At 45.5% G+C, this 115,343-nt stretch carries 97 protein-coding genes and 1 tRNA gene (2 of these 98 only partly in view); 60 read left to right on the top strand and 38 right to left on the bottom strand.

All coding sequences use genetic code 11. The features are described 5' to 3' along the window. Positions 1 to 4,193 carry the 3' portion of a DUF637 domain-containing protein gene (locus ACR64J_RS10850; RefSeq protein ID WP_435949694.1) on the top strand. Its footprint begins 2,302 nt before the window's first position, so 4,193 of the gene's 6,495 nt are visible here — the last part of the coding sequence; its start codon lies beyond the left edge, outside the window; it ends in the stop codon at positions 4,191 to 4,193. Positions 4,194 to 4,195: 2 nt separating this feature from the next. After that, positions 4,196 to 4,717, top strand: a complete 522-nt coding sequence (locus ACR64J_RS10845; protein WP_435949693.1) for a hypothetical protein — start codon at positions 4,196 to 4,198, stop codon at positions 4,715 to 4,717. A gap of 182 nt (positions 4,718 to 4,899) precedes the next feature. Here the strand turns inward: ACR64J_RS10845 and ACR64J_RS10840 are convergent, their stop codons facing one another. Then, a complete protein-coding gene (locus ACR64J_RS10840) occupies positions 4,900 to 5,430 on the bottom strand; it encodes a hypothetical protein (RefSeq protein ID WP_435949692.1) in 531 nt (176 codons plus the stop codon). 244 nt (positions 5,431 to 5,674) lie between these two features. Between ACR64J_RS10840 and ACR64J_RS10835 the strand changes: the two genes are divergently transcribed. The 10 genes from ACR64J_RS10835 (at position 5,675) to ACR64J_RS10790 (ending at position 19,231) form a co-directional block, all read left to right on the top strand. After that, positions 5,675 to 5,750: transfer RNA gene (locus tag ACR64J_RS10835), tRNA-Trp, on the top strand. A gap of 49 nt (positions 5,751 to 5,799) precedes the next feature. Next, positions 5,800 to 6,288, top strand: coding sequence for a preprotein translocase subunit SecE (gene secE / locus ACR64J_RS10830; protein WP_317199264.1), 489 nt, complete (start codon positions 5,800 to 5,802; stop codon positions 6,286 to 6,288). Between the two features lie 86 nt (positions 6,289 to 6,374). Further along, the gene (gene nusG, locus ACR64J_RS10825) at positions 6,375 to 6,905 is read left to right on the top strand and encodes a transcription termination/antitermination protein NusG (protein WP_317199263.1); all 531 of its coding nucleotides are present in this window, start codon (positions 6,375 to 6,377) and stop codon (positions 6,903 to 6,905) included. An 87-nt stretch (positions 6,906 to 6,992) separates the two neighbouring features. Then, complete coding sequence (gene rplK, locus ACR64J_RS10820; protein ID WP_317199262.1) at positions 6,993 to 7,424, top strand: 50S ribosomal protein L11; 432 nt, start codon at positions 6,993 to 6,995, stop codon at positions 7,422 to 7,424. Continuing rightward, complete coding sequence (gene rplA, locus ACR64J_RS10815; protein WP_317199261.1) at positions 7,425 to 8,126, top strand: 50S ribosomal protein L1; 702 nt, start codon at positions 7,425 to 7,427, stop codon at positions 8,124 to 8,126. 360 nt (positions 8,127 to 8,486) lie between these two features. After that, on the top strand, positions 8,487 to 9,014 hold the full coding sequence (rplJ, locus tag ACR64J_RS10810) for a 50S ribosomal protein L10 (protein ID WP_317199260.1): 528 nt from the start codon (positions 8,487 to 8,489) through the stop codon (positions 9,012 to 9,014). Between the two features lie 105 nt (positions 9,015 to 9,119). Beyond that, positions 9,120 to 9,491, top strand: a complete 372-nt coding sequence (gene rplL, locus ACR64J_RS10805) for a 50S ribosomal protein L7/L12 (RefSeq protein ID WP_317199259.1) — start codon at positions 9,120 to 9,122, stop codon at positions 9,489 to 9,491. Positions 9,492 to 10,028: 537 nt separating this feature from the next. After that, positions 10,029 to 14,147 carry a DNA-directed RNA polymerase subunit beta gene (rpoB, locus tag ACR64J_RS10800; RefSeq protein ID WP_435949691.1) on the top strand — a complete coding sequence of 1,373 codons (4,119 nt, stop codon included), beginning with the start codon at positions 10,029 to 10,031 and terminating at the stop codon, positions 14,145 to 14,147. A gap of 171 nt (positions 14,148 to 14,318) precedes the next feature. Next, positions 14,319 to 18,542 carry a DNA-directed RNA polymerase subunit beta' gene (gene rpoC, locus ACR64J_RS10795; RefSeq protein WP_435949690.1) on the top strand — a complete coding sequence of 1,408 codons (4,224 nt, stop codon included), beginning with the start codon at positions 14,319 to 14,321 and terminating at the stop codon, positions 18,540 to 18,542. A 164-nt stretch (positions 18,543 to 18,706) separates the two neighbouring features. Beyond that, positions 18,707 to 19,231, top strand: a complete 525-nt coding sequence (locus ACR64J_RS10790; protein ID WP_317199256.1) for a DUF6586 family protein — start codon at positions 18,707 to 18,709, stop codon at positions 19,229 to 19,231. Positions 19,232 to 19,336: 105 nt separating this feature from the next. Here ACR64J_RS10790 and ACR64J_RS10785 read toward each other — a convergent pair whose 3' ends face one another. After that, on the bottom strand, positions 19,337 to 21,997 hold the full coding sequence (locus tag ACR64J_RS10785) for a penicillin-binding protein 1A (protein WP_435949689.1): 2,661 nt from the start codon (positions 21,995 to 21,997) through the stop codon (positions 19,337 to 19,339). A 182-nt stretch (positions 21,998 to 22,179) separates the two neighbouring features. Here ACR64J_RS10785 and ACR64J_RS10780 point away from each other — a divergent pair, with 182 nt between their 5' ends. The 11 genes from ACR64J_RS10780 (at position 22,180) to ACR64J_RS10730 (ending at position 38,714) form a co-directional block, all read left to right on the top strand. Continuing rightward, a complete protein-coding gene (locus ACR64J_RS10780) occupies positions 22,180 to 23,235 on the top strand; it encodes a pilus assembly protein PilM (RefSeq protein ID WP_435949688.1) in 1,056 nt (351 codons plus the stop codon). Continuing rightward, positions 23,235 to 23,885: a PilN domain-containing protein gene (locus ACR64J_RS10775; protein ID WP_435949687.1), complete on the top strand. Its 651-nt coding sequence runs from the start codon at positions 23,235 to 23,237 to the stop codon at positions 23,883 to 23,885. The genes ACR64J_RS10780 and ACR64J_RS10775 overlap by 1 nt, the downstream gene beginning before the upstream one ends. Beyond that, entirely contained in the window at positions 23,882 to 24,649 is a 768-nt protein-coding gene (locus ACR64J_RS10770; protein WP_317199252.1) for a type 4a pilus biogenesis protein PilO, read from the top strand. The genes ACR64J_RS10775 and ACR64J_RS10770 overlap by 4 nt, the downstream gene beginning before the upstream one ends. Further along, on the top strand, positions 24,649 to 25,176 hold the full coding sequence (locus ACR64J_RS10765) for a pilus assembly protein PilP (RefSeq protein WP_317199251.1): 528 nt from the start codon (positions 24,649 to 24,651) through the stop codon (positions 25,174 to 25,176). Before ACR64J_RS10770 ends, ACR64J_RS10765 begins: the two co-directional genes overlap by 1 nt. A 27-nt stretch (positions 25,177 to 25,203) precedes the next feature. After that, on the top strand, positions 25,204 to 27,705 hold the full coding sequence (gene pilQ, locus ACR64J_RS10760; RefSeq protein WP_435949686.1) for a type IV pilus secretin PilQ: 2,502 nt from the start codon (positions 25,204 to 25,206) through the stop codon (positions 27,703 to 27,705). A 140-nt stretch (positions 27,706 to 27,845) separates the two neighbouring features. Beyond that, on the top strand, positions 27,846 to 28,448 hold the full coding sequence (gene aroK / locus ACR64J_RS10755; protein WP_435951069.1) for a shikimate kinase AroK: 603 nt from the start codon (positions 27,846 to 27,848) through the stop codon (positions 28,446 to 28,448). Positions 28,449 to 28,495: 47 nt separating this feature from the next. Beyond that, positions 28,496 to 29,596 (top strand): 3-dehydroquinate synthase, encoded by a 1,101-nt coding sequence (gene aroB / locus ACR64J_RS10750; RefSeq protein WP_435949685.1) that lies wholly within the window; start codon positions 28,496 to 28,498, stop codon positions 29,594 to 29,596. Positions 29,597 to 29,792: 196 nt separating this feature from the next. Beyond that, on the top strand, positions 29,793 to 30,851 hold the full coding sequence (locus ACR64J_RS10745; RefSeq protein ID WP_435949683.1) for a hypothetical protein: 1,059 nt from the start codon (positions 29,793 to 29,795) through the stop codon (positions 30,849 to 30,851). A 484-nt stretch (positions 30,852 to 31,335) separates the two neighbouring features. Beyond that, positions 31,336 to 35,799 carry a glutamate synthase large subunit gene (gltB, locus tag ACR64J_RS10740; RefSeq protein WP_435949681.1) on the top strand — a complete coding sequence of 1,488 codons (4,464 nt, stop codon included), beginning with the start codon at positions 31,336 to 31,338 and terminating at the stop codon, positions 35,797 to 35,799. 118 nt (positions 35,800 to 35,917) lie between these two features. Continuing rightward, positions 35,918 to 37,339, top strand: a complete 1,422-nt coding sequence (locus ACR64J_RS10735) for a glutamate synthase subunit beta (RefSeq protein WP_317199246.1) — start codon at positions 35,918 to 35,920, stop codon at positions 37,337 to 37,339. Positions 37,340 to 37,469: 130 nt separating this feature from the next. Continuing rightward, positions 37,470 to 38,714, top strand: coding sequence for an FUSC family protein (locus ACR64J_RS10730; RefSeq protein ID WP_435949680.1), 1,245 nt, complete (start codon positions 37,470 to 37,472; stop codon positions 38,712 to 38,714). A 118-nt stretch (positions 38,715 to 38,832) separates the two neighbouring features. Here the strand turns inward: ACR64J_RS10730 and ACR64J_RS10725 are convergent, their stop codons facing one another. Beyond that, a complete protein-coding gene (locus ACR64J_RS10725; protein ID WP_435949679.1) occupies positions 38,833 to 39,975 on the bottom strand; it encodes an ABC transporter substrate-binding protein in 1,143 nt (380 codons plus the stop codon). Between the two features lie 256 nt (positions 39,976 to 40,231). On the opposite strand from ACR64J_RS10725, the gene ACR64J_RS10720 reads away from it, so the two are divergent. Beyond that, the gene (locus ACR64J_RS10720) at positions 40,232 to 41,080 is read left to right on the top strand and encodes a 3-oxoacyl-ACP reductase (protein WP_435949678.1); all 849 of its coding nucleotides are present in this window, start codon (positions 40,232 to 40,234) and stop codon (positions 41,078 to 41,080) included. Positions 41,081 to 41,199: 119 nt separating this feature from the next. Continuing rightward, on the top strand, positions 41,200 to 41,457 hold the full coding sequence (locus tag ACR64J_RS10715; protein WP_435949677.1) for a hypothetical protein: 258 nt from the start codon (positions 41,200 to 41,202) through the stop codon (positions 41,455 to 41,457). Here ACR64J_RS10715 and ACR64J_RS10710 read toward each other — a convergent pair. Further along, on the bottom strand, positions 41,454 to 42,284 hold the full coding sequence (locus ACR64J_RS10710; protein ID WP_317199241.1) for a Cof-type HAD-IIB family hydrolase: 831 nt from the start codon (positions 42,282 to 42,284) through the stop codon (positions 41,454 to 41,456). The genes ACR64J_RS10715 and ACR64J_RS10710 overlap by 4 nt on opposite strands. A gap of 33 nt (positions 42,285 to 42,317) precedes the next feature. Further along, entirely contained in the window at positions 42,318 to 43,841 is a 1,524-nt protein-coding gene (locus ACR64J_RS10705; protein WP_435949676.1) for a cryptochrome/photolyase family protein, read from the bottom strand. A gap of 197 nt (positions 43,842 to 44,038) precedes the next feature. On the opposite strand from ACR64J_RS10705, the gene ACR64J_RS10700 reads away from it, so the two are divergent. Continuing rightward, positions 44,039 to 44,662, top strand: a complete 624-nt coding sequence (locus tag ACR64J_RS10700) for a hemerythrin domain-containing protein (RefSeq protein ID WP_435949675.1) — start codon at positions 44,039 to 44,041, stop codon at positions 44,660 to 44,662. 723 nt (positions 44,663 to 45,385) lie between these two features. On the opposite strand, the gene ACR64J_RS10695 is transcribed toward ACR64J_RS10700, so the two are convergent. Continuing rightward, a complete protein-coding gene (locus ACR64J_RS10695) occupies positions 45,386 to 45,874 on the bottom strand; it encodes a hypothetical protein (RefSeq protein ID WP_435949674.1) in 489 nt (162 codons plus the stop codon). A gap of 79 nt (positions 45,875 to 45,953) precedes the next feature. Further along, a complete protein-coding gene (parC, locus tag ACR64J_RS10690) occupies positions 45,954 to 48,239 on the bottom strand; it encodes a DNA topoisomerase IV subunit A (protein ID WP_435949673.1) in 2,286 nt (761 codons plus the stop codon). A gap of 564 nt (positions 48,240 to 48,803) precedes the next feature. Here parC and ACR64J_RS10685 point away from each other — a divergent pair. The 5 genes from ACR64J_RS10685 (at position 48,804) to ACR64J_RS10665 (ending at position 54,809) form a co-directional block, all read left to right on the top strand. Further along, complete coding sequence (locus ACR64J_RS10685) at positions 48,804 to 50,537, top strand: AMP-binding protein (protein WP_317199236.1); 1,734 nt, start codon at positions 48,804 to 48,806, stop codon at positions 50,535 to 50,537. 317 nt (positions 50,538 to 50,854) lie between these two features. Further along, complete coding sequence (locus ACR64J_RS10680) at positions 50,855 to 52,552, top strand: AMP-binding protein (protein ID WP_435951068.1); 1,698 nt, start codon at positions 50,855 to 50,857, stop codon at positions 52,550 to 52,552. A 136-nt stretch (positions 52,553 to 52,688) separates the two neighbouring features. Then, positions 52,689 to 53,405, top strand: coding sequence for a ribonuclease PH (gene rph / locus ACR64J_RS10675; RefSeq protein ID WP_317199235.1), 717 nt, complete (start codon positions 52,689 to 52,691; stop codon positions 53,403 to 53,405). Between the two features lie 99 nt (positions 53,406 to 53,504). Beyond that, positions 53,505 to 53,996 (top strand): hypothetical protein, encoded by a 492-nt coding sequence (locus tag ACR64J_RS10670; RefSeq protein WP_435949671.1) that lies wholly within the window; start codon positions 53,505 to 53,507, stop codon positions 53,994 to 53,996. A gap of 195 nt (positions 53,997 to 54,191) precedes the next feature. Next, positions 54,192 to 54,809: a hypothetical protein gene (locus tag ACR64J_RS10665; protein WP_435949670.1), complete on the top strand. Its 618-nt coding sequence runs from the start codon at positions 54,192 to 54,194 to the stop codon at positions 54,807 to 54,809. 93 nt (positions 54,810 to 54,902) lie between these two features. Here the strand turns inward: ACR64J_RS10665 and hemJ are convergent, their stop codons facing one another. From hemJ to serB, 6 genes are all read right to left on the bottom strand, one after another. Beyond that, the gene (gene hemJ / locus ACR64J_RS10660; protein ID WP_435949668.1) at positions 54,903 to 55,337 is read right to left on the bottom strand and encodes a protoporphyrinogen oxidase HemJ; all 435 of its coding nucleotides are present in this window, start codon (positions 55,335 to 55,337) and stop codon (positions 54,903 to 54,905) included. Between the two features lie 108 nt (positions 55,338 to 55,445). Then, positions 55,446 to 56,525, bottom strand: a complete 1,080-nt coding sequence (gene bioB, locus ACR64J_RS10655; RefSeq protein ID WP_435951067.1) for a biotin synthase BioB — start codon at positions 56,523 to 56,525, stop codon at positions 55,446 to 55,448. Positions 56,526 to 56,720: 195 nt separating this feature from the next. Further along, positions 56,721 to 57,227, bottom strand: a complete 507-nt coding sequence (locus tag ACR64J_RS10650; protein WP_317199230.1) for an SCP2 sterol-binding domain-containing protein — start codon at positions 57,225 to 57,227, stop codon at positions 56,721 to 56,723. A 161-nt stretch (positions 57,228 to 57,388) separates the two neighbouring features. After that, positions 57,389 to 57,778: an AciT family ciprofloxacin tolerance protein gene (gene aciT, locus ACR64J_RS10645; RefSeq protein WP_317199229.1), complete on the bottom strand. Its 390-nt coding sequence runs from the start codon at positions 57,776 to 57,778 to the stop codon at positions 57,389 to 57,391. Between the two features lie 146 nt (positions 57,779 to 57,924). Further along, complete coding sequence (locus ACR64J_RS10640) at positions 57,925 to 58,956, bottom strand: DUF368 domain-containing protein (RefSeq protein ID WP_435949666.1); 1,032 nt, start codon at positions 58,954 to 58,956, stop codon at positions 57,925 to 57,927. Positions 58,957 to 59,128: 172 nt separating this feature from the next. After that, entirely contained in the window at positions 59,129 to 60,373 is a 1,245-nt protein-coding gene (gene serB / locus ACR64J_RS10635; protein ID WP_435949665.1) for a phosphoserine phosphatase SerB, read from the bottom strand. A gap of 298 nt (positions 60,374 to 60,671) precedes the next feature. Here serB and ACR64J_RS10630 point away from each other — a divergent pair, with 298 nt between their 5' ends. The 6 genes from ACR64J_RS10630 to ACR64J_RS10605 all read left to right on the top strand — a co-directional run bounded on the left by ACR64J_RS10630 (position 60,672) and on the right by ACR64J_RS10605 (position 65,446). Further along, positions 60,672 to 62,117 (top strand): hypothetical protein, encoded by a 1,446-nt coding sequence (locus ACR64J_RS10630; RefSeq protein WP_435949664.1) that lies wholly within the window; start codon positions 60,672 to 60,674, stop codon positions 62,115 to 62,117. A gap of 164 nt (positions 62,118 to 62,281) precedes the next feature. Further along, entirely contained in the window at positions 62,282 to 62,512 is a 231-nt protein-coding gene (locus ACR64J_RS10625; protein WP_317199225.1) for a PA3496 family putative envelope integrity protein, read from the top strand. Between the two features lie 172 nt (positions 62,513 to 62,684). Continuing rightward, a complete protein-coding gene (locus ACR64J_RS10620; protein WP_317199279.1) occupies positions 62,685 to 63,239 on the top strand; it encodes a UPF0149 family protein in 555 nt (184 codons plus the stop codon). Positions 63,240 to 63,279: 40 nt separating this feature from the next. Then, a complete protein-coding gene (locus tag ACR64J_RS10615; RefSeq protein WP_317199224.1) occupies positions 63,280 to 63,717 on the top strand; it encodes a YbjQ family protein in 438 nt (145 codons plus the stop codon). A 58-nt stretch (positions 63,718 to 63,775) separates the two neighbouring features. After that, on the top strand, positions 63,776 to 64,261 hold the full coding sequence (locus tag ACR64J_RS10610) for a YbjQ family protein (RefSeq protein ID WP_317199223.1): 486 nt from the start codon (positions 63,776 to 63,778) through the stop codon (positions 64,259 to 64,261). A 291-nt stretch (positions 64,262 to 64,552) separates the two neighbouring features. Then, on the top strand, positions 64,553 to 65,446 hold the full coding sequence (locus ACR64J_RS10605) for a bile acid:sodium symporter family protein (RefSeq protein WP_317199222.1): 894 nt from the start codon (positions 64,553 to 64,555) through the stop codon (positions 65,444 to 65,446). 120 nt (positions 65,447 to 65,566) lie between these two features. On the opposite strand, the gene ACR64J_RS10600 is transcribed toward ACR64J_RS10605, so the two are convergent. Next, on the bottom strand, positions 65,567 to 66,580 hold the full coding sequence (locus ACR64J_RS10600; protein ID WP_317199221.1) for a formate/nitrite transporter family protein: 1,014 nt from the start codon (positions 66,578 to 66,580) through the stop codon (positions 65,567 to 65,569). 216 nt (positions 66,581 to 66,796) lie between these two features. On the opposite strand from ACR64J_RS10600, the gene ACR64J_RS10595 reads away from it, so the two are divergent. Genes ACR64J_RS10595 through ACR64J_RS10585 form a run of 3 tightly spaced genes read left to right on the top strand, consistent with a single transcriptional unit; the run spans position 66,797 to position 70,344 of the window. Further along, on the top strand, positions 66,797 to 69,745 hold the full coding sequence (locus ACR64J_RS10595; RefSeq protein ID WP_435949663.1) for a valine--tRNA ligase: 2,949 nt from the start codon (positions 66,797 to 66,799) through the stop codon (positions 69,743 to 69,745). Between the two features lie 31 nt (positions 69,746 to 69,776). Next, positions 69,777 to 70,088, top strand: a complete 312-nt coding sequence (locus ACR64J_RS10590) for a BrnT family toxin (protein WP_435949662.1) — start codon at positions 69,777 to 69,779, stop codon at positions 70,086 to 70,088. Further along, the gene (locus ACR64J_RS10585; protein ID WP_435949661.1) at positions 70,075 to 70,344 is read left to right on the top strand and encodes a hypothetical protein; all 270 of its coding nucleotides are present in this window, start codon (positions 70,075 to 70,077) and stop codon (positions 70,342 to 70,344) included. The genes ACR64J_RS10590 and ACR64J_RS10585 overlap by 14 nt, the downstream gene beginning before the upstream one ends. A 52-nt stretch (positions 70,345 to 70,396) precedes the next feature. Here the strand turns inward: ACR64J_RS10585 and ACR64J_RS10580 are convergent, their stop codons facing one another. Together ACR64J_RS10580 and ACR64J_RS10575 are read right to left on the bottom strand one after the other, a co-directional pair. Next, positions 70,397 to 70,867, bottom strand: coding sequence for a hypothetical protein (locus tag ACR64J_RS10580; protein WP_435949660.1), 471 nt, complete (start codon positions 70,865 to 70,867; stop codon positions 70,397 to 70,399). Next, on the bottom strand, positions 70,864 to 71,619 hold the full coding sequence (locus ACR64J_RS10575) for a hypothetical protein (RefSeq protein WP_435949659.1): 756 nt from the start codon (positions 71,617 to 71,619) through the stop codon (positions 70,864 to 70,866). Before ACR64J_RS10575 ends, ACR64J_RS10580 begins: the two co-directional genes overlap by 4 nt. A 296-nt stretch (positions 71,620 to 71,915) precedes the next feature. Here ACR64J_RS10575 and ACR64J_RS10570 point away from each other — a divergent pair, with 296 nt between their 5' ends. Together ACR64J_RS10570 and ACR64J_RS10565 are read left to right on the top strand one after the other, a co-directional pair. Beyond that, positions 71,916 to 72,317, top strand: coding sequence for a hypothetical protein (locus tag ACR64J_RS10570; RefSeq protein ID WP_435949658.1), 402 nt, complete (start codon positions 71,916 to 71,918; stop codon positions 72,315 to 72,317). A gap of 267 nt (positions 72,318 to 72,584) precedes the next feature. Next, positions 72,585 to 73,016, top strand: a complete 432-nt coding sequence (locus tag ACR64J_RS10565; RefSeq protein ID WP_317199217.1) for a hypothetical protein — start codon at positions 72,585 to 72,587, stop codon at positions 73,014 to 73,016. A gap of 82 nt (positions 73,017 to 73,098) precedes the next feature. On the opposite strand, the gene ACR64J_RS10560 is transcribed toward ACR64J_RS10565, so the two are convergent. After that, positions 73,099 to 73,932, bottom strand: a complete 834-nt coding sequence (locus tag ACR64J_RS10560; protein ID WP_317199216.1) for a hypothetical protein — start codon at positions 73,930 to 73,932, stop codon at positions 73,099 to 73,101. 321 nt (positions 73,933 to 74,253) lie between these two features. Between ACR64J_RS10560 and ACR64J_RS10555 the strand changes: the two genes are divergently transcribed. Together ACR64J_RS10555 and cspE are read left to right on the top strand one after the other, a co-directional pair. Then, a complete protein-coding gene (locus tag ACR64J_RS10555) occupies positions 74,254 to 74,673 on the top strand; it encodes a YbaN family protein (protein WP_317199215.1) in 420 nt (139 codons plus the stop codon). A 241-nt stretch (positions 74,674 to 74,914) separates the two neighbouring features. Then, positions 74,915 to 75,124 carry a transcription antiterminator/RNA stability regulator CspE gene (gene cspE / locus ACR64J_RS10550; protein WP_192524164.1) on the top strand — a complete coding sequence of 70 codons (210 nt, stop codon included), beginning with the start codon at positions 74,915 to 74,917 and terminating at the stop codon, positions 75,122 to 75,124. 208 nt (positions 75,125 to 75,332) lie between these two features. Here cspE and ACR64J_RS10545 read toward each other — a convergent pair whose 3' ends face one another. Beyond that, the gene (locus ACR64J_RS10545) at positions 75,333 to 76,415 is read right to left on the bottom strand and encodes a YeiH family protein (protein ID WP_435949657.1); all 1,083 of its coding nucleotides are present in this window, start codon (positions 76,413 to 76,415) and stop codon (positions 75,333 to 75,335) included. 245 nt (positions 76,416 to 76,660) lie between these two features. Here ACR64J_RS10545 and ACR64J_RS10540 point away from each other — a divergent pair, with 245 nt between their 5' ends. Next, positions 76,661 to 77,590 (top strand): LysR substrate-binding domain-containing protein, encoded by a 930-nt coding sequence (locus ACR64J_RS10540; RefSeq protein WP_435949656.1) that lies wholly within the window; start codon positions 76,661 to 76,663, stop codon positions 77,588 to 77,590. Positions 77,591 to 77,677: 87 nt separating this feature from the next. On the opposite strand, the gene ACR64J_RS10535 is transcribed toward ACR64J_RS10540, so the two are convergent. Together ACR64J_RS10535 and ACR64J_RS10530 are read right to left on the bottom strand one after the other, a co-directional pair. Continuing rightward, a complete protein-coding gene (locus ACR64J_RS10535; RefSeq protein ID WP_317199212.1) occupies positions 77,678 to 78,139 on the bottom strand; it encodes a universal stress protein in 462 nt (153 codons plus the stop codon). Between the two features lie 108 nt (positions 78,140 to 78,247). Continuing rightward, positions 78,248 to 78,709, bottom strand: a complete 462-nt coding sequence (locus tag ACR64J_RS10530) for a universal stress protein (protein WP_435949655.1) — start codon at positions 78,707 to 78,709, stop codon at positions 78,248 to 78,250. Between the two features lie 263 nt (positions 78,710 to 78,972). Here ACR64J_RS10530 and ACR64J_RS10525 point away from each other — a divergent pair, with 263 nt between their 5' ends. Then, positions 78,973 to 82,050 (top strand): insulinase family protein, encoded by a 3,078-nt coding sequence (locus ACR64J_RS10525; protein WP_435949654.1) that lies wholly within the window; start codon positions 78,973 to 78,975, stop codon positions 82,048 to 82,050. A gap of 102 nt (positions 82,051 to 82,152) precedes the next feature. On the opposite strand, the gene ACR64J_RS10520 is transcribed toward ACR64J_RS10525, so the two are convergent. Together ACR64J_RS10520 and ACR64J_RS10515 are read right to left on the bottom strand one after the other, a co-directional pair. Next, a complete protein-coding gene (locus ACR64J_RS10520) occupies positions 82,153 to 82,716 on the bottom strand; it encodes an NUDIX hydrolase (protein WP_435949653.1) in 564 nt (187 codons plus the stop codon). A 392-nt stretch (positions 82,717 to 83,108) separates the two neighbouring features. Beyond that, positions 83,109 to 83,624: an HPP family protein gene (locus ACR64J_RS10515; protein WP_435949651.1), complete on the bottom strand. Its 516-nt coding sequence runs from the start codon at positions 83,622 to 83,624 to the stop codon at positions 83,109 to 83,111. Between the two features lie 153 nt (positions 83,625 to 83,777). On the opposite strand from ACR64J_RS10515, the gene ACR64J_RS10510 reads away from it, so the two are divergent. Next, positions 83,778 to 84,527: an NUDIX hydrolase gene (locus tag ACR64J_RS10510; protein ID WP_435949650.1), complete on the top strand. Its 750-nt coding sequence runs from the start codon at positions 83,778 to 83,780 to the stop codon at positions 84,525 to 84,527. A gap of 21 nt (positions 84,528 to 84,548) precedes the next feature. Here the strand turns inward: ACR64J_RS10510 and ACR64J_RS10505 are convergent, their stop codons facing one another. Together ACR64J_RS10505 and nhaA are read right to left on the bottom strand one after the other, a co-directional pair. Beyond that, positions 84,549 to 85,853 carry an oxygenase MpaB family protein gene (locus tag ACR64J_RS10505; protein WP_435949649.1) on the bottom strand — a complete coding sequence of 435 codons (1,305 nt, stop codon included), beginning with the start codon at positions 85,851 to 85,853 and terminating at the stop codon, positions 84,549 to 84,551. Positions 85,854 to 86,013: 160 nt separating this feature from the next. Beyond that, complete coding sequence (nhaA, locus tag ACR64J_RS10500) at positions 86,014 to 87,213, bottom strand: Na+/H+ antiporter NhaA (RefSeq protein WP_435949648.1); 1,200 nt, start codon at positions 87,211 to 87,213, stop codon at positions 86,014 to 86,016. Between the two features lie 377 nt (positions 87,214 to 87,590). Between nhaA and ACR64J_RS10495 the strand changes: the two genes are divergently transcribed. Continuing rightward, positions 87,591 to 88,346 (top strand): TSUP family transporter, encoded by a 756-nt coding sequence (locus ACR64J_RS10495; RefSeq protein WP_317199204.1) that lies wholly within the window; start codon positions 87,591 to 87,593, stop codon positions 88,344 to 88,346. A gap of 97 nt (positions 88,347 to 88,443) precedes the next feature. Here ACR64J_RS10495 and ACR64J_RS10490 read toward each other — a convergent pair whose 3' ends face one another. From ACR64J_RS10490 to radC, 3 genes are all read right to left on the bottom strand, one after another. Next, complete coding sequence (locus ACR64J_RS10490) at positions 88,444 to 89,820, bottom strand: dicarboxylate/amino acid:cation symporter (RefSeq protein WP_317199203.1); 1,377 nt, start codon at positions 89,818 to 89,820, stop codon at positions 88,444 to 88,446. A gap of 449 nt (positions 89,821 to 90,269) precedes the next feature. Continuing rightward, entirely contained in the window at positions 90,270 to 93,272 is a 3,003-nt protein-coding gene (locus tag ACR64J_RS10485) for an acyl-CoA dehydrogenase (protein ID WP_435949645.1), read from the bottom strand. Between the two features lie 257 nt (positions 93,273 to 93,529). Next, positions 93,530 to 94,213: a RadC family protein gene (gene radC / locus ACR64J_RS10480; protein WP_317199201.1), complete on the bottom strand. Its 684-nt coding sequence runs from the start codon at positions 94,211 to 94,213 to the stop codon at positions 93,530 to 93,532. Positions 94,214 to 94,354: 141 nt separating this feature from the next. Between radC and coaBC the strand changes: the two genes are divergently transcribed. Both coaBC and ACR64J_RS10470 read left to right on the top strand, forming a co-directional pair. Next, a complete protein-coding gene (gene coaBC, locus ACR64J_RS10475; RefSeq protein ID WP_435949643.1) occupies positions 94,355 to 95,725 on the top strand; it encodes a bifunctional phosphopantothenoylcysteine decarboxylase/phosphopantothenate--cysteine ligase CoaBC in 1,371 nt (456 codons plus the stop codon). A gap of 64 nt (positions 95,726 to 95,789) precedes the next feature. Further along, positions 95,790 to 96,572 (top strand): sulfite exporter TauE/SafE family protein, encoded by a 783-nt coding sequence (locus tag ACR64J_RS10470; protein WP_435949641.1) that lies wholly within the window; start codon positions 95,790 to 95,792, stop codon positions 96,570 to 96,572. Between the two features lie 50 nt (positions 96,573 to 96,622). On the opposite strand, the gene ACR64J_RS10465 is transcribed toward ACR64J_RS10470, so the two are convergent. The 4 genes from ACR64J_RS10465 to ACR64J_RS10450 form a co-directional block, all read right to left on the bottom strand. Beyond that, a complete protein-coding gene (locus tag ACR64J_RS10465; protein WP_435949639.1) occupies positions 96,623 to 96,829 on the bottom strand; it encodes a DUF2905 family protein in 207 nt (68 codons plus the stop codon). Between the two features lie 42 nt (positions 96,830 to 96,871). Continuing rightward, positions 96,872 to 97,801: a histone deacetylase family protein gene (locus ACR64J_RS10460; protein ID WP_435949638.1), complete on the bottom strand. Its 930-nt coding sequence runs from the start codon at positions 97,799 to 97,801 to the stop codon at positions 96,872 to 96,874. Positions 97,802 to 97,881: 80 nt separating this feature from the next. Continuing rightward, entirely contained in the window at positions 97,882 to 98,583 is a 702-nt protein-coding gene (locus tag ACR64J_RS10455) for a YbjN domain-containing protein (protein WP_435949636.1), read from the bottom strand. A gap of 65 nt (positions 98,584 to 98,648) precedes the next feature. Beyond that, positions 98,649 to 99,710, bottom strand: a complete 1,062-nt coding sequence (locus ACR64J_RS10450) for a hypothetical protein (protein WP_435949634.1) — start codon at positions 99,708 to 99,710, stop codon at positions 98,649 to 98,651. Positions 99,711 to 99,856: 146 nt separating this feature from the next. Here ACR64J_RS10450 and ccmA point away from each other — a divergent pair, with 146 nt between their 5' ends. The 5 genes from ccmA (at position 99,857) to ccmE (ending at position 103,168) form a co-directional block, all read left to right on the top strand. Then, positions 99,857 to 100,516: a heme ABC exporter ATP-binding protein CcmA gene (gene ccmA / locus ACR64J_RS10445; protein ID WP_435949633.1), complete on the top strand. Its 660-nt coding sequence runs from the start codon at positions 99,857 to 99,859 to the stop codon at positions 100,514 to 100,516. 93 nt (positions 100,517 to 100,609) lie between these two features. Then, on the top strand, positions 100,610 to 101,284 hold the full coding sequence (locus ACR64J_RS10440) for a heme exporter protein CcmB (protein ID WP_317199277.1): 675 nt from the start codon (positions 100,610 to 100,612) through the stop codon (positions 101,282 to 101,284). 156 nt (positions 101,285 to 101,440) lie between these two features. Then, positions 101,441 to 102,229 carry a heme ABC transporter permease CcmC gene (gene ccmC, locus ACR64J_RS10435; protein WP_317199193.1) on the top strand — a complete coding sequence of 263 codons (789 nt, stop codon included), beginning with the start codon at positions 101,441 to 101,443 and terminating at the stop codon, positions 102,227 to 102,229. A gap of 16 nt (positions 102,230 to 102,245) precedes the next feature. Continuing rightward, entirely contained in the window at positions 102,246 to 102,524 is a 279-nt protein-coding gene (ccmD, locus tag ACR64J_RS10430; protein WP_435949632.1) for a heme exporter protein CcmD, read from the top strand. Positions 102,525 to 102,667: 143 nt separating this feature from the next. Beyond that, entirely contained in the window at positions 102,668 to 103,168 is a 501-nt protein-coding gene (ccmE, locus tag ACR64J_RS10425; RefSeq protein WP_317199192.1) for a cytochrome c maturation protein CcmE, read from the top strand. 111 nt (positions 103,169 to 103,279) lie between these two features. On the opposite strand, the gene ACR64J_RS10420 is transcribed toward ccmE, so the two are convergent. Then, entirely contained in the window at positions 103,280 to 104,128 is an 849-nt protein-coding gene (locus ACR64J_RS10420; protein WP_435949631.1) for an aldo/keto reductase, read from the bottom strand. Between the two features lie 366 nt (positions 104,129 to 104,494). On the opposite strand from ACR64J_RS10420, the gene ACR64J_RS10415 reads away from it, so the two are divergent. Then, the gene (locus tag ACR64J_RS10415) at positions 104,495 to 105,724 is read left to right on the top strand and encodes an MFS transporter (protein WP_435949630.1); all 1,230 of its coding nucleotides are present in this window, start codon (positions 104,495 to 104,497) and stop codon (positions 105,722 to 105,724) included. An 83-nt stretch (positions 105,725 to 105,807) separates the two neighbouring features. Next, positions 105,808 to 107,064: an amidohydrolase family protein gene (locus ACR64J_RS10410; RefSeq protein ID WP_435949628.1), complete on the top strand. Its 1,257-nt coding sequence runs from the start codon at positions 105,808 to 105,810 to the stop codon at positions 107,062 to 107,064. Positions 107,065 to 107,294: 230 nt separating this feature from the next. Here the strand turns inward: ACR64J_RS10410 and ACR64J_RS10405 are convergent, their stop codons facing one another. From ACR64J_RS10405 to ACR64J_RS10380, 6 genes are all read right to left on the bottom strand, one after another. Further along, positions 107,295 to 108,248 (bottom strand): MetQ/NlpA family ABC transporter substrate-binding protein, encoded by a 954-nt coding sequence (locus tag ACR64J_RS10405; RefSeq protein WP_317199187.1) that lies wholly within the window; start codon positions 108,246 to 108,248, stop codon positions 107,295 to 107,297. A gap of 49 nt (positions 108,249 to 108,297) precedes the next feature. Further along, positions 108,298 to 108,984 (bottom strand): methionine ABC transporter permease, encoded by a 687-nt coding sequence (locus tag ACR64J_RS10400; RefSeq protein WP_317199186.1) that lies wholly within the window; start codon positions 108,982 to 108,984, stop codon positions 108,298 to 108,300. A 36-nt stretch (positions 108,985 to 109,020) separates the two neighbouring features. Further along, positions 109,021 to 109,791 carry a methionine ABC transporter ATP-binding protein gene (locus ACR64J_RS10395; protein WP_317199185.1) on the bottom strand — a complete coding sequence of 257 codons (771 nt, stop codon included), beginning with the start codon at positions 109,789 to 109,791 and terminating at the stop codon, positions 109,021 to 109,023. Positions 109,792 to 110,052: 261 nt separating this feature from the next. Then, a complete protein-coding gene (locus ACR64J_RS10390; protein ID WP_435949625.1) occupies positions 110,053 to 111,927 on the bottom strand; it encodes an ATP-binding protein in 1,875 nt (624 codons plus the stop codon). Positions 111,928 to 111,951: 24 nt separating this feature from the next. Further along, entirely contained in the window at positions 111,952 to 112,674 is a 723-nt protein-coding gene (locus ACR64J_RS10385) for a response regulator transcription factor (RefSeq protein ID WP_317199183.1), read from the bottom strand. A gap of 154 nt (positions 112,675 to 112,828) precedes the next feature. Continuing rightward, complete coding sequence (locus ACR64J_RS10380; RefSeq protein ID WP_435949624.1) at positions 112,829 to 114,106, bottom strand: efflux RND transporter periplasmic adaptor subunit; 1,278 nt, start codon at positions 114,104 to 114,106, stop codon at positions 112,829 to 112,831. Positions 114,107 to 114,507: 401 nt separating this feature from the next. Here ACR64J_RS10380 and pilG point away from each other — a divergent pair, with 401 nt between their 5' ends. The 3 genes in view from pilG to ACR64J_RS10365 are tightly spaced (at most 59 nt apart) and all read left to right on the top strand, a layout consistent with a single transcriptional unit that may run on beyond the window. Then, positions 114,508 to 114,885, top strand: a complete 378-nt coding sequence (gene pilG, locus ACR64J_RS10375) for a twitching motility response regulator PilG (RefSeq protein ID WP_317199181.1) — start codon at positions 114,508 to 114,510, stop codon at positions 114,883 to 114,885. A 59-nt stretch (positions 114,886 to 114,944) separates the two neighbouring features. Beyond that, complete coding sequence (locus tag ACR64J_RS10370) at positions 114,945 to 115,307, top strand: response regulator (protein ID WP_435949623.1); 363 nt, start codon at positions 114,945 to 114,947, stop codon at positions 115,305 to 115,307. A gap of 3 nt (positions 115,308 to 115,310) precedes the next feature. Beyond that, positions 115,311 to 115,343, top strand: partial view of a chemotaxis protein CheW gene (locus tag ACR64J_RS10365; RefSeq protein ID WP_435949622.1) — the start only. 498 nt of this gene lie beyond the right edge of the window; only the first 33 of its 531 coding nucleotides appear in the window; it begins with the start codon at positions 115,311 to 115,313; its stop codon lies off the right edge, out of view.

Genomic DNA, 115,343 nt, shown 5'->3' with positions numbered 1-115,343 from the left:
GTATTATTAATGCTTTTGGTGATGGTGATATCACTCTTGATAATACCAAGCTGACAACTATAGGTAGTACTGCTGCGAGCAATGCAATCATTGTAGATGCTGCCAATTATCTCAATGTGTTAGATAGTCAGACCAAATCTACAGGCTCAACGAGCTTAAAGTCTGGCAATCTAATGCGAGTCAATAATAGTACGGTAGATGCTGGTAAAAATATTGCCATTGATAGCGGTCATCAAGTTATATTCAATGGTGAGCGTAAGGTCGGCACAAAAGACACCTTAATTCATACAACAGGTAACACGACGCTAAATGCGAACGAAGTCGCCTCTATCAATAGTCGCTATACTCAGTCATACAAAGATACAGACGTCAAAGCTGGAGCAGTACTGTTAGAATCAGGCTCATTTATTCAACTCACAGACAATACCAATCTTAGTGCTACAGGCAGTACTAAACTGGCTACGAATAAAGAAAAGATGTCAGACGGTAAAGGTGTTAATACCTTAAACGGTGACTTATCTCTCAATAGTTATAGTAGCTTAACCATCGATCCTAAACTGGTAACTTTAAGTGCGGTGGGTGACGTCAACCTAGCTTCTCGTAATGGAACGCTTTCTCTTAAAGGCTATAAGGGTACGCAAGGGCTAGGGTCTGAGCAAGTGGTCAAACTAAGCACTTCTGGTGATATTAATCTGAGTGGTAAAGGGGTGGTGGTTGAAGGCAGTGATTTAAAGTCAAAATCAAAGGGCATCACTATTACTGCTACTGATGGTAGTGTAGAGTTAAAAGGGGTTAAAAGTAGTTTTAGTAATTATGTTTCACCTTATAAGATTAACAACATCAATGCTGAGATAGCCAAAGCTAAAGCAGAGCTAAATCAACCGTTTGCTGACTCTCAATGGTTAGAAAGCTTTACTAAAATAGAAAAAGATTTTAAAAGCTCGATAATACAATCCTGTATAAGATCGCCTTACAGGAGCTCTAGTGAATGTAACATAAAACGTCCCAATGCTATGAACTATGTAGAAGAAAATGAACCTGCATATTTTAAGGCTATACAAACCTCCAATTATCAAGAATACAAATCATATCTAGATAATCAAACTGATTTAAAAAGCTTGATAAATGATCTTACTGAAGTAGCTGAGATATCCAAAAAGGCTTCAACAGGCTATGAGCATAAAGCTTCTGCTCTTAGCGCAGGTAAAGACATCAATATTACGGCTAAACAAGGTGTGTTGATCGAAGGCGCAGATATTACGAGTAGTTTTGGTGGTATCACTATTTTAGCAGAAGGCAATCTTAAATCGACTACTATCGTAGGTACTGATCCAACGACTAATATTAGCAAAACTGAGATCAATAACGACAGTATTCGTATTACAGGCTTAGCTGATATTTATCAACGAGGGGATATAAATAGTAAAGGTGAAATCACTGGAAACAATTACTCTTATCATCAGCTCATTAATCAACCTACCCTTACGGCAAAAGGTGATATAAAAATATCGGCTCAAGGCATGTTAGACAAGGCTTCTGACGATTATAACAGTGTCTCAAACACCTATACCACTAATAATGCTGTGATATTAAACAGTGCTGACGTCAACTCTACTGGCGGCAATGTCCGCATTGACGCCGCTCTTGGTGATATTGACCTTGAATCATCGCAAGTGGCATTTATGGATGGCTCTCAAAAAACGAGCACTTCTCGTACATGGTATGGTAAAAAGAAAACTAAAACGACAACTAAGACCTCTAATAATAGCAATGCCATCACCACCGACATTCAAGCCAATAATATCAGCCTCACCGCTGATGGTAATATCAATATCTATGGCTCAGATCTGATAGCAGCGCCTACTGGTAGTATCAACATATCAGCAGGTAAACTACTCAATCTATACGCTATCGACAATGTTAATGAAAGTAGTACTGATGTTAAGAAAAAGTCTAGCTTTTTGGGTATTCGCTACAACAAGGACAATACTAGCGATACTCGTCAAGAGCTATCCCAACTACCCGCTAAGCTGATTGGTGGTACAGCTTATACTGCGTCAGGTGGCAGCACCTTCTTAGAAGGCACCGTTTTTAGTACACTAAAGCCAGCTGACATTAAAGTTGGTGTTGGCGCCTACGCTGACGATACTGCTACAGTGATCTTAGCGCCTATCACGAATCAAATCACAACAACGTATAATCAAGAAAAAGAAAGCACGGTTTGGATGAAGACGGTCGATCAAGGTAGTGTCGTCACTACTGCGCAATTGCCTAAATTTAATCAAGCACCGACGATTACCTCACCTAACGGTGTCATAGTCGCTGTGCCAGTTGAGGTCTCGGTTGATGCGAATAATAAAGCTAAGACTAATATTCAAAAGAGTTCAGCTGAGCTAGGTAAGATCGCGCTTGATCTGTCTAAACAGCCAGGATATGAGTACCTTGCGACTCTGGATAAGAGCAATGATATCAACTGGGTACAAGTCGATCTGATTCAGAAGAATTGGGACTATACACAAGAAGGATTGACGCCGGGGGCGGCGGCTTTGATTGCTATTGCTATTACTATCGCAGCAGGTCCAGCAGGTAGTGGCCTTACCGCATCCATGGTAGCGACTAATGCTGCTGGTATTGCGCTACAGACGCAAGCGGTTATTACACTCATCAATAATAAGGGTGATATTAGTAAGACGTTAAAAGATATGGCAAGTAGCGATACCATACGCAATATGGCGACAGCAGCATTAACTGCTGGGTTAGGTGCTAAATTAGGCTTTAGCAGTAGTGTCAATGACCCCTTTGGACAAAAGTTGTCTAGCGCTATTGGTAATGGTTTTACAAAAGCTGTTGCTGATACTGCTATCAATGGCGCAAGTTTTGAAGATGCTTTAAAAAATAGTTTACGTAGTGCGATAGTCGATGTGTTCGCTGCTGAAACTTTTAGTGGACTCGTAAAAGATTTTGACTCAAACTATTTCGCTGATAATTTGGCTCATAAGTTAGTCGCGGCAGGTGTTGGCTGTGTATCAGCAAGTGCGAAGAATCAAAGCTGTGATGCTGGTGCACTTGGCGCGGCTGTCGGTGAGATGCTTGGTGATTATTTAGTTGATGATTCGAGACTATTAACTGCAGATGAAGAGAGGAAAGTTCTAGATTATTCTAAGATGCTCGCAGGATATGTAGCTCTATTAACTAACGTGGACGTAGATGTCGCAGCTAATAGTGCTAGCATGGCAGTTGAGAATAATGCTTTAAAGCAACCTGAGAGCAACTCTAAGTTTATAGACGGTGCAGTCGTTTTACTTGAGCAAGCGGCTGGTGGTTTGGCTGGTGCTGCTGTAAGCGTGGGCAAAATTGGTGAACCCTTTATACACCCACTTGACACTTATGCAGGTTTGAAACAATTTGCTAGTCAAGACGATAAAATGCTTGCCGTCCAATTAGCTGTTGCTTATGACCTACAGACTAGAGCTGATAACTATAATATGCATGCTGCCAGTGGTAATAACTTTGGCATGGGAATGGAGTCTGCTATAAACACTCTTGACGCAGTATTCATAGGGGCAAGTGTTGCTAAGGTGCCTTCTTCATTACTAAGCGTATTACCAAAATTGAAATCAGGAGCTAGAGTCACCTATAATGGTGCTACGTACATTCTAAAAAATGGTAAGATCGTTACTGCAACAATAGCTAATTCAGCGCTCAGACCTTCGGTTCCTTGGAAATCACAAATAGGAGCAGTAGGTATTGATATTTCTTCTGTCAATCCTGCAAAACGAGTTCCGACGATGACACCTTATGTTAGCCCAGGAAGTATAATATATGATGGAGTTGCAACTAGAGTAAATATAGTCGACAAAGCAACAAATTTTACACCATTAAGAGATAGTGGCTCTCCTGTTAGCTCAGGATTTAAACATGTTGTTGATGGGCATTTTAATCAACCTTTAGGTAAAAATAGATCGGTATTTACAATTTCAACTCAAGAGTTAAAGTCTATACTCGGTAATGCTTCAATAACTAAAGTCCCAGTAACAGCGATGGTAGGTGGTCAATATACACGTACTGTTAATACAAGAAAAGTCATTGGCAATACAACGCTAAATGAAGGTGGCAAACCGACTACTCATATGAAGATATTTACAGATTATCAAGGTAATTTAATAACAGCTTTTCCAGTTAAAGGGCCTTAATTATGAACTATAACTTAAAAGATTTTGATCTTATAAAGAATAGTTTTATTAACATGGAAAACAATACTCCTTTGTTATACTCTAAGACTATTGTACATGTACTCAATGAATACGAAGAAATTTTTAGTAATACACCATTCTCTAATTATGAACTTTTGAATTATAAGAATTTAGATCCAGATTATTATCCAATAGATCAAGCTAATATCAGTGAAGAAAGAGTAAAACTACTTGTCAATCGTCTAGTATCTATAAACTTTCAAGATATAGATACATTCGCAATGTTTCTTAGAAGTGATATAGAACGTTTATTTTATTTTGAACTAGAAGATTATATATGTCCAAACTGTGGTTCGGAAGGTGGTGGCGAAGTGTTATTGACAAGATACGAAGGCTATAGTCCTCTTGCTTTTTTATGCCTTGCTTGCAGTTATTCAAGATTTTTAAGAGGCGGTAAACCAGAAGGTTATGTGACTTTCGTGCCTCTAACGACAGAAGAACTTAAAGAATATGGATATCTATAGCACGTAGATACCATGAGAAAAAGCAAGCTTAAAGGCTTAATTTTTATGCTTTGATAAATCGAAAGATTGCTGACTTTTAAGAACCGCTTGAGCGATATATAGTATCTTGCGTAGGTAATATTCAAACTTTAAAACAAAATAACTCTGGTCATGTACCAGAGTTATTTTTATGGATATCTCAATCATCTATTATTAATAATAATCGGATAAGAAATAGTTTGAGGCGCAGGCGGTGGTGCGGTTCTTACAACCTCGGTTACTGCCTTTCCTGTTGCTTTATCCTTAATCCAAATATCAGCGTAGCTGTCTCCACTGAACCATGCCGTACCGATATCAGTAACGAAGTCCAACTGATAGTTTTTATTCGCCTCAGCAGTGAAGCTAATCTTAGCAGGCCGAGTATAATGTCCCGCCATACGATACGTGACGGTCATGGTATGCTCGCCTGTCGTAAGCGGATAGACAGTGTCCCATGTTGCGCTGTATTCTTCCTTACGCTCTTTAGACACGCGCTTACCATCAATCTCCATAATATAAGCGATACGATCACCAACGAGTTTGGTATGTCGTGGCTCCATCTTACCCACGATAGTTGCGCTCGCACCTGATACGGGTGGCTGATAAATCAGTTCAAGTGGTAACTCTTTTACATTTTTCATGCTCATACAGCCTGTCAATAGTGGCAGCGCACACGCTAGTACGTAATATTTCATCGCTTATCCTTGGTAGAGTCTTTGCTGATTTAGCCATGACTGTCATAGCAATCTTTATTTTATAATAGTTTTGGTATTTGTTGACGACTTATTTACCTTCTATTATCAGCTTTGGCGTCAGATATCATAAGCGCAAGTCAGAGATAAAACTTAGCTTATATCATTTATGTCATAAATAAATAAAGACGTCTTAAAACTTGCATTTCAAGCAAAGATAGGTATAATTATCAGCCTTAACACCCATAGGCGATTGGCTCAATTGGTAGAGCATCGGTCTCCAAAACCGAGGGTTGTAGGTTCGAGTCCTACATCGCCTGCCATCTTCTTATCATATCTTCTGTTATACGCCACCTCCTAAGTGAGTTCTTTATGAGCAATAATCAGGATAACCTCGATTCTAAGTTATCTGATGCCCCTAATACGGCGGCTGGTGGAATGCTGAGCAAATCAAAGCACGTTTCAGCAGGGAATACCTCTGCTGTCGAAGTCGCTAAGACTGGTTCAGCTAAAGATATGATGCTATGGTTACTTGCCATAGTGGCATTAATTGCAGCGACTTTTGCAAATCAGTACTTGCCAGGGTATTGGCAAGCGGCGAATGACGTTTGGGTACGTATTGGTATCATCGTCGCGCTCGCCGTATTTGCATTAGTGTGTTTGGCGCTGACTCACCAAGGTCGCGCCTTTAAAATCCTACTAAGAGACGCAGCAGTTGAACTGCGCCGCGTCACTTGGCCAGGTAAAGATGAGACCTTTCAATACACATGGCAGACGATTGTCGTCATAGGTATCGTTGGGTTTTTTATTTGGTTACTCGATAACTTCTTTAATTGGTTCGTCGGTATCTTTATCGGCTAAGATCTATTGGTTATAAGCTTTTAGCAAAACCATATTAGTTCTAGCTGGCGTTTATCTATAACGACTCAAACGATCAGGAGCGTCAAATGCGTTGGTATATTGTCCAAGCGTTTTCAGGATATGAAAAGCAAGTACAGCGTTCACTAACAGATCGTATTAATCGTAGCGACTTTGCAGACTCTTTTGGTGATGTTCTTGTGCCAACAGAAGAAGTGGTCGAGATGAAAGACGGTAAAAAACGCAAAAGTGAGCGTAAGTTCTTTCCAGGTTATGTCTTAATCGAAATGGAGATGAACGATAACACTTGGCACATCGTCAAAGAATGTCCGCGCATCATGGGCTTTATTGGTGGTACGCCTGAGACGCCAGCACCGATCACCCAGGCAGAAGCTGATCGTATTTTAAACCGTTTGAACCAAGCTGAAGCAGATCCTCGTCCCAAGACTTTATTTGAGCCAGGTGAAGAGCTACTGGTCATCGACGGTCCCTTTACTGACTTTAAAGGGTTGGTCGAAAAAGTGGATTACGAAAAATCCAAGCTACATCTTACAGTAAATGTATTTAATAGACCCACTCAGGTCGAACTTGAATTTAGTAAAGTTGAAAAATTAGACTAAAACATTTCTTAAAGTTTTATCAACCGGGGAGCTACCTATTATTATTTAGATAATAATTTAGCGCTATTACCCATATAGGAGAGAATCATGGCTAAGAAGATTGATGGTTACATCAAACTACAAGTGCCTGCAGGCAAAGCAAACCCTTCACCGCCGATCGGTCCAGCACTGGGTCAAAAAGGCGTGAACATCATGGCGTTCTGTAAAGAATTTAACGCTGCGACCTCAAGCCAAGAGCCAGGTCTACCAATTCCAACAGAGATTACCGTTTATAGCGATAAGTCTTTTACCTTCATCATGAAGTCACCACCAGCGGCGTTTTTACTACGTAAAGCTGCTGGTATCGCTAAAGGCTCAGGCACCCCTAATACCGCTAAAGTTGGTAAAGTGTCACGTGAGCAGTTAGAAGAGATCGTAAAGACTAAAGATGCTGATTTAACGGCTGCTGATCTTGACGCCGCTGTTCGTACCATCGCTGGTACCGCACGTTCAATGGGCATTACCGTGGAGGGTGTGTAAATGAGTAAGCTAACCAAACGCCAAAAAGAAATTAACAATCGTGTTGATAACGACAAGCAATACACTATCGAAGAAGCGGTTCAGATCTTAAATGATTTGCCAGCGCTAAAATTCAAAGAGTCTATCGATATTGCTATCAACTTGGGTGTTGACCCACGTAAATCTGATCAAGTGGTTCGTGGTGCTACCAACTTACCTGCGGGTACGGGTAAAACCAAGCGCGTCGCTGTATTTGCTCAAGGCGCTGCTGCTGAAGCTGCAAAAGAAGCGGGTGCTGACATTGTAGGTTTTGAAGACCTAGCAGAACAAATCAAAGCTGGCAATATGGACTTTGATGTCGTTATTGCAGCTCCTGATGCTATGCGCGTTGTGGGTCAGTTGGGTACGATCTTAGGTCCTCGTGGCCTCATGCCTAACCCAAAAGTTGGTACAGTAACACCAAACGTTGCTGAAGCTGTGACTAACGCAAAAGCGGGTCAAGCACAATACCGCGTAGACAAAGCAGGTATTATCCACACGACTATCGGTCAAGTTGGTTTTACCGCGGAGCAAGTTATTCAAAACGCTGGGGCACTGCTTACTGATCTAAAGCGCGCTAAGCCTGCAACGTCGAAAGGTACTTTCATTAAGAAAATTACCCTATCTAGTACTATGGGCCCAGGTATCACTATTGATCCTGTTCCATATCGCATGGCCAAATAATTTTATTTAAGCCCTAAGGTTTGAGTAATAAAAAAATTCTAAGAATTAGGTCAGCATAGTCTTTGCTATGCTGTCTAAGACCGTAGGTAAAGCGCAGTTATAAGAGAGTAATATAGCTTATAGCTGAGCTTGTTAATCGATGACAGATGAAAATCTCAATTGTCCTACGCAGACGGTGACCCACCCAGTTTAAACCTAGAGGAGGTAAGATGAAAGCTGTCTTACCACTCATTGTTATTCTGATAACGGTGCCGTAATCAGTCGCTGCTGGTTAGTTCTATCAGTAGCGTATCGTATCAAGTCAGTCCTGTTTTGTGGTTTAGACTACATGAGGATTGGTAAGATTAAAGGAGTCAACTTATGGCATTAACGCTAGAGCAAAAACAACAAGTTGTGGCTGAAGTGTCTGAAGTTGCTGCTAATGCTTACTCAGCAGTAGCTGCCGAATATCACGGTATTGGTGTTGCAAAGCTTACTCAGCTGCGCGAACAAGCCCGTGGTAAAGGTGTCGTTTTAAAAGTGGTCAAAAACACTTTAGCAAAACGCGCTTTTGAAGGCACTAAGTTTGAGAGCATGTCAGACCGTATGACTGGTCCACTACTTTTGGCCTTTTCTATGGAAGATTTGGGATCTGCTGCCAGAGTCGTTTACGACTTTAGCAAAGATAACAAAGCTTTGGAGACCAAGTTAGTATCAGTCGGTGGTGAAGTTTATGGTCCAGAAGAGCTAGAGCGCGTATCGAAGCTACCAACTCGCGACGAAGCACTCTCTATCCTCATGGCGACTATGAATGCACCAGTGACCAAGCTTGTCCAGACTATGAACGCAGTTCCAGGCAAATTTGTTCGCACTGTAGCAGCAATCAAAGACGCAAAAGAAGCGGCTTAATTGCTTGTTTTAACTTAAATTTTGTAGCGTACTATCTAGGTTATTTAACCTATCTATACACGCTATTAGAATCAATTAAATTTTATCAGATAACGGAGAGTTCTCATGGCACTATCTAAAGATGATGTGTTAAACGCAATTGCTGAAATGTCAGTAATGGATATCGTTGAGCTAATCAGCGACATGGAAGAAAAATTCGGCGTAACTGCTGCTGTTGCCGCTGCACCTGCTGCTGCTGGTCCTGCTGCTGCTGCTGCTGAAGAAAAAGACGAATTTGACGTCGTTCTTTCAAGCTTTGGCGAAAAGAAAGTTGCGGTCATTAAAGCCGTACGTGAAGCGACTGGCCTTGGTCTAAAAGAAGCGAAAGATTTGGTTGAAAGTGCTCCAGCACCAATCAAAGAAGGCGCAACTAAAGACGAAGCTGAAGAGTTGAAGAAGAAGCTTGAAGAAGCTGGTGCAAGCGTTGAACTAAAGTAAGTTTAACCTAGTACACAAAAGAGCTGGTAATGCCTTGCATTGCCAGCTCTTTTTTATTATAATAAACAGCTTGACCTTTTGTGTCTGCCAAAGCCTGAGCACAAGCGGTGGATACCCATCAAAAGGACAGACGATATACATGCAAGCACACACGCCAGTTTTTGAAATAAGTTGACTTATGCTAGACGTCTTTAGATGTTTGGCGTTTTTTTGTGTCTGCATGCTTTCCTACTAAAACTATAGTTATATTTATTCTAGAATTTTTATCTAATCCTAAATGGTTGTACTGCTTATTAGCAGATTCATAGAGGTGACGGTATTGCTTTTGTCTATACCTGATGGCGATAGATGACTAGCTTTATATTTAGAGCTTACATTTACCCATGATACATTGAGCTTAGGTATACCGAGCTTCAGTGATTTTATCGTCAGGCTTAATACGTTTTATCTCGTTGTTTTATTATCGTTTACGTCGTCAACTTTATATAAGTTGGTCACGCTTTTCATTTGTTTTCATGTTTACTGTAAGGACTCTCGATGGCATATTCTTATACTGAAAAAAAGCGTATTCGCAAAAGTTTTGCTGAATTGCCCACTGTAATGGACATTCCCTATTTACTGTCTATTCAAGTAGATTCCTACGAGCAATTTTTGCAAGAGCACAAAAAGCCAAAAGCTCGTGAGAATACTGGTTTGCAAGCGGCATATTCTTCTATTTTCCCAATTGAGAGCCACTCAGGTAACGCTGAACTGCAATTTGTTGAGTATTACTTAGGGGACCCTGAATTTGATGAGCGTGAGTGTATTTTGCGTGGCTCAACCTTTGCAGCCCCAATGCGTGTCAAGATTCGTCTGATTATTAAAGACAAAGACAGCAAAGATAAAGATAGCAAAGCGGCGATCAAAGATATCCGTGAGCAAAGTGTCTATATGGGCGAGATGCCACTGATGACTAACAATGGTACCTTCATCATCAACGGTACTGAGCGTGTCATCGTGTCGCAATTACATCGCTCGCCTGGTGTGTTCTTTGACCATGACAAAGGTAAATCACACTCTAGTGGTAAAGTGCTTTATAACGCTCGTATTATCCCATACCGTGGCTCATGGCTTGACTTTGAATTCGATGCTAAAGACTTAGTCTTTGCTCGTATTGACCGTCGCCGTAAGTTATTAGCGTCAATTATCCTACGTGCACTAGGTTTGAGCACAAGCGAGATCTTAGACTTGTTCTTTGACAAAGTCGCCGTTTATAAAGGTGATGAGCAGTTTGAGATTGACTTGGTTGCTGATCGCTTGCGCGGTGAGATGGCGCAGTTCGATATCGTATCGCCTGATGGTGACGTTATTGTAGAGCAGGGCAAACGTATCAATGCGCGCCGTATCCGTCAGCTTGAAGAAGCGGGTATGACGAAAATTGCGGTGCCTGATGAATATCTGTATGAGCGTATTTTGGCAGAAGACATCGTCGTGAATGATGAGGTTATCGCGCGCGCAAATACACTTATTGATCACGAGTTATTGGTTAAACTCAGCTCATATGAAGCAAGCGATGCTATCAAAGAGTTCAGCATCTTGTTCACCAATGATATCGATCAAGGTAGTTATATTGCCGATACGTTACGTGCTGATAGTACCTCAAGCCGTGAAGAGGCGCTGATTGAGATCTATAAAGTCATGCGTCCAGGTGAGCCGCCAACGGTTGAGACTGCCGAAAAACTATTCGATAGCATGTTCTTTAACGCTGATCGTTACGACTTATCGAACGTCGGTCGTATGAAGTTTAACCGCCGCTTAGGTCTTGATTTTGAAGATACGGACGATGCTGATATTCAGCGCGGACGCAGCGTCTTGACTAACGATGATATCGTCAACGTATTAAAAGAGCTGATTGAGATCCGTAACGGTCGCGGCGAAGTCGATGATATTGATCATTTAGGTAACCGCCGTATTCGTTCGGTAGGTGAGATGGCAGAGAACCAATTTCGTGTTGGTCTGGTACGTGTTGAGCGTGCGGTCAAAGAGCGTCTGAGCTCAGCTGAGTCTGATAACTTATCACCGCAAGATTTGATTAATTCAAAACCTGTCGCTGCTGCGGTCAAAGAGTTCTTTGGTTCAAGCCAGCTGTCGCAGTTTATGGATCAAAATAACCCGTTATCAGAAGTCACGCACAAACGCCGCGTCTCCGCGTTAGGACCAGGTGGTCTAACTCGTGAACGTGCAGGTTTTGAGGTTCGTGACGTCCATGATACGCATTATGGCCGTGTCTGCCCGATTGAGACGCCAGAGGGTCCAAACATTGGTCTTATTAACTCCTTAGCGACCTTTGCCAAAACCAACAGCTTTGGTTTCTTAGAGACGCCTTATCGCCGCGTAGTCGATGGTAAGGTCACTGACAAAATCGAATACCTATCAGCGATTGAAGAAGTGGGTACTGTGATTGCACAGGCCGACTCACCAGTGACTGAAGATGGTGCGTTATCTGATGAGATGGTCAGTGTGCGTAGCTATGGTGAATTCGTGCGTATGCCACCAGAAAAAGTGACGCATATGGATGTGTCACCAAGTCAGGTCGTATCAGTAGCAGCGGGTCTGATCCCATTCCTAGAGCATGATGATGCTAACCGTGCCTTGATGGGTTCGAACATGCAGCGTCAGGCGGTGCCAACACTACGTGCTGATAAGCCGCTAGTCGGTACGGGTATGGAGCGTCACGTTGCTCGTGACTCAGGTGTTTGTGTTATCGCTAAGCGTGGCGGTGTGATCGAAGATGTTGATGCGTCACGTATTGTGGTACGTGTCAATGAAGACGAGATGACCGCAGGTGAGGCGGGTATCGATATCTATAATTTGATCAAATACACACGCTCAAACCAGAACACTTGTATCAACCAGCGCATTATTGTCAACCAAGGCGATGAGATTGCTTTGGGTGATATCTTAGCGGATGGCCCATCTACCGATTTAGGTGAGTTAGCATTAGGTCAGAATATCCGCATCGCCTTTATGCCGTGGAACGGTTATAACTTTGAGGATTCTATTCTTTTATCTGAAAAAGTCGTCAAAGAAGATCGTTTTACGACCATTCATATTCAAGAATTGACCTGTGTGGCGCGTGATACCAAGCTTGGAACCGAAGAGATTACTGCGGATATTCCAAATGTGGGTGAAGCAGCTCTATCAAGTCTAGATGAGGCGGGTATCGTTTATATCGGTGCTGAAGTAGACGCAGGCGACATCTTAGTCGGTAAAGTCACACCAAAAGGTGAGACGCAACTGACGCCAGAGGAAAAACTACTCAGAGCTATCTTTGGTGAAAAAGCGGCTGATGTCAAAGACACCTCATTACGTGTCCCAACATCAAGCAAAGGCACGGTTATTGACGTACAAGTCTTTACCCGTGATGGCGTCGAAAAAGACGCTCGCGCTCGCGCTATCGAAAAATCGCAGCTTGATAGCTACCGCAAGGATTTAAAAGAAGAGCTACGCATCTTTGAAGAAGCCGCTCGTGGTCGTATCGGTACGCTCCTTGATGGTCAAAAAGTCAGCGGTGGTTCCGGCCTAAAAGCGGGTACCGTTATGGCGCTGGCTGATATGAAAGAGATGAGCCTTGAGACTTTGCTGGATATTCAGCCTGTTGAAGAGGAAATCTCTGAGCGCTTGACGCAGATCGCAGAGTACTTAGTCGATAAGCAAAAAGATATCGATACCAAATTTGCTGAGAAGAAACGCAAACTAACAGCAGGGGACGACTTACAACATGGCGTACAAAAAATCGTCAAGGTTTATCTTGCGGTTAAGCGTCGTATCCAGCCTGGTGACAAGATGGCGGGTCGTCACGGTAACAAAGGTGTAGTATCACGTATTATGCCAGTTGAAGATATGCCATATGATGAGCATGGCAATACGGTTGATATCGTATTGAACCCGCTTGGCGTACCTTCGCGTATGAACATCGGTCAGGTGCTCGAGACGCATTTGGGTATGGCAGCGAAAGGCTTGGGCGAGAAGATTGACGGCATGCTTAAAGCACAAGCGGCAATCAAAGACTTACGCGATTTCTTAGACCAAATTTATAATAAAGTTGGTGGTGAGCAAGTCGACCTCGACAGCTTGTCTGATGACGATATTATGGCCTTGGCAAGCAACTTACGTGGCGGCGTTCCGATGGGCACAGCAGTATTTGATGGTGCGCATGAGCATCAAGTCAAAGATCTACTTGAGCTTGCAGGTCTAGCTCGTGATGGTCAGCAGACATTATATGATGGTCGTACCGGTCAGCAGTTCGATCGTAAAGTGACGGTCGGTTATATGTATATGCTCAAGCTTAACCATTTGGTTGATGACAAAATGCATGCACGCTCGACGGGTTCTTACTCATTAGTCACCCAGCAACCACTCGGTGGTAAAGCGCAGTTCGGTGGTCAGCGCTTTGGTGAGATGGAAGTATGGGCACTAGAAGCATACGGTGCCACTTACACCTTGCAAGAGATGCTAACGGTGAAGTCTGATGATGTCGAAGGCCGTACCCGTATGTACAAAAACATCGTTGATGGTGAGCAGTACATGGACCCAGGTATGCCTGAATCCTTTAACGTTTTGACCAAAGAAATCAAATCACTAGGTCTTAATATTGAGTTAAAAGAAAACAATTAAGCTTTAATTAAAGCTCAATGGTTCAGTCAAAAGCAGTTAGCTCATTATTCATGCGCCTGCTTTTGACACCTTATCTCAACCCTATTCATTGCCTTCAGTCTCTTGGATGCGCTATATAACCTGATGTTATAAAACGCGGCCAGATGATTATAAAGATAACGGAGAAGCAACTTGAAAGATTTACTCGATATCATGCAAAGCCCAACTGCGGGCGGTAACCGTGAATTTGATAGTATTCAGATTACCTTGGCGTCGCCTGACGTCATTAAGTCGTGGTCACACGGCGAAGTCAAAAAACCAGAAACTATTAACTATCGTACCTTTAAGCCTGAGCGTGATGGTCTGTTTTGTGCCAAAATTTTTGGCCCTGTAAAAGACTTTGAATGCCTGTGTGGTAAGTACAAGCGCCGTAAGTTCCAAGGCGTTATCTGCGAAAAATGTGGCGTAGAAGTCACTACTGCCAAAGTGCGCCGCGACCGTATGGGTCATATTGACCTAGCCAGCCCTGTTGCGCACATTTGGTTTTTAAAATCCTTACCAAGCCGTATTGGTTTGCTTCTTGATATGACGCTGCGTGATATCGAGCGCGTATTATATTTTGAGAGCTATATCGTCACTGAGCCAGGTCTGACTTCTCTTGAGAAGTATCAGCTGCTCGATGATGAGGACTACTATCGCGCGCTAGAAGAGTTCGGTGATGAGTTTACGGCTAAGATGGGCGCAGAAGCGGTTCAAGATCTATTAAAAGACATTGATCTTGATATCGAGATTGACGAGCTGCGCGAAGCGATTCCGCAAACGGGTTCTGAGACCAAGCTTAAAAAGATGTCTAAGCGTCTTAAATTATTAGAAGCCTTCCGTGATTCTAATAATAAGCCTGAGTGGATGGTGATGAATATCTTGCCAGTGCTACCACCAGATTTGCGCCCGCTAGTACCACTAGAAGGCGGCCGTTTTGCAACCTCAGATCTTAATGATCTCTATCGCCGCGTGATTAACCGTAACAACCGTCTAAAGCGTCTACTTGAGCTAAGCGCCCCTGACATTATCGTACGTAACGAAAAGCGTATGCTACAAGAGTCCGTCGATGCCTTGCTTGATAACGGTCGCCGTGGTCGTGCAATTACCGGCAGTAACAAGCGTCCATTGAAATCTTTGGCTGATATGATCAAAGGTAAGCAAGGTCGTTTCCGCCAGAACTTACTCGGTAAGCGTGTTGATTACTCTGGTCGTTCGGTCATCGTGGTCGGCCCTACGCTACGCTTGCATCAGTGCGGTCTGCCCAAAAAAATGGCTCTTGAGCTATTTAAGCCCTTTACTTATAACAAGCTGTTATCTCATGGCTTAGCCACGACGATTAAAGCGGCCAAAAAGATGGTCGAGCGTGAAGAGCCGCAAGTGTGGGATATGCTAGCGATGGTTATCCGTGAGCATCCGGTACTATTGAACCGTGCGCCAACGCTTCACCGTTTGGGCTTGCAGGCCTTTGAGCCAGTATTGATCGAAGGTAAAGCGATTCAATTGCATCCGCTCGTCTGTACGGCGTTCAACGCTGACTTTGACGGCGACCAAATGGCGGTACACGTACCCTTGACGCTAGAGGCGCAGCTTGAATCACGCGCTCTTATGATGTCAACGAACAACATCTTATCGCCAGCAAACGGTGATCCGATTATCGTACCCTCGCAAGATGTGGTCTTGGGGCTGTACTACATTAGCCGCTCATCAGTGAATGTCAAAGGCGAGAGCATGGTTTTTGCTTCGGTCAACGAAGCACTGCGCGCTATCGGCTCAAATGATTTGCATGTCAATGCCAAAATCAAAGTTCGCGTCACTGAAACTATTATTGACGCTGATGGCAATCATACGGACGCAACTAGCATCAAAGATACCGTTGCCGGTCGTTTATTGATCTGGAACATCATGCCCAAAGGTATGGCGTTTGAAGAGTGTAACCAAGAGATGACTAAGAAAAACATCTCGCGTTTGATTAACTCTTGCTACCGTACTATGGGCGTCAAAGATAGCGTTATGTTCGCCGATCAATTGATGTATCTTGGATTTGCACAAGCAACGTTATCTGGCGTATCAATCGGTATTGACGATATGGTCATTCCGCCAAGCAAAAAACAAATCATCGAGACGGCAGAAGCTGAAGTACGCGAGATCGAAGATCAGTTTGAGCAAGGTTTTGTGACTGCAGGTGAGCGTTACAACAAAGTTGTCGATATCTGGTCACGTACCAATGACAAGGTCGCTAAAGCGATGATGGATAATTTGGCAACGGACAAGGTAATTAATGCACAAGGGGAAGAGGAAGAGCAAAAATCCTTTAACTCTATCTTCATCATGTCAGATTCGGGCGCTCGTGGTAGTGCCGCGCAGATTCGTCAGCTTGCAGGTATGCGTGGCTTGATGGCAAAACCGGATGGCTCGATTATCGAAACACCGATTAAAGCGAACTTCCGTGAAGGTTTGACGGTACTACAGTACTTTATTTCAACTCACGGTGCGCGTAAGGGTCTTGCCGATACCGCACTGAAAACGGCTAACTCAGGTTATCTAACGCGTCGCCTAGTCGATGTGGCACAAGATTTGGTCATTACGACTGAAGACTGTGGAACTGAGCAAGGCCTGTTGATGACCCCGCATATCCAAGGCGGCGAGATCATCGAAAAGCTCGGTGATTTAGTACTAGGCCGAGTAACGGCTCGTGATGTGACTTATAACAATGATGAGTCAAAAATCTTGGTACCAACAGGTACCCTGATCGATGAGCATTGGGTCAATGTTTTAGACGAGAACGCCATCGATGACATCTGGGTACGCTCAGTCATCACTTGTGATGTCGAGCATGGTGTTTGTTCGCAGTGCTATGGTCGCGACCTTGCTCGTGGTCATAAAGTTAATATCGGTGAGTCCGTTGGTGTCATGGCAGCGCAGTCTATCGGTGAGCCGGGTACTCAGTTAACGATGCGTACGTTCCACGTGGGCGGGGCTGCGAGTTCGGCCTCTGTTGATAACAGCATCTCAGTTCGCAACGCAGGTCAAGCGCATTTTGAGAACATGAAGACTGTTGAGCACACTGATGGTCACTTAGTTATTGTCTCTCGATCCGCTGAGATTGCTTTGACTGATGAGCTAGGCCGTGAGCGTGAGCGTTACAAAGTGCCTTATGGTTCAAGCGTGCTGGTCAAAAACGGTGAGCAGGTCGAAGGCGGTCAGACTATCGCGAAGTGGGATCCGCACACGCATCCTATTATCACAGAGTTTGCGGGTAAAGCGCGCTTTAGTGATATCACTGACGGTATGACAGCAACGGTCAAAGTTGATGATGCTACTGGTATGAGCTCGTTTGAGATTCTAGCGACTCGTGACCGTTCAAGTAACGCCAAAGACTTGCGTCCAGCGATTATCTTGAATACTGATGAAGGTAAAGAAGTGGTTTACTTCTTGCCCGCTGAAACGATCATTCGTGTCAGTGATGGTGAAGAGGTCGCAGCAGGTTCTATCTTAGGCCGCGTACCACAAGCCTCGTCAGGTACCAAAGATATTACTGGTGGTCTACCACGCGTCGCCGATCTATTTGAAGCCCGTCGCCCCAAAGATCATGCGATTATGGCCGAGATGACGGGTGTCGTCAGCTTCGGTAAAGAGACCAAAGGCAAAAACCGCTTTATCATTACCAATGAAGACGGTGAGGTTCATGAAGAGCTAATCCCGAAATGGCGCCAAATCAACGTCTTTGAAAATGAGACGGTAGCACGCGGTGAGGTTATCGCTGATGGCCCGCAAAACCCGCATGACATCTTGCGCCTAAAAGGTCAAACCGCGCTTGCTGATTATATCGTTAACGAAGTACAAGACGTTTACCGCTTGCAAGGGGTAAAAATCAACGATAAGCACATTGAGGTTATTATTCGCCAAATGCTGCGTAAAGTTGAGATTACTGATGCTGGCGACTCAGGTCACTTCAAAGGCGATCAAGCGGAGTATGCGGATATCAAAGCACTCAATGCTAAATTGGAAGCTGAAGATAAATTCCCAGTACAGTATGAGCGTCAGTTGCTTGGTATCACTAAAGCGAGTCTGGCAACAGAGAGCTTTATCTCAGCGGCGTCTTTCCAAGAGACCACTCGCGTATTAACTGCTGCTGCCGTTACAGGCAAAGTTGATGAGTTGCGCGGTCTTAAAGAGAACGTCGTTGTCGGTCGCTTGATTCCTGCTGGTACGGGCCTTGCTTATCACAAAGCCCGTAAAGAAAAAGCGGATCAAAAGCTGCTTGATAAAGACATGAGTGCAGCGTTTGATATGCCTGCTGGTAGTGATAACAAAGACTTTACAAGCTTTGATGAAGCCTTTGCCCAAGAGCTTAATCAAGACAGCCAGTCTTAATTGTTTGTCGTATAAAAGAAGCCAGCATTTTTGCTGGCTTTTTTGTACCTGTTGAATGCGCTCAAAGACAGTGTTCTTAAACGGTTTTATAAGAAATTTATTTTAAAAAATAGTACACTAAATCAGCGCCCATCACTTAGAACTTAAACAAGGATAATATACGTATGGCAGACAAAGGCCGCGTTGCTAAATATCAAGCAGATCGCACTAATCAAAAGCTGTATTTTTGCCGCCTAGCTTGTCAAGCTGCGGGCAGTAGTAACGACAAACAGCTGTATCAGGCGCATTGTGAAACCGCTATCTTTCATCTATACGGGACTTTTTTAGCTTTTTTACAAGAGCTCAGTCAATTTTACGGGCTGCAAGAGAGTGCGCCTACATTGACTGATATTGAAGAAGCTTTGGATACGCGCACACAGGTTTCTCCAGAAATCCTACGCTTAAAGCAGTTACGCGAAAAAGGCTTTTTGGCTAATATCGAGCGCGCGTATCAGCGTTGTCTTTATGCCGTTCCGCCTGAATCTTTGGCAGATACTTCAATGGCTGTTAATGCAGCGCCAAAAGATTTGATCGTTAATGTGGTGACCTTATCGAATCAATGGCTACCTGATGAGAGCACTATTCGTGAATGGCGTCAGCAGTTCTTAGAGCTTATCGAGCAACTACGTGCTGGCATGGTAGAGTTTTAATAGAATAAGCAGTGATAAGAGTAGAGCCGTCATATAGATTTAGCATAGCCATAAAAAAGGCTTATCGATAATCAATCGATAAGCCTTTTTTGGTAGCTTAGGACTCTATTCTGGCATCGGCGGCATACGTTCAGCAGGCGTTGGTGCCAGCGGTGTATTTTGAATAGCGCTACGACTGTTATTTGTTGATTGTGTCGTAGCAGCATCCTCTTCTACAGGTTCAGGCTCTAAAGGCTGCCTTGGTTGTACACTGGGTTTGACAGGTTTTGCTCTAGCAGTGTCCTTTGCTATATCGTCAGCGTCTTCCTCTAAGACTATGCCGCCATCAGTCATCTCTATCACTTTTTGTTGCTGACGTTTTGATTTAGCGCGGTTATTGATAGACACCCATTGTTTGGGGGTATCTTTGAGCTGGGCTTTCATAAAGTCCATCCAGACGGGCAGGGCTGCTACGCCGCCGTACTCACGGCGACCCATCGTCGCAGGCTGATCAAAGCCCATCCAAACAACGGTTGCATTGGTAGGATGAAAACCTGCAAACCAGGCGTCTTTGGCCTCATTTGTTGTCCCTGTCTTGCCGCCGATATCATCACGACCTAGAGCACGGGCTCGAACAGCAGTACCGCGTTGAACGACATCACGTAGGATATCTGCCATCTCAAAAGCCACTTGCGGCTTTAAGATTCTAGGCGCCTGCGTAGCCATAACATATTGTACAACAGGCGCATCTAGGCGATCGGCTTTAGGCGTTGCATCATAGATAAGTGCTTCATTTTGGGCCGCTATCAGTGCCTCTTCTTCAGCATCTGTTCCACTATCGCCCTCAGCATCGTCCGTTTGCTCATCAGTGCTCTGTGCATCGGTGGTGTCGTCATCAACAGGCGTGTTAAAGGCTTCAATCAGGGCTTCATTGCGCTCATCGAGCAGCTCGTTAAAGCATAAAGCACACGCTTGTTGCGGATTCGCTTGAAACAAAAGCTTATTATCATAATTGTAAATTTGCTCAATAAAATAGGGCTGAACGCGGTGACCACCATTGGCAAAGGTGGCGTAGGCCGTTGCCATTTGCAGAGGCGTTGCTTGTCCTGTACCTAGTGCTAGTGACAAGGTTGTCGGTAGTTTTTCTTTATCCAAACCAAATTGATCAAGCAGGTCGCGAGTATCTGAGATACCTATCGCTTGTAGCAAGCGAATAGAAACTAAGTTGCGCGACAAATACAAGCCGCGGCGTAAGGTAATATCACCTAAGAAGCGCTCGTCAGAGTTTTTGGGTTTCCAGTCACCGGCTTGAATAGGACGGTCTGAGACAATGCTATCAGGACGATAGCCTTTTTGTAGTGCTGTGGTGTAGACAAGAGGCTTAATAGTAGAGCCGGGCTGACGCCATCCTTGTAGCGCACGATTAAATTTGCTGTGATTAAAATCAAAACCACCGACCAACGCATTGAGCGCTCCTGTCTCAGGGTCTAGCGAGACTAAGCTGCCTTGTACTTCAGGGATTTGTGCCAATTGCCAATTGCCATTCTCAGTCGGTATTACCCGAACGATGTCCTCTTCACTCACAACCTGACTGGCATTATTAGGATAGTAGCCAACGCGATCAGCGGATATATATTTGCGCGCCCAGCTCATACCAGACCAATTGACAGTGACGCTCTCACCTGAAGGAATAGTGGCCTCAAAGCTACGCGAATTGACCTTGGTGACTTTGGCTGGGGACATACTGCTATAACGTCGAAAGTTCTCTAACGACTCGCCATTAGCTTCGGCGCCGCGCCAGCCGTGTCTGTGCTCATAAGCAACAAGACCTTTGATAACTGCAGCTTCTGCAGCAGCTTGTGCGTCACTATCAATCGTTAATCGTACGCGCCAGCCGCCATTGACAACCTCTTCACCATAGCGGTTGACTAAAGCATATCGCGCCATCTCTGCCAAATACGGCATATTGACATCAAGTTTTTCTTGATAAAGTTTGAGTCCAATAGGCGAGTTGATGGCTTCATCATGCTGTGCTTGATCGATGTAACCTAGATCATGCATGCGTCCAATAATCCAATTACGGCGCGTCAAAGCACGATCTGGATTGGCAACAGGATTATACTTCGAAGGTGCTTTTGGTAGGCCTGCCAGCATCGCCATTTCAGCAACCGTCAAGTTCTCTAACGATTTACTGTAGTATTTTCGAGCAGCAGCGCGGATACCATAAGCGCCTTCACCTAGATAAATCTTATTGACATAGAGTGTCAAAATCTCATTTTTACTCAGCTCATCTTCCATTTTACGAGCCAAAAACAGCTCAGTTAGCTTACGATTAAGGGTACGCTCTGGGCTCAAAAAGTAATTTTTGGCAACCTGCATAGTAATGGTTGAGCCGCCCGTTTGAGTGTCATCATCGGTGACGACTTCGGTGACCGCGCGACCAAGACCTTTGATACTAATACCGCTATGCTGAAAAAATGAAGCATCCTCTGCTGCCAAAAACGCCCGCGTTAAATTCTGTGGAATCTCGTCATAAGTCACAGGCAGTGACATACGATTGCCGTACTGGCCGATGAGTTTGTCATCACGACTATAGATTTGCAGCGGCATCTCTAAACTTGCCGTTTTGATTTCTTGAATGCTAGGTAGGGTTGGGGATAGGTACATCGCCATGCCATAAAAACCAATCGGCACTGCCAATGCCAAGATGACAACCAATGCCAAAAAGGCAATAAAGAGCCCAACTAAGAAGCGTAAGAGATGAACGGTAGCATTTTTTTGGGTCATAATCAGACTTTTTAATTCAAATTTGCAACAGATGTTTTATTATACCTTGAACCAAATGCGCAGGTCATACTAAATGTGCAATATCTTTTCTAAGTGCTTGAATATGTCTGTTAAGTAAAGTATTGTACTGAATCATTACAATTCATTATAAAGTCGTACACTTCATACAAGGTATAGCGTTTGTGAGGTTATTTTCTTCTAAGAGTCAGCATTTAATTGGAGTGGACGTCTGTGCAACTTCAGTAAAGCTTGTGGATATACGACGTGTGCAGGGCGTATATCATCTAAAGTCTTATGGAATTGAAAGCCTAGCCTCAGGTGTGGTCGTTGATAAACTCATTGTAGATACCGAAATAGTCGGAGATACCATTGCTAGTTTGGCAAGGCGCTGTCAGGTTGCAGGTAGCAATGCGGCAACGTCAGTCTCAGGATCTGCGGTCATTACCAAAATCATCGATATGGATAAAAACCTAACTGATGTGGAACGAGAAGCACAAATTCGCCTTGATGCTGATCAGTACATTCCTTATCCGTTAGAGGACGTCAATTTAGACTTTGAAGTACAAGGCCCCTCTCTTATTAGTGATGAAATGGTACAAGTACTGCTCGCCGCCTCACGTTCAGAGAACGTCGATCAGCGCGTCGATGCGCTAACCTTTGGCGGCTTGCAAACCAAAATCATGGATATCGAAACCCACGCTATCGAGCGCGCTTTTGATCTCATGGTCGACAATTTAGCCAATTTACCTGAGCTTGTAGCTTTGGTTGATATTGGGCACAATCAGACGACTTTGTATATTGCAAAAGATGGCGAGTTTGTTTATAGCCGCGAGCAACTCTTTGGCGGCGCGCAGCTTACTGAGGCGATTCAAAACCGCTACGGTCTTACCTTTGAAGAGGCAACCTTGAGCAAGCGTGAACGCACTCTACCTGATGATTATTATCCTGAAGTGCTGACGCCGTTCTTAGAAAGCGCTATTCAGCAAATCACGCGCTCATTACAATTTTACTTCTCGTCAAGTCAGTACAATAGTATCGATCACATTGTGCTAGCAGGCGGTAGTAGTGCCATCTCAGGCTTAGCTGGTATGGTGCAACAAAAGCTTGGCGTAAGCGTCAGTGTTGCCAACCCCTTTATCAATATGACCATTGACCCCTATATAGACAGCGAGCAGCTAGCGATTGATGCGCCTAGTCTCATGGGTGCATGTGGCTTGGCGCTTAGGAGCTTTGACTAATGGCTCGTATTAACCTATTGCCTTGGCGCGCAGAAGAACGTGAACGTCGTAACAAGGAATTTATTACTTTAGTCGTTGCCGTGACTTTGCTGGCACTACTAGCGGCATTTGCATCATGGAGCTATTTTAACAATGAGTTAGAAGAGCAGCGCGACGCTAATGCGCTTATTGAGCAAGAAAACGCTCGCCTTGATGCCGTTTTGGTAGAGATCGACGGTTTAGAGCAGCGCCGTGAGGATATTATCTCTCGTATGCAAGTCATTCAAGATTTGCAGGGTCGCCGTCCTGTTCCTGTACGTTTATGGGATGATATTGCCAAAGCTATACCGCCCGCCCTTTATCTCAACAACTTTAAACGTGAAGGCGATATATTGACGCTGACGGGTCTTGCTGACAATCCAAACGTGGTATCTAGCCTGATTCGCAATCTCGATAGCAGCGAGTGGATGGGTAACTCTGCTGTTAGCAATATTCAGCAAAATATCAGCGCGTATGAAGCACCGCCCACACTCAATGAGCCGGCCACGATAGGGGATGCGCCGCGTCCTGTCTACCCTGAGGACAGCTACGTACAATTTGTAGTGACGACTAAAGTACAGTCGGATACTGCTATCTTAGATGACGCTGCTGTAGCGGAGGGCACCTTATGAGACTCGATCTAAAAAAGCGTCCGTTTGGCGCTAAAAAGACGCCGATACGTAGCAAACGCCGCGCCAAAAAACCTTTTGATTTTAACGAGTTTCGCCGCAGTTTTCAGTCATTAGATGCTGATAATTATGGCAGCTGGCCGCTACCTGTCAAGCTTACGGTTATAGGATTTATTATTGCTTTTATTGCCGCTTTGTCTTGGGCATTGCCCATTAGCAGCAAAATTGACGATATAAGAGCGGCTGAGAGTGAGCAGCAAGTATTGCTTGAGAGTTACCGCGAAAAACAATCGCGCGCGCGCCACTTAGAAGCTTATCAAGCGCAGGTCATACAGATGGAAACGGAGTTCAATACTTTGCTCGATCAATTGCCAAAGGATACGCGCGTATCAGAGCTGGTTGAGGGTATTAACATGACAGGGGTCGGCAGCAACATACGCTTCCAAGATATCTCCGTTGAACCTGAAATCGAAAACGAGTTCTTTATCGAGCAGCCTATACGCATTGCAGCTTTAGGCGAGTATCATCAGTTTGGCAGCTTTATCAGTGGTTTGGCGGCTCTACCGCGTATCATCACTATGCACGATTTTGAGATTAGTAACCCGCAGCCTACCTTAGAGGTTTTGCCTGAGCTTAATATGGTGCTACAAACCAAGACCTATCGCTCAAAAGAGGCAAAACCAGACGTAGAGGTCACAGGTGAACCGGCTGCTGCTGGGACTACAGAGGCAACGGATACTCTCGCTGCTAGTACAGGAGGCAACTGATGACAAAGAAACTACCCATCGTTTTGATCAGTGTCTTGGCATTATGGCTTAGTGGCTGTAGTGATCGTATCGGTATGGCAGAGCAGGCTATGGTAGACATACGTAATCAGCCTGCGCAGCCTATCGAGCCGCCGCCGCAAACTGAGCTGGTTGAAGATTTTGTTTATAGCGCAAATACCTTACGTAGCCCCTTTTTGCCGCCAAGTTTGGTCAATGCTCAAGGCACCAGTAGCGTAACGAACGGCATACGTCCTGATCTTAATCGTATAAAAGAGCCGCTTGAGCAATATGAGCTGGCGCAACTGATCTTTCGCGGTATGCTCATCTCACCTGAAGGTCAGCAGTATGCCTTGGTGCAGCGCCCTGATGGCTCAGTGGCTAGCGTAAAGGTTGGCGATTATATTGGGCTAAATGATGGACGTATCGTTGAGATTACACCGACCCAAATTAATTTGATTGAAATTGTGCCAGACAGCCGCGCCGGGTTTATCGAAAGACCCCAGTCGCTGGTCTCTCCTATAAGTTAAGTCGGCAGATCTTTTGAGGAATAAGCAATGACCGTACGCCATGATCAGGTAACAACAATGAGTAAACGCGTATCTTCACCCTTTGCCGTCTCGGCACTGGCGATAAGTATGATCACTATCAGTGCTAGCGCCTATGCCGAACAACGCATCAACACGGTCTCTGTGGTGCAGACAGCACCCGCCACTACCCAAATGCGTTTAGGGTTCTCCCAAACGCCGCAGTTGCCAGCTGCTTATCAGTTGGAGGATCCAAGCCGGCTGGTTTTGGACTTTGAGCAAGTGCAAAATGGGCTCAATAATCGCGCCAGCACCTATAACATTGGCATGATCAATGAAGTCACCACCTTAAATAACGACAGCACGACGCGCTTGATTGTGGGGCTTAGACAAGCTGGAGAGTACACGACTGCGATCGAAGGTAATGACTTACTCCTGACTATCACTGATCCTACTCGCGCTGTCGTATCCGCGCCTACTGTTGTACGTACACCTACCGTGGTGCGTACACCTACCGTGGTGCGTACACCTACCATAGTGAGTACTCCCACTGTAGTGACCACACCTACTATTGTACGTGCGCCTACTGTCATCACTAATGACCCTATTCAAGATGTGTTAAATGGCAATACGGCAATCACAACAACCCCAATCGTCACGCCTATTATCGAGACGACAACGGTACCTGCCGCTGCAGTGGTCAGTCGCCCTGTAACAGTGACCGAACAAGCCCCTGCCAATACAATGGTCGTACGAGTCAATCCCTTATTAGACCCAAGGCTTGCTAGTAGCCAAGTCAGTCAGCAATATAGCTATGATGGACTGACCGCACTGAATTTCTCTGCAAAGGGCAAGGGCGGTGATATCAGTATTGCGCTTGCAAACGAAGCCATTCCAGTAGATGTGCAGCGTCAAGGCAGCCAGCTTGTAGTTCGTCTGACGGGTAGTACGGTACCGCGTAACTTGCTGCGCCGCCTAAACATCAATAGCGGACTTGTCAGTAGTGTCGATACCAAAAACCAAGGTCAAAACGGCGTTATCACCATCAATATGAGTGGCGATTACGAGTATCAGGCTTATCAATCAGGCAATCAGCTTAATATTAGTGTTAAAGAGCCTGAGATGCTGCGAGAGCCGACTTTGGAGGAGAGAGTCTATACAGGTGAAGCCTTATCAATGGAGTTCCAAGACGTTGAGGTTCGTAGCGTTTTAGATATCTTGGCGCAGTTCACCGATATGAATATTGTCGCCAGTGATTCTGTCGCCGGCAATATTACCTTACGCCTTATTAACGTACCTTGGGATCAAGCGCTAGATATTATTCTAAAGAGTAAAAATCTTGGTAAGCGTGAGAATGGTAACGTCATTTTGGTCGCGCCATCCACTGAACTTGCTGAACAAGAAGCGCGTGAGCTGGCAGCACAGCAGGCGGTAGAGGCATACGCGCCGCTACGTACCGAATACATTCGTCTAAGCTACGCTAGAGCGCAAGACGTGTTTAATCTGATCTCCCAAGGGAGCGGCTCAACAGGTAACAATAATATCGGCGGGACGATTAACAATAACATCGGTACGGCTAACCGTTTTGAAGACAACAGCACGCTACTCTCGGCGCGCGGCACAGTCACTATTGATGAGCGTACCAATACTTTGATCGTAAAAGACGTCGCAGATAGCATCGAGAACATTCGCGAACTCATTAGCAAAATTGACATTCCTGTACGCCAAGTCATGATCGAGGCACGTATTGTGAGTGCAACCGATAGCTTTAGTAAAGAGATTGGTGTGCGCTGGGGTATTTTGTCTAATGGCGCGGCCAATAACCGCAGCCTGCTTGTCGGTGGTAGTAATCAGACACTTGCAGACCTAAAAGACTTCGACATAGAAACCACAACAGTGAATGGTCAAACGGTGTCTTATCCCTCATACGATATCAGTCGCCCTGATAATCTAAACGTTGATCTTGGGGTTGCTAATCCTGCTGGTAGTATCGCTTTTGGTTTACTTGGGCTCTCTGATGTCATGCTCGACCTGGAGCTCTCAGCGCTACAAGCTGATAACCGCGGTGAAGTCATCTCAACGCCCAAGATTTTGACAGCAGATAAACAAACGGCAAAAGTCTCATCAGGTACGCAAATTCCTTATCAAGAGGCTTCTGCTAGTGGGGCGACGACGACTAGCTTTAGAGAGGCGGCGCTTAGTTTGGAGGCCACACCGAATATCACTCCAGATGGCAAAATTGGTCTACAACTATTGATTACGAATGGTACGCCAACGATTATCAACAATCAGGTCGCCATCTCAGAGGACCTCATATCCACTAATGTCATTGTCGAAGATGGGCAAACCATTGTCTTGGGCGGCGTATTTAGAAACCGTACGAACAACGGCGTTGATAAAGTGCCTTTCTTGGGTGACTTGCCGTACATTGGTCGCGCCTTTCGCCGCGATGTCCGCAGTAACGACAAAGAAGAGCTGCTGATCTTTATCACCCCAAAACTGATCAATGATGGTATTAGTCGTCTAAACTAAGATCGGATAGTCCGATAAAAGCAAGCCTTAGTGCTTGCTTTTTTATGGCATAGATTTGAGCGTTATAGGCAAAAGTGAATACGTGACTAGCCAGAATATCGACGACGTTGTATGATAGAGTATTTGGCTGAGTAAGTATGATGATAGAGCAATTACCGTCGGTGTTTTTAGTCGGACCGATGGGCTCAGGAAAAACGACCATAGGCCGCCTGCTCGCTAGGCAATTGGGCCGCTCTTTTGTAGATAGCGACTGGTACATAGAATCGCAGACTGGCGCTGATATTGCTTGGATATTTGCTAAAGAGGGTGAAGCGGGGTTTCGTGAGCGTGAAACACGCGCTATAGATGAGCTGACGCAAAGAGAGCAGATCGTACTGGCAACGGGTGGCGGGGCAGTTATGGCTGCGAGCAACCGTGAGTTTTTGCGTGAGCGCGGCATTGTGGTTTATCTCAACGCCCCTGTTGAGGTGCAGGTCGCCCGTACCGCGCGTGACAAATCTAGACCGCTACTCCAGCAGCCTAATCCTCGAAAGATACTACAAAACTTATATGAGATTCGAGATCCCTTGTATCGGCAAGTGGCGCATATCATCATGCCAACGGGTCATACTTATCCGCGGCATATGGTCACTCAATTGCTTGAGCAACTCGAGCGCTTTTGCACCGAACAAAACATAACGACAGCAGTAATCGGTAGCGATGATCGTGACGTAGATACTCAAACAAAACGCTCTGCTGATTGACTATAACTATCTTAACTTGTCACCCCTCTATCATTTAGGAATCTTCTATGACAGCGCCAATATCTGCTAACGGTTTAATGGTTAAGACGCAAAGCCATGATTATCCGATTGTCATTACTAAAGATGCTCGCAAGCTTAGTATGAGTGAGCAAATTGTCCCCTTTATTAGTGGTCAGCAAGTATTGATCGTCACTAACGATACCGTTGCCCCTTTGTACTTACAGCCTTTGCAATCAGCGCTTGAAAAGAGTTTTACAGTCAAAGTATGCATCCTACCAGATGGCGAGCAGTACAAAAATCAGACCAGTATTAATCAGATCTACGATGCGCTTATGATCGAGCATTTTAACCGTGATGTGACACTCATTGCGCTTGGCGGCGGCGTGGTAGGGGACATGACAGGGTTTGCTGCCGCAAGCTTTATGCGCGGCGTTAATTTTATTCAGATTCCAACAACGCTACTGTCACAAGTGGACTCAAGTGTAGGCGGCAAAACGGGTATCAATCATCCACAAGGCAAAAACATGATCGGCGCTTTTTGGCAGCCGCAAATGGTGCTTGCTGATATGAGTACCCTGATTACTTTACCGCCACGTGAGCTATCCGCTGGACTGGCTGAGGTCATCAAATACGCGCTGATTATGGACGCCGATTTTTTGACTTGGCTTGAGGACAACATGGCGGCAATGATAGCGCTTGATCTAGAGATATTGGGGCAGGCAGTACAGCGCTGCTGCGAGTACAAAGCTGATGTCGTCGCGCAAGATGAGCGAGAATCTGGCGTACGCGCGCTGCTTAATTTTGGTCACACCTTTGGTCATGTGATCGAAACACACGAGGGTTATGGTAATTGGTTACATGGTGAGGCAGTCGCAGCAGGCATGATGCAGGCAGCTCAGCTATCACAAAAGATGGGCTGGTTAAATGCTGAGGATCTGGCGCGAGTAGAGCGAGTTTTAGCGAGCGCTAATCTGCCAACTACGCCGCCTCCAATTGATCCGCAAACGGCATTGGATCTTATGGGACATGACAAAAAGGTCAAACAAGGTCAGATTCGCCTTATTCTGCTCAAATCTTTAGGCGAGGCGGTCGTTACAGATAAGTTTGAGGCGCCGCTACTTGTAGAGGTATTGTCCAAGCACGCTTAGCCTAACTTATTGATACACTGACTAACTCATTGATACACTAACTGTTATACCTTATGTTCTCAAAGCTCATAACTTTCAAAACCTATAATTTTCAAATCTTTAGCACATAATGGTGTAAAATAGGGATAACGCAAACGAATAGAGGTCTCTACGTTTTATCCGTTTGCTCATTCTTATTTTTGCCAAGGATTTATTCATGGTAGCACCACGCTCAACAACGCCTCCTGCTCAGTCATATCGCCGTCAGGCACTGATGTGGTTACTGATGACGCTGATACTAGGCGTTATTACGGCTTTGATTTGGATGTTTAGCCAGACGCCATCTATGGCAAGCAAAATTGAGAATGCGCCCATTTCTGCGCCGCAATCTTTGAGTACTGAACTTGAACAGCCACTAGCTATCGAGGCTTTGCATGAGCTTGATACTGATGTGCAACCAATCAGTTTTGATGCCACTGTACGAGACTTACGTAGTTATCCTGCTGAATTCAAGGACAAGCGTTACTTACTCTCTAACAAGGGTAAGTGGACGGTGCAGGTGATGAATGTCGTTGAAAATGACGTGATTGTCAGTTATTTAGAAGGCCGCAAAGATCGCGACAAATTCTCCTACTTTCGCTATCGCGACGAAGATGATCAACTGCGCTACATGCTCACTTATGGACTGATGAGTAGCCCGCAAGAAGCGGCAGGTGCGGCTAAACTGATCGACTTTAAATTGCCTGCCAATGTTCGCGTGATACCTGAAGAGATCAATCGCTATGTCAGTATTATCGATAATTATGAGCGTCCAGGCCCTATTAAAGATCTAAGTACTAAGCGCGCCCGCTCCGTTAAATTAAAACGTACAAAACGTGAAGTGCCGCCGCCTCAGCGCGAGCAGGCACCTGCTCAAAACAACACAGACTCGAGCAATGCGTCGATCAATCAAGAGCCAAGTAATAGTAGCCCTACCCAGAGTATTCGTGAAGTGGAGAATACCGATTCTACCCTGTCAGTAGATGAGGAGCGCACTGTTGAGACCGAAGGTGCAAGCAATAATAAACCAAAAGCTGAGCAGAATAGTACCAAGCCTGCACCAGCTGATGTGATTACTGCACCTAAAAAGCCTCCTGTCGTACCGACGCCTAAGCCGCCGCCTGCCAGTAATACTACCGCGGCACCTGTCAATAATAGCAACAGCAAAGCGCCAGCAAAGAGCGATGCAAGAAGCGAAGATAGTATCAAGGCGTTAATAGAAGAAAAGAGCGAATAAAAACAGTCAAACAAGCAGTATGTACGTTAGACGACGTACGTACTGCTAAATAGTCTTGGACGCTACGCGCTATTCGTTCACCGCTAATAACCTCTAGTTATGACTTAGCAAAAAAGACTAGATTTATAGTTATGCATTCATTAAAATAAAGAGCACTAAAATTAGTAATATAAAGAAAGGTTTATCCTTAAATGTGAATAAAACCATATCTTTATGTCTTACCGGTCAAGGGTTTTTATCAGGCCGCACAGTTTGATAAGCTATAATGACGTTCAAGCTTTATGTACTTACAATAGCAGTCAAAGAATGACAATCGCTTACTGACCACATAAGACTTTGGCTTATATAAATACATTTACAGCGCATCACGCCATTTATTAATTCGGTTATAAGAATATTACCTGCCAGCCCGTTCTGCCTTCGGGCATCCGCTTATGATCCGCATTGGATGCATGAGCTGTCTGCTTACTTAAAAGGACAAGCTATGTTGATGATTTCCTCCCATACACATTTGGCGACGCCAGATGACTTCTCTGATAACTGTGGTTTTGGTTTGATTGCTCATATTGAAGGGCAAGCCAGCCACGATTTGGTCAAAACAGCCATTCATAGTTTAAGCTGTATGACCCATCGCGGCGGCGTTGCGGCTGACGGTAAAACGGGTGATGGTTGTGGTCTTTTACTTGCCAAACCGATTGAGTTTTTTAAACAAATCGCAACTGAGCAAGCTTTCGCTATTAGCGATAACTTCGCTGTCGGTATGGTATTTGTCAGTCTCGATGAGACCAAAGCTGTGCACAGTCAGCAAGTACTCGCTGAAGAAATTGAAGCGCAGGGACTTAGAGTTGCAGGCTGGCGCGATGTACCTACTGATTTGGATATTGTCGGTGAAATCGGCCGTGAGACATTGCCTGACTTTAAGCAGATATTTGTAAATGCTACTGACACGTTAAGCCCTGATGACTTTAACCGTAAACTGTTCGTTGCTCGTAAAAAAGCAGAGCAGCGCCTAAGTGATGATGAGCTGTTTTATGTTTGCTCATTGAGCTGTCAGACGATTATCTATAAAGGTCTGGTCATGCCCTCAGATCTGCCCGCGTTCTTTTTAGATTTGCAAGACACGCGTTTGGCATCGCATATCGTCGTTTTCCATCAGCGCTTTTCGACCAATACGTTGCCGCGCTGGCCTCTAGCCCAGCCGTTTCGTTACTTGGCTCATAATGGCGAGCTCAACACTATCACAGGCAATCGTAACTGGTCTGAAGCACGTACGCCAAAGCTAAAATCAGATAAGCTGCCCAACCTAAACGAATTGACCCCGCTAGTAAATAGCACAGGGTCTGATTCTTCAAGCCTTGATAATATGCTTGAGGTATTGATGTCAGGCGGTATGAATCTGTTTCACTCGATGTCTATCTTAGTGCCACCAGCATGGCAAAATGTTGATAGCATGGATATGGATCTGCGCGCGTTTTATGAGTTTTACTCGCAGCATATGGAAGCATGGGATGGGCCTGCTGGTCTTGTGATTCAAGATGGTCGCTACGCGGTTTGTATGCTTGATCGTAACGGTCTGCGTCCTTCGCGCTGGGTGACGACTAAGAACGGCTATATCACCGTGGCCTCTGAGATTGGCGTTTGGGATTACGATCCCAAAGACGTGCTGGCAAAGGGACGCGTCGGTCCTGGTCAGATGCTGGTCATCGATACATTGACCGGTCAAATACTCGATACCAAAGCCATAGCGACTTTACTTAAAAAAGCTCACCCCTACCGTAAATGGCTACGCGAGGAGGCGACGCGCATTCGTGATGACGAGCGCTTAGAAGAAGAGTTGGCTGCCAAAGCTTGTCGCGGCGATAGCCTTAAAGCACTACAAAAAATGTATCACATCACTAATGAAGAGCGTACCGAAATCATCCGCCCTAACGCTGAAAATGGTCAAGAGCCAGTCGGCTCAATGGGTGACGATACGCCAATGGCTGTGCTATCACAGCAGATACGCCATGTGGGAGACTTTTTCCGTCAGCAGTTCGCTCAGGTCACCAATCCACCGATCGATCCGCTACGCGAATCTATCGTCATGTCGCTACAGACTTGCCTTGGTGCGCAGACCAATGTGTTTGCGCCATCAGCCAAAGACGCGCACCGCATTGTACTGTCATCACCAGTGCTTTCAGCGAGCAAAATGCATCAGATTGAACATTTAGAGGACGGCGCCTTTAAGATGGCGCGCATCGATCTTAACTACGATCGCAATCTGACACTATCAGAAGCTATTGTTGCTATTTGTGAGCAAGTAGCAGCCAAGGTGCGAGCAGGCAACACCTTGATTGTCTTATCAGACAAAGCAATTGACGCAGGCAAAGTACCTGCTAATGCGATTATGGTCACAGGCGCAGTACATCATTACCTCATCGCTCAAGGCATTCGTACCGATGCCAACCTAATTATTGAAACAGGTCTTGCACGAGATTCGCATCATATTGCAGTACTAATCGGTTTTGGTGCAACATGCGTCTATCCGTATTTGGCGTATGATGTTATCGATGATTTGGTCGCAACTGGAGAGCTATTGGGCGACCCTATTCAAGCGCGGGTTAATTTCCGTAAGGGCTTGAATAAAGGCTTGCTCAAAATCTTATCCAAGATGGGCATCTCAACGATCGTCTCTTATCGCGGCGCGCAGTTATTTGAAGCGGTTGGTCTGTCTGAGGAAGTGGTTGCCATGTGCTTTAAAGGCGTGCAAAGCCGTATCAAAGGCGCAACCTTTGAGGACTTAGCCGCTGATCAAGCTCAATTGGCAACCAATGCCTTTAAACGCCGAGCGCCACTCGATCAAGGCGGTCTGCTTAAGTTTGTCTTTAATAAAGAGTATCACGCCTTTAACCCTGATGTGATCAACAGCTTGCATACCGCCGTTCGTACAGGGGATTATGAGAATTACCGTCAGTATGCAGATATTGTCAATAATCGCCCCGTCGCCACTTTGCGTGACTTGCTACAGCTCAATACCAGTAACAGCATCGATGTCGAAGAGGTCGAGGACAGCGCGTTAATACTCAAGCGTTTTGACTCCGCTGGCATGTCTCTTGGTGCGTTATCCCCTGAGGCGCACGAGTCAATAGCGATGGCGATGAATACTATTGGCGGTCGCTCAAACTCAGGTGAGGGCGGCGAGGATTCAGTACGTTACGGCACTTTGCGTAATTCAAAGATTAAACAAGTGGCCTCGGGTCGTTTTGGGGTGACGCCCGCGTATTTGCGCTCAGCTGAGGTTATGCAGATCAAAGTAGCTCAAGGCGCAAAACCTGGCGAGGGCGGTCAGCTGCCAGGCGGTAAGGTCAACGCTTTGATTGCGCGTCTGCGCTATTCTGTACCAGGGGTGACGCTAATCTCGCCGCCGCCGCATCATGATATTTATTCTATTGAGGATTTAGCACAGCTCATATTTGATCTTAAACAAGTTAATCCTGATGCGCTGGTCTCTGTCAAACTCGTCTCGCGCCCAGGCGTGGGTACAATTGCCACAGGCGTTGCCAAAGCTTATGCGGATCTGATTACCATCTCAGGCTATGATGGTGGTACAGCAGCGTCACCGCTGTCATCTATTCATCATGCAGGCTCGCCGTGGGAGCTAGGACTTGCTGAAACTCAGCAGTCGCTACGAGTCAATGGCCTGCGTCATAAAGTCCGCGTACAGACCGATGGTGGTCTCAAGACGGGACTGGATGTCGTCAAAGCGGCCATATTGGGTGCTGAGAGCTTTGGTTTTGGTACCACGCCGATGATTGCCGTAGGTTGTAAGTATTTGCGTATTTGTCATTTAAATAACTGCCCAACAGGGGTGGCGACGCAAACGGCTAAACTACGCGATGAGCACTACATTGGCGAAGCTGAGATGCTAATCAACTTCTTTAAGTTCGTCGCAACAGAGACGCGAGAGTGGCTAGCGGCGCTTGGCGTACGTAGCATGGAAGAGCTGGTCGGGCGTACTGACTTGCTCGATGTGTTAGAAGGCAATACGGATAAACAGCGTCATCTTGACTTATCACCGTTATTATTTAGTCACCCTGCCAGCAGCGGTATGCCGCAGACTTGTCAGGTCGAGCGTAACGAGCCGTTTGATAAAGGCTTGCTTGCTGAGCAAATGATTAAAGATATGATGCTCGCTATCCGTAAAGGCACGGGCGGGGATTACAGCTATTACGTTGGCAATTGTGATCGCTCTATCGGCGCGCGTATTTCAGGCGAGATTGCGCAGGTTTGGGGTAATCTTGGCATGAGTGATATGCCAATTAAGCTGCATCTGACGGGTACCGCAGGTCAGAGCCTTGGCGTCTGGAACGCAGGCGGTCTCAATATCGAGCTTGAAGGTGATGCCAATGACTATGTCGGCAAAGGTATGACTGGTGGCGAGATTGTTATTTATCCGCCAAAAGACTCGAGTTTCGCCGCGCAGGATACGGCTATTATAGGTAATACTTGTCTATACGGCGCGACAGGCGGCAAGCTCTATGCTGCTGGCACCGCAGGCGAGCGCTTTGGTGTACGTAACTCGGGCGCTCATGCAGTCATCGAGGGCACAGGCGATCATTGCTGTGAGTACATGACAGGCGGTATTATGACTATCCTTGGCAAAACAGGTCTTAATTTTGGCGCAGGTATGACAGGCGGTTTCGCTTACGTGCTCGATATGGAAGGCGACTTCTTTGATCGCTGTAATCATGAGCTAATTGATCTCAACCGCATCTCAAGTGAGCAGACTGAAGGCCACCGTATTCATCTGCAAAAGGTCATCGAAAACCATGTCAATAAGACAGGCAGCGCTTGGGGCCGAACCATACTAGCTGATTTTGAGCATTATGTTCGTAAGTTTTACTTGGTCAAGCCTAAGGCTGCCAGTATCGCAAACTTACTCAAAACGACCATGGCAGACCCGCAGTAGTCGCGTTATTTTGAGTACAAAAGACGCTTCAATGTTTTAAGCAGGCAGATGACTTTTATCGCATCTTTATTAACCGAAAACGATTACAGTCATCGCCCACTAATCAAGAGATTTTATCATGGCAAAACGCTTAGACAATAACTATCAGTTTATCGAAGTACCGAGGCTTGAGCCGACCAAAAAAGACATCGTCACCCGAGCAACAGAGTTCGTTGAGATCTACAATCCTATCGAGAGTGAGTCAATCGCTCAGCAGTCGCATCGTTGTCTTGAGTGCGGTAACCCTTATTGCGAATGGAAATGTCCGGTACACAACTACATTCCCAATTGGCTCAAACTTGCGACCGAAGGACAGATCTTTCAAGCCGCTGAGCTATGTCATCGCACCAATACTTTACCTGAGGTATGCGGGCGCGTATGTCCGCAAGATCGTTTGTGCGAAGGCGCTTGTACCCTCAATGACGGCTTTGGCGCAGTCACTATCGGTAATGTTGAGAAGTACATTAACGATACCGCTTTTGCTCTTGGCTGGCGTCCTGATATGTCCAATGTCGTCTGGACGGATAAAAAGGTCGCCATTATCGGCGCGGGGCCTGCTGGCCTTGGCTGCGCAGATATCTTGGTGAGAAACGGCGTTAAGCCAGTACTTTTTGATAAGCGTCCTGAGATTGGTGGCCTATTAACCTTTGGCATTCCAGAGTTCAAGATGGAAAAAGACGTCATGCGCAATCGCCGCGAGATCTTTGAAGGCATGGGTATGGAGTTTCGCTTGGAGACAGAGATTGGGACTGATGTCAGTATCGATGAGCTTATGCAGGATTATGACGCGGTATTTATGGGTATGGGCGCTTATACTTATATGCGCGGCGGTTTTGCTGGTGAAGAGCTAGAAGGCGTTCATGATGCTCTTGATTTTTTGATCGCTAACGTCAATCGCTGCAACGACTGGGAGAAAAACCCAGAGGAATATATTGATCTCAAAGGCAAGCGCGTGGTGGTGCTCGGCGGCGGTGATACGGCGATGGATTGCAACCGTACTAGCATTCGTCAAGGTGCCGAGCAAATTGTCTGTGCCTATCGCCGTGATGAGGAGAACATGCCAGGCTCGCGCCGCGAAGTCATTAACGCGCGTGAGGAGGGCGTTGAGTTTTTATTTAATCGTCAGCCGACTGAAATTATTGGCTTAAATGGTAAAGTGAATGGCGTCAAAGTCGTCACTACGCAATTAGGCGCGCCTGATAACCGTGGTCGCAGTCGCCCTGAGCCTATTCCAAATTCAGAAGAGATCATCCCCTGTGATGCAGTCATCTTGGCCTTTGGTTTTCGCCCAAGCCCAGCAGATTGGTTCGAAGGTCAGCAAGTGGCGATGAGTCAATCAGGACTTGTCGTTGCGCCAGAGGAGCAAACCTTTAAATTTCAAACCAAAAACCCAAAAATATTTGCAGGCGGGGATATGGTTCGTGGTTCTGATTTGGTCGTAACGGCGATTTGGGAAGGACGCGAAGCGGCTGAAGGTATCTTGGACTATTTGGAGGTCTAAATATCAGGCCTGAGTTCACCCTAACGTCTTTTATCTATAAAAAGGTAAAAGGCGTTATTTTTATGGTCAAGTTAGACGTAGATAGTAGATAATGTCTATTACAACCTGTCATGACAAAAGAGTATCCCGCGTGAAACCGACTATTTGGCAACGGGTCACCGCCCCTCTCGTTGAGCCGTATGCCCGCTACCAACATGCTGATGTACTGCACGCTATACGTTTGGGCACAGCAGTACTAATAGCGCTGATACTAAATGAATTCACGCGTCTACCACACGGCGAGTGGACGACCATCACCGTGTTTGTCATCTTGGGCTTGTTGCAATATCAAGGTGCTATTTATACCAAAGCCAAAGAGCGGGTGCTCGGCACTTTGCTTGGCGTAGCTGTTGGTTTGGTGTTTTTGTGGCTTAGTCAAGATATGGGCGCTTGGTTATGGCTGTATTATATGTTGATTGGCATTATCAGCGGCATTATTGGTTATGTAGCAGTCAAGCAGCTCGGTTATATTGGACTATTAACAGGCATCACTATGCTGATGATTGTCTCAAGTCCTGATCAAAGCAATATCACCCAGGACGGGATGTTCCGCGCTGTTAATATCTTGATTGGTACGCTAGTGGCAGTCGCGGCAACTTTAGTACTACCGCTCAAGTCAACCTTGATGTGGCGGTTCTTATTGGCGACCAACCTTGAGGCCTGTAGTGACCTGTACGCTGGAGTCGGTGATCATGTCGGTGCTGATACGCTGGTTCATCAAACCTTTGAGCCCATTACGACGTCCATTACGAAGACCGATCCGCTAAATCTCACCTATAGCGCAAACAAAGTGGTAGATATACCCGTTGATGATACCTTGCCCAAAGCACTAAAGGCGATCAATAAGCGTCTGCTAGCTGTCCGCCCGCATATGGCCGCTACTATGAGCGAGTCAGGTATCGACAAAAAAACCATCGAAACCATTCAGCGCACTCATCGCAATATCATTGGAACGATTGATCTACTGCTAACTGCCGCGCCGCGTTTGGCTAGTATTGAGATCGATGAGGATAATCATATTTTGCTCAAGCACTATCAGCACGAGCTCACTCATGCTATGCAAAACATAGCCGCGGTACTACGTAGCCCAAGCGATGAGTCGTTTCGTGCGATTACGCGTATCGAGGTCTCAGAATACCCAAGCGTGCAGCATCTAGCCTTTGAGTGGCAAGGGTATTTTTGGTTAACACAAACCTTGCAAATACAATTGCAGCGTTTAAGCGATCTACTCGAAAAAACCAATGCGCAGTGGTTTGCCGCTTCAGGTCTTAGGTATCAGCGCCGCGAAAAACGTCGTATTGAAGCGCATGGCGGCGAGACTGATCTGCATTTATAATTATTGACCCTTTAACCCTTTAAACTTTTGTCACTTCTGTAAAAAAACGCTACCGATTGCTCGATAGCGTTTTTTTATCGCTGAATAACTAGTGCAGCGATTAATGACAGTGCAGCGATTAACGACCTGTCTTTAGCATATCCCAATACTGCTGATACACTTGCAAGGCGTCGTCACCGACGTCTTCTTGAAACTCCGCTTTGGCAAGCACTTCTTGAGAGGGGTAGATCGTTGGGTTATTGCGTACGCCTTCATCCATCAGCTCACGTGCAGCGCTATTGGGTGACGCATAACCAATCTCTTCGCTGACGATTTTGGCATTCTCAGGACGCAATAGATAATCGATGAATTGATGCGCGGCGTCTACTTGTTTAGCGTTCTTGGGAATGACAAAGTTATCCATCCAAAGAATAGCGCCCTCAGACGGATACTTATAAACCAAGCTGGTCAGACCTTCATCATTCGCCATGACCGCTTCACCATTCCAAGTCATACCTAGATTGGTTTCGCCTTCGATATAGGGCATGCGAGTGGCATCAGAATTAAAGGTTTTGACGTTGGGCATGAGCGTGGTCAGCTTCTCATAAGCGGCTTTGATCTCATCAGGATTGCTGCTATTGCCTGAGTAGCCAAGGGTCAATAGCGCCATACCGAATACTTCGCGCACGTCATTGGTAAGCATGACCTGATCTTTATACTCAGGCTTCCATAAATCATTCCAGCTATTAACGCTGGCAGGATCGACGCTATCACCGTTGATGGCAAGGCCAGTGCTGCCCCACATATAGGGAATCGAGTATTTGTTGTCTGGATCGACTTTTGTATTAGTGAATGAGGTATCCAAGTTGCTAAAGTTGCTTAGTTTTGACTGATCTATCTTTTGTAATAGCCCTTCGTTTGCCATTTTTTCGACATAGTACGTTGACGGTACGGCAAGATCATACTGACTTGAGTCATCGAGCAGTTTGAGCTTGGCATACATTGCCTCATTGGAGTCAAAAGTGGTGTAATTCACAGAGATACCTGTCTCAGCCTCAAAACCATCCAAAATCTCTTGCGGCATATACTCAGACCAGTTATACAGATTGAGCGTCACATCACTACTCGGCGCGCCGTCGGTGGCAGCGGTATCTGAGTTGCTACAGCTGGCAAGTACCAAAGCAACGGCAGCACTAAGCAGCAGTTTCGGCATTACTTTACGTGTTGAGCGTTTGGTGGCTTGCATGGCGGTATTGGTGTTCAAGGCAGAGAGTTGAGTCAAAATAGTGCTCCTAAAGTCAGACAAATAAATATTGAGACACGTGGCAAGTATCAGCAATGATACTGTTATGGTCATAACTTAACGTGTTTTAAAGGGTAACGATAAAATCAGCTATTTTCAACAGGCTTTGATTAAATGTCAGGCTATAAGGTAAAAGATGGCATAAAAGAGAAAGCCATGAGTTATGATATGATTGCTAACATTTTACCCATCTTTGATTTTTCTACTTTTGTTTTTTACCATAAAGGATACTCTTATGGCTCAGACGCAACCCACTATGACTTCTCAATCGACTATGATTTCGCAGTCGACCGTTTCTCAACTGACAATGCCGCAATTGTTGACGGATAAGGTAGTCATAGTTACTGGTAGTAGTCGCGGACTTGGCGCAAAAATCGCGCAGCAAATGGCCGCTGCTGGCGCTCGTGTATGCGTCAATTATCTGAGCAGTAAAGACGCCGCTGATAAAGTCGTCGCCGACATTATATCAGTAGGCGGGCATGCTTTTGCTTATCAAGCAGATGTCACTGAGCTGGCAGAAGTCAAAGCCATGGCAGAGGAGGTCAGCAAGCGCTATGGGCGTATCGATGTTTTAGTCAATAATGCTTTGCCTCACTATCAGTTTGACCCAAGTGCTGACTATACCAGTATCGAAACCGTAAAATGGGCGCATTTTTCACAGCAAATCGATGGTATCGTCAAAGGCGCGGTCAATACCGTACAAGCGGTACTGCCGCAGATGAAAGCGCAGCACATGGGTAAGATTATCAATATCTCAACCAATCTAATCTATAACCCAGTAGTGACTTACTATGATTACACCACAGCCAAATCTGCGCTGGTTGGACTAACGCGTAACTTAGCAAGCGAGCTTGGCCCGCATGGTATTCGAGTTAATTTGCTCGCAGGTGGTCTCCTAAAAACGACGGATGCTAGCAGCCTCACGACTGAAGCAGTCTTTGATTATATCGCCACCACCACGCCGCTACGTCAAGCCACCTCAGTTGCTGATTTTGCTAATGCAGTACTGCTAATGGCGTCTGATTTGAGCGCAGCAATTACTGGACAATCTATTGCCGTTGATGGCGGTTTGACTATGCCTTAAAAGCCTTAAAGCCTTCAATTAAGAAGTTTTAAGGTTAAAAAGCGTTAAAAGTTAGAATCACTAAGAAAAAATCACTAACAACCAAAAGTATCTGGAACCGATATTTAAAGAGAAATACTATGAACAACCGCCAACGCGCAGGCATACTCACTGCCATAATTGGGCTTATCGCTCTAATTGCCCTGCTTAATGCCAGCACGTCCGCCTCTATTATTAACTGGCCTATGGAGGCCTACTTAGGCACTGTATTTACCATTGGCTGGCTAAGCGGCGTGCCTGATTGGTTGGCTTATATCTTAGCCATTGTGGTGTTTGTAGTGGTCATCGGCATAGGGTATAAGCTTGGCAGTTGGCTCTATGGATTGGTGCGGGGTTAAGACACCATATCCAAACGCTCAAGTACCGACTGAATGCCGCGCTCCTCAATGGTGCCTGTGACAAAGTCTGCGCGCTCAATCAAGGCAGGTTGTGCGTCACCCATCGCCACCGCAAAGCCTACCAGATCAAACATCTCTAAATCATTAAAACCGTCACCAAACGCCATACATTCACTAGCATCAACGCCGTAATGCTGACAGACATCCAAAATACCGCGCGCTTTTGAGGCTTCAATCGGCAAGATATCTGCGCCCGTATTGTGCCAATGCACGAGCTTGAGATCGTACTTGGCAAAGTCGACTTCTTGCATCTTCTCTTGCTGATTATTAAAAAATACTGAGCACTGATAGACTTCACTGGTCTGGTGATAAAAGGGATCGACGATAGAATTTGGCGTACGCGCATTAAACTCACGCAAGCGCTCATTTTCATCCGACCAAGCGATATGGGTCGCTGAATCAAACTTGTGTATCAAATCGCTGGCTTGGCACAGCTCTACAATTTTGGTTGTTTGCTTATTCGACAAGGGATAGTGACTGATTCTATTATGATTATCAAAACTATATTGACCATTCATACAGATGATCGAATCGAGTACGTTGGCCTCTAGTAGCGCCAAGATATCAGGCGGCAAAATCGCTTTTGAGCGCCCTGTCGAGATGACAAGTTTGACATCAGAATGAGCTAGCGCCTCAAGCGTCGCTTGATTATGCTTAGCAATGATGCCTTTACGGCTAAGCGTATCATCGATATCAAAAAAGATGATCTTGGGTGTCGGGATTTTACTTGTCGCCCGCGCACCGCTGGCTTTAAATTCGGTAAACATAGCTATCCTTGTCTTACTTAAATTTGCGTTCTTTTAAACTTCTTTATCTAATTGCGCTAAAAACTCATTGGCATTTTTTAGGTGCTCTTTTTGCTGGTTTTTATCCATCTTATCCCACATGGATAGCAGCATACCGATACGCGGGTTCTTTGCAAAAAAGTCGCGATGTACATGCATAAAGCGCCAAAACAGCCCATCCCAAATAGCCGCCCACTCGACAAGCTCGCCTTTGGACTTGACGGGATAATCGCTCATTTTATTAATATAGTTACTACCGCTGATATAGGGTTTGGTCGCCATCAGACCGCCATCGGCAAACTGACTCATGCCATAGATATTAGGCACCATCACCCAATCATAAGCATCGATAAACAGCTCCATAAACCACTGATAGACCTCATCAGGATCAAACTCACAGAGCAGCATAAAGTTGCCAAAGATCATGAGGCGCTCAATGTGATGCGCGTATCCTGTTTTCAGCACTTTTTTAATCGTCGTATCAATGGGCATGATACCCGTATCACCGGTATAAAAGCTGGGCGGTATCTTACGCGTAAAGCCCCAAAAGTTACTGCTGCGCTGTTTGCGTCCAATATACTCGTAGAGTCCGTACATAAACTCGCGCCAGCCGATAATCTGGCGGATAAAGCCCTCTAACGAGTTAATCGGAATATCGTATTCCTCGCTAATCTCAAGCGTGCGCGTCACCACTTGCTCAGGGGTGAGCAGACCCGTATTAAGCATTGGCGTCAAAATACTATGATGCAGTACATGCTCGCTTGCGACGATAGCGTCTTCATATTTACCAAAGTCTTTAAAGCGTGTCGCTAAAAAGTTCTCAAGCCACACCTCCGCCTCGTCATGAGTGGTCGGATAACGAAAGTCAGGATTGGCCTCGCCATAATGGCTGCCAAAATTGTCTTCAACGTAGCTTATCGCTTCCTTGTAACGCTCAGTTAACTTAGGAAAGTCAAGCGCAGGCGGCGTCTCTTTACGTGGGTATTTTTTGCGGTTGTCCTCATCAAACGACCACTGTCCGCCGATAGGATCATCATCGTCATCAACGAGTATTTTTTCACGTTTGCGCTGCTCTATGTAAAAGTCATGATGGAACAGGCGTTTGTCGCGAAAAAACTCGCAATAGACAGGCAAAGGGTTCAAAAACATCGGCGTTGGCGAACAATCAAAGTCGATATCAGCGTCTAGTACGGCCTGCTGGACGTACATACGCAGCCAGTCATCGACCAGATCAATACAATAAATTTTTGCAATAGCATCATCATTGTCAGCATCGTTTTTGCTGCTGACAAAGCTCGCAACCAGCTTACGACAGTCGCTGTGTTTATGGGCGGATTCGATGTAGTGTACGGTTTTGCCCGCGTCCTTTAGAGTTTGCTCATAAGCTTTCATACTCGCGCGGTGCAGTACTAGCTTTTGCTTATGAAAGGGATACTGGGTAAAGTACAAATCCTCTTCAATTAGGTAGCACACATCCTGCCAAAGGCTCACGTTGGCAAATAGCTGATGCGGAAATATTAGGCTGACTTTTTTACTCATAACATAGAGGCAAGATTGGCTAAGACAACTCATTATAAATGAGCCATTGCCATGTTGTAAGGTAGGGTTGTGTTACTGATTAAATGCTAAAACGCTACGTAAGATTTTATTGTTGCCCATAACCGAAAAGACTTTTGCTTTAACCACTCTATAAATCACATGGCAAAACCACCATATACGTAAGCATTAAACCGAGTATGAATAATAAAAATGAGAGCGAGCCAATGACCACAGCGACCAACGACACAAGCCAGCAAGAGCGCGACGATGATTTATTTAGCATCACGCCGCGTCACCCCGATAGTCGCCTTGAGGCGGACTGGTTGTTTCTGTATAACAAGCTGCCGCCTGATCAATGGTTTGACGCAGATTACGCCTACAAGACCTCAGGCTGGCTAAAGGTGCATACCAATATACGCAAACGCCAACGTATATTGATGCAAATCAGTGACGCCTATCAAAACGGCGAGTTTGATTGGTCAGAGTATCGCTCGCAAATCCTTAAACGCATCAATATGCATACCCTAAAGTTGCATCAGCATCATGGGGTCGAGGACGAAGGATTCTTCCCTGAGTTTGTGAGCCTGTATCCGCAGCTACAGGCAGGGTTTGAGGTATTAGGTCATGACCATGAGTATCTCAATGCGCTACTGGATAAATTGCAAATTCAAAACGATGCGCTGGCGAAAAGTGAGGGTGAGGACAAGGCGCTGGCTAAGGAATTGCACGACACGCTATTCAAAGTGACCGATTTACTTCAGCAGCATTTAACTGATGAAGAGGATTTAGTCATTCCGATTTTGGGGCTGAGGCAGAGTTAGGGGTTGCATATTGAACACAATTGATATTATCAGTAGCCATTCCCGCCTTGCGCTTGTATATGCTCATCTGCGCGAGGTGAGGGCTACGGTTTGAGGTGTCTCCTGCTCTGCGAGCCATCCCAAAACCTAGCCCTCACAACTCGCCCAGCTCAGCAGGATACCGCTGCAGTCGAGGCTAGCGGTGAGCTTATGTGCTTGCGGCTATTGGTCATGGTTTGGACTTTCTTTATTATTAGAAAACAAAGCTTTGTGTAGGGTGGGTTAGCGCTAGCGTAACCCACCGCATGCTAGAAAAATTAAATGGTGGGTTACGTTTTATCCGCACTCTCTGCGAGAGTTTGATAAAACTAACCCACCCTACGCGCTAATATCTGAGTTACCCTTCAAATATCCCCCAAAATATACCTAGTAATAAACAGAGCACTATCCACCATTTAGGAATAGTGCGGCTCTTACTCTCATTTATATAAGAGTAGTAGGGTGCGCCTCGCGCACCATTTACGAGTTAATTGGTGCGCGAGGCGCACCCTACGCAAACTTTGGATAATGGTAGTGAAAGTTGCTTTTGTGGCATAGACTTGAATTATTTATCAGAGTTTATTCATCTGACTGGGGTGGAGCGGATATTGATAAAATTGAAGTAAGTTATGATAGATAGTTTAAGGTTGATTTTTTTCGTCATAGCTTTGCTGGGCTAAAAGCCCAGCCTACGCGAGCTAAACATTATCTTTTATACTTTACTGGAAAGTAGTCATCAACTTTATCAGGATGATTAATCTCTAAAAATAATTTGAACGTATTATCTATATCTTCCATTAAGGCTTTGCTTTCCATAGATTTATAAGTATTCGTAATTAATTCAATTTGAATCCATAATCCACCACCATGCCACATATGTTTAGCAAGATGAGGATAATAATCAATACTAATGTAAAGATCAACAAACTCAGCAATAATGTCATTTAAAAAAAAACTAGTACAAAGTTTGAAATCTAGTTGCTTTGATAAAAAATCAAAGCAATCTATTTCTTTATTTCTTACTCGCTTTATATCATTAATAAAAATATCATAAGTTTCTAACTCATCTGAAAGCAGTTTTCTTGAATAAGCCCACTCAACTATATAGAAGAAAAAAACCGCATAGTACTCTACCTCGATACCAGAAATATCTGAGGTTATTTCAAAGTCATCAAGTTCAACAATTTTACTCATAAGTCTAGCCTAAGATAAGTAGTTAACAAGCGTAGGCTGGGCTTTTAGCCCAGCTTTTTTAAACGCGGAAGATGTAAAATCACCCAACCTCAACCCCAGTCACATTCTGAAAGCCCCTTGGCAACTGCCCACCGCGATTACCACGACTGCCTTTATAATTCGCTAAGTCCATCGGCTTGAGGGTCACATGACGCTTGCCAGCAGTAATCACTAAGCTGTCCTGCAAGCTGAGCGGCGTAATCGCTAACACCTCTTCATCGCCTTTGAGGGTAATCATTTTATTGCCCTTTCCGCGAGCTTGCTCGGGCAGATCATCGAGCGCAAATATCAATAAATATCCGGCGTTAGTAACGACAGCAACGTGATCAGGGATAGTGCTTACCGCTTCGCTATCATCGCCATTAGTCCCTGCACTGGCATCGATACGTGCGACAGGTAACAGGCGACTATCTGCAGCAAGATTGATTAGGTTTTTGCCTGATTTTTGATTGGTATCGAGATTGCCGAGTCTATTGATAAAGCCGTAACCTTTTGAGCTGGCAAGGATAATACGTTGCTCATCGCTACCCGTGAGTAGCTGCTCAAAGCTCGCGCCTGCTGGTGGTTTGAGTACACTGGTGAGCGGATCACCTTGACCACGCGCTGAAGCTAGGTTGTGCGCTTCAATACTATAGCTACGTCCTGTGCTATCGAGAACATAAATTTTCTCATTGGATTTGCCGCGCACATCGGCTTGATAGCCATCGCCTGAGCGGTAAGTCATACCTTTTGCATCCACCTCATGACCTTTAGCGGCACGTATCCAGCCTGCTTTGGACAAGATAGCGGTGATCGGCTCACTAGGTATAAGGTCGGACTCTTTGAGTGCTTGTGCTTCGTCACGTTCCATCAGCGGCGACATACGCTCGTTGCCGTGCTCCTTCATATCGGCAGTCAGCTCATCGATAATAAGTGCCGTTAGGCTCTCTGGATTATCGAGATATTCTTGTAGTTTGGCACGCTCAGCAGCGAGCTCGTCTTGCTCACGACGCAGCTCAATTTCCTCAAGTTTCGCGAGTTGGCGCAAGCGAATGTCCAAGATAGCATTGGCCTGAATCTCAGTGAGATCATAGTTCTGCATCAAGGTCGCTTTGGGATCGTCCTCTTCGCGGATGATACGAATCACTTCATCGATATGCAGGTACGCTATCAATAATCCTGCCAAAATATGCAAACGCTTATCGATCTTATCGAGACGAAATTGTACGCGGCGCGTGACCACAGAGCGGCGACAGACTAGCCATTCTTCTAGTATTTCCTTGAGATTTTTGACTTGCGGCTTACCGTTCAAGCCAATCATATTCATATTGACGCGGTAATTGCTCTCAAGATCGGTGCTGGCAAACAGATGACTCATGACGCGCTGGACGTCAACGCGTGTAGATTTAAGTTCTAAAACAATACGGCAAGCGTTTTCGTGATCGGACTCATCATGGATATCGACGATCCATGGCAGTTTTTTATCGGTCATCAGGCGGGCAATTTGCTCTTGAATCTTGTTGCCTGAGACTTGATAGGGCAGCGCGTTAATGATGACAAGGTTTTTCTCTTTTGGGTCAACATGGTAGGTCGCGCGCATCTTATAGCTACCGCGTCCCGTCTCATAGATCGCTTGCAAGTCTTTTTTGCTAGTAATGATCTCAGCAGGGGTGGGTAGATCAGGCGCAGGTATCGACTGGGTAAGCTGTTTGACCGATAGATCGGGGTTTTTAAGCAGGCGAATAGCCGCGCGTACCACTTCATTGAGATTGTGCGGCGGGATATCGGTCGCCATACCGACGGCGATACCTGTGGTGCCATTTAATAAAATATTGGGCAGGCGCGCGGGCAGAGTGATGGGCTCTTGCATGGTGCCATCGAAATTATCCTGCCAATCGACGGTGCCTTGACCCAGCTCGCTAAGCAAAGTATTGGCGTAGGCGGACATTTTGGCTTCGGTATAACGCATGGCAGCAAAGGATTTGGGATCATCAGGGCTACCCCAGTTGCCTTGTCCGGTGATCAGCGGATAGCGGTAGCTAAACGGCTGCGCCATTAGCACCATCGCCTCATAGCACGCGCTATCACCGTGCGGATGATATTTACCTAAGACGTCACCGACGGTACGCGCGGACTTTTTGGCTTTGGCGGAGGATTTAAGCCCCAGCTCGCTCATGGCATAGACAATACGGCGCTGCACGGGTTTGAGACCGTCAGCGATGTTGGGCAGCGCGCGATCCATAATGACATACATGGCGTAGTTGAGGTAGGCTTGTTCAGTGAATTCGGCGACAGAGCGGCTGTCCATCGGCTCGCTAGATAAGATAGGATCAATAACATCAGACATAGAGTAGGGTTCGCTTTTATTTTAATGAACAAAAAAGATACCCTATCCTAAAGCAAATCAAAGCAATTAAAAAGCGATATAACACAGTATACGACAAGGCATGACGCTTGTTTTTTATAAAAGAATTTGGCTGATTGATGGTGATATAAAGGGCTACTTTGAGCAGTAAATAAGTCATATTATTTAAGCTAGTAATCGACGATACATGCAGATTGCAGATGATTATTTATTGTAAAGCTACTAGGTTTATAACAAACAAATGTATAGCCAAAAAACTTGTGAATGAGTAGGTTTTAGTAATGCAAACATTTGATTTTACTGATAAAATCAATAGAAAGACGCTTTTGCATACTGGCATAACAGTTTTTTGTGTTGAGTAGTTAATACAAAGTGTGTATGTTAAAGAACAATAGGGTAAAGAAGCACTATTTATTACCATTTTCCTTACTTATCGTTACAGGTTGCAGTCATTTATTCGCTTGCCTTAACAGGCTATTAGCGTCTTTTTGATGCACTTGTATCAAACAGGGCAGTCATATTACATTTACTAGGAGCAACAAGATTATGGACAATCAAGAAAACGTCAATCGCAACAACGATAAAGTTTGGCTAAAAACCTATGAAAAGCTTGGCATGACTTATGATATCGATATGCCAGCTGATAACACTTCACTTATTGATATCTTTGAGCAAAGTTTTGCTAAATATGGCAGTAAGACCGCTTATGTCTGTATGGGCGCTAGCATTACTTTTAAAGAAGTTGATGAGCAAAGCAAGCAAGTCGCTGTGTATTTGCAGTCGCTTGGCCTGACTAAAGGCGATAAAGTCGCAGTCATGATGCCAAACATTTTGCAACTGCCAGTATCTGTCATTGGTGTCTTGCGTGCAGGTTTGACCCTTGTCAACGTAAACCCTTTATACACGACCAAAGAGCTTGAGCATCAACTTACAGATTCTGATGCCAAAGCACTAATCATGGTCGAAAACTTCGCTAAAACTTATCAAGATATCGGCCGTGATGTGGTTGATAATGTCGTCATCACTGGTATGGGCGACATGATGGGTACGCTCAAAGGCTTTATGGTCAATACTGTCGTACGCCATGTCAAAAAGATGGTACCTGATTATAGCATCGCAAAAAGCATCAGCTTTAAGAACATGCTGAAAAAAAGCCCTGCGCGTAAATACAAGCGTCCTAATGACATTATGCTCAATGATGTTGCTGTCCTACAGTACACAGGTGGTACAACAGGCGTGGCTAAAGGCGCGATGCTCACGCACAAAAACCTCATTGCCAACTTAGTACAGAGCAACACCTTCTTAGGTAGTGCTTTTGATGAGTTCGATGCCAAAGGCGAGCAGGCTGTTATTCTGACCGCCCTGCCGCTATACCATATTTTCTCGTTTACCGTTTGCGGTATGTTTGGGATCTATCGTGGCTGCGTCTGCTTACTAGTGCCAAACCCTCGCGACCTTGATAGCTTAATGAAAGCGTATAAAGGCAATCCACCCGCCTTCTTCCCAGCGGTCAACACCTTGTTCAATGCACTGGCTAACAACGAAGAGTTTAAAGCCATGGATCATAGCAAGTTGCAGATGTCGATGGGCGGCGGTATGGCAGTTGTGAGCGCTACAGCTGAGAAATGGCGCGAAATCACGGGCAACATTATCCTACAAGGTTATGGCTTGTCTGAGACGTCACCCGTGGCTACTGCCAATCCGCTAAGCAGCACAGAGTTTAGTGGCACTATCGGCGTTCCTATGCCAGGTACTGAGATTGCCATCATCGATGAAGAAGGCAACGAAGTCGAGATCGGCGCGCGCGGTGAGATTGGTGTTCGTGGTCCACAGGTGATGAAAGGTTATTGGCAGCGCGAAGATGCGACCAATGAGGTGATGACGCCAGATGGTTATTTTTTAACCGGTGATATCGGTATTATGGACGAAGACGGCTATGTCACTATTGTTGATCGCAAAAAGAACATGATCTTGGTTTCAGGCTTTAACGTCTATCCAAACGAAGTCGAAGAAGTCATGTCTGGTCATCCAAAAATCTTGGAGTGCGGCGTTATCGGTATTGAAGATGAAAAGAGCGGCGAGATACCAAAGATTTTTGTTGTCCGTAACGATGCAAGCTTGACCAAGCAAGAAGTATTGGATTATGCGGTAGAGAATCTCACAGGCTATAAGCGTCCGCGCCATGTTGAGTTTATCGATGAGTTGCCAAAATCAAACGTCGGCAAAATCTTGCATAAAGACTTACGCGTACTCGAAGAGCAAAACACTGCTAAAGGGTAATCGCTACCCTTATCGGAACGGCTATATCTAGCGTATTTGCAAAATAACGCTAAAAAAAGACAGGGTCTCAATGAGAGGCGCTGTCTTTTTTATGCCTTACTATCAAGGACACGCATAGAGAAATTTTGCATAAACTGCTATAGTTCTGGTCATTACTTGCCCGCTATTATTTGGGGCGTATTGCACCGCTGCAGTATTATTAATTAGGAATTATTATGACAAACCATACCGATAATCAAAACGCTGACCAGAAGGTCACAGATGACAAAACAACAAAAAACACCCAAGCAAAGCCTAAAACCACTGAATTTCCTAATATGCCAACGATACCTAGCGATCGACCTTGGCTGAGCGCTTATGAGCGCTACGGCATTGATGCCACTATCGATATGCCCGAAGATGACACGTCTATGATCGAGGTGTTCGAGCGTAACTTTCGCCGCTACGGACAAAAAACTGCCTATATCTGTATGGGCGCATCGATCACCTTTAAGCAGTTAGATAGGTACAGTCGCCAGATTGCAAGTTACCTGCAATCATTAGGGTTAGTTAAAGGTGATAAAGTCGGCGTCATGATGCCTAATATCTTGCAATACCCTATCGTCGCGCTCGGCATCATCCGTGCTGGTATGGTGCTCGTCAATATCAACCCGCTTTACACCAGTCGTGAGCTGTCGCATCAGTTGCATGACAGCGGCGCTAAAGCCATTTTTATTGTTGAGAACTTTGCAAAAACCTATCAAGAAGCAGAGGACAAAGGTAAGGTCGAACATGTCGTCGTTTGCAAAATCGGCGATATGCTCGGATCTATAAAGGGCAGGGTCGTAAACTTAGTCGCCCGTCATATCAAAAAAATGATCCCCGCCTATCATTTGCCTAACAGCGTAAGTTTTAAAGACGCGTTGAACGCAGTTTCGGCAAGTCAATACAAGCGTCCCAATCTCAATCTCAGTGATGTGGCACTATTGCAGTATACGGGTGGTACCACAGGCGTGGCTAAAGGCGCGATGCTCTCGCATGGTAATTTGGTCGCCAATATGCTACAAATTAGCGTACTGATTAATAGCGCTTTTGAAGATGATGTGAGCAGCGATGATGTGATTTTGACCGCATTGCCGCTGTATCATGTGTTCTCGTTTATGGTCTGCGGCATGTACGGCATGTATCAAGGCTATACTGGTTTGCTGATTCCTAATCCGCGCGATCTTGATGGTCTGATAAAAGAGATGGGTAAATACAAGCCCACCTTTATCCCAGCGGTCAATACTTTGTTTAATGGACTGGTCAATAACGAGCGTTTTGCCGAGTTAGATTTCTCTAACCTAAAAGCGTCTATCGGCGGCGGTATGTCAGTGCTGCCAAGCGTCGCAAAAGAGTGGCATGAGATTACAGGACTGCCTATCGTTGAGGGCTATGGTCTATCAGAAACCTCTCCAGTTGTCGCCTTTAACCCGATGACCATCGCTGAATTCACGGGTAAAATCGGCATTCCAGCGTCGAGCACCGATATCGTCCTTATCGATGATGAGGAAAACGAGGTTGACATAGGTGCACGCGGTGAGATCTGCGTTAAAGGTCCGCAGGTGATGATCGGCTATCAAAACCGTCCTGATGAAACGGCCCAGACGTTCACTGCTAGTGGTTATCTTAAGACAGGTGATATCGGTATCATGGATGAAAAAGGCTTTATCAAGATTGTCGATCGCAAAAAAGACATGATTATTGTTTCAGGCTTCAACGTCTATCCCAACGAGATAGAAGAGGTCATGACTGAGCATCCAGCGGTCAATGAGTGCGGCGCTATTGGCGTGCCAAGCGATGAGCGCGGCGAGGATCCTAAGCTATTTGTCGTCAAGAAGGACGAGGTCACAGAAGAAGAACTACTCGATTATGGCAAAAAGCATCTAACTGGCTACAAGCGTCCACGTCATATTCAGTTCGTTGATGAGCTGCCCAAGTCAAATGTCGGCAAAATATTGCGCAAAGAGCTGCGCAAAATGGAAGGTTTGGAGTAATCATCCATACTTAATTCAAGCGGTAGTGCAGCGATAAGGGTCAATCTTGCTATTACGCCACTGCCGCGTTAGGATATCTCACTTATTCAATCACTTATAACACTGCACTTGTTATGACGTCACACTAGGAATATTTATGCGCAATGATAACCGCGAGCTGAACCAACTTCGAGACATTAGCTTTGAGCGTCACTATACCAAACATGCTGAAGGCTCCGTGCTCGTAAGCTTCGGTGACACCAAAGTTTTGTGTACGGCGAGCGTCGAGTCAGGCGTACCGCGCTGGCTCAAAGGCAAAGGTAAGGGCTGGATCACCGCGGAATACGGTATGCTACCGCGCGCAACCAATACCCGCAATCAGCGTGAAGCGGCTCGCGGTAAGCAATCAGGACGCACTCAAGAGATTCAGCGCTTAATCGGTCGTAGCTTACGGGCGATGATAGATCTAAGCAAATTGGGCGAAAATACCATTTATCTCGATTGTGATGTGTTGCAAGCAGACGGCGGGACTCGTACCGCAAGTGTCACGGGTGCTGCGGTTGCCTTAATCGACGCGCTTGAGAGCCTGCAGCGAGCCAAAAAGCTTAAAGCTGATCCTCTAATTGGTCTGGTGGCAGCAGTCTCTGTTGGCATGAAAGACGGTCAAGCCTATCTTGATCTTAACTACGAAGAGGATTCTAATTGTGATACTGATCTCAACGTGGTGATGACGCAAAAGGGTGAGTTCATTGAATTACAAGGTACGGCCGAGGACAAGCCATTTACTCGCGCGCAAGCAGACGACATGTTAATACTGGCTGAAAAAGGTATTAGCGAGCTGGTAGCTATGCAAAAGACAGCGCTTGGCTGGTAAATAATTTTGGCGAGTAAGTAGCATTTGGCTGGTAAATAGTACGGGCAGCCAGATTAAGGTTTGGCTGCTACTTTTATGATAAGACGATAGGTTCTTTATATGCTCAAGCTGACCGATGACGGCGCAAAAATCACTCTGCAAGGCGCGCCTGCTACTGCCGATAATGGGCTGTTTTGGTTCGGCTCAGCGCTACTTATCGGTGCAATCGCAGTCGCTTTGGCGATGAGCCTATTGCCAGAGCGCCTGTCTATTGGGGCATTGGCTTTGCTGGTGGTTGGTAGCTTTATCTTTAATCGCCAGCGTCAGCGGCGCAAGGCGGCACAAAGCGGCATTATCAGTACAGGTACGCTATGGGTGCAGGCAGGCAAGCTTATACATGATAATCAAGGGCGGCGCGCGACCATTGAGCTTGGCATTAGCGATAAGGTGACGCTCTTTGGTGAGCAGCTACAAATATTGGACGGCGAGGGCACGCGCAAATATCACATTAGCGGTTTTGATACTGTGCAAGAGGCCAAAGCCGCCCAAGCGATACTGCAAGGTCAAGCAATCACTAAGCGCAACGCTAATATCAAAATGAGTGAGCAATAGGCTTTGCGCTCTTTAACGCCGAATACTTTTTTATTCTCTTCAATCTATTGTCTTAAAACAAATCACAAGGCTCTACTCCTACCTTTTATCTGCTTTTTTACGCCTTTTATCGTCTTAAGCTTAGTAATAAGGCTTGCGATAGGCGCTATAAATGGTTTATAAGTGAAGTTAAATTATATCGACAGGGAGTGAGTCATGCCGCGTTTATCCATTTGCTTATGTAGCGCTTTATTATTGCCATTTATCACCTTACCTGCTCATGCTGATAGTATGAGTCAGCTTATTGCGCAAAAGTCGCTCTCGGTCAATACCAGTTATCAGTATCCTAGTATACAGCGCCAAGCTCCTGCGGTATTGCCCGCATTTTTGTCAGGACAGTATGACAACGTTGATAGCGAGTATTTGCCACTGCTTAGCCTTGCAGAGAGGCAAAGCAGCCCTGCTGCGCGGGAAGTGATTAGCACGGCGCGTACGATGGCGCTCAATGAGCGTACTATCGTCCAAGGCGGCTGCTGGGATTATTTAGATGCGGTGTTCAAGCGTGCTGGCGTCACGCGCGATACCGTGCATAAAGGCAAATATGGACAAGGCCCATACGCCGCGAGTCACGAGATAAAAGCAGGGGACTGGCTCTATTATATCAATCACGGCTACAACGGCGTCGAGCACAGCGGACTGTTTGTTGGCTGGACTGATAAGGCGGCAAAAGAGGCACTCATACTTAGTTACGCCGGCGAGAATCGCCGCGAGCCTGCCCGCTACCGAGTCTATGATTTGAGTAATGTCTACCAGATCATGCGCCCAACGATTTAGAAGTTAGATGTTTTTAAGCACAAAAAAGCGTCCGTATTTATTTTTTATTTAAATGAGTACGAACGCTTTTTGGTTGTCAGATTTAATATAAATTCAAAAGGGCTTTACGACGACTAAAATGACGATAATAACTAAGCCTATGACGGGCACTTCGTTAAACCAGCGCCAAAATTTATGAGTCTTATACTGCGGATTATCAACCAGTTTTTTGCGATAATAGCCGCACGCACCGTGGTAAATTGACAACAAAACCACTAAGACTATTTTGACGTGCAACCAACCTTGGGTTTTGTACACCTCCCAACCATGCACCACCATCCAAATGCCAAATATCCACGTCGCTATCATCGATGGCGTCATGATGCCGCGATATAGTTTGCGCTCCATAATCACAAAGCGGTCCTGACTGATCTTGTCCTCACTCATCGCATGATAAACGAACAAGCGCGGTAAATAAAAAATCGCTGCAAACCAGCACACCACTGAAATGATATGCGCCGCTTTGATCCAGTTAAAGTAATCTGCCATAGTGTCTGCTCGTCGCCTTTTTAGCAAAAAAGTTGTGAATTAGCGCAATAGCTTAACCTAAAGCGCCAACGGATACTGTTGTGAATTGATTGATGTCAACTTAGCAGCTTAGACAAGCGATTCGGCAAGTACGTGCGATTGATGCCCACTCATAACGTCGAGCACAGGGACATGCTTAAGTGCTCTTGGCGTGGCAAGCTGTGCGGTCAAACCCAGCTCTTGCATTAGTCTATTGTCGCTTGCTTGACTGGCATTACCAGTCGTAAGGAGCTTGTCACCATAAAAGAAGGAGTTGGCACCTGCCATAAAGGCGAGCGCCTGCTCACCATCAGATAAGCTCTCGCGTCCTGCAGACAGGCGCACATAACTGGTCGGGCAGCATATACGAGTTACCGCAATCGTGCGTATCCATTCGATCACAGACAGCTCACCCTCAGCGATTACTTTATCTCCAATAGGTGTGCCCTTAATCGGTACGAGTAAGTTGACGGGTATAGACTCAGGGGCTTTTGGCATTTTGATCAGCTCATACAGCCAGTCCACTCGATCCTCACGGCTCTCGCCCATACCGACGATATTGCCACTACAGACATTGATGCCAGAGTTGCGCACATGAGCGATGGTATCTAAGCGCTCATCATAGCTGCGCGTACTGACCACTTGCTCATAGTAGCGTCTGGAGGTATCCAAATTATGATTGTAGTAATCAAGTCCCGCTGCGGCTAATTGCTCGGCTTGATCGGCGTCGAGCATACCAAGCGTCATGCAAGTCTCAAGCCCCAAGGCTTTGACCTCTTTGACCAGCTCAGCCACATATGGCATGTCTTTTGCGCTCGGATGCTTCCAGGCCGCGCCCATACAGAACCGCGATGAGCCTGTGGCTTTGGCGCGTTTGGCCGCGGCAATTACCTTTTGGATATCCAAGCGCTTTTCTGCTTGCAGCTCAGTCTTGTCACGGTGATGACCGGACTGTGAGCAATAGCCACAGTCTTCAGGGCAATTGCCTGTTTTGATAGAGAGCAAGGTGCTGATTTGGACTTCATTGGCTGTAAAATGCTGACGGTGAACAGTCTGTGCTTGCAATAACAAATCTGTAAGCGGTAGATCAAATAGCTCAGCGATATGCTCGCGGCTGGGTTTAACGTGTGCTGCGTTGCTTAAGCTATTGGTTGCTGCATTGTCCTTCATAATATTGTTTTTTAAAGTGCTAGGTTCTAAAGTGCTAGGTTCTGAAATACTAAGCAATCCTGCCATGAGTGAAGTCCTTTTATTTTAATAAACGATAAGCCTGTTTTTTTGCCATAAAAAAAGGTTGCGATACCCGTAGTATACCGCAACCTTTTAAGAACACCAGAGCGCTAATCAATCACGCCAACTTTGCCCTTATTTACCGATCTTGTGCTTAGCAACGCCGACCCAATGTCCAGCGAACTGCTGAGCTTTATAAGCATATGGTTTAGCTTTTTGGATGTAGGGCTTAAGCTCTTCTGGAATAGTCGGTACGATGTGTTTGGCAAGCTTATTAAACCACATCATCAAGCTATAATCGCCTTCGATACTCAAATTGCCTTCTTGAACAGCGGTCATAAAGGCAGGCAAGCTACCTTTGGTCAACAGCTTGACGCCTGTCATTGAATCTTTAAAGTTGATCGTCAAGTCCGCTTTTTCGGCATGGCCACTACGCTGACTAAACTGTCCATTATCAAAAGTAAAGTAACGAGCAACGTCTGCCTCTTCACTTGCAATCTCGATAGTCACTTGACGATCAGCCAATAGAGCCGCGACTTCTTCGTTGTCGCTATCAGCAAGCATGGACAAGCGGTAGCCAACAACAGCCAATAGCACATCTAATGGGTCAGATTTGATATCTAAAACAGGTATAGTAAACATAGATAAGCTCCTAATATATGTCAAAAGGTGGATGAGCGATAAAATGAAGCGTAGTTTACTATACTTATGTCACCCAAGTATCAACGATTAGTGTCTATTACGTCATTAGGTAAAATTAGATTGAAACAAAGATTGGGTCTGAGAAGTATAACTCGCTTGCACTACTGAAAGCGCGGGGTGTAATCATCATCGTATACAGGACTATGCTCAACATAACGGGCGGCTTCAAGCTCACGCTGCTCTTGTAAGGCTGTGCTGACATCCTCGTAGCGAATAGCTCTGTATAGCACCCACAGCCCCAGCGGCACCCAACTAATACCCATCGCCAGCACGTAGCTGTGCCACTCAGTGAGTACAAACCAGCTCGACACCAAACCACTTATTGCCTCAACCGTTAGCCAATATCCCATACCGCCGAGCAAGTACCAAAGTAGCCAGCGCTGTGAGGACAATGCCAATACCACAACCAATCCTGCCAGCAGACTTAAACCGAGTATCGTAGTGCTATTTATACTCAGTGCGTCAAAAGAAAATATAGTCAACAACATCATTCATCTCGCTTATAAAGGTGAATTTCAATAACACCATTATGAAAGCAAAACGGATAAAGAAGAAGAGTCATAAGGCGACTTTGCGACAACCGTTGACGTCTGATTTGAGCGCGCTAAATCACAACTATAGCAAAGCCAATCTTTGCTTAAGCTCGCCCGTTTTGACGTCCCCACCACGACAATAAAGATACCAATACCGCGCCTAATAGCATCAAGCTTATCGTCATAAACCACTGCGCGCCAGCAGGGTATTGCCACGGCATAACGTTATGTACCGCATCGTTATGCAAAGCGCTCGTTATCGATATTTTCCACGGCCAGACTTTGACTAAAGAGCCTGCGATAAACCCTGTTAAAAGCGCTAAAGTCGCCTGATAGTAACGCGACAATAGCCACTTAAGCACGCGCGTAAACAGTAATAGACCCGTTGCCATACCAGCGACTACTGTCAATATAACTGTTATATTCATGGTGCTGACGGCCTCTAACACCGCATCGTAAGCACCAAGCAAGAGCAGAATAAACGAGCCTGAAATACCAGGCAATATCATCGCACAAATTGCGATAGCACCTGCAAAAAATAGATAAGGCAGGCTAGGCGCTGAACTCAGCAGGGGCAAACTACTAACGCCAACGGCGACTACCAGACCGATAATAAATAAGCTTGCTCGGCCTATATTCCAGCGCTTGATTTCGGTCAGTAAAATAACGACCGTCGCTGCTACTAAACCAAAGAAAAACGACCAGATCAATAAGGGCTGATTGTCCAGCAAATGCTTAATCATACCTGCCAAAGCAATAAAGCTAGTCACAATACCTAAGAGCAGACACACCAGAAAAGTTGCATCAACCTGACGCCAAACGTCACCGACACCTTTGATACCGCCGCGCTGACGGAACACGCCCCACAAACTTGGACCAATACGGCTAATGGCATTGATAAGACGCTCGTAGATGCCTGATATCAGCGCTATCGTACCGCCAGAGACGCCCGGTACAATGTCGGCTGCGCCCATAGCAATGCCTTTGACATATACACCAACTAACTGTTTTGGGCTGTCATCATAGGTAGGATGAGTATCTAAAGCAGGGTTTAGGTTAGCGTTTAAGTGCGCGTCTGAGGTGGTATCAGTTGTGGCAGGCGGTGTGTCTGGCTGCGGTGAGGGTGATGCCGTCATGGACATTCCTTTAGGGTAGTAAGTGTTCAAAGTAGGGATGAGCATTGAAAAGAGTGAGAAGTATAAACGATATCAAGTATAAATAATAAGCCAGATGAACGGTTATATCGTCCATCTGACTTATCTTTAAAAACTTGTCGCTACGCTGAACTATCGTTAAATTCGATATGGATTATGCAGGAATAAAAGCAGGGTAGCCAAGCGCGTATAGAACGCCTTCAAGTCCTGTGACATTGATTGCCGCATCAGCGCGCGCTTGTACAATAGGTTTGGCGCGGTAAGCGACGCCCAAATCGGCATCTGCCATCATCGGTAGATCGTTTGCACCATCACCGACGCAGACCACTTGCGACATAGCAAGCCCCAAGCGCTCTGCGGTATGAGCGACGATAGCTGCCTTTTTATTACCATTCACGATAGGCATCTGAACATGGCCTGTAACCTCGCCATCTTCGATATCTAAGTGATTGGCGTGTACTTCATCAATGCCTAACTGCTCGGCGATATAATGCGCAAAATACGTAAAGCCGCCTGAGACCAATACCGTATGATAGCCCAAGGCTTTGAGGGCGCTGATCGTCGCGCGCGCCCCTGTCGATAAAGTAAGACGCGTACAGATATCATCCAAGACATCTGTTGACAGCCCTTGCAACAACGCCACACGCTGCACGAACGACTCATCAAAGTCTATCTCGCCGCGCATAGCCGCTTCAGTAATAGTTTCGACTTGATCGCCAACGCCTGCCGCTTTTGCCAGCTCAACGATAACTTCTTGCTCAATCAAGGTTGAGTCCATATCAAAGCAGGCTAGCTTGTGCGTGCGCAGCATATGACCGACCGAGAGAATATGACAGTCAACCAGCTCTGCGCTACTGGTTTGAGTACTGCTCTCTTGCGTGCTATCGTTCTGAGCTAAACTATTTTGAGTTAAACTATTTTGAGTTAAACTATTTTGAGCCAAACTATTTTGAGCTAAGTCATGACGCAGGCGAGTGGTCAATTGATCATCGATAATGTGCGCGGCGGCACTGGTCTTGGCAGGATGCATCAAAGTATCTGTGACGGGCACCAATAAATAGCGATACACTTGCACGGAGACAAAAGGCGGGCGAGCAGTCGCTTGCGTGGTATCGATATCATCGATAGCGACCTCTACAAAATGCGCTTGGGTATCCTCAGCGACAGTCACTAAGTGCCAATTGGGCTGCTCATCTACCCATGATTGCACATAGTGATGAATATCGAGCGTGGGTATGTGAGAGGGCAAAACGACAATAAGCGCAAAAACAGGGAGCGATTGCAAAGTGTCAAAATCTTGCAAATGCGTATCTTTGGGTAAAAGTGAGGCGATAGAGTCGACGGCCTGCTGCCATGCTTTGCTGTCTTTTGGTAACGAGTAAGGTGTGTTTTTTAGCATGGCTCAATTGTCCCTTGTATGCTGATATGAGACTAGGAATAATAACAGTTTTACAGCGTAGCGCCTATAGATACGCTAAAAAGTAAAAATGATGTAAAAATTGTTTTACAGTGGATTTATCGCACGCCATAACGACGACGATAGTGATATAGTAGCCATAGTTTATGACAGCGGCTCTTTAAAGAGTGATACTCTTTAAGCCATAGCTCTTTAGAGCTTAATAACCAGCAAACGCCTCTTTGAAAACGAGTACTTACGTCGTTTTTTAATTTTAATTATTCAAAAAGTTTATCCTATCATGATGTATTTAGCGCCGCGGCAAGGGTTGTTTGCCATTATTATTCTGGTTAGTTTTTGTCTGCAAACTTTGCTACTAGTCATTAGTACTGATCAGCAGTTGTCCAAAAGCCGTGCGCAAAAGGGCGAGCAAATGGTCGCCCAGCTCATTGACGAGGCTAGGCTGGCTTTAGAGAACAAAGACCGCGTCAGCTTAAGTGTGATTGCCAATCGCTACACCAGCGAGCAAGACGTCGCTCGCATCGTGATCAAGGACAGCAACGATGAGCTACTCGTACCTGTCGGCAACGCGCCTATGCAACAAGGCGATACCATTCGCAAAATGGCGACCAAAGGCGATGCGGTCATTGGTAGTGTGGCCTTAACTCTAAAAGATATTAGTAAGGGCGAGATCATCGCTATGCAGTGGCCGTTTGTGATCGGCTCATTACTGCTGCATCTGTTTTTGTGGTTGCTCTATGGTTACGTTGCTCGCCCAACTAAAGAACAAATCAATACCCTAAGTCATGAGATTCAAGACCTGCATCGTGAGCGCTACAGACAAGAGGGTCAACATCTTTATAATCGGCGCTCTATGTCCAATGATGTTGATGATACCGAAGCTATAGAGCAAAAATCAGCAGATAGCAGTGATATTAAAAACAAAAGCGATGCTAAAACAGGGATTAGTGCCGCCAGTATCCATGATGAGCTCAATGCCTACCTTAAGTCGCAACAAAACCCTGATGCAAATCGCGAACAAGCTGTAGATGTGCCAAATACTGCTGGCAGTGACTCTAATGTCGATCAGGGTTCTAACACCTCAACTCACGCAGCATCTGAGCCTAATAAAACATCGAAGCTGTCCTCTGCTCGCACTTTTGATCATGTCAGCGTACAGATTATGCTCCATGACGAATTCAATATGCTTGAGCGCTTGGCGCCTGAGATGCGCGCGCCTTATTTAGCGCTTTGTACTCAGCTGCTTAATCAAGCTATGAGCGAGCTGCTCAGATTACCGCTACTGCTCGGCGTGAGCGCTATCAATGAGCCGCATTTTGATGATAAGGGCGCAGCTATCGCTATGCTAAAGGCAGATAATAGCCATGCTAAAGTGGCGCTAGCGGGCGTGATGCTCGCCAAGCTATACCTGATGCTCAACAAGATCATTCATGACAAGCATATTGAGCTGGCGCGTTTTGCTTTGCCGGCAAAAGCAGGCGTCAGTGACAAGGTGCAGCTACAGGCCATGACACAGCTGCTTGAGAGCATCGGCAGTAAAGAGCAGATGCTTATCTTGTTGCCAAACGCTGGTCTCAAACAGATTGCAACCCATGTAAAAGTTAAGAGCGTGCAGCGTCCAACGACGGTCTATGAGCGTGAGTGCACCATCTTTGATGGTGGCAATGACGCCCTGATTCAGCGCCTCGCTGATGTGCGCAATGCCGTGTTGATGATAGATGAGTAATAGTTATGGTTAAAATAGTATTGACTACTTAAAGCGCGCAGGCGGCAAAAAGGATTGACAAGATTACCCTGAAACCTTATAAGGCATATAGATACTGATGTGTTTAGCAGTGACTGACATCAGTAACCCTTTTAACCTCCACCCCATAATGATAGGAGTTTGTCATGAGTGACGCTGATATTGACGACGATTTTGATGATGATTTTGTCGACGATGATGATGCAAAGATGGTAGAAGAGGCGGAGACCAGCGTCCGTACTCGTTTGAGCAGTTTAGAGAAACGTCGTTTAATCGACAACTTACTAGAAGAAAAGCGCCTAGCCAAAGAGCTAAAAGATGAGATGGACGATCTCGATGACTTTGATGACGATGATGACGATTGGGACGACGAGTAACTAACAGTATAGCAATGAGCCATAGGCTACACATAGTCATACAATTTGTCTAATTGGCTAAAAACTTAACTGTGTTAAGCTCAATGTTACTGCGCTAAGTGACTAAAGTTACTGAGAGGCTTAGCGCCGCAGCCATTTTTGCGCCATAAGCGCTACCGATAAAGGATGATCTATTATGGACCCATTAAGTTTTGATCAACTGCTAGATTATTTGGACACGCAAGAGAGCCAGTTTGTGCTCGATAGCATCGCCACTCATGGGTTTTTGACAGCGACAATCGTAGGCCCTGAGCTTCCCAATTGGATTGAGGCGCTATTTGAAGGTCATATTAGTGAAATTCCAGCCAATGTCGTCGATGGCATCAAACGCTGGCGCGCAGCCATCTTAGCTGAGCTCAAAAACGAGACGCCAATAGAGCTGCCCTTTAATGAAGACGCAGGTAGTGAGCAAGCAATCGATTTCTCTGAGGAGTCAGATATTGTCGCTTGGTCTATAGGATTCGTCGATGCGATGTATGGCGATGATGCGAGCGATTGGTTTGCGGACGAAGAGACCAGCGATGATGTCGCAGTGCTCACTCTACCTATGATCGTACTGAGCGGTATTGATGACGAAGATCCTGAACTGGCGCAGATGCGTGCCAACGAGGACAATATGGTACAGATGGTCAACGGTATTGAGAGCAATTTGACCGAGCTGTTTTTATTGTTTCATACCAATGATTAGATTTACTTACATTTGATACAGTCACTAAAAAGGCAATACCATGGCGGTACAACTCTCCAATCTTGAGCATTTACCGAACTACCAAATCACTGAGCGCTTGGATGTGGTGTATGGCAGTACGGTGCGCTCAAAACACGTCGGCAAAGATCTGTTTGCTGGCCTCAAAAATATCGTCGGCGGTGAGCTGACCGCCTATACCGAGTTATTAGAGGAGTCGCGCCAAGAAGCGATCGATCGCATGATCATAAAAGCTGAAGCGCTTGGCGCGGATGCGGTTGTAGGTCTGCGTTTTTCGACTTCTAGTATCGCTCAAGGCGCCTCCGAGCTGTTTGTTTATGGCACAGCGGTCAAGGCGATACCTATGCAGCAGCGAGTAGATGAGTCGGCTCATCAGCAACATAGTCAGATTGGGCAAACCCCAAATCCTACGCAAACCCCAACTGATGACTTGCCGCGTTTTAATCCTTTTGGCGAATGAATAGGCTTAACGCTTTGGCGCTAAGACGACGTTAAAGCGTTGAGATAAGAGATAGTCCATGAACAACTCTATGAGCCAAATCCTAATCAACTACGCGCCGCTACTTATCTTATTTGTAGTAGGGTGGTTTTTTGGCATGCGTCATGAACGTCAGCATTTGGCGCGCTTGAAGGTGTCAGAGAACGATCTGCGTCATATTGTAGTCTCAAGCGAGCGTTTTTACCGTCCTAGCTTGTCGACAGGGACACAAGGCGAGCTGGTACTTGGTAGCGTGGTTATTGCACAAGACTACTTTAAGATGGTTATCGCCAAAATCTTAAGCCTATTTGGCAAAAACCTGACCACTTATGAAACCTTGCTCGATCGCGCCCGCCGTGAAGCACTAGTGCGAATGCGTACTGAGGCTCAAAGCAAAGGCTACAATCACGTTTACGGGCTACGCTTAGAGGTCACTAATATCAATCAGCTTGGCAGTATGGTCGAGGCTATCGCATATGGTACAGCAGTCATTAGTACTGACACTACTACTCAACCTTATAGCTAGAGCACGTTGAACAGCTAGAGCATGCCAAATAGTTATACCCTAGCACTTTGCCTACTCTCTTAATACTTACCCTCTTATTTACTTCTCAAGCCACATCTCTCATTACAAAAGCCTATAACTGACTGAGTAGTAACGCAATCAACGCCACAACTCGCCTATGACAACGCTATACTGGCTTACGTTTGCCAGTCGCTATCGCCTTTATTCTTATTGATGAAAGTGCAAAAGATAGCGCCTCAGGCGGCTCTCATAAACTGACCGATAATTGGTCTTATCTACATGGATGTAGTTATGGAAAGTGTTCAATTAGTTACCTTAGTCAATTCTGTTGTTATTCCTATCTGTCTGTTTTTGATCATGATGGGTATGGGCATGACCCTTATCACCAACGACTTTAAACGAGTATTAAAGTATCCAAAGGCGGTCAGCATTGGTCTGACCAATCAGCTTATTTTACTGCCGATTATCGGTTTTGCCTTAGCCAATATCATGCCATTACGACCGGAATATGCAGTCGGTGTTATGCTGCTCGTGCTCTGTCCTGGTGGCACGACCTCCAACTTATTTACCTTTTTAGCCAAAGGCGATGTGGCGCTATCAGTCACGATGACCGCGATTGCTAGCGTCGTTACTGTATTTACCATTCCTATCGTATTAAGCTTTTCGCTCATTCACTTTATGGGCGCAGGTTCCGAGTTTCAGCTGCCGATTGTCAAGACTATGGTGTCGTTGTTTGTCATTACTATTTTGCCTATTAGCATCGGTATGTTGATTAAGCGTTTTGCGCCAAGGGTTGCCGATAGCTCACAAGTTCTGGTCTCGCGTTTTGGCGTGATATTTTTGACCTTTTTGGTGGTGTTTTTGAGTTACGTGCAGCGAGATATCATCGTTGATGCTCTTATTGATACAGGGCCTGTATCGTTGATTCTAAATGTGGTGACGATGGCGATTGGTTACTATAGTAGTAAGTGGTTTGGTTTGAGCTTGACGCAAAGAACCTCTATCACGATGGAGGTTGGTTTGCAAAACAGTACCTTATCGATCTTTATGGCACTTACCTTATTATCGAACTACGATATGTCGATGACACCTGCGATTTATACGCTCATTATGTTCTTGACCGCAGGTATTATGGTCAGAGTATTTAGCGCTAAGTTCAGAAGAGAGCAAGCAGTCGCAGTTTAAAATAAACGACTGTTTTGAGCACTTAAAAAGCCCTATATCGTAGCGAAATACGCTATGACATAGGGCTTTTTTGATTATATATGCAATAAAAATAAGCCTGTTTTTGAATGATGACTCGCTTTAGCGTCTACGGCCATTAATACGAGCAATCTTATCGACTTTAGCTTCTTTGTCCTGCTCTTTGGCTTTGGCAATATCAAACAAAAAGGTGCGGTTTTTGAGGACAGCGACGAACACCACACCGCCGACCGTATTGCCAGCCAGTACAATGGCTAAAAACACAAGATAGCGCCCAAGACTAACCGTATTGCCATAGAGTAGGGCGGAGAATATCTCAATATTACCGACGATACTGTGATGCAAACCCAAAAACCCAATGCTTCCAGTAATCAAAGTGACGAGTAAAATACGGCTAATGGTATCGCGCGCTGAGGTAACTAGCCAAGCGGCAATGCCCATCATCCAGCCAGCCAGTACGGCACTGCCAAAAATAACCCACCAGCGAAACCCCAAAATATGCTCGGCGTAAGCATCGATATCGCTTGCGCTAAATAGATGCATGTTGAGTCCTAAGCCAATCATCAGGGCGGCAAACAGACAACCGCCGACCACGTTGCCCGCGATAACAATGCCCCACAGCCGCAGCAATTTACTCACCGGTTCAATCTTATTGATAACCGGTAAACTTAGTAGTGATGTCTGCTCGGTAAACAGTAAAGATTGCCCGATAACCACGATGATAAAGCCTATCGGATACAGCAAGGAAGAGAGTACCATAGCAAAGTTATTAGGCATGACCTGAGTGAGCAAGGCAAAGGCGGAGAGAATGACAAAAAAGCTAATGCCAATCTCTAGCCCTGCGGTAAAGGCACTGGTAAATAAAGAACCCAAAGAGCGATCAAAGGTCTCCTTGGCATCGATAACCTGCTCAACTAAGATACTCGCGTAACTTTTGGCTTGACTTAGATTGTCATCGCTGGCGACTTTTTTTATCGTCTCTTTGTCGGCATCGCTGATCTGCTCAGGAAAATCCTCGTCCTTGATGGTGCCATCGAGGTCTGTCGCGCCATCTGCCAAATGCTCTGATGAGGTGAGTGGATCGTTGCTCTTAGTCTGTTTGCTCTCTTGGGTCACAATACGCTCGCTTGATAACTGACTCTATAATAGACTGCTAGTGTAGAGAGTTACGCTTATAGACTATGTTAAATATTAGGGGCATTGCTGTTGTTGATTGTTAAGTCATACTCAATCGGCGCTAAATCATCTTAGCACCTAACAAAATCCTGTCATCTGCGTTAAAATCACTCTACCACTTATTATGTCTACTTTTAATTAATAAAAGATAAAACTATGAGCAATCCCAATACTAACAACTCCAATCTCACCCAATCGATTCAAGCCGCCCTTAATCAATTAGAAAACGCCTACAATCCAAGCGATGTCGAAGCGGGCATGTATCAAGACTGGGAGGATAGCGGCTACTTTAAACCGACTTTTGATCGTGATGAGTCGTTCTCTATCGCTTTGCCGCCGCCCAATGTCACAGGTTCCCTGCATATGGGTCACGGCTTTAATAATGCGATTATGGACGCGCTCACTCGTTATCACCGTATGGATGGCGATAATACGCTGTGGCAACCGGGCACCGATCATGCGGGTATTGCTACCCAGATGGTCGTTGAGCGTCGTCTGGAAGCTCAAGGTATCAAACGCCGCGACATGACCCGCGAAGACTTCATCGATAAAGTCTGGGAATGGAAAGAAGAGTCGGGCGACAGCATTACGACGCAGATCCGCAGGCTTGGCAGCTCAGTGGATTGGTCGCGTGAGCGCTTTACTATGGATGACGGTTTGTCTAACGCGGTCAAAGAAGTCTTTGTGCGTCTATTTGATGAAGGGCTGATTTATCGCGGTAAGCGTCTGGTCAACTGGGATCCGAAATTTCAAACGGCGCTGTCAGATTTGGAAGTCGAAAACGTCGACGAAAAGGGCAGCTTGTGGCATTTTCGCTATCCTTTTACCGATAAAGACTTAACTACCCAAGACGGTAAGGATTATCTCGTCGTCGCTACTACGCGTCCTGAAACCTTACTTGGTGATACTGCGGTCGCGGTCAATCCAGAGGACGCGCGCTATACGCATTTAATCGGTAAAACCATTACCTTGCCTATCACAAACCGCGTGGTGCCTATCGTTGCCGATGATTATGTCGAAAAAGACTTCGGTACGGGCGTGGTCAAAATCACCCCAGCGCATGACTTTAACGATTATGAATTGGGTCGCCGTCATAGCTTACCGCTGATCAATATCTTAGATGAGCGCGCGAATGTCTTAGCTGAGATGGAGGTCTATACCGACTTGCAAGAGCGCGAGCCTGCGCTTGAGAGTACGCCTAACGAGTATGCGGGGCTTGAACGTTTTGCCGCCCGTAAGGTACTCGTTGAGCAAGCGAAAAGCGAAGGCTGGCTTGAGGACATCGAGGACTACGCTCTAAAAGCGCCGCGTGCTGAGCGTGGTGGCACTATCGTCGAGCCGTTTTTGACCGATCAGTGGTATGTCGCTATGAATAAGCTGTCGCAGCCAGCGATTGACGCGGTCGAAGACGGTAGCATCGAGTTCGTCCCTGCCCAATATAAAAACATGTATATGGCATGGATGAACAACTTGCAAGACTGGTGCATTAGCCGTCAGCTGTGGTGGGGGCATCGTATCCCTGCATGGTATGACGATGCGACTGGTGAGATTTATGTGGCGCGTGATGAAGCCGAAGTGCGTAGTAAATACAATTTAAGCCGCGATGTTAAACTGCGCCAAGATGATGATGTCCTCGATACTTGGTTTAGCTCAGGGCTATGGACTTTTAGTACGCTTGATTGGGCAGACCCGAATGCTGATCCGCGCGTGCTTGAGACCTTTCACCCGACTAGCGTCTTGGTGACTGGTTTTGACATTATCTTCTTTTGGGTCGCACGGATGATTATGCTGACCATGCACTTTGTCAAAAATGAAGATGGCACGCCGCAAGTCCCGTTCAAGACCGTCTACGTCCATGGCCTCGTGCGTGATGGCAACGGGCAAAAGATGTCCAAATCTAAGGGTAACGTCTTAGATCCGATCGATTTAATTGATGGTATCGACCTTGAAGCGCTAGTTGAAAAACGCACTAGCAATATGATGAATCCCAAAGACGCGGCTAAGATTGAGAAGCAAACGCGTAAAGAGTTCCCAGAAGGTATCCCAGCCTACGGCACCGATGCGTTGCGCTTTACTTTTACCTCCTTAGCCAGTACCGGGCGTGATATCAACTTCGATCTTAAACGTGTCGAGGGCTATCGCAACTTCTGTAATAAAATCTGGAACGCTAGCCGTTTTGTACTGATGAACTGCGTGGATAAAGACAGCAACGCGCTACCTATCGACCAAGCGCCCAATCCTGAGGTGTGGGAATTACCCGAAAAGTGGATTATGAGTCGTCTAAACTCCAGCATCAAAGACATTCATCAGCATTTTACCCAGTATCGTCTCGATATGGTCAGCCAAGATATCTATGAGTTTATCTGGAATGAATACTGTGACTGGTACGTTGAGCTTGCCAAAGCCAGTCTCAATGATGACTCGGTGACGGATGAGCGTAAAGCCCAAATCCGCTACGTGCTCTTGCATGTGCTTGAGACGGCCATGCGTTTTACCCATCCGATCATGCCGTATTTGACTGAGCAGATTTGGCAGACGGTTGCACCGCTACTTGATCGCAAGCATACCGACAGTATCGTTATCGCTGACTATCCACAAACCGATAGCGCCCAAATCAGTGAGCAAATCGAGTCGGATATGGCATGGCTACAAGAGCTGATCGCCAGCGTCCGTAACATCCGTGGTGAGATGAAACTCGGCAATGCGGTACGCCTGCCAGTGCTCCTACAAAATATCTCTAGTGAGGAAGATGCGCGTCTATCACGTATCAAAAACCAGTTTAAAGCGCTTGCCAAAGTAGAGAGCTTAGAGATACTAAAAGACGGTGATGACGTACCATTGTCATCATCAAGTATGGTTGGGCAGCTACGCGTGTTAGTACCGATGAAAGGTCTGATTGATCCAACCGCTGAGCTGGCACGTCTAAGCAAAGCGCATGAAAAAATACAGAAGCAAGCCGACGGTATCGCGCGTAAGCTTGGTAATGAAGGCTTTGTCAGTAAAGCACCTGCGGAAGTGGTCGATGCGGAAAAGGCGAAACTGGCTGAGTTAGAAGGGCAGATTAAGGCTGTGGATAAGCAGATGGAAGAGTTAAGGGCGTTGTAGTTTAATCAAATCCTAGCTATGGGCGTATTAAATGGGAAGATTGGAGCACGACTACCTTGTATTTGAATGGGATGACGATAAAAGTCAGACTAATTTGGCAAAACATGGCTTGCTACTTGAAGATGCTATCAATGCCTATTTAGATCCTTATGCTCTTACCCAGACTCATCAAGTGGTAGATGGTGAACAGCGTTGGCGCACCCTCGGGCGCGTACACAATGCTGTATTACTCTTTATCGGGCATTTGTTATATGATGATGAATTAGACCGCGAGGTTGTCAGACTAATTACAGTTAGAGAGGCTACCTCACAAGAAGAGAGGGTTTACTATGACAATCATTAGAAAGATTATTCATAAAGATGATATTCCATCATTATCTACTGAACAAAAAGAGCGTCTTGAAGCCTTAAAAGACCGTCCCATTGACTTATCTGATGCTCCTGAAGAATTGGACTGGAGTCATGCGGTGCGAGGCAAGTTCACCAAGAAACGTCTGCCCGTCGATGACGAAGTGTTTGAATGGCTACAAAAGGACGGCAAACCTGCTGAGGTACGTCTTAATGAGCTGCTGCATAAGTTGATGGAAGATGAAGGGTAGGGTTATTTTATAACATTGGCAGAGACTTTAAATAAAGAAAAAAGCAAACTTTCTATTCACCACCCTTAAACAAACTCAACCCCATTAACTCATCATTTTCGAAATTAACGATCTCAATCGGTAATTTTAGATGTTCGATAATCTCTATTATTCCTTTATCTGCGGTATAGAGCTTAGAGATGCCATTAGCGAGTGTGATACTGATAATCTGAATATCGACCTTAATAACTTGCCGTTGACTATTATTTTGCTTGATATAGTCTGTATCTAACAAATCTCGAAATATCTTTGCACCCAAAACAGCAGATTTCATATCAAAATCGAAAATTTGTACAAAGCTATTTACTTTAGATAAAAAGGTTGCGCGGTCAAAATTATCATCTTTGACTAAAAACTCAGCAATGACAGGAGTGCATAATCCTAGTAAAATCTCGCCGCGTTCAAGGGATTGCATGTATAGTCGGTAACTCTCTTTATCATCAACCAGCTTAATCAGAAAATTATTGTCCGCCATCACCATCATAAATGACGTTCCTCAAGCCATGTAGTAATAGGATCGTCGTCATCTTGCCAGCCACTTTTGCCATAGCTTACAAAGTCAGTTATCCAAGACTTTGCCGTTGCTTTATTTTCAATGATCTCAAAACCTGTCGCGTTAAAACTTTTCAAAATTAAGGTATAGCCTTGCTGAATCTCATAGCAGGCCGTACCGGTAAATTTAACAAGACTCTCAAAACGCCAAAGAGACTCTAAGTGAGGCGCTAGCTCATAAGATAAGCCTTTGGGAACGGAGACCGAGATATTATTATCGTTACCCAATAAAATAGTGAAGTGATCAGTGTCATCTTTTCCGTGAGCAGGTCTGAGTAACTTACCTATAAAGGTTTCTGACTGCTCAAAACTATGGGATAAGGGTTTGCGAAATTCAATATGATGCACCAGATCCATATCTTCGTCATTTACAGCGCTTCGACTGGCAAATATGGCAGCGTCAATATCAGTAAAGGTCTGTGAATAGCGGCGTATGACTTTATGAATATCGTCTAATGCTTTACTTGCGAGGTTTGAGTTAAGCGTTTCAATCTTATCAGTATAGTATTCAGGTTCTGTCTTTACTTTTAAAACAGCAGAGCCTGAGTAAATACTCTCAAAATATAGATGATCATCGCCTAATAATTTACAGAAATCATTGAGCAGACGACCAATATCACCTGCTTTGATATTATCTAAATCAATACCAGATAATTTTAGGACGAACGTTGATTTATCAGTCATATCGCCCTCCCATTAGTAAATGCATAGTAAATGCAATCAGTAAGCGAAATTAGTCAGTTTTAATGTATTTATAGTAGCAAAATATGCTACCTCTTAGGTAAAATTATGCGTATTTGCATAACACGGATTGTAGTCCTATAATTAAACCACAACTCACCCTTAGTATCTAAAATTCAGTTTTTAGTTTGCCTAGGGCAAATAAACCGCTACCGCATCACGTTGTAGCGGTTTTTTTATAACTGTTATACTATTAATTATAGAATGGAAGTCTAACAGTCAGTCAAAGGAGAGACGCCATGCAAATCACTAAACTGCTCACCTTGAGTATCTTGATAACCAGCCTTAGCGCATGCGTTTCACCATCTATAAACAATGCTCCAACCTCAGACAAAAACACTTTATCGGACGCCGATCTGATAAGGATTGCAAAGAATGATAACCGTCAGCCCTTACCTAATACCTCAAAATCAGTGATAGGCATACATAACGGAATAGACGTCGTTGAGGAGTTCACTTGTTCTGATATTTGTCCTGAGAACACCTTACGCATCGTCTATTACGATATCAAAGACTCAGCAGAGTGTGCGCGCGGGGGCGGGGTGATTAAAACCATATTGATACCCGTTGCCATTACCGTGATGCCCAAGCCGTATTGCTTGCCTGCGGTGATTGCTGACTATTGGGAGAGTTATCCTTAATTTTTTACTAAAACCTTATAACACCTAACCATTTCACTACTACAATAACGCCATACAGTTGCGCACTTTTTTACAAAATCGTATTGGCAAGCTGATAAGATGTATCTGTACTATATCGATTGCGCTATAAGCGATATAATAACAACTACAAAATTTGATACCTAGATATAGTTAAGTCCTTCTCTCATTTGTATTGGAGTAATCGCTATCATAAATATATATGTTGTCTTTTGGATTGCCCTGACCTTTTTCGCCTTTTTGATTACTGTGAGTAACATCAACAGTTACAAGTCAATTCTTGCCAGAGACTCGCGCCCAAGAAAGCCTGCTAAGGGTGATATTTTTGAGATTGAGACGAGTTTTTATAAAAAGGATGCGACGTTTCATGATGTGCTGTTTTTTCATGCGTCAGCGTCGGGCGTAGCGATAGTATTATTGGTACTGATCATCAAGGGCGAAACCTTGTTTCCGGGTACCGTGACCTTTTTTGGCCCTCTATCTTCTTTGGCTATTTTTACCATTAGTATCGTACTGCTTATCTTAGCGTTTTACTTTTTTACCATTTCTATTCTAAAGCTCGGTTATACGCTGGCTCGACTGCGCGGTGCTGACGGCAAAGAGATCAAATCGCTATACGCTATTGGTGGCGTTTTTGCTTACTTTTTAGTCTTTGCGATATTGGCGCTTATCTTGGTATAAAGGTTGTTGTATTTAAAGTTAGCAACAAAAAACCGCTCACAGTATGAATTGTGAGCGGTTTTTTGTTGCTAAGGCTATAGACTTATTCAGGGTATAGCGGGTCGAGCATTTTTTTGGTTGCGATAGTACCTGTTACTGGCGCTTTGAATACTTCAGAATCAATCTTACCAAATTTATTCCACTCAATTTGATTGGTTTCTAAATTGACCAGATGAATCGAGTAATCTTTGCCAGGCGCTCTATTGATCATCGCACCTGCTAGTGGCGATGTAGAGGCCGCAGCAAGTTTTAGACCAAATGACTGTTTGTTAGCCGCGGCTAAAACGACGAATACTTTGTTTGTACCTTCAGTTTTGCGGATAGCATTTAAGCTGGCGGCGTCTAGATTAAGCGGTGTATATGAACCTGTTTTCATATTGCTTGCGCCGGCTTTACTAGCATTAACTAGTGCCATATATAGGTTTAAATACGCTTGATTGGTGACACCATCAAAGGTATTACTGGAGCTAAGTACTGGATAATCAGTGTTCAACACATCTTTGGCATCTTCACTAGCCAAAATGTCCATTTGTGCCAACTCTTTTTGTGTCAAAGCGCCGCAGATAAAAGGGGAGGAGATATTTTTTACAGTCACTCCTTTGTCAGTGAGTCTCTCTTTCAACGTATTGGCAATAGCAACAGAGAGGGCGTCAGAGTTTTGATACATAATATCGTCTTTACCGACCTCAACTCGCAGTACACAACCGTCACTGATAATACCAACTGACTGAGACTTTAGGTTTTGCTGGGTTTTGTCATAAGCTTGGCGTGCTTCTGGACTCGTCGTTGTCGCACAGCCACTAAATACAGTGATAGCGGCAAGGGCTAAGGGTAGGGTAAGCGCTTTGGCTGAGGGGAGAGTGAACCGTGTGACCATAAATATCCTTGTAAACAGCATAAAAGTTAAGAGGTGAAAATAAGCTCGATAGTAAATAGCTAACTGTAAAGAACAATAGTCCAATAACGGCGAATTATGCATGAGTTTTTAAGATTCTCCTACTATTATTTACGCAAAAAACTATTTATTTTTGGGCGCCTATTACTTCCTCTAAGATGATGTTAATGCTCGGGATATAACATAAAGCTATAAAAATAATCTTGTGCTCTGGTAGGCTTTGTTGCAAGCTTATTAGCTTCTATAGATCGCTGTAATTTTTTATTTAGTGGCCTACTCTCTATCACCCAACGACGTCATCTTATGAGCGAAAAAAAAGCCTTTTATCATCGCCCGCGTACCAATCAGTCTGCTAGTCCTGCCATGCGTTGGACTTTTTTGACGCTGGGCTGGTTATTTTTTGTGTTAGGGATTATCGGTGTGCTACTGCCGGTCATGCCGACTGCACCTTTTATACTACTTGCCGCAGGGTGCTGGGCGCGTAGCTCACGGCGCTTTCATTTTTGGCTGATCAATCACAAGTATTTTGGTAAGTTTGTGCGCGATTGGGAGCACAGTCACGCGGTGCCACGTTACGCTAAGTGGCTTGGGACTATCATGATGGCGCTATCGACGACGATGCTGTTTTTTAACCTGCCAGAGGATATGGTTTGGGTAGCGTGGGTCGTTGCGGCGATGTGTACGGGCGTTGCTATCTATCTATTTCGTTTGCCTAATGCATAATAAGGGTGTCATCGTCCAACAAATCAAGCACTCAGTCCCAGTTACACAAAATACGAGATAAGGCTTGCGCTAGTATCTAGAGGGTCTTATAATACGCCCAAGCTTAAAAGCAGTTCTGCACCAAATCATTACCTCGTAGTATTAGTTATAATCCTTCGTTTTAATATTTATCGTACAGTAGCTATTTGCAAGCGTTACCGGTCATTTAGACCATTAATAAATTAAAAAGTAGGTTATTACTATGTCAGATACTCAAAAAGGTACAGTTAAGTGGTTCAACGAAGCTAAAGGCTTTGGTTTTATCGCTCCAGAAAACGGCGCAGACGTTTTTGCTCATTACAGCGAAATCACTGGTTCTGGTTTCAAAACTTTAGCTGAAGGTCAAGAAGTTGAGTTCACTGTAACTCAAGGTCAAAAAGGCCCACAAGCTCATAACATCGTTGCTATCTAATTTATCTTTTTATAGATAAATCATAGAGAACACTATGTTTAAAAAGCGAACCTTCGGGTTCGTTTTTTTTGGTCTAACATTTAAGGTTTAAGAGGTTGCTGTTGTCTTTGTAGAGTGTAGTTAGCGACGTAACCTGCCAATTAGTATAAATAAAGACGCCCTCTACCTTATAGCTAACAATAGAGTAGAGGATTTACTCTGTAAGGTATCAAAGAAAGCTAACCCCAATATTGATCAGCCCGCCGCCTAATATCAGCCAAGCAAACATTATCGCGCCTAGTAGCAACGGCTGGATACCTGCTTGTTTGATAGCGCCTAGATGCGTCGTCAGTCCTAGCGCAAACATCGCCATCGTCAGTAGCAGATCATCTACTCGCACTATCGTCCGCTCAAAGCTATCGGGCATAGGCACCCAAGTGTGCAAAATTACGATAAGAATAAAAACAAAGGCAAACCAAGGCACTTTGACTTGCCGTGTACGCTGTATCAGCGTGAGCTTATCGCCGCTTGCTTGATTGCCTTTGGTCAAAGCGAAAGAGAGTATCAGTAAAAAAGGCGCGAGCATCATGACTCGTATCATCTTAGTCACGACTGCCGTGTCTCCGACATCGCTATTGATAGCATTGCCCGCGACGACGACTTGCGCGACCTCGTGAACAGTTGAACCCGTATAAATACCGTATTGCTGCGCATTAAGCCACGGGGCAAGCCAGCCTAAATGATACAAAAACGGATAGAGCAGCATAGCAACTGTGCCAAAGACGACTACGGTTGCGACAGCGATAGTAACTTTGTGCGCGTCAGCTTTAATCACAGGCTGGGCTGCAATAACAGCGGCCGCCCCGCAAATGCTCGCCCCTGAGCCAATGAGCATTGTCGTTTGCTTATCGACTTTAAGCCACCTTGTACCGAGCCAATAGGTTAATAGAAATGTTGAAGTAAGTACTACAGCATCGCTGATGATGGCAGGCATGCCGACAGAGGCTACTTGCGTGAGGGTGAGCTTAAAGCCATAGAGCATAATCGCTAGACGCAAAATCTCCCCTTTTGAGAAGTTTACGCCCGCGCTCAAGCTATCGGCAACACGCGGATAGATGGTATTGCCGAGTACGATACCGATTAAGATCGCGAGGGTGAGGGGCGAGAGGCCAACTATAGCGCCCTCTGACCAGATGGTGATACGACTATCAAGCCATAAACTAAATAGGCTACCAAGCAACACGACAACCAGTCCTAACCCTTGAGGTTTGCTGGGGACATAACTGCCAAGGGTCTGACTCATCGCCTTCATAATTTGCCTTACTTAGTATTTACTTGATCTAGTATTTACTTAATCTAGTATTTACCTTGCTTACTGTTGATTAAGCTGATATGACTATTAGCTTAATGGTAGCTTTTATAAGTCAACAGTATAGATAAAGGTTATATATAATAAAAACAGATTGATAAGATAGAACCTATTTGTTTTTTGGGTTAATAGGCTAGTAGCTCTTGTAAACTGTAGGGTATAGAGACAAGTTGTGGGGTATAAAGACGATGAAAAAAGCGCCGCAGACCGTACCGAAGATTACGTTAAAGCAGCTAGCTGTGTTTGTGAGTATTTATCAGACAGGCAGCACCAGTTGTGCGGGTAAAGAGCTGCATCTATCACAATCAGCGGTCAGTAGTGCGCTCAGTACCTTGGAGACGCGCTTGCAGATGCCGCTGTTTGAGCGCGTAGGACGTAGGCTCACCCCTCATGCCAACGCTCAGCCTATCTATGTTCAAGCGCAAGCGCTACTTGGACAAGCCTTGACGCTTGAGCATTATCATAAGCATCAAGCAGGGCAGATGCATATTGGCGCGAGTACCACTATTGGCAATTATGTGTTGCCAAGCCTCTTGGCCCAGATGTATAAGACGCTGCCAGAAGCTAACATCGAGACCTATATCGCTAACACGCAAGAAGTCGTTAGCGAGATTGAGCAGCTTAATATCGATATTGCACTGGTGGAGGGTATGCCAAGGCCAAGCGATAGTAAAGTGATTGAGCAGCGCGCTTGGCGTACCGACAAGCTCATCATATTTGCTAAGCATGATAGTAAATGGCTGACAGATATTGCTAAGAGTGATGATGATAGTTATACGCTTACCCTTGGGCAATTAGCGACGCGGCCGTTGTTGGTACGAGAGGCGGGATCTGGCACGCGGCAAATAATCGATGAGCAGTTATTGCAGTATCTGCCAAATGCTGAGGTGATTCGCGCGGTAAGTCAGTCTGAGGCCATCAAAAATATGGTCAGCGCTGATATTGGACTAGGCTGTCTATCGCAGCATATCATTGAGACAGAACTTGCTACAAAGTCGCTGGTACAAGTTAAAGTTGCCAGTATCGATCTATCACGCACATGGTGGCTGGTATGGCATAAGGCTCGGCACCAAAGCCCTATCTGGCAAACCTTTATCGATATTATTGAGCAGCAGTGATTGCACTAGGATCAAAAAAAGCGCGACATCACTGATGATATCGCGCTTTTACTTTATCTATTAAAGCTAAATACTTATATCAAGTCATTACCTTGTCACAGGCTTATCAAGCCGAACCACGAAGCTGTCGCAAGGCACGTTTGGCAAGATATTATCAGCAGTCGCCCCGCTTATCCAAGCAGCAATCCCTGAGCGTTTATGACGACCGATAACCAGTAGATCGACGTCGTTTTTGTGACAGTAGCTTACAATACCTTCGCTACTTGAGATGGCAGTAGTCACTTGAGAGGTTTCTGCATTTAATTGATTACGCTCCAAAAACTGCGCCAATTTCGCTCGTGCTTCTTGACAGCGTTCATCATCGATCTCATCGTATAGGCTGGAGGCGGGTACTAGCTCGTAGCCAAAACCGACCATCGTGTCTTTGACGATATGGAGTACCGATAGCTTAGAGCCTGGGCGATTATCGACGATACGTTTGGCCTTTTGCGCGACGATATCGGCATCAGAGAGCAGGTCGGTAACTAGTAAAATATGCTCATATTTCATTATGTTGTCCTCATGGCAGATAGTATCTACTATAGCACCACTGCTAGCCGCTGTTAAGTAGAGCTTGTCTATCTTAGCTTCTACTTTAAGCTATTTATAATGGTCTCACTATTTAGGTACTGGCTGATCAAGCTTGACGACTAAGCTATCGCACGGCGCGTTGGGTAAGATGTTATCGGCGGTGGCACCTACTAGCCAAGCGGCGATACCGCGGCGCTCATGACGCCCAATGATGAGCAGATCAACCTCTTTTTCGTGGCAGTATTTGACAATCCCTTTGTCGTTAGAGATAGCGGCGGTGACCTCAGAGTTGACCGCCTCTAATTGATTACGCTCCAAAAACTGTGCCAATTTGGCTCGGGCGGCTTGCCAATGCGCGCCATCTTTTTCTCCTGATAAGCTCGACGCTGGAATGAGCTCATAACCGAAGCGTATCATGTCATCCTCGACGATATGCAGTACCGATAACCTAGTATCAGGCGAGCCTGCGATAATGCGTTTGGCGCGCTCGGCGACGATATCGGCATCTGATAATAAATCGGTAACCAGTAAAATATGCTGATAACTCATAACATGCTCCTTATTATTTATAAAATGGCTACCTTGATAGTAACAGCACCACTAAGCATTGTTAAGGATTAAATCCATAATTTAATTAGGGTTATAAAAGACGGTATTTTTACTTTTTTAAAGAGTGAAGAGAAGTGGCGAATATAACAATTGAGAGCTAAGGTCTGACTTGACTTATCACCGCGCAAGCCCCATCTCACAGCGACGATATTTATAAATGTATTTTGCCAATAAAAGCACAACGATAAACAATAAGGATAACTATGAGCGACACGATCACTGATATACATGCCCAAACACAAGCTGATATCGACTTGACCTTGCACCCAGCATTCGAGCTGATCGAGCATCGTCATATTGAGGCGCTCTCGATAGACGTTCTCATCAGCCAGCATGTCAAGACGGGCGCGATGCATTATCATTTGGCGCATCCTAGTGACGAAAATGCGTTTTTGGTCGGGTTTCGGACTCAGCCAATGGATTCAAAAGGCGAGGCGCATATCCTTGAGCACGTCGCATTATGCGGCTCCAAAAAGTTCCCTGTACGTGATCCGTTCTTTTCGATGATCAAGCGCTCTTTGAATACCTTTATGAATGCGATGACGGCGGCGGATTGGACAGCGTATCCTTATGCCACGCAAAATAAAAACGACTATTTTAACTTGTTAGATGTCTACCTTGATGCCGCGTTTTTTCCCAATATTCATCCGCTTGATTTTGCGCAAGAAGGTATTCGTGTCGAATTAAACGAAGAGGATAAGCCGCAATTTAAGGGTATTGTCTTCAATGAGATGAAAGGCGCGATGAGCGGGGAGATTGACCAGCTCTATCATACGGTCGCCCATCATCTGTTTCCAACGACCACTTACCATTACAACTCAGGCGGCGATCCTGCGGACATTCCTGATTTGACCCATACAGAGCTTGTTGAGTTCCATAAGAGTCACTATCATCCGTCAAACAGTGTAATTATGAGCTTTGGTAATATTCCAGTGCGTGAGACGCAAGCGAAAATACACAAAGACGCGTTGGCTGAATTTGAGACCGGTCAAAAGCATGTGTCGCGTCCAGAAGTGCGCTTGCCGGCGCCGATTAGTGCAACCGACACGTATACTGCTGACGAGGCAGGGCCCAATCAGACTCATCATGTGGTGGCTTGGTTGCTACCGTCGATTACTGATCCCAAGCAGCGCCTTGCACTGCGCCTATTGGAGGGCGTATTGATTGAGCATGCTGGCTCGCCACTACGCGCCTATTTGGACAGTCATGCGCTAGGCCGCGCGCCAAGTCCGCTATTGGGACTCGATGATAGTCATTATGAGATGGTTTTTTATACTGGTCTTCGTGGCTCTGAGCCTGAACACGCAGAAGCGGTCGAGCAGGGGATTATCGACTTATTAACCGATGTGGCAAGCCGACCTGTCGATGATGAAACGATTGAAACTATCTTGCATCAGATTGAGATCGATCAGCGTCATATTGGCGGCGATAGTATGCCGTATGGTCTAAATTTATTATTAGAAGGCTTTAGCACTGCCATTCATGACGGCAACCCTATCGATGTATGGGAAGTCGATGAGCACCTATTATGGCTGCGCGAGCAAGTCAAGGATAAGCAGTGGCTGCCAAACTTAATCAAAACCCATCTGCTGGACAATACGCACCGCGTCCGTGTCACTATGGCGCCTGATAGAGAGAAGTCGGCGCGCCTGATCGCAGCGGAGCAAGTACGCCTTGATACGATAGCGATGGATTTGAGTGCTGATGATAAGGATATTTTAAAAAAACAAGCACTGGATTTAGCCGCGCGTCAGGCGGCCCCTGATGATGTGAGTATATTGCCCAAGGTCGGCTTAGAAGATGTACCAACTGATATCAGCTTTAAAGAAGGCGTGCAAAAGCCAGTTATTCTAAGCGGTCAAGACAGTACACTGTTTGAATACGAAGCGGGCACCAATGGCTTGTACTATTATCAAGTCGTTGTGCCACTCACGGATGTGATCAACGCAGCCAACGTGGATAATTTGCCTGCTAACGATGTTATCAATCATCCGCTATTGCCGATCTATTTAAGCTTACTATCAGAGCTTGGTACAGACTCGCTAGATGCTTATGAGATGCAAGCCAAACAAGCGGCGCATTCCTCAGGCGTTACCGCGCGTATTAGCCAGCGTACTAGCATCGATGATAGCCAAACGATTAGCAGCTACTTTGTGGTCGCAACACGCGCGCTTAATCGTAAGCCTGAGGCGATTGATCTGCTCAAAGAAGTCATGGAGCATAGTGTCTTTAGTGAGCACGATCGTATCAAAGAGATCTTGCAGCAGCGCGCGGCCAGTTGGCAGTCACGACTTGCTGGCGCAGGTCACGCCTACGCGCTGCAAACGGCCAGTCGCGGCATGAGCCGCCAAGCGCAGCTTGAATACGTTCGTAGCGGCCTACCAGCATTAAACGCACTCAAGGACTTCTTGAGTCATGCCAGCGACGACGCGGCGCAATGGGACAAGCTTGCAATGAGCTTGATGGACTTACATCAGCGTCTAATCAGTCTACCTAAGCACGCCATTATCGTCTGTGAAGCTGAGCAAACTGAGCGTTTAAGTCAGATTATCGTTGATAGTTGGAAGGACAGTGCGGCATCAAGCGTGAAGCCTGCGTTAACGGATGCTGATATTCCAAGCGAATTTAGCGCTTTGACTCTAGATTCTGCGCTTAATGGCGAGGTGGACGCGGCGCATAGACTTGAGCATAATCCTATCGTAGAGGATATTGCTTGGCTTGTCGCCACCAATGTCTATCATAACGCTAGCGCCTACACTGTCCCTGCCGCTGATCATCCAGATACTGCAGCCTTAATGGTATTAGCGCCTTATTTGCGTAATGGCTATTTGCATAGCGCTATTCGTGAGCGCGGCGGCGCTTATGGCGGCGGCGCGGGTTATGATGCCAATGCCTGCGCCTTTAAATTCTTTAGTTACCGTGATCCGCATTGTGAGCAGACTTTCGCGCACTTTGATGCCAGTATCGAGTGGCTAATTAATGAGCCGCAAACGGATGAGCAGTTAGAGGAGGCGATACTTGGGATTATCTCTGGTATGGATAAGCCAGGTTCACCTGCAGGCGAGGCAATCAAAGCTTGTTTCACTAATCTACATCACCGTGGTCCTGAGTGGCAACGCAAAATGCGCGCGGCGATACTAGCGGTCACGACTCAAGACTTACAGCGCGTCGCTGGGCAGTATCTACAAGGCCAACAGCACGTGCGCTCAGTGCTTGCACCCTTTGATAAAGAAGAAGATATAAAGGCGCTAGGCTTTAAAGTATGTAAAATTAAGAGCTAAGAGGTGGGTTTAGTCATAGATACAAGAAAACCGCCGTCTTTATTAGGATGGCGGTTTTTTGATTAAATAGAATCGCTTATTATGTGCTTAATATAACCATTTTTAGTAACGCTTAATACTCTTGTCTTTACCGATATAGTCTTGATGGATAGGGAACTGCTTAACCTCGTCAAACTGTTTGCGATCAGCAAAATAGCTGGTCAAAGTCCGGCGTACCGCTTCAAAAGCGATCTCATCCCAAGGAATATCTTCTTCTTTGAATAGAGCCGTATCGAGACTCTCAGAGCCAATGCCATAAGCGCCGTCTTTTAGATCACATAAGTAAATGACATATATTTGACCAATATCAGGGATATCATACAGACAGTATAACTGCGGGTTGATGACGACAGCATCCGCCTCCTCAAAGCTCTCGCGAGCAGCGCCCTCCGCCATCGTCTCGCCATTTTCCATAAAGCCTGCGGGTATCGTCCACAGCCCATATTGCGGCTCAATCGCTCGGCGACACAGCAATACTCTATCCTCATGGATGACTAAGGAGCCGCAAATCATCTTTGGGTTCTCATAGTGGATATATTGACAGTTGGGGCAAACCAAGCGCGGCATATTGTCAGTGGCAGGTATCTTGCGCTCAGCTTCATGGCCACAATTGAGACAAAATTGCATAGTTACAGCCTTTTTTGATAAATTTTAGAGGTTGCGCTCTTATCAATCTAAGATAGCACAAATTGGCAGCAAACTGAGCACTGCTAACAGGAATACACCATTTGTCATCAGCCCTTAAACGCGCACTGGTAATATACAGTTGAACCCTATGATACTAGTATAATTTAAGGCTTTTTTAGTACAAAATGTACAGCAAAGAAGAGTTATACCAGTAGCGTTCAGGTATCAGTAGATTAATTTATTATATCGCTTGAGCCTTGGTGTTATACGCAGCAAGCTTTTAAAAAAAGAGTAAGTAATGCGTAGTCACACAAAGCCCATGCAGCAAGTGTCAAAGTCAGCTAGTCTGTACTGATGTGGTCTTTCAAATGCAGTTTTAAAGTCGTGAACCCTTACCAATATCTTGGATAGTGTCGACCTCTACCAATATTATTATAAATTAGGGCGACTATCACTAAAGCGATTGCTCCTATCAACGTTGGCGTAATCAAAAAGTGCCATTTGACCCCACCGAGCATCACGATTAACGGGTTTGAACCTGCTGGTGGGTGCGGTACTCGAAACAATAGCATAAGCGCGATAGCCGTACCGACAGCGAGAGCCAGGCTCCACCATTCAATACCAAACAAGGTCATAAAGGTTAAGCCGGTCAAGGTCGTAATAAAATGACCGCCGACGATATTTCTAGGCTGGGCAAAAGGACTCTCTGGGTAAGCAAAGATAAGCAAGCAGCTGGCACCAAAAGATCCCAAAATCATAGCCACGTTTTGCCAGTTGCCTATTAGTGCAAGTGCTGCTGTAGCAAGCGTACCTCCAAGCCAAGCGAGTACGATAATAAATAGTGGCAATCTTTGAGGGCAGTCATCGAGCTTGCCTTGCATCTTGCTCAATGAAAAAATCTTATTCACAGGGGTATCCTAAATCATCTAACAACAAATATCAAAGCGCGGCTATTCTACTACGCGCAGATATTTTATACATCAAAGATAGAGCCTTTTGATTCTCGTTGATAATAACGTTATGACATTTAGTACTCATTTTAAACTTATAGGGCAATAACAATGACCATACCGCAGCAGCTTATTCTCCCTGATGATTTGTCAGTGGCGCTGCCCGACTATATCCACCAGCCCGTGCTCAGGCAATTGGCTGAGCGTGTACAGTACGATATGCTTGGTCACATGACGCAAGCTTTGCGCCATGATACCGATCACGCTGCTCAAAGCGCGCGTATTTTAGAGCGTCTGTATCAGACGCCTATTGCAGATGCGTCAATATTGGTCGCCATCACTAACGAGGCGCGTCCTAGACTACTCTTGACCCGCCGCGCCGCGCACATGAACAGCCACGCAGGTGAGGTGTCTTGCGCCGGCGGTAAGCATGAGCATTATGACGGTAACAATGTAATAACTGCGCTGCGTGAGGCCTGTGAGGAGACCGCGCTACCACCGAATAAGGTGCAACTGCTAGGTCAATTGCCCATCCAAACCTCGAAGAGTGGCATGAGCGTACGCCCAATTGTGGCTTTGATTGAGCCAAATTTAGAGTTAGTGCCTGAGATTGGGGAGATTTCACGGATATTTTGGGCAGACTTTGAGCGCTTAATAACTCAGCCGACTATCGAGTATGCCATCGAGTATACGATGATGGAGCAGACCGCGACTATCGTAACGCCCAGCTGGCAGATTGAAGGCGAGACTGTTTGGGGGCTTACTGGTAAAGTATTGGCAAGCTTACTTGAGACCGGCTTTGATAGGCAACTGGAATGGTACTACCGCATGCAAGAGTCTGGCCTAGATATTGGTCGTTAAATGCGACCCACCCTTATGCAGCTATTTATAATAGTTGTCATTCTTTTTGAGCCACCAGTTCATATTATCCTGACGCTTAGCGCGAAACGCTTCAAGCTTACGCGCGGCGGCAGCATTGTGCTGGCGCGCGGTATCTAAGGCAAACAAAATCGGCACAGAGGATAGCACGCCAAAGCGAATTTTTGATTTGGGCAGATCTAAACCATCGCCAATATCATCGCCAACAAGGGTACGCGTGACACTGGCATTGACCATCTCAACAAAGCGTCCGCGGCGATTGTCCTCGCCCATCAGCTGACGCGGCAAATCATGCAGCGCCTTAGCCAAAGGCTGTCCCATTTTAAAATCAAGCTGCTGAATAGACAGGTAAGTATAGAGCCACTCCCAGCAGGCTGCCTCATCTTTTGGCAAGCGCTCCAAATCCACCCCCATCCAATAACTGGCAAGATTCCATAAGTGCAAAATGCCCTCGGCCTCCTCGTTACTCATGCGTGCACCAAGCAATCTAAGACCGCGCATAATCAGCAGTGAAAACTGTAAATGAGTGGCAATCATATCAGTCTGATTGATCGGAATGCCCCAATAATCGCTATTCCAACTCCCATCTGCATTATGGTGCTGAGCCTTGTGTGCGATCACATCATCTGATAGTTTAAGCTTGCCTTTAAGCAGGCTCTGACGTACCAAGGTATGTACTTGACGCACCTTGATGGACTGGCGCCAACCCTCCGAGCCAACAGCGAGCACATGGTCTATATTACGCGTGTCATCTGACAACTGCGGATGCTCAGATACGGCGAGGATATAAGCATACGTGCGCATCAGACGCGGCAGCGCATCATGCATCAGCGCGCCAGTTTGCAATAGCGGTAGTGATAGCGCTGGGATACTATAGCCTGCCATAAGTGCCACGTTACGCAGTAGCCAGATCAGCATTAAAGGATAGCGCCGATAAGCAATAGCGCCTATCTCAGCAAGTTTAGGATCAAACCAAGAGGGCTGCGCGCTGAACTGCTCAGTTAGTGCGACAAAAGAGGGGTGGTTGGCTGTACGGGTATCGGGTGTAGAGTTGCCCAAAATGGATTGCTCTAATGGCTTGGCAAACCGTATACCGTCACCTGCCAAGCTATCAGCAATAGGGTCGCCAATATCGTAGCCTGCGACGATCTCATTGAGCAGGCGCTGCGAGATGACAAAGTCTTTGGGCAATAAATAGCGCTTGATACGGCGCAGCACTTGTAAATCGCTATGGTCATCGATAGACGTTGTGCGTCCATGACGCCGATAATTGGCGCTAGTCGTCTTGGTGCTAGTAGTCTTGGACATTATAGTAGAGTCGTAGGAGTCATTGGGGTCTTTTGCAGTCATAATAGTAATGTACCATTATGCGTGACTTTAATAGTAAGCGTGTGTCATAAATTGGTAGCGTATTACCAGTTTTGCGTTGATTTCTGGACTGGTAATACGCCTGTTGTTTAGCGAAAAATCAATGGCGAGTCAAATCAACAGAAGTATTGCTGACCTCTTCTTTTAGCGTGTACTTGAGCATCAGATAACCTGCAACCCCCGAGACGATTGAACCCATAATGATACCTAAGCGCTCATCGAACATAGGCGTACCGCCGCCAAAAGCCAAACCACCGATAAACAAACTCATCGTAAAGCCTACGCCGCAAAGCAAGGCTGCGCCGTAGATTTGCTTAAAGTTCATCGCCTTTGGCATGGTTGAGAGACCCAGTTTGAATATCAACCAACACATCGCCATAACACCAACTTGCTTACCGATAAACAAGCCTGCGGCGATACCGAGCGGAACCGAGTGAAACAGCTCAGCGACGCCTGCGCCTTTAAGGGAGATACCTGAGTTGGCAAAAGCAAACAGCGGTAAAATAGCAAAGGCGACGGTGTTGTGTAGATCATGCTCAAGCTCCTCTAAGGGCGAGTGCTCAGGATCAGTGCGATCAAACATCGGGATAAACAAAGCCAAAACAACCCCTGCCAAAGTCGCATGGACGCCAGATTTGAGCACAGCAATCCACATAATAATGCCAAAGAAAATATAAGGCGTAATATTGGTCACGTTGCGGCGATTAAGGATGTATAAGAACGGCAAACAAGCGCCTGCAACCGCTAAAGAGAACAAGGATAGATCATTGGTATAAAATAGCGCAATGATTAAGATGGCGCCAATATCATCAAAGATAGCAATAGAGACCAAAAATATCTTGAGCGAGTTGGGGACGCGATTGCCTAGTAAACTTAAAATACCAAGCGCAAACGCAATATCGGTTGCAGCAGGAATCGCCCAGCCTTTGAGGTACTCAGGCTCATGGTAGTTAAACAGGATGTACACAATAGCAGGGGCAATCATACCGCCGACAGCCGCGCCTGCAGGCAAAATGATTTGTTTGAGATTGGATAATTCGCCAACCAAAACTTCGCGTTTGAGCTCAAGTCCTACCAAAAAAAAGAAAATCGCCATCAGACCATCATTGATCCAATGCCGTGCATCTTTTGCAATCTCAAAATCACCAAATTGGATAGCAACGGGCGCATGAATAAAGCCGTTATACCATTCGCTCAGTGGGGTATTGGCAATAATCATTGCAGCAATGGCAGCTAGGGCTAAAATAATACCGCCTGCCGCCTCAAATTCAAAAAATGCCTTGATCCGTCGTATTGCCATAAAATCCTCATCTGCAAAATATACACTACACTCAAATGACGACCTTTATACCATCTTATTTGATAATACTTATCAAAACCTTCGTATCAAAAATGATAATAGCGTGTTTAGATTGCCTATATATTTGAGTGTGATAGCTAAATTTTTAATATTCTTATGCTTGTTTTCTTTTATAATAGCGTGCTGTTTGATCGCAAATCTTCAAAGTCTTTATCATAGAATATAACGCGTTGACATGATAGTGTGCGTAAGCGTTAGTGAGTCAGTTATACCAAATTTAACAGACTTTGCTTGATTTCACCATTTTTATAGTGCTATTGATTCGGCATTAATATCTCATTAGCGATACATCTGATGGTAATACTAAGGCAAGTTTTATGGATATATCGCTATCTTTAGAAGTGATTTTGATGCTAACGGCAGTCGCGGCGTTAGCAGGCTTTATCGACGCTATCGCAGGCGGCGGCGGTTTGCTGACCATACCTGCCATGCTCCTTGCCAATATTCCGCCTGTACTCACCCTTGGCACCAATAAATTGCAAGCAGCGTCAGGGGCGCTTGCGGCGTCCATCACTATGATAAAAAAGGGCGTGGTAAAGCCTGCCCGTATTAAAGTGGCGATTATCGCCGCGTTCATCGGCTCAGTCATAGGGACGATTGCCGTACAGTTGTCGCCGCCAGATCTGCTTGAGACGCTTATTCCCTTTTTGATTGCCGCTATCGGTATCTATACTTTGTTTGCGCCAAATCTAGGGGAGGTGGAAGCCGCGCCGCGTATCTCAGAGGGCAAATGGCAAAAAGTAGTCGCGCCACTCATCGGCTTTTATGATGGTTACATTGGCCCAGGCACAGGGATGTTCTTTGCACTAGGGAATGTGGCGCTGCGCGGTCGGCAGATTATTGAGGCCACAGGCGCGGCAAAGGTGCTAAATCTATCGACCAATATAGGCTCACTGATATTTTTTATTTTGGGCGGTAATGTGCTGTGGAAAGTGGGTCTTGCGATGATGGTCGGACAGATCATCGGCGCATATTTTGGCTCACATATGGTGGTCAAAGGCGGCAGCAAGCTGATTCGTCCAGTGATTGTCCTAGTATGTTTGGCGATGGTGACCAAATACGTTTTTGGTTAAAGGGCTGTCAATTGACAGCACAGAGCGATCAAAAATACCTCAGCCAATTTTGAACTGAGGTCTTTTTTTGGGTGAGTCTTTTGTTTTTGTGAGTCAATTAGCGACGTCGATCGACATCATCGTATTCGCTCCCCATGAGGCCATCACTAAACACTTTGGAGAATTCGCGCTCGTTCTCTTCATCGATATGACCATCAAAGACGTCTTTGGCACCAGCAAAAGGATCGTTGTAGATTGCCACGTTCATCTTATTCTCAGACTTAGCGACGATCGTGGTCACTGCCGCATCACCGCCAACGTTCACCGCTGTCCGTAGCATATCGAGAATACGATCAACACCCAATATGAGACCGATACCTTCGATAGGAAGACCCACTTGCGAGAACACCATAGAGAGCATGATAAGCCCTACGCCTGGCACACCCGCCGTACCAATAGAGGCAAGTACGGACATCAAAATCACGGTCAGATATTCAGTCACCCCAAGATCAATACCGTAGACGTTGGCGATAAAGATAGTCGCCGTTCCCTGCATAATTGCCGTACCATCCATATTGATCGTTGCACCAAAGGGTACAGTAAAGGAGGCCACTGAGTTGTCCACGCCCATGCGCTTAGTTACGGTACGCAGAGTAATCGGAATCGTCGCATTCGAGCTTGAAGTACTAAATGCAAAAATCTGTACTTCGCGCATTTTTGCCAAAAAGGTTTTGATCGATAACCTTGAGAACAGCTTGAGGACGATCATCATAGTAATGAAAAAATGGAAGGCCAGTGAGCCCACTAGCACCGCAACATAACCGAGCAGTGACCAGATGAGATCTAAACCCAGCTCTGCCATCGCTTTGGTTAGTAGCGCAAAGACACCATAAGGCGCAAGATTCATAATGATAGTCACCATCTTTAAGATGACCTCATTGATAAGCTCTAAGCTTTGCACTAAGCCTTTGGCAGGTTTGCCTACCATCAAGATACTAATACCGATCAATACTGCAAAAAAGATGATCGATAGCATATCGCCATTCGCCATTGCGCTAATGGGGTTGGAGGGGATAATGTTAGAGAAGACATCAAGTAGAGGTGGCGCTGCTGCTGCCTCAAATTCAGCTTCGGTGGCTACATCCATGCCTTTACCGATACCAAAGAGGATACCCAAACCAATAGCAGTCGCAATGGCCAGCGCTGTGGTCATCATATAGATCATAAAGGTTTTGGTGCCGATACGACCGAGCAGGCGAATATCGCCGATACCACACACCCCGCAAATCAAGGAGATTAATACTAGCGGTACAACTAGCATCTTAAGCGAGTTGACAAATAACTTACCGATAATAGCCAAAAAGCCATTGGTAAAATAAGTATTAACAAAACTGCCTTCTGCATTTAATCCAAAATAGTTTATACCCAGACCCAGTATGATACCGAGCACCATGGCAACAATGATCTTGCCCGTCAGTCCCATATTTTTCCACATAAGATATATCCTTTAATTGTGTGCCTGACAGTAGTCAATTTAATGTTATCGTTATTAGCATCCTTGCTATGACATAAAAACAATGCATCAAAACAGCAACATCATATCCATTTATTAGACGATCGACGTATATACAAATGCGCCAGTCCGTTGACTATTGTTACACTTACGCCTTCAATATAAAAGAATTGTTTGGGGCAGTGCAAGAAATTTTTATCACTTATTGCAGTGCACTTTTGCATAAGCCGTTGCTATTGATGTTTATTGCTATTGATTATTTTAAAGCTTAAAAGAGTGACTATAAGAAATTTTAATTTAGACATTAAAAAAGCAGGACTACCGATAAAGGGGAGTCCTGCTTAGTTTAAACGCTACGATATTGTCTATTTTTTACCACCAATCAAGATTTTGAAGTGTCACAGCTTCAATGTTTTATGGCTTTAAGAATGTTAAGCGTTGTCGCTTTCATCACGGCGTAAACCATCTTGCCAATGGGTAGTATCTGGCGTTTGCCGCTCTACAGCGTCATGATGGTCATTAGCATCGCTACTATCTATGTTATTTGTACTCTCCACATCACCGCGACTATGGTTGCTACTCATACGCGCGTTCAATATAGATTCAGCATCACGATAACGAGTAGAATCAACATCGCGGTGGCGATGGTCAAGCGCTTCTTTATCAGGATTTGCGTCGCTAAAGTCAGTCTGTGCTTGACGCTCGTCTAGCGAGTCTTGCTCACGGGTCATCTCGATATCACCATCGCTCTCATAACCGTGATTGGGATTGGCGTCGCCTGTCGACTCATGAGTATGTGCGGCAGCCTCAATATTATCAGTGCTGGCGTCATGGCTTTGAGCAGTACCTTCGCTATGATTGTTATCAGTAGCGTCATTAGCTTGTGTTGTTGACTCAACGCTATGAGCCGCTTGTACCTCACTCTTGAGCTGCGCGTAATCTGTAAGCTGATTGACTGCGTTTTCAAGCGTATGCGGGTTATAGCGCTCTTGCGCCTCTAAAAGATGCTCGTCAAACACATCGGTCAATAACGAATCAAAACGTAGCCCATTATAGTTGATGAGTTGCTCCGCCTCAGCTTCGCTAATCTCCCCACTTTGGCTGGCATGAACCACGTGATCCTCAAAGGTTAAACCCTCAAACTCTCCGCTATGCTCTGCCTTTTTGAACTTTTGCCATAGTGGTTCTATGGATAATAGCGCTTGATAGGCATTCTCCATACGGCCTGTAACATCATCAGACTCAGTATTGTAATACACCATCGTTTTTAGATAATCCCGAAATGGATTGGACTCAAAATCATCCATAAAGGTATCGCCAAGCTTGGTTTTGAGCGCGTCGCTTGGCGGGGTAAAGATGCGCCCACTTGGAAAGGTTACAAACCCAACGAGCGCCGCTGCCATACGATTCGGAAAATTTTCAAAGAAAGATTCAAAGGCTTCTTGAATAGTATATAAGCTATTTTGTAGAGCGACTTCTGCGTGCAAACGCTCCGCTTCTGACTTACTACCATGCTCATAAAATTGCAAAATAGCTGTGGCAATAAACAGATGGGCATGAATATCTGCTAAGCGCCCTGAAAGCATCTCTTTGCGCTTGAGATCACCCGCTAAAAGGCCAAGCGCCATATCAGCGGTTAAAGCAAAACTGGCACTTAGGCGATTGATATGTTTGTAGTAGGGACGAGTAAACTTGTCGGCAAAGCTTGGCGCTTTACCACTACCACTGAGATATCCTGCAACAAAGGCTCTAGCGCCGCGGTTAAAGGTATAGCCTAAATGCTTAAAGAATAGTCCATCAAACTCTTTGAGCGCGCTTTGTTTGTCCTCGCTTTGCAATAGCTGTAACTCATCGAACAGGTAGGGATGACAGCGCATCGCCCCTTGACCAAATATCATCAAAGATCGGGTCAAAATATTTGCGCCCTCAACAGTGATAGAAACGGGTATCGCTTGATAAGGAATCGCTAAAAAATTGCGCGGGCCCATCTGAATAGCGCGGCCACCAACCACATCCATACCATCGTTGACCACGCTGCGCATGGTTTCAGTGGCATAATATTTGGCCATAGCAGTCATCACAGACGGCGTGCCGCCTTGATTAAGACCACAAGTCACTAAGTGACGAAAGGCCTCAAGCATGTAGGTCTGGCTGGCAATACGGCTGGTAGCGTCTTGAACGCCTTCAAACTTACCGACTGAGATTTTGAACTGCTCACGCACTTTGGCAAAGGCGCCCACAGACAAATAGCTCATCTCGCTCGCTGATGTCGACAGCGCAGGCAAAGAGATGCCGCGTCCTACGCCTAGACACTCCATTAGCATACGCCAGCCGCGACCCGCGTTTTCAACGCCGCCGATAATATAATCTAAGGGAATAAATACATCGTTACCATCGACCGTACCATTCATAAAGGGCGAGCCGCTAGGGTAATGACGCGGTCCGATAACGACGCCTTCATGATCAGCAGGCACGAGCGCGCAGGTAATGCCATAATCTGTCTTGTTTGGATCGCCAAGTAGCGCTTCTGGATCATGCATCTTAAACGCAAGTCCAACCACCGTTGCGATAGGGGCAAGAGTAATCCAGCGTTTGGAGAAGTTCATACGTAGGCCCAGCACTTGCTCGCCGTCATGAGTGCCGTAGCAGACCACGCCTGTATCAGGAATGGCGCCCGCATCAGAACCTGCTTCTGGTCCTGTTAGACCAAAGCAGGGAATCTCTGTCCCATTAGCTAATCCTGGTAGCCAGCGCTGCTTTTGCTCGTCTGTACCGTAATGCATGAGTAGCTCGCCTGGGCCCAAGGAGTTTGGTACCATGCAGCTGACTGCAGCGGTCGGAGAGCGTGAGGCGATTTTGCTCATGACTCGGCTTTGGGCATAAGAGGTAAAATCCAAGCCGCCGTATTCTTCAGGAATAATCAGTCCCAAAAAGCCATTGTCTTTGATAAATTGCCAAGCCTGCGGTGATAAGTCTTTATATTCAGTAGTGATCTGCCACTCATCGAGCATAGCGCACAAGGTTTCAACTTCATTATCAATAAAGCTTTGCTCTCTCTCAGACAGCGTAGGATAAGGATACTGAGCAAAGGTATCCCAGTTTGGTGCGCCCATAAACAGCTCTTTTTCCCACCAGCTGGTGCCCGCATCAAGGGCTTCGCGCTCGGTATCGCTCATGCTTGGCATTGCCCCAGCCAAAGTCTTGTAGACAGGCTTAGTGATAAGAGCCTTTCGAATAGGCGTAACAAGCAGTACAAGGCATAACAGCGCAATAGGCGCGCCCAATATCAATGACCAAGGACTAATAAAAGCGGTGACAATCACTGTGACAATAGCGACAATGCTGCCAGTCACTCTAGATAAGGACAGTAAGAAGATAGCCAGAATCATGGCTAGCTGAATAAGTACTGCTAGAACAAATAAGCCAATCGCCATGACTGTCTCCTTTTTGATAGCAAGAATAGGTATAGTAAATAGTAAAGACTGTTAAGAAGGTATAGAGTCTACAAATTACTTACACAAATATAGCTTCTACTATGAAAGCCTTCTTGACAACTATCAATAGATAAAATGCAACGCTATGTCGAGGATATGTATCGATAAAGACGGATGCCAATAGCTGTAAGGCTTTTTAGTCAATATGATGCCCCGTTCATTGCTATTTTGGGTGACATTAAAAATGTAAGTAAATTTTAATAAAACGGCGCCAGACTACTCTCTGCATAAGATAAGGTTTCATTGCGACCGACGATAATGTGATCTATTAGAGATAAATCTAGCAAATCACAAGCTTTTTTGAGCTCAGAAGTTAGTAGATTGTCCGCATTTGAGGGTGCAGCGCCGGTGTGTGGATGATTGTGAGCGATGATAAGCTGACTGGCAGCATGACTGAGCGCATGACGTAACACGTGCTTGATACATACAGAGCAAGACGAGATACCGCCTGTGAAGAGTATCTCAAAGTTGAGAAGGTTGAGCGCATTATCGAGACAAAGTACAGCAAACACTTCACGATGCTCGCCGCGCAGTTGGGTGCTGATATAGTCCTTGACCACTTGCGAGCGACCCAGTGCTTGACCCGTTTTGAGTTTACTATCTAAATAGCGCGTACCCATCTCTAAGGATGCTAGGATTTGCGCGTATTTGGCAGGTCCGATACCGTGACAGGCGAGTACCGTCTCTTTGGGTGCAGCCAAGAGTTCTGCTAGACTACCAAAGTGATCAATCAAGGAGCGTGCCAGCTCAATAGCGGACTGCGAGGGCGTGCCCGTACGCAAAAATATTGCTAATATTTCAGCATCTGATAAGTGCGCGGCACCAAATTTGAGCAGCTTCTCACGCGGCCTATCATCTTCATGCCAGTCTTTAATCGCCATTATGCTTCCTTGTTTGCTTTTTTGTCCTAAATAGAGGTTCATCGTTTTAAGTACGCGAAACCTTATCTAATTTAGCGCATAATTGTTACTATATGAACCATTTTTGTCCTTTACACTCATTTACTTATTGATGACTTGCTTATGTCAAATATTGTCCTCGCCATTACTGGCGGTATTGCCGCTTACAAATCTGCCTTTTTCGCTCGTCTTTTAATCAAAGCGGGGTTTGAGGTGCGCGTCATTATGACAACTGGCGCGCAGGCCTTTATCACGCCATTAACCTTGCAGGCCTTGACGGGTAACGAGGTGCATACCTCATTACTTGATGAAGAGGCTGAGGCGGGTATGGGTCATATTGAACTGGCCAAATGGGCCGATCTGGTCATTATCGCTCCTGCGTCTGCCAATACGCTGGCACGCCTAGCGATGGGAATGGCAGATGATTTGCTCACGACGGTGTGCCTAGCGACAACAGCCTCTGTCATCATAGCGCCTGCGATGAATCAGCAGATGTGGGCGCATCCTGCGGTCAGTCTCAATATACAGACCCTACGCGATATGAATTATCATATCATCGATCCTGCGAGCGGCGAGCAAGCGTGCGGCGATGTGGGCGCTGGGCGATTGCCTGAGCCTGAGCAGCTGCTTAGCGAGGTGCTACTATTTAACGCCCAAAGATGTATTCCGCAACTGCTCACGGGTAAGCGCGTGGTCATCACCGCAGGCCCAACCGTTGAGGCGATAGATCCAGTACGTTATTTGTCCAATCACTCATCAGGCAAGATGGGTTTTGCTTTGGCGCAAGCATGTCAATACGCAGGTGCCAAGGTCGTTCTAATTGCAGGTGGCAAGGTAGCGCTACCGACGCCGCTGGGTGTTACGCGTATCGATGTGCTGTCGGCAAAAGACATGCTCGTCGCTGCGCAGCAGTGTGTTGAGGGGACGCATAGCGCGATAGCGACTATAAACAAGACATCAGATTTAGATCAGCAAGATCATGCCGCGCACGCTCATCTTCATGAGCACGGAGACTGCGACTGTGATGATGTAGAAATCGATAACAATACGCACGACAATAACGGTACACGTTTAGCTGATATTTTTATCGCCACCGCTGCTGTGGCTGATTATCGTACTGAGGAAGCCGCGCCGCAAAAGATCAAAAAAACCCAAGATGCCATGACGCTAAGCCTAGTCAAAAACCCTGATATTTTAGCGACGATTTCCTTGGCGCATCCTGAGCTATTCGTAGTGGGATTTGCTGCTGAGACGCAAGATGTCGAGCACTACGCGCGCGGCAAGCTGGTCGCCAAAGACTTAGATATCATCGCCTGTAATGATGTCTCACGCGCAGATATCGGTTTTGCGAGTGACGATAATGCTATGCAGGTGTTTTTTGCCAAAGACTATGAGCGCGAGGCGATAAGCTTAGATAAAGCCAGTAAAGATGATATTGCAAAGCAGCTCACTACCATCATTGGTGAGACTCTCTGGCAGCGCAGGCATGGCTAGTAATATTGTCACTACAGTCGCCTTCCTTTTAGCACTAGGGTCATAGCACTATGGTCTTAGCACTATGACAGCCGCGGTCGATAGCGACAGCATGCAGATGCTATTGTTGCTGGTGATTTTTGCGCTGGCATCACTGCTACATGGCATAAGCGGTTTGGGCGTGACGCTAGTGACGACGACGGCTTTGGCTAGTCTATATCCGTTGCCGTATGCCATTGTCCTTGTGATTTTCCCCTCCTTATTACTCAATGCAATGACGTGGCTGGTGGGTGGCGGGCGTACGGTTTGGCAAAACTTTATTTATTACGGCAAGCGCTATTGGCTGCTTGCGTTAACCAGTTTGCTTGGGAGTATCTTGGGCGCTCAGTTACTGCTTTGGATTGATAACGCTTATATTTTACTGCTGCTAGCGGCAGTAATTGGCTATTACGTGATCAGCAGCTTACTTGGCAAGCAAATCACGCTACCTAATACCAAGCCTGTGCTGATTATCGTGGGATTTAGCGCAGGTATTATCGGCGGGGCGACCAATGCTATGTCGACTATATTGATGATGTATCTGTTGTCTGCCAGCGACGATAAAAACACCATCGCCAAAGTTGGCAACATGTGTTATCTATTAGGAAAAGTCGCGCAAATTATCGTCCTGTGTGAGCCTATCATGGCGCTGAGCGGTAGTGAGTGGCAATTGATTGCGCTACTTAGCCTTTTGTCCGTTGTCGCGCTATTGATCGGTATTCGTATGCGTCGTTACCTGCCACAAGCACGCTTTCGTCAGCTTATTTTAATCATTTTGACAGTACTTGGGTTGCGGGTAGGCTGGCAGGGCGTTATGGCGTTTTTGTAGTTAGCAGGTTTTTTAATTGTCATTGTTCAACGATGCTTTTAACGATACCTTTAGCGATTAAATAAGTTTAAAACGATAGTCGCTACTATACTTATGATAATCATAGAGACAATCGGGAAGTACACGCGGGTATTGCCTGAGGTGTGCCTGATATCTCCTGGCATGTTACCAATCCAAGAAAACATACTTGGAAATAGCAGCCAAATAACGCCGATGATCACGAGTAAAATACCAATAAGAATGACTATTTTTGCCATAATAACGACTCCTTTTTTAGCCTTATTTTTTTCGCATTGTTCTTATGCCTCGTTGTGCTGAGTGGTTTTATCAAAGTAAATCTGCTGCGCGATACGAAAGGTATTGCAATGCGCCTCGACCACATCTTCAATATCTTCTGAATAGCCACCGCCCATGACGATAGCCACTGGAATATTGGCGGCCTTTGCTTGACGCAAGACGTACTCGTCACGCGCCATGCACCCTGCTTGGGTCAGTCCAAGCTTACCAAGTTTGTCCGTTGCCAATACATCTACCGCAGACTGATAAAAGATCATATCGGGTGCGACATCACGGATTAAACGCGGCAGGGTCTCATGCAGCACCTGTAGATAATCCTCATCGCCTGTATCGTTGGCAAATTCGATATCCAAATCAGAGACCTCTTTACGAAACGGATAGTTTTTGGCGCCATGCATACTAAAGACAAAAACGCGTGGCTCATCCGCCATGATACTGGCATTACCATTGCCTTGATGTACGTCCAAATCTACGATCAAGATCTTTTTTGCCTGTCCGCGATTAAGCAGTAAGTTGCTGGCGATACAGACATCGTTGAGCACACAAAAGCCCTCACCATGATCGGCAAAGGCATGATGCGTACCGCCTGCAACATTCATTGCCACACCATACTGCTGGGCAAACCGCGCACATTCATAAGTGGCATGAGCAATATGACGACCACGATCTACCAGTTCAGGCGTCATCTCAAACCCGATCGGACGCGCCTCTTTACGCGTTAAGGTTTGGGTCTTGAGCTTGTGCCAATACTCGGCTGTATGCGTAGTCAAAATCTCATCTTCACTCAAGCGCTTGGGTGCAAAGAAATTATCGGTGGTGATTGTACCCTCACGCAGCAGGCGCTCAGGAATCATAGTATATTTTTGCATAGGAAAGCGGTGCTTGTCAGGCACCGAGTAGCGAAAGATATCGGAGTAGGCAATTTTTAGCATAATGTTTAAGAATTTTCGGTTTTAAAAAAAGGATTTTGGCGCATTTAGAATAATAAAGGACACTATTCATTTATAAATAACTACTGCACAAACTGCGTCGGTAAATAAAAGGTTCTAGCGTCTGATTGTTGCCGCAGCTCTAGCAGTAAAGTTTGCATGTCCTCGCTTGGATTCTCAAAGTTGAGTAAGTCATCAAAGATCTCAAAAGATACGGTCGTCATTGCCACGACGCTTTGCAGCAGTTGCTCAATAATAGTATCGTTTATGCCAACAGCCTCGACATCGATAGCACTCTTAAAGCGTATCTCGCCATCATTGACGTCCATCTCCAGATTACCTATGATCATATCGTAGTTGATTTGGGTGATCAGTAGCATCGCCGCGCTTTGATGACTCTCAGGAATCACAAAGGGCAAAATGCCATAAACAGCGAGTAAAGCGTTTGTCTCTTGTATGCGAAATAGATATCCGCAGTCAAGACGTCCATTACGCATACGCAAGGACAAATGATGCGACTGCTGAGTATCATCAGCCCTAGGACGATAATACGTATAATGCCACTGTTTGCTCTGCAAAAACTGTTTGATGGTATCGACGATAGGAGTAGTAGGGCGCGATTTCACTAAAGATATCTTCGGCTTTTTTTCACTGCTGTGTCCCGTTTCACGACCCAGTCCTGCCTCAGACGTTTGCGCCTCATCACTATAAATAGGCTGCGGCGCAGGCGAGGTCAATAACCGTTTGAGTTTTTGCCATAAGCTGAGTTTGTTGTCTTGGCTCATAATTACAGGTATGACTGGTTATAGTGAACAATAAATAAAAGGTACAGAGCAAGCGATTACTGATCTTAACTATCAGACCCAAGCCCATTCGCCAAACTACTCTTAATAGCATCTTGCGCATAAAAAGCTTGCAGCATCTGGCTGATATGCGCACTAAACCAAGGGCTGTCAATAGCATCATGAGCAAGGGGTAGTAGGGCTTGGCTACCTTGCGCTACTGCTTGCGCATCGATATGTAAGCTGCTCGCCAAAGTAGCAAAAGTATCCTCTTGATGATTGCTATACCACGTCTCTATGCTCGCGGCTATCAAACTGTGCAGATAGGGCGATATACGCAGGCGGTTATAGCTCTGCTGGAGGCTTGCTTCGATATGATCGATACTGCTGTGATTTGGCTCGTCGCTGAGATAAGTCTGTAGCTCGCTGACTGGCTTGTCTTTGATGCGCGCCCAGCCTGTTGTTAGCATACGCGTGACTTCTTCGTTTGATAAGTGCGCCTTAGCATTGCTCTCAGCGCGGCGAGTCAAATCTTTGATATTGCGATGCAAGTAAGTTTGCAGTTTTCCATCGAGATTGCTATTGGTGGCTTTTTCAAACGAGCTGCGGCCCATTTTCATAAGCTTACCCACGCCGCCCGCCTTATCAAGCGTCGTCTCCATAAAATCATTGATAGCATGATACAGTGTTTGCGTCAGCAGCTCAGCGAATGCTTCATTACCGATAAAGCTGTGAATCAAAGCATTACGCTGCTCATCGTGACTGCCGATATAAGTGGCAAGAGTCTCGATTTGGGTATCATCGACCAGCTCACGTAGCGGCATATTGTCATTGACGGGATGATACATCACCGTATGCATAATATCGCGAATGTCTTGACGCATCACATCACTAAGCGGATGGGTGAGAAGCCAGTGGTTGATTAAGCGCTGGATATCCTCACTATTGATATAGCGGCTCATGGGCTGCGCGGCGAGCCAGTGCCAGGCCTCAAGTGCTAGTGGCTCAGCCTGCCCGCGTAACCACTCTTGCATAAAGGTGACTTGTGCCTGTATCAAGCCGTCTATACTTGCAAGGTTTGCTAAGTCGTTTGTGGTAGACGAGGGTGTTTCGATAAAGGTGCTTTGCATATGTTTTAAGGCCTAGTAGTCAACAATTTGTTATAATGTTAGATTATGCCATGAACGGACGCACGGTTTGTGCTGATTATTGTTGTAATAGATGTATGCGCTTTAATCAATACGCGCTTATAACGGATAAATAATAAGAGATCTTGATGACCGCTTTGCCTGTGCATCCTTTAGCTGATTCTGATACCAATATGACTACATTAACGCTTGAGGATCTAACCGTCCAGCGCGGCGAGTTGCCGTTGTGCGTTGGGGTAAATCTTGAGCTGGCGGCGGGTAGTATTTGCCATCTGATAGGGGCTAATGGTACGGGAAAGACGACGCTACTAATGCAACTAGCGGGGCTGTTACCCGTGTTAACAGGTGCGGTGCATTACCAAGGTCAAGCAGGGCTGCCTGTGCAGCCGCTCTATGTCTCGCACCAATTAGGCATTCATCCAAGCCTCACTGTGGCACAGAATCTGACGTTTTTGCTTAATTTGTATGGCGTATCACCAACGCTCGCTGAGATTGATGAGGCATTAGAATGGGTCGGGTTGCAAGGGTTTGAGGCATTGAGCTCAAGTCATCTATCTGCAGGGCAGACGCGGCGCATTACCTTAGCTCGGCTGTATTTGTTAACGCCACAGATGACGCCGCTGTGGCTACTTGATGAACCCTTTACCGCATTAGATGTGGATATGGTGGCGCGAATGGAGCACAGATTATGCAAGTTTGCAGCGGCAGGAGGGTCGATACTCATGACCAGCCATCAATCGGTTGGCGTCGCCGATCACGTGCTCGACTTGTCAGAGTCCATGGTTTAAGTAAAGGGATGTATGATGTTAGAGAGTCAAGTACAACCTTTAGTGACTAATGCAGATACGCGGCGCATAAATAGCCAAGCAAATGGTATTGCTATGCGTCAAATCAGCTTTGGGCAGTTGTGGCGACGCGAATGGCAAGTCAAGCAACAAGGCGCAGTGCAGTGGCTTTATCCTTTGGTTTTATTCTTAGTCATCATTACTTTATTTCCTCTATCGGTCGGTACTGAGCCGCAGCTCTTGCAGCGCTTAGGCGTGCCTGCGGTGTGGATTGCCGCCTTGTTGTCTTTGGTTATGGGCGTTGATGGTTTATTTAAGCCCGCACTTGATAATGGTACGCTTGCGCAACTGGTCGTGGCAAAAGCCTCTTTGCCTTTATGGGTACTTATTCGCTTATCGATTCACTGGCTGTTTAGTAGTGGTATCGTCGCAGTATTAAGCCTGCTTTCCGTGCCTTTATTTGGACTGAGCTGGTTTGATGCGGGTATTTTGCTGGCTTCCATTATTGCAGGTAGTCCGATGCTGCTGATGTTATCTGCTATCGCCAGTAGCTTGACGCTATCGCTCAAAAATGGCGCGGTACTCGTGCCGCTGATTGCGCTACCGATGCAGCTGCCCGTATTAATCTTTGCGACTGGCGCAGTCGATCTATTTGCAACTGGTCTTAATGGCTTGCCTGTATTAGCGCTGCTATTGGCAGGTAGTATCGTCTCGGTATTAGTGACGCCTTGGGTCATTGCTTTGACGCTTAAGATGTCTTGGTTAAACTGATGATTTGCCCTATCGGTAAACTAACCATATGGCGGCGACTGACAACTTTGCTATAATAGCGCTAAAAGAAGCGATACATTTTTATGTGAGTAGCCTTCTGATATCTCTTGTCAACACACCTCTTTTTATCACTACAAGACGTAATAGGTGTTCTACATGCCCAATTTAAATAACGTCTCATCTCCTAGCTTGTGGCAGCGCATCTGGCAAGGCTTTTTGACCACAGTAGGGACTAAGCAGTTCTTTCGCACCTTTGCGCCTTGGGTGAAGTGGTTGGGTGTTTTGGCCACTTTATTTTTGCTTATTGGCAGTGTTTGGGGCTTGGCTTTTGCGCCGCCTGATTACTTGCAAGGCAACAGCTATCGCATCATTTTTATTCATGTACCGGCAGCGAGTATCGCCATCTCCATCTACTTTGCCTTAGCGGTACTTGGGGTGATTTATTTGGTATGGAAAATAAAAACCGCTAATCTGGTTGCGCAAGCACTAGCGCCGATAGGGTTTTTATTATGTGTGCTGAGTCTGCTGACAGGATCTATCTGGGCTAAGCCCACGTGGGGCACCTACTGGGTGTGGGATGCGCGTCTGACCTCTATGTTGATTTTGGCGTTTTTGTACGCAGGCGTGATGGCACTTTTTGCAGCATTTGAGCACACGGCCAATCGCGGTAAAGCTGCTGCGATCCTGTCCGTCGTCGGCGCAGTCAATCTACCGATCATCAAGTACTCGGTTGAGTGGTGGAATACCCTGCACCAAGGCGCGACCTTTACGTTGACCGAAGCACCAAAGATGTCCGCAGATATGTGGATGCCGCTACTACTTATGGTAGTCGGTAGCTATTTGCTCGTTGCTACGCTTGCTATATATCGTACTAATACGCTGATTTTGCAACGCGATCAAGGTAAAGCTTGGGTCAAAGAATACATACGTGGTCAACACAAATAGCCTGCGAGGGTAATGCATGCAGCCTTATTTTTATAGTTTTTCTGAGTTTATCGCTATGGGCGATCACGGCGTTTTTGTCTGGTCGTGCTGGGCGATTACGGTTGGCGCTATGCTGATATTTATCTGGTACAGTCGCCGCCAAAGACAAGCGCTTATCAAGCAGCTGGGTATTCAACAAGTCCGTCAGGCGCAGCGTAGTACTATGAGTAAAAGTACTACGAGTAAAAGTACTATAAGTAAAAGCACCACGAGCAAAACTAATGCGACATCAGGTAATAAGTCAAACGTCTTATAAGTTTTATGAATCACAGTAGCGCTCATTGATTATGAGATAAGACGCTCCCATATACTCACTAAGCAATAGCCATTAGACACGGTGCTATTTTACTGGTTAAAGAGTTAACTCGATGTTTAAAGATTCGTCAATGAGGTAGTGCTATGAATGCAACTCGACGCAAAAAACTAATGTGGGTCATGTTTACGCTAGCAGGTGCTGCCGTTGCGGTAGTGCTAGTGCTATACGCAATAGGCCAGCAGACAGATTACTACTTTGATGCGACAGCCATATCGCAAGGCGAGGCGCCACAAGATAAACGCATTCGGGCAGGCGGTATGGTAGTCGCCGGTAGTGTACAGCGCGCGCCTGATGATCCTTTGAGTGTACAGTTCGCCATTACCGATTTTGCGGCGACTGTCCCTGTCACTTATCAAGGTATCTTGCCCGACTTATTCGCTGAAAATTCAGGCGTGGTCGCTACGGGCAAAATGCAAGGTGAGACCTTTGTCGCAGGTGAAGTCTTGGCGAAGCATGATGAGAACTACATGCCGCCAGAGGTTGCTAAATCGATGAAAGAGAACAACCGCAATGGGGTAACGCCAACCTCTGAGCAATATAATCCTGCTCAGCCCATTCATGAAACGCAAACGCTGCAACAGTAAAGCTTATCTGTTCAAGGCGATAGCTAGCCTCAAACAAAAAGCCACTGATAGTGATATCAGTGGCTTTTTTGCGATCAACGTTTTACTTCAAAAGGGACTTAATTTCTAACATTAGTCATCCCATTTGGGCGAATAATCAGGATGCTTAATCTTGCGACCGTCACTAGTAGCTAGATTGCTAATCTGTTCTATGTCATCAGTACTGAGGTTGACGTTGATGGCGTCCAAGTTCCCTTGCAAATGATCTGGGTTAGAGGTCTTTGGAATAGCGATACGGTCTTTATCTGATAGTATCCAAGCCAATGATATCTGTGCTGGCGTCACGCCATGCTTGTCAGCAATGTCTTTTATAATGTCATTGTCAAATACATCACCGCGTGCCAATGGCGAGTAGGCTTCTAGCAAGATATGGTGATTGTTTAAAAACGTCTGCAAAGTCTCTTGCTTAATAAATGGATGAAACTCAACTTGGTTAACCACAATCGGTACGTCAGCGTACTTTTTAGCTTCAATAATATTGGCAATATTGAAGTTAGAGACGCCGATATTACGCGTTAAGCCTTGCTTTTTTAGCTCGCACAAGGCTGGAATGGTCTCAGATAATGGCACACGATCATCAGGCCAGTGTAGTAATAATAGGTCCACATAATCGGTATCTAGATTTTTTAAAGAGCGTTTAGCCGCTGCCACCAGTTTCTCTGGTTCAAACTTCATATCATCAGGAAAGATCTTGGTGGTTAAAAAGAATTTATCACGCGCCACCCCTGATTGCTTGATACCTTGACCCACTTCGACCTCATTACCATAAGCTTGCGCTGTATCGATATGCTCATAGCCTATCTGTAGCGCTTGGCTAACGACATCGATACAGTCTTGTCCGGTTGACTGCCATGTACCTAGTCCAAGTACGGGAATATTAGCCTGTCCTGCTGTGCGAATGTTATAAGTTTTAGTACTCATATTATTATCCTTATAATTGTTAGCTTAATCATGAAAACTAAAAAACGACAACTTAACTGAAACATTAGCAAATTATCGCTTAGTCCATTCACTATAAGCGTAGTCCCAATCAGATGAAAGCGGGAGTGACGGTTTCCTACAAAGGACAAACAGGCTGTAACGTCACTTTGTAGTACATAAATTTAATCCATTACAAAACCTTACTTATATAAGGGTTTTAATAAATCCCTTATGGTATAGTTGAATTAGATAGTAAATAGATTGATTATTTATATTTATACGGACGTTTGAATTTTCTACGGATGGATATGTCATTAGAAGGGCATGCAATGACCTTTTGAAACCTTTAGTCAACTAGGAGAAGATGTGTCTAGTCTTTCAAAAGCTAATCAATCAAAAGACGAGCTATCAAAAAATAATAATGTCGGACAGAACCCTATTTCTTGGTTCATCTTTGGCCTTATGGCCAGTGTTACTTTTATCGGTATTCTCTCAGAGCTGATGCCTTCTGGTATTTTGCCGCAAATGACGGTAGGTCTTGGTATCGAACAGACCCAAGTCGGATTTTTGGTTGGTATCTATGCGCTCGCATCAGCGATTTTTGCTATTCCGCTCATCAGTATGACGCTGTGGGTGAATAGGAAGATTCTACTGCTAATGCTACTGGCAGGTTTTGCGGTCTCCAATATCGTCGTCGGGCTCACTTCATCTTATTCGCTTATTGTTGCCATGCGTATTCTGGGTGGTATTTGTGCCGGTATTATGTGGCCGATGATAGCTGCCTACGGTACCGCGCTTGTGCCAGAGAATATGCATGGTAAGGCAATCACTATCATCATGGCAGGTAATACCTTTGGTGTGAGTTTAGGTCTGCCGATTATGACCTTTATCGGGACGCAAGTGGGCTGGCGCACCTCCTTTATCGTACTCGGTGTACTAGGCGGGGTCATTGCGCTATTGGCGATGAAGTTTTTACCTTCGGTAAAGGGCGAGAAACTGACGCAAAGCAATTCCCCAATAGCCGTGCTAAAAATACCTGGCGTTTGGATAGTCCTAGCCCTTACTTTCTTGGCAGTCGTTGCTCATTACAGTACCTACACTTACATTACCTTATTGGTAGAAACTATCGCCTTTACTGGCGGCATCAGCTTAGCCCTGCTGATCTTCGGTATCGGTTCTGTCATCTCAGTCATACTATCCGCCAAGATTATCGATACGCACCTGCGCGGTTTGATCGTCAGTATGCTGGCTTGTGGTGTAATAGCTATGGGGTTATTCGTCTTCTTCAGAGGAATGAATGGCTTCTCGCATTTTGCCTTTTTACTATGGGGACTAGCATTCGGACCTTTGGTAACGATGTTCCAAACAGCAGTCAGTCACCAAGTCACCGAAGCAAAAGCTGTCGCGACTTCCGTACAATCAAGTGTGTTTAACTTCTCAATTATGATTGCCACTTGGCTTGCTGGCTTGATTTTGGTGCATATGCCAGAGACAGGCGTCTTAGGTATTGTGTATCTATCCATTCTTTGTTTCGTTCCTGCCATCATCATTACCTTTATCTCTAAGAAAACATTGGATGCGCCTACTGTCGGGTAGCGTTCAATGAAGTAGCTTTTAATAAAATAATGTTCGATCAGCAATTTCAATCAATAATTATTTAATAATAATAGGAGTTTGTCATGATTAAGTTTACCAATGCCAATATCTATCGCAATAGCGATGCTACTGAGATTTTGGTTAAAGACGGTGTTATTCAGCAGATTGGTAAGGGCTTGCCTGCTGCCGAAGAAGAGATTGATCTCAAAGGTCGTTTGATCGTACCGCCTTATGTAGACTCGCATCTGCATCTTGATTATGTCCACACTGGCGGCGGCGATGATGCCAAGAACGCCACAGGTACCTTGTTCGAAGGTATTGCTCGCTGGCACGATGTCAAAAAGACGCAAACTTTTGAAGATGCTAAATCTCGAATGCTAAAAGGTATTCAAGAAGAGGTGTCCAAAGGGGTGCAATACATTCGTACCCATATTGATGTCTGTGATCCTGATTTGACTGGACTCAAAGCAATGCTGGAGCTGCGCGAAGAGCTAAAAGACAACGTCACTATTCAGATTGTCGCTTTCCCGCAAGAGGGTATGTACGCCTATAAAGGGGCTGTTGAATTAATGGAAGAGGCGCTAAAGATGGGCGCGGACTGCGTCGGCGGTATTCCACATTTTGAATGGGCATACGAGTTCGGTCAAGATTCTGTGCGTAAAACGGTTGAGCTTGCGCTTAAGTATGACAAGCTTATCGACGTGCATTGTGATGAAACTGACGATCCAATGAGTCGGCACGTGCAATTATTAAATGCTTTGGTGATGATTGAAGGTATCGGTACGCGTACGGCGGCTAGCCATACCTGTTCATTTGGTTCAGCAGACGATGCTTATGCGTTTCGTATGATGGGACTATTTGAGCAATCGCAAATGAACTTTATTGCGCTGCCTACCGAAAACGCTTATTTGCAAGGTCGCCAAGATACTTATCCTAAACGTCGTGGTCTCACGCGAGTGAAGGAATTTTGGGAAAATGGTATCAACATCTCTTTTGGTCAAGATTCTATCAATGATCCTTGGTATCCGGCGGGCAACGGTAACATGATGAATATCTTGGATAATGGTATTCACTTAGCACAAACCATGTCATTACCGCAGCTTGACGTCTGTCTTGACTTCATTACCTTTAATGGTGCTAAAACCCTAAATATCGAAGATCAGTACGGTATAGAAGTAGGTAAGCCTGTAAACTTCTTGGTATTAGATGCGATAAGTCCATTTGAAGCAGTACGCCAGCGCGCGGATGTACTGGCCTCTATTCGCAATGGTAAGTACCTGTTTAAAAAGCCTGAGCCTAGTTATGATATTGAGCTGGACTTGTTTAGAGATACGATGTAGTTATTCTCTAATAATGATAGTCTAGTAGGGTGTGGTTAGTGGTATTAAGTTCTGACAAAGAACTTTGCTATAACGTAACCCACCAATTATATAAGTATAGATAAGCGGTGGGTTACGCTGCGCTAACCACACCTTACACGGACTGAATTTGAGCAATAAAAAATGCCCATGACTTTAAGTCATGGGCATTTTTATTTTAAAATTTTTAAACACTTACATTCTAGAGCAAGCTACTGAACCGCCACTTCACCTGTAGCAGTCGCTGTACCAGCAGAGGCAGTCACGGTTGCTGTTTCAGGGCTCCAGATTTTGGGGTATTTGTATCCTGGGAATGTCTTGTTGGCATACATTTTAAACTCATCTGAGTTATAGGCATTGGTCACATCTTTAACCCATTTTTTATCAGCATCAGCCGTTTTAATCGCTGACCAATTGACATAGTTAAAGCTTGGCTCTTGGAACAAAGCACTCGTCAATTCAATACCCGCATCAGTGGCGTAGTTGCCATTGATAACGGCAAAGTCGACTTCATCACGGGCACGTGGTAATTGCGCGGCCTCTAACTCAACGATTTTGATATCGTACTTGCTGTTGTCAGCGATGTCTGTTTTTGACGCCGTTAATGGGTCGATATTATCCTTTAACGTCAGCCAGCCTAGATCATTCATCATAACCAATGCGCGCGCAAAGTTACTTGGATCATTAGGTGCTGATACGCTCATACCTTTGTAGGCATCATCAAGGCTGGTCTTTTTGCCCGTATAGATGCCAAGCGGCGCGGTAGGCACTTGGAATACTTCAACAAGGTCAAGATTGTTTTCAGCCTTAAAAGTATCAAGATAAGGTTTGTGCTGAAAGATATTGATATCCAAATCACCATCTGCCAGTGCCAAGTTTGGACGAACATAATCGGTAAAGGTAATCAGCTCAACCTCATAACCTTGCGCTTCTAGCGAGCTTTTAACTTGGTTACGTACCATATCAGCAAAGTCACCTTCGGTTGTACCGATAATGATTTTGCTTTTTTGAGCATCACTATCATTGCTGGCTTCAGCAGAGGTAGCAGGCGCTTCTTTAGTCGCTTCTGGCGCTGATGAATTGTTGCAGCCAACCAGTACCAAACCTGATACGCCAACGATGCCAAAACCAAGTGCCAATTGACGGCTAATATCGTTAAGTTTCATAATTTATCCTTAGTAGTCATGAATTAAATACAGCATTTATACTATTGTTTTATCGCTTGTCTAAACGCGTCGCAAGCCAGTTACCAAAGGCTTGGATGGATATCACCATAATCGATAACATAATGACGATAAATACCATGACCTCAGTCTGATAGCGATAATAGCCATAACGAATGGCTAAATCACCCAGACCGCCGCCGCCAATCATACCTGCTGCTGCTGAGTATGACAGCAGACTGATACAGAGAATCGTCACTGACAAAACCAGCCCTGAGCGCGATTCATTAAGTAGTACCTTGATGATCGTAAAAGGGCGCGCGCCCATAGATTCGGTCGCTTCGATAATTCCGCGCGGTACTTCACGCAAGTTTTGCTCGACTAAGCGGGCAAAGTAGAACGAGCCTGCAATCGCCAGTACTAACGAGGCCGCTATAGGGCCAATGCCCGTACCGACAATAGCTTTGGTAAACGGGCTCATCGCAATCATCAAAATGACAAACGGAAAAGCGCGCATAAAGTTGGTAATACCGCCAAGCACACCGTATAGCGCCTTGTTTTGCAAAAACTGTCTATCGCTAGACAAAAACAAGAAAATGCCAAACAGACCACCGATAATGATAGCAGTAGTCGTTGAGATACCTAGCATGACAAAGGTATCAACGGAAGCTTGCCAAATCTCAGAACGCAGCGCCCAAAGCTTGTCAATTGAGGTCGATAATTCAGCGCCAGTCATCATGTCAATCTCTATTTATCTATCTATTTGAGCTTAAATTTAGTCTTCTTGAACCAGACCCTGACCAATTAGAGTGGCCGCTTGAATGCTACCGTCACGGACATCAGCCACTTCGAGCAGTTGTCCTTGATGAAGCAAAGCGGCGCGGTGGCAAAGTCTGCGAATCACGCTCATCTCATGGGTGACAATAACGATAGTCACGCCTAACTGTTCATTGATATCGCGCAAGCAGGTGAGCAAACTACGGGTGGTCGCAGGATCAAGCGCCGAGGTGGGCTCATCGGCGAGCAATACTTTAGGGCTTGGCGCGATAGCACGAGCGATACCGACGCGCTGCTTTTGACCGCCTGATAACTGCGCAGGGTAGTGGCTGGCGCGATCAGTCAAATCAACAATGGCAAGGCATTCCATCACCCGTTTATGAATATCGCGGCTAGGGTAGCCTGACACCGTTAAATTAAACGCGACATTATCAAAGACAGTACGATTAGACATCAAGTTAAACTGCTGAAAAATCATGCCAATATTGTGCCGCGCTACGCGCAAATCGCTGGCAGACAGTGTCGTTAAGTCCGTACCATCGATAATAACTTGACCTGAATCTGGACGCTCAAGCATATTAATTAGACGCAATAAGGTTGATTTACCTGCGCCTGAGTACCCCATAAGGCCGAATATCTCGCCTTGCTGAATAGATAGTGAGGTCGGCTCAACCGCAGTAAACCAATGCGCCCTACCGTCTGCGCCTTTGATCGAGCGGTCGCTCATAAAGCTTTTGGTCACATCTTTTAGGGCAATCATGTCGCTCATAGCATGCTCGATATCTGCTAGATTTTATTTTGCAAAGAAAACAATAGGTATTTATAAGGGGCAGCAATATAGCATATTAGCGGGGAGCTTGGGCATAGCGAGTGTTGTTGCTAATAAAGGTGCAATCATTGAATTAAACATGCAAAGTCAGGTCATTAAAGGCGTACGGCAATTAACGTCGTTACTAAGGCGTGTTGATATACAAAAGCGAGCTAGGCTTATGCCAAATAGAGAAAGAGCTTTATATCAATCAAAAACGCGTTAGAGATGACTGTCATGATCATGAAAGTCATAGTCTGGATTATGCTGCACAGGTAGTACGACCAAAAATCGCGTATGACCATTTATAGTATCGGTTTTGATATAGCCTTGATGAGCGGTGACAATTTGCGCCACGAGCGATAACCCCAGACCTGAGCCTTTTTGCTTTTGTTGCAGGCGCACAAAGGGACTAAAGATCTCTTTGCGCTTATCTTTAGGAATGCCTGACCCTTCATCGATAATAGCTAACACTGCATACTTAGCTACGGGTTCGGCAAGATCTGCTTTTGGCTTATTGAGGTGCTTTTTGAATAAGCCTTCTTTACGAGGTAAAGCTGCGTTCTCACCGCTTTCGATTTCCTTATTTTCGCTCTTTTTAGGCATGAAAGATGCAAGTGCTGAGGCCGGTGGTCTGTCAGAGGCGCTAAGTTGTGCATCAGTGATACTTTCAAGATCGTCATTGATAGAAGGTTCAGGAGCGATGTTTTTCTTATCATCAAGAATGAGCGATTCACCGTTCTTGTAGATGATAGGCACAGGTAGATCTACGCTTTTTGTATCAAGCGTTTGTTCATCTGCATGAGTGGTATCCGCTACGCTGCCTTCGATTGTCTCATCGCTTTTTAGTTCATCATAATAAGCCAGATCCGAGAGGTTATGATCAGCAAAGCTGCTATTCATAATGCCTTGCAATAGATAGTCAGGCACAGTGTCCGCTTGCTCAAGCGTCTGTACGCCATAGAGTAGGACCGTGATAGGCGGCGTGCCATGCAGCATCGCGTTGGTCAAAAGGTTACGGATAAGGTGAGTGAGCATTGAGGCTTGCCCATCAATAGTAATGTGCTTGCCGATGAGCGTAGCTTCAGGATAGTGTTGGCGCTCTTGATTGACCACGTCGTATAAATCAAGGCGCTCTATTTGCTGGACGGCGTGACCTGCATCTAAGCGACTGACCAAAAGGATGCTCTCGACCAAGTCATTAAGACCAGACAAATCGCGGTTCACTGCTTGTGCGCGCTTATCAAACTTGGCTTTGGTATCAGGCGGCATACCGCTTGCAAGCATATCCATCATCTCAATTTGCAAGCGAATACGGGTGATAGGTGTACGCAGCTCATGAGAAGCGTGAGCGAGTAGTAGATTGTTAGCATCAATAAGATGCTCAATCTTTTGTGCGGCTTGGTTAAATCCACGAGCAAGGGAGGTAATCTCATCATTGCCGCGCGCATTAACGCGAACACTAAAGTCGCCATCACCAAGCTGAGCCATCTGCTGACTCATCTGATTGAGGCGCCAAGTCATATTGCGAGCAATCCACCACAGTACCCCTGCCATAATAATAAGCAGCAGCAGCGTACCTGTAAATAGATTTAGCGCAGCAGAGAGCACAGGTTTTTTGGGTGGCAGGCGCGACTCATACAGTAGCGTATAGCCCGTACTGCTATAAACTTGTGCTTGTTGGGTGGGCGGGGAGTCGGCAAAGGAGGGAAAAGCGCGCATCAATAAAGACGGCGGCGCAGGCAGCTCTAGTGGCAGATCACTATTATCCGTCTGCATAAGCAGGCGACCGTCATTATCGTATAGTCCCATTTTTGCTTGCAAGGACTCATCAAAGATATCGAAGCTTTTTTTGACGACAGCAAGCATAAATCTGGCCTGCAACCGATTGTCATTGCTAATCGAGACATTGAGCTCATTCAAAAACGGGTCTATTTGTCCAAGTATTTGCGTAGCCAGTACTTTGGAGCGGATACTGGCGTCTTTGTCATGAACCAGCTGCGTGAGCAGTACCATAGCGACGGCAAAAAGCGTCAATGCCAGCATGACGCTGGCAAATAGTTTGGCAAATACGGAACGAAAGCCCAGCTGCTGCATCAACGAGTCTCTACTATCAAGCTATCATACCTGATCAGTGGCAAACTGATAACCCACGCCGCGTACCGTGATAATGCGTTTGGGCTGACGAGGATTGTCTTCAATCAATGCGCGCAGGCGTGAGATATGCACGTCTATAGCACGATCGATATTGTCTGAGCTGTCGTCGTTGGGCATCGCTTGCCACAATTGCTCACGGTTGAGCACTTTGCCCGAATGCGTAGCAAAATAATGTAATAGCTGGAATTGATGAGTGGTTAAACGTACAGGCTTGTCATCGATAGTGACTTCATGACTATCTGGAAACACGCTGAGACGACCAAAGGTCAAACTGTCCGACTGACTGTCTGCTTGATTGGGCTGCTCGTGACGGCGGATGACCGAGCGAATACGTGCCAGTAGCTCACGCGGCTCAAAGGGTTTGGAGATATAATCATCAGCACCCATCTCAAGTCCAAGCACTCGATCTGTGGTATCGCCCTTTGCCGTAAGCATAATAATAGGGACTTTATTAGTCATGTTATTCTTGTTACCACGAATCTTTTGGCAGACTTGCATACCGTCCATATCAGGCAGCATTAAGTCTAGCACTACCAAATCTATATCGCGCTCTTTGGTATCTAAAATATCGAGACCTTCTTGACCAAGACCTGCATGATGCACATCGTAATAGTTCATAGTGAGATAATCACTAATCAGTTCGGCCAAATCCGGATCGTCTTCAATCAATAGAATCTGCTTACTCATAGTCCATCCTCAAATTGTCGTTGTTATTTATTATGGCTTCTCAAAACTATTTTGCCTAATTCATCCCTTACTAAACAAGACATGCTTTGTTAATGTTTCTATACAATGTAACAGCAAATAAAGTTATGGAACAGACCTATTTATAACAAAGATATTAAGAAACGATGACCAGCTTACCAGCAGACTCGACGGGCAGATCAGCCAAACATATCAAACTATCATTACTCACACCTGCGATAAGGTACTGCTCGGTACTTGGATCATATTCAATGACCTCAACGGGCTGACGAGTCAGGCGCTGGTCTTGCTTGATGATCCAAATGTTAGCATTCAATGGCGCAGCGGTTTGATAGGGCGGCTTTTGTAAGGCGCTCAAGTCCACATCATGAAGCGCACTTCTGGGCACGATAGTACCGACTTCTATTTGACCATAATTGACGCGCCCCGTAGCACTCATCCCCGGTAATAACTGCGCGCGGCTGACCTCGTTGTCGATAACGCTGACATAGACTAAAAGTTGCTTGGTCGTATTATCAACAGTCAATTTGCTCACTTGACCTGTAAAAGTATCCGTTAATGCTTCAGCACTAAAATTGACCGTCTGCCCGACAGAGAGCTGAGGCTTGGCCTGAATCGGCAAGGTTGCAACAAAATGCAGATTGCTCTTTTCACCAAGTTCTAAGAGTAGCTTGCCTGTCTTTACCGTTTGCCCAGCTTCAATGAAGAGTGCGCTCACATAACCTGAGGTTTTGGCGATTACCGTAACTGGCGTAGATGCAGATTTATTTTTGTTAGAGGTTAAAGTAGCTGTCTTGGGTATGTTATTAGTATCTACGGCTTTAGCTTGGCTTTTAGTGTCCTGCAAGTTAGAGGCGATATCGCCTGATTCTTTATTATTTTTATTGGATATATTGCTTGTCGCTTGCTCGATAGATGCTTTATCTTCTGATTTATTATCTTCTGGTTCATTGCCTTTTGATACGTTATCCTTTAATGCCTTTGTAGCACTACTATCAGAGAGTGTTTGATCGCTAAGAGTATTCGCCTTTTTTGCTTCGCTATTAGTGTTGGTTGCCTGTCGATACACGACAAATAAGGGCGATCCTTTTTCTACCCAGTCGCCCTCTGCAACCAGTATCTTATCTATGATCAAGTCCTTTGCCGCAATCAGCTTTTGCTCCTCGGCAGGCTCAAGTGTGCCTTGTAGACCTAGGCTTGGCTGATAGCGAGACGACTTAATATTTAAAATATGCTCTGGACTCATCAAAACACTGTCAGCTTCAATGATAACGGGCGCTGCCTGCTCATTTGAGTTTAAAGCTGTGTCATCAGTTGCAGGCGGCGGCTGACAAGCAACAAGTAAACAGGCACTTAATACATAAGTGGCACTTATCTTGCATCTTTTTTTGAATAAACGTGAAGAAAAAGTCATACCAGCTACCTTGATAAACAGAAATTTATTATATAGTGAAAAAGGTAGGTTGTAGGCTAATAATTTGCGTATATATATGTTGGCAAGCGATAGATAAATTTTTTAACGTTGGACAATAGATTTTAAATAGCTGGAAAAGCCTAAATAACTATGCTAAAACAAGCGTTGATACATTTTCATTACAAACAAAAAGTATTTGGCAATATTTGAATATATACAAATGGTGATGACTTGCTTTATCTCATTATCACAATCAAGTAGCATAGACGACAAAAGAAGATAATGAGTACAAAATCAAATCATGCTTTAACCACTTAACTTGTGGTTTAACGATAATCAAATAACAAAGCGCTCGTTAAATAATGGCAACATGAATACAGTCGTTTATAGGATAAGAGTATATGGAAAATAATTTTGACGGGCTAAAAATAATGGTCATTGATGATTCAAAGACTATTCGCCGCACGGCAGAGACGCTACTGCAAAAGGCAGGATGTGAGGTTGTAACAGCTATCGACGGGTTCGATGCTTTAGCCAAGATCGTAGATAACAATCCAGATATTATTTTTGTAGATATTATGATGCCGCGCTTAGACGGTTATCAGACTTGTGCTTTGATTAAGAATAATCCTGATTACGCCAGCAAGCCTGTCATTATGCTGTCATCAAAGGACGGGTTGTTTGACAAAGCACGCGGACGTATTGTGGGTTCTGATGAGTACTTAACCAAACCCTTTAGTAAAGATGAGTTGTTTGAGGCTATTAACCAGTATCGCTGATAGCAGAGCAATCAAGCCAATATTTTAAAGTACACCACCGATAAACAAAGGATATACCCATGACTACTGTATTAGTCATCGACGATTCGCCCTCTGAGATGGCAAAATTTCGTGACATGCTAGCCAAGCACAACCTGCAAATATTAGAAGCCACCAATGGTGAACAAGGTTGCCAGATGGCAGCGGATCATCAGCCAGATGTCATCTTAATGGATGTGGTCATGCCTGAGATGAATGGCTTTCAAGCGACGCGAAAGATCACACGCGGCGCTACAACATCGCATATTCCTATTATAATGATCAGTACCAAAAGCCAAGAGACTGATCGGGTATGGGGCAAGCGTCAGGGCGCCAAAGAGTATATCACTAAGCCTGTTGATGAGTCTGAGCTGCTTGATACTATTCGTAGAGTGATGGAGTAACTTGTGGCATCTAGAGGGTTCATTGAGCTTTTACGT

The organism is Psychrobacter sp. DM8 (genome assembly GCF_051307025.1).
GTDB lineage: Bacteria > Pseudomonadota > Gammaproteobacteria > Pseudomonadales > Moraxellaceae > Psychrobacter.
Note: the sequence above shows the minus strand (reverse complement) of the source record. Positions and strands in the feature narration are given on the sequence as shown.

Coding starts and splice junctions, on each gene's coding strand:
- ACR64J_RS10845 (WP_435949693.1), top strand. CDS start 4,196: ATGAACTATAACTTAAAAGATTTTGATCTTATAAAGAATAGTTTTATT.
- ACR64J_RS10840 (WP_435949692.1), bottom strand. CDS start 5,430: ATGAAATATTACGTACTAGCGTGTGCGCTGCCACTATTGACAGGCTGT.
- secE (WP_317199264.1), top strand. CDS start 5,800: ATGAGCAATAATCAGGATAACCTCGATTCTAAGTTATCTGATGCCCCT.
- nusG (WP_317199263.1), top strand. CDS start 6,375: ATGCGTTGGTATATTGTCCAAGCGTTTTCAGGATATGAAAAGCAAGTA.
- rplK (WP_317199262.1), top strand. CDS start 6,993: ATGGCTAAGAAGATTGATGGTTACATCAAACTACAAGTGCCTGCAGGC.
- rplA (WP_317199261.1), top strand. CDS start 7,425: ATGAGTAAGCTAACCAAACGCCAAAAAGAAATTAACAATCGTGTTGAT.
- rplJ (WP_317199260.1), top strand. CDS start 8,487: ATGGCATTAACGCTAGAGCAAAAACAACAAGTTGTGGCTGAAGTGTCT.
- rplL (WP_317199259.1), top strand. CDS start 9,120: ATGGCACTATCTAAAGATGATGTGTTAAACGCAATTGCTGAAATGTCA.
- rpoB (WP_435949691.1), top strand. CDS start 10,029: ATGGCATATTCTTATACTGAAAAAAAGCGTATTCGCAAAAGTTTTGCT.
- ACR64J_RS10790 (WP_317199256.1), top strand. CDS start 18,707: ATGGCAGACAAAGGCCGCGTTGCTAAATATCAAGCAGATCGCACTAAT.
- ACR64J_RS10785 (WP_435949689.1), bottom strand. CDS start 21,997: ATGACCCAAAAAAATGCTACCGTTCATCTCTTACGCTTCTTAGTTGGG.
- ACR64J_RS10775 (WP_435949687.1), top strand. CDS start 23,235: ATGGCTCGTATTAACCTATTGCCTTGGCGCGCAGAAGAACGTGAACGT.
- ACR64J_RS10770 (WP_317199252.1), top strand. CDS start 23,882: ATGAGACTCGATCTAAAAAAGCGTCCGTTTGGCGCTAAAAAGACGCCG.
- ACR64J_RS10765 (WP_317199251.1), top strand. CDS start 24,649: ATGACAAAGAAACTACCCATCGTTTTGATCAGTGTCTTGGCATTATGG.
- pilQ (WP_435949686.1), top strand. CDS start 25,204: ATGACCGTACGCCATGATCAGGTAACAACAATGAGTAAACGCGTATCT.
- aroK (WP_435951069.1), top strand. CDS start 27,846: ATGATAGAGCAATTACCGTCGGTGTTTTTAGTCGGACCGATGGGCTCA.
- aroB (WP_435949685.1), top strand. CDS start 28,496: ATGACAGCGCCAATATCTGCTAACGGTTTAATGGTTAAGACGCAAAGC.
- ACR64J_RS10745 (WP_435949683.1), top strand. CDS start 29,793: ATGGTAGCACCACGCTCAACAACGCCTCCTGCTCAGTCATATCGCCGT.
- gltB (WP_435949681.1), top strand. CDS start 31,336: ATGTTGATGATTTCCTCCCATACACATTTGGCGACGCCAGATGACTTC.
- ACR64J_RS10735 (WP_317199246.1), top strand. CDS start 35,918: ATGGCAAAACGCTTAGACAATAACTATCAGTTTATCGAAGTACCGAGG.
- ACR64J_RS10720 (WP_435949678.1), top strand. CDS start 40,232: ATGGCTCAGACGCAACCCACTATGACTTCTCAATCGACTATGATTTCG.
- ACR64J_RS10715 (WP_435949677.1), top strand. CDS start 41,200: ATGAACAACCGCCAACGCGCAGGCATACTCACTGCCATAATTGGGCTT.
- ACR64J_RS10710 (WP_317199241.1), bottom strand. CDS start 42,284: ATGTTTACCGAATTTAAAGCCAGCGGTGCGCGGGCGACAAGTAAAATC.
- ACR64J_RS10705 (WP_435949676.1), bottom strand. CDS start 43,841: ATGAGTAAAAAAGTCAGCCTAATATTTCCGCATCAGCTATTTGCCAAC.
- ACR64J_RS10700 (WP_435949675.1), top strand. CDS start 44,039: ATGAATAATAAAAATGAGAGCGAGCCAATGACCACAGCGACCAACGAC.
- ACR64J_RS10695 (WP_435949674.1), bottom strand. CDS start 45,874: ATGAGTAAAATTGTTGAACTTGATGACTTTGAAATAACCTCAGATATT.
- parC (WP_435949673.1), bottom strand. CDS start 48,239: ATGTCTGATGTTATTGATCCTATCTTATCTAGCGAGCCGATGGACAGC.
- ACR64J_RS10685 (WP_317199236.1), top strand. CDS start 48,804: ATGGACAATCAAGAAAACGTCAATCGCAACAACGATAAAGTTTGGCTA.
- ACR64J_RS10680 (WP_435951068.1), top strand. CDS start 50,855: ATGCCAACGATACCTAGCGATCGACCTTGGCTGAGCGCTTATGAGCGC.
- rph (WP_317199235.1), top strand. CDS start 52,689: ATGCGCAATGATAACCGCGAGCTGAACCAACTTCGAGACATTAGCTTT.
- ACR64J_RS10670 (WP_435949671.1), top strand. CDS start 53,505: ATGCTCAAGCTGACCGATGACGGCGCAAAAATCACTCTGCAAGGCGCG.
- ACR64J_RS10665 (WP_435949670.1), top strand. CDS start 54,192: ATGCCGCGTTTATCCATTTGCTTATGTAGCGCTTTATTATTGCCATTT.
- hemJ (WP_435949668.1), bottom strand. CDS start 55,337: ATGGCAGATTACTTTAACTGGATCAAAGCGGCGCATATCATTTCAGTG.
- bioB (WP_435951067.1), bottom strand. CDS start 56,525: ATGAAGGACAATGCAGCAACCAATAGCTTAAGCAACGCAGCACACGTT.
- ACR64J_RS10650 (WP_317199230.1), bottom strand. CDS start 57,227: ATGTTTACTATACCTGTTTTAGATATCAAATCTGACCCATTAGATGTG.
- aciT (WP_317199229.1), bottom strand. CDS start 57,778: ATGATGTTGTTGACTATATTTTCTTTTGACGCACTGAGTATAAATAGC.
- ACR64J_RS10640 (WP_435949666.1), bottom strand. CDS start 58,956: ATGACGGCATCACCCTCACCGCAGCCAGACACACCGCCTGCCACAACT.
- serB (WP_435949665.1), bottom strand. CDS start 60,373: ATGCTAAAAAACACACCTTACTCGTTACCAAAAGACAGCAAAGCATGG.
- ACR64J_RS10630 (WP_435949664.1), top strand. CDS start 60,672: ATGATGTATTTAGCGCCGCGGCAAGGGTTGTTTGCCATTATTATTCTG.
- ACR64J_RS10625 (WP_317199225.1), top strand. CDS start 62,282: ATGAGTGACGCTGATATTGACGACGATTTTGATGATGATTTTGTCGAC.
- ACR64J_RS10615 (WP_317199224.1), top strand. CDS start 63,280: ATGGCGGTACAACTCTCCAATCTTGAGCATTTACCGAACTACCAAATC.
- ACR64J_RS10610 (WP_317199223.1), top strand. CDS start 63,776: ATGAACAACTCTATGAGCCAAATCCTAATCAACTACGCGCCGCTACTT.
- ACR64J_RS10605 (WP_317199222.1), top strand. CDS start 64,553: ATGGAAAGTGTTCAATTAGTTACCTTAGTCAATTCTGTTGTTATTCCT.
- ACR64J_RS10595 (WP_435949663.1), top strand. CDS start 66,797: ATGAGCAATCCCAATACTAACAACTCCAATCTCACCCAATCGATTCAA.
- ACR64J_RS10590 (WP_435949662.1), top strand. CDS start 69,777: ATGGGAAGATTGGAGCACGACTACCTTGTATTTGAATGGGATGACGAT.
- ACR64J_RS10585 (WP_435949661.1), top strand. CDS start 70,075: ATGACAATCATTAGAAAGATTATTCATAAAGATGATATTCCATCATTA.
- ACR64J_RS10580 (WP_435949660.1), bottom strand. CDS start 70,867: ATGATGGTGATGGCGGACAATAATTTTCTGATTAAGCTGGTTGATGAT.
- ACR64J_RS10575 (WP_435949659.1), bottom strand. CDS start 71,619: ATGACTGATAAATCAACGTTCGTCCTAAAATTATCTGGTATTGATTTA.
- ACR64J_RS10570 (WP_435949658.1), top strand. CDS start 71,916: ATGCAAATCACTAAACTGCTCACCTTGAGTATCTTGATAACCAGCCTT.
- ACR64J_RS10560 (WP_317199216.1), bottom strand. CDS start 73,932: ATGGTCACACGGTTCACTCTCCCCTCAGCCAAAGCGCTTACCCTACCC.
- ACR64J_RS10555 (WP_317199215.1), top strand. CDS start 74,254: ATGAGCGAAAAAAAAGCCTTTTATCATCGCCCGCGTACCAATCAGTCT.
- cspE (WP_192524164.1), top strand. CDS start 74,915: ATGTCAGATACTCAAAAAGGTACAGTTAAGTGGTTCAACGAAGCTAAA.
- ACR64J_RS10545 (WP_435949657.1), bottom strand. CDS start 76,415: ATGAAGGCGATGAGTCAGACCCTTGGCAGTTATGTCCCCAGCAAACCT.
- ACR64J_RS10540 (WP_435949656.1), top strand. CDS start 76,661: ATGAAAAAAGCGCCGCAGACCGTACCGAAGATTACGTTAAAGCAGCTA.
- ACR64J_RS10535 (WP_317199212.1), bottom strand. CDS start 78,139: ATGAAATATGAGCATATTTTACTAGTTACCGACCTGCTCTCTGATGCC.
- ACR64J_RS10530 (WP_435949655.1), bottom strand. CDS start 78,709: ATGAGTTATCAGCATATTTTACTGGTTACCGATTTATTATCAGATGCC.
- ACR64J_RS10525 (WP_435949654.1), top strand. CDS start 78,973: ATGAGCGACACGATCACTGATATACATGCCCAAACACAAGCTGATATC.
- ACR64J_RS10520 (WP_435949653.1), bottom strand. CDS start 82,716: ATGCAATTTTGTCTCAATTGTGGCCATGAAGCTGAGCGCAAGATACCT.
- ACR64J_RS10510 (WP_435949650.1), top strand. CDS start 83,778: ATGACCATACCGCAGCAGCTTATTCTCCCTGATGATTTGTCAGTGGCG.
- ACR64J_RS10505 (WP_435949649.1), bottom strand. CDS start 85,853: ATGTCCAAGACTACTAGCACCAAGACGACTAGCGCCAATTATCGGCGT.
- nhaA (WP_435949648.1), bottom strand. CDS start 87,213: ATGGCAATACGACGGATCAAGGCATTTTTTGAATTTGAGGCGGCAGGC.
- ACR64J_RS10495 (WP_317199204.1), top strand. CDS start 87,591: ATGGATATATCGCTATCTTTAGAAGTGATTTTGATGCTAACGGCAGTC.
- ACR64J_RS10490 (WP_317199203.1), bottom strand. CDS start 89,820: ATGTGGAAAAATATGGGACTGACGGGCAAGATCATTGTTGCCATGGTG.
- ACR64J_RS10485 (WP_435949645.1), bottom strand. CDS start 93,272: ATGGCGATTGGCTTATTTGTTCTAGCAGTACTTATTCAGCTAGCCATG.
- radC (WP_317199201.1), bottom strand. CDS start 94,213: ATGGCGATTAAAGACTGGCATGAAGATGATAGGCCGCGTGAGAAGCTG.
- coaBC (WP_435949643.1), top strand. CDS start 94,355: ATGTCAAATATTGTCCTCGCCATTACTGGCGGTATTGCCGCTTACAAA.
- ACR64J_RS10470 (WP_435949641.1), top strand. CDS start 95,790: ATGACAGCCGCGGTCGATAGCGACAGCATGCAGATGCTATTGTTGCTG.
- ACR64J_RS10465 (WP_435949639.1), bottom strand. CDS start 96,829: ATGGCAAAAATAGTCATTCTTATTGGTATTTTACTCGTGATCATCGGC.
- ACR64J_RS10460 (WP_435949638.1), bottom strand. CDS start 97,801: ATGCTAAAAATTGCCTACTCCGATATCTTTCGCTACTCGGTGCCTGAC.
- ACR64J_RS10455 (WP_435949636.1), bottom strand. CDS start 98,583: ATGAGCCAAGACAACAAACTCAGCTTATGGCAAAAACTCAAACGGTTA.
- ACR64J_RS10450 (WP_435949634.1), bottom strand. CDS start 99,710: ATGCAAAGCACCTTTATCGAAACACCCTCGTCTACCACAAACGACTTA.
- ccmA (WP_435949633.1), top strand. CDS start 99,857: ATGACCGCTTTGCCTGTGCATCCTTTAGCTGATTCTGATACCAATATG.
- ACR64J_RS10440 (WP_317199277.1), top strand. CDS start 100,610: ATGCGTCAAATCAGCTTTGGGCAGTTGTGGCGACGCGAATGGCAAGTC.
- ccmC (WP_317199193.1), top strand. CDS start 101,441: ATGCCCAATTTAAATAACGTCTCATCTCCTAGCTTGTGGCAGCGCATC.
- ccmD (WP_435949632.1), top strand. CDS start 102,246: ATGCAGCCTTATTTTTATAGTTTTTCTGAGTTTATCGCTATGGGCGAT.
- ccmE (WP_317199192.1), top strand. CDS start 102,668: ATGAATGCAACTCGACGCAAAAAACTAATGTGGGTCATGTTTACGCTA.
- ACR64J_RS10420 (WP_435949631.1), bottom strand. CDS start 104,128: ATGAGTACTAAAACTTATAACATTCGCACAGCAGGACAGGCTAATATT.
- ACR64J_RS10410 (WP_435949628.1), top strand. CDS start 105,808: ATGATTAAGTTTACCAATGCCAATATCTATCGCAATAGCGATGCTACT.
- ACR64J_RS10405 (WP_317199187.1), bottom strand. CDS start 108,248: ATGAAACTTAACGATATTAGCCGTCAATTGGCACTTGGTTTTGGCATC.
- ACR64J_RS10400 (WP_317199186.1), bottom strand. CDS start 108,984: ATGATGACTGGCGCTGAATTATCGACCTCAATTGACAAGCTTTGGGCG.
- ACR64J_RS10395 (WP_317199185.1), bottom strand. CDS start 109,791: ATGAGCGACATGATTGCCCTAAAAGATGTGACCAAAAGCTTTATGAGC.
- ACR64J_RS10390 (WP_435949625.1), bottom strand. CDS start 111,927: ATGCAGCAGCTGGGCTTTCGTTCCGTATTTGCCAAACTATTTGCCAGC.
- ACR64J_RS10385 (WP_317199183.1), bottom strand. CDS start 112,674: ATGAGTAAGCAGATTCTATTGATTGAAGACGATCCGGATTTGGCCGAA.
- ACR64J_RS10380 (WP_435949624.1), bottom strand. CDS start 114,106: ATGACTTTTTCTTCACGTTTATTCAAAAAAAGATGCAAGATAAGTGCC.
- pilG (WP_317199181.1), top strand. CDS start 114,508: ATGGAAAATAATTTTGACGGGCTAAAAATAATGGTCATTGATGATTCA.
- ACR64J_RS10370 (WP_435949623.1), top strand. CDS start 114,945: ATGACTACTGTATTAGTCATCGACGATTCGCCCTCTGAGATGGCAAAA.